Origin of the sequence: Marinobacter sp. LV10R510-11A (genome assembly GCF_900215155.1) — a bacterium.
Taxonomy (GTDB): domain Bacteria; phylum Pseudomonadota; class Gammaproteobacteria; order Pseudomonadales; family Oleiphilaceae; genus Marinobacter.
In genome coordinates this window covers 515,796-631,138 of record NZ_LT907980.1, presented here as the reverse complement: position 1 = coordinate 631,138, position 115,343 = coordinate 515,796, and the positions used below count along the sequence as shown (strand labels likewise).

108 protein-coding genes and 4 tRNA genes (1 of these 112 only partly in view) are annotated in these 115,343 nt (G+C 53.3%); 53 read left to right on the top strand and 59 right to left on the bottom strand.

Annotated features, from left to right (window positions below):
- Both CPH80_RS03115 and CPH80_RS03110 read left to right on the top strand, forming a co-directional pair.
- Window positions 1–76, top strand: partial view of an Lrp/AsnC family transcriptional regulator gene (locus CPH80_RS03115; RefSeq protein ID WP_096275573.1) — the final stretch only. 422 nt of this gene lie to the left of the window's left edge; only the last 76 of its 498 coding nucleotides appear in the window; its start codon lies off the left edge, out of view; it ends in the stop codon at window positions 74–76.
- A gap of 125 nt (window positions 77–201) precedes the next feature.
- The gene (locus CPH80_RS03110; RefSeq protein WP_096275572.1) at window positions 202–1,941 is read left to right on the top strand and encodes a proline--tRNA ligase; all 1,740 of its coding nucleotides are present in this window, start codon (window positions 202–204) and stop codon (window positions 1,939–1,941) included.
- 55 nt (window positions 1,942–1,996) lie between these two features.
- On the opposite strand, the gene murB is transcribed toward CPH80_RS03110, so the two are convergent.
- From murB to CPH80_RS03065, 9 genes are all read right to left on the bottom strand, one after another.
- Window positions 1,997–3,037, bottom strand: a complete 1,041-nt coding sequence (murB, locus tag CPH80_RS03105) for a UDP-N-acetylmuramate dehydrogenase (RefSeq protein ID WP_096275571.1) — start codon at window positions 3,035–3,037, stop codon at window positions 1,997–1,999.
- Window positions 3,034–3,513, bottom strand: a complete 480-nt coding sequence (locus tag CPH80_RS03100) for a low molecular weight protein-tyrosine-phosphatase (RefSeq protein ID WP_096275570.1) — start codon at window positions 3,511–3,513, stop codon at window positions 3,034–3,036. The genes murB and CPH80_RS03100 overlap by 4 nt, the downstream gene beginning before the upstream one ends.
- Complete coding sequence (gene kdsB, locus CPH80_RS03095; RefSeq protein ID WP_096275569.1) at window positions 3,510–4,325, bottom strand: 3-deoxy-manno-octulosonate cytidylyltransferase; 816 nt, start codon at window positions 4,323–4,325, stop codon at window positions 3,510–3,512. The genes CPH80_RS03100 and kdsB overlap by 4 nt, the downstream gene beginning before the upstream one ends.
- A gap of 27 nt (window positions 4,326–4,352) precedes the next feature.
- Window positions 4,353–4,541, bottom strand: a complete 189-nt coding sequence (locus CPH80_RS03090; protein ID WP_096275568.1) for a Trm112 family protein — start codon at window positions 4,539–4,541, stop codon at window positions 4,353–4,355.
- A gap of 19 nt (window positions 4,542–4,560) precedes the next feature.
- Entirely contained in the window at window positions 4,561–5,598 is a 1,038-nt protein-coding gene (lpxK, locus tag CPH80_RS03085) for a tetraacyldisaccharide 4'-kinase (RefSeq protein ID WP_096275567.1), read from the bottom strand.
- A complete protein-coding gene (msbA, locus tag CPH80_RS03080) occupies window positions 5,595–7,373 on the bottom strand; it encodes a lipid A export permease/ATP-binding protein MsbA (protein WP_096275566.1) in 1,779 nt (592 codons plus the stop codon). The genes lpxK and msbA overlap by 4 nt, the downstream gene beginning before the upstream one ends.
- The gene (locus tag CPH80_RS03075) at window positions 7,370–7,795 is read right to left on the bottom strand and encodes an ExbD/TolR family protein (protein ID WP_096275565.1); all 426 of its coding nucleotides are present in this window, start codon (window positions 7,793–7,795) and stop codon (window positions 7,370–7,372) included. Before CPH80_RS03075 ends, msbA begins: the two co-directional genes overlap by 4 nt.
- A 5-nt stretch (window positions 7,796–7,800) precedes the next feature.
- The gene (locus CPH80_RS03070; protein ID WP_096275564.1) at window positions 7,801–8,427 is read right to left on the bottom strand and encodes a MotA/TolQ/ExbB proton channel family protein; all 627 of its coding nucleotides are present in this window, start codon (window positions 8,425–8,427) and stop codon (window positions 7,801–7,803) included.
- A 72-nt stretch (window positions 8,428–8,499) separates the two neighbouring features.
- Complete coding sequence (locus CPH80_RS03065) at window positions 8,500–10,905, bottom strand: DNA internalization-related competence protein ComEC/Rec2 (RefSeq protein WP_172898579.1); 2,406 nt, start codon at window positions 10,903–10,905, stop codon at window positions 8,500–8,502.
- Window positions 10,906–11,088: 183 nt separating this feature from the next.
- On the opposite strand from CPH80_RS03065, the gene CPH80_RS03060 reads away from it, so the two are divergent.
- Window positions 11,089–11,637, top strand: a complete 549-nt coding sequence (locus CPH80_RS03060; protein ID WP_096275563.1) for a DUF2062 domain-containing protein — start codon at window positions 11,089–11,091, stop codon at window positions 11,635–11,637.
- Here CPH80_RS03060 and lolD read toward each other — a convergent pair.
- Together lolD and CPH80_RS03050 are read right to left on the bottom strand one after the other, a co-directional pair.
- Entirely contained in the window at window positions 11,625–12,335 is a 711-nt protein-coding gene (gene lolD / locus CPH80_RS03055) for a lipoprotein-releasing ABC transporter ATP-binding protein LolD (RefSeq protein ID WP_096275562.1), read from the bottom strand. The genes CPH80_RS03060 and lolD overlap by 13 nt on opposite strands.
- Window positions 12,328–13,569, bottom strand: a complete 1,242-nt coding sequence (locus CPH80_RS03050) for a lipoprotein-releasing ABC transporter permease subunit (RefSeq protein WP_096275561.1) — start codon at window positions 13,567–13,569, stop codon at window positions 12,328–12,330. The genes lolD and CPH80_RS03050 overlap by 8 nt, the downstream gene beginning before the upstream one ends.
- Before the next feature lie 140 nt (window positions 13,570–13,709).
- Between CPH80_RS03050 and CPH80_RS03045 the strand changes: the two genes are divergently transcribed.
- From CPH80_RS03045 to CPH80_RS02995, 11 genes are all read left to right on the top strand, one after another.
- Window positions 13,710–14,297 (top strand): PilZ domain-containing protein, encoded by a 588-nt coding sequence (locus CPH80_RS03045; protein ID WP_096275560.1) that lies wholly within the window; start codon window positions 13,710–13,712, stop codon window positions 14,295–14,297.
- A gap of 104 nt (window positions 14,298–14,401) precedes the next feature.
- Window positions 14,402–14,704, top strand: a complete 303-nt coding sequence (locus CPH80_RS03040) for a hypothetical protein (RefSeq protein WP_096275559.1) — start codon at window positions 14,402–14,404, stop codon at window positions 14,702–14,704.
- Window positions 14,705–14,812: 108 nt separating this feature from the next.
- The gene (locus CPH80_RS03035; RefSeq protein ID WP_096275558.1) at window positions 14,813–15,865 is read left to right on the top strand and encodes an agmatine/peptidylarginine deiminase; all 1,053 of its coding nucleotides are present in this window, start codon (window positions 14,813–14,815) and stop codon (window positions 15,863–15,865) included.
- Complete coding sequence (locus tag CPH80_RS03030; protein WP_096275557.1) at window positions 15,862–16,797, top strand: carbon-nitrogen hydrolase; 936 nt, start codon at window positions 15,862–15,864, stop codon at window positions 16,795–16,797. Before CPH80_RS03035 ends, CPH80_RS03030 begins: the two co-directional genes overlap by 4 nt.
- Before the next feature lie 7 nt (window positions 16,798–16,804).
- Window positions 16,805–17,716 (top strand): AAA family ATPase, encoded by a 912-nt coding sequence (locus CPH80_RS03025; RefSeq protein WP_096275556.1) that lies wholly within the window; start codon window positions 16,805–16,807, stop codon window positions 17,714–17,716.
- A 156-nt stretch (window positions 17,717–17,872) separates the two neighbouring features.
- A complete protein-coding gene (gene trxB, locus CPH80_RS03020) occupies window positions 17,873–18,826 on the top strand; it encodes a thioredoxin-disulfide reductase (RefSeq protein WP_096275555.1) in 954 nt (317 codons plus the stop codon).
- 21 nt (window positions 18,827–18,847) lie between these two features.
- Entirely contained in the window at window positions 18,848–19,561 is a 714-nt protein-coding gene (gene aat, locus CPH80_RS03015) for a leucyl/phenylalanyl-tRNA--protein transferase (protein ID WP_096275554.1), read from the top strand.
- Window positions 19,562–20,275, top strand: coding sequence for an arginyltransferase (locus tag CPH80_RS03010; RefSeq protein ID WP_096275553.1), 714 nt, complete (start codon window positions 19,562–19,564; stop codon window positions 20,273–20,275).
- 108 nt (window positions 20,276–20,383) lie between these two features.
- Window positions 20,384–20,602, top strand: coding sequence for a translation initiation factor IF-1 (gene infA / locus CPH80_RS03005; RefSeq protein ID WP_071263575.1), 219 nt, complete (start codon window positions 20,384–20,386; stop codon window positions 20,600–20,602).
- A gap of 162 nt (window positions 20,603–20,764) precedes the next feature.
- Entirely contained in the window at window positions 20,765–21,736 is a 972-nt protein-coding gene (locus tag CPH80_RS03000) for an IS1595 family transposase (RefSeq protein WP_096275552.1), read from the top strand.
- A gap of 42 nt (window positions 21,737–21,778) precedes the next feature.
- Entirely contained in the window at window positions 21,779–23,209 is a 1,431-nt protein-coding gene (locus tag CPH80_RS02995; protein WP_096275551.1) for a hypothetical protein, read from the top strand.
- A gap of 240 nt (window positions 23,210–23,449) precedes the next feature.
- Here the strand turns inward: CPH80_RS02995 and clpA are convergent, their stop codons facing one another.
- Both clpA and clpS read right to left on the bottom strand, forming a co-directional pair.
- Entirely contained in the window at window positions 23,450–25,720 is a 2,271-nt protein-coding gene (gene clpA, locus CPH80_RS02990; protein ID WP_096275550.1) for an ATP-dependent Clp protease ATP-binding subunit ClpA, read from the bottom strand.
- A gap of 18 nt (window positions 25,721–25,738) precedes the next feature.
- Entirely contained in the window at window positions 25,739–26,098 is a 360-nt protein-coding gene (gene clpS, locus CPH80_RS02985; RefSeq protein ID WP_096281345.1) for an ATP-dependent Clp protease adapter ClpS, read from the bottom strand.
- Window positions 26,099–26,411: 313 nt separating this feature from the next.
- Between clpS and CPH80_RS23125 the strand changes: the two genes are divergently transcribed.
- The 8 genes from CPH80_RS23125 to CPH80_RS22885 all read left to right on the top strand — a co-directional run bounded on the left by CPH80_RS23125 (window position 26,412) and on the right by CPH80_RS22885 (window position 33,467).
- On the top strand, window positions 26,412–26,729 hold the full coding sequence (locus CPH80_RS23125; protein WP_096275549.1) for a cold shock domain-containing protein: 318 nt from the start codon (window positions 26,412–26,414) through the stop codon (window positions 26,727–26,729).
- Window positions 26,730–26,902: 173 nt separating this feature from the next.
- A complete protein-coding gene (locus tag CPH80_RS02975) occupies window positions 26,903–27,547 on the top strand; it encodes a pseudouridine synthase (RefSeq protein WP_096275548.1) in 645 nt (214 codons plus the stop codon).
- Window positions 27,544–27,993 carry an NUDIX hydrolase gene (locus tag CPH80_RS02970; RefSeq protein WP_096275547.1) on the top strand — a complete coding sequence of 150 codons (450 nt, stop codon included), beginning with the start codon at window positions 27,544–27,546 and terminating at the stop codon, window positions 27,991–27,993. Before CPH80_RS02975 ends, CPH80_RS02970 begins: the two co-directional genes overlap by 4 nt.
- A 51-nt stretch (window positions 27,994–28,044) precedes the next feature.
- Entirely contained in the window at window positions 28,045–29,226 is a 1,182-nt protein-coding gene (gene mnmA, locus CPH80_RS02965; protein WP_096275546.1) for a tRNA 2-thiouridine(34) synthase MnmA, read from the top strand.
- Window positions 29,223–29,867, top strand: a complete 645-nt coding sequence (gene hflD, locus CPH80_RS02960) for a high frequency lysogenization protein HflD (RefSeq protein WP_096275545.1) — start codon at window positions 29,223–29,225, stop codon at window positions 29,865–29,867. The genes mnmA and hflD overlap by 4 nt, the downstream gene beginning before the upstream one ends.
- 90 nt (window positions 29,868–29,957) lie before the next feature.
- Entirely contained in the window at window positions 29,958–31,325 is a 1,368-nt protein-coding gene (gene purB / locus CPH80_RS02955; RefSeq protein WP_096275544.1) for an adenylosuccinate lyase, read from the top strand.
- A 17-nt stretch (window positions 31,326–31,342) separates the two neighbouring features.
- Window positions 31,343–32,494 (top strand): cupin domain-containing protein, encoded by a 1,152-nt coding sequence (locus CPH80_RS02950; RefSeq protein WP_096275543.1) that lies wholly within the window; start codon window positions 31,343–31,345, stop codon window positions 32,492–32,494.
- A 4-nt stretch (window positions 32,495–32,498) separates the two neighbouring features.
- Window positions 32,499–33,467: a GNAT family N-acetyltransferase gene (locus CPH80_RS22885; RefSeq protein WP_096275542.1), complete on the top strand. Its 969-nt coding sequence runs from the start codon at window positions 32,499–32,501 to the stop codon at window positions 33,465–33,467.
- On the opposite strand, the gene CPH80_RS02940 is transcribed toward CPH80_RS22885, so the two are convergent.
- Entirely contained in the window at window positions 33,468–34,466 is a 999-nt protein-coding gene (locus tag CPH80_RS02940; RefSeq protein ID WP_096275541.1) for a LysR family transcriptional regulator, read from the bottom strand. It lies immediately after the preceding gene.
- A 245-nt stretch (window positions 34,467–34,711) separates the two neighbouring features.
- Here CPH80_RS02940 and CPH80_RS02935 point away from each other — a divergent pair, with 245 nt between their 5' ends.
- Complete coding sequence (locus CPH80_RS02935) at window positions 34,712–35,485, top strand: hypothetical protein (RefSeq protein ID WP_096275540.1); 774 nt, start codon at window positions 34,712–34,714, stop codon at window positions 35,483–35,485.
- 50 nt (window positions 35,486–35,535) lie between these two features.
- The gene (locus tag CPH80_RS02930) at window positions 35,536–37,539 is read left to right on the top strand and encodes an ATP-binding protein (protein WP_227520329.1); all 2,004 of its coding nucleotides are present in this window, start codon (window positions 35,536–35,538) and stop codon (window positions 37,537–37,539) included.
- Here CPH80_RS02930 and CPH80_RS02925 read toward each other — a convergent pair.
- Entirely contained in the window at window positions 37,523–38,008 is a 486-nt protein-coding gene (locus CPH80_RS02925; protein WP_227520328.1) for a glutathione peroxidase, read from the bottom strand. The two genes, CPH80_RS02930 and CPH80_RS02925, sit on opposite strands and share 17 nt — an antisense overlap.
- 273 nt (window positions 38,009–38,281) lie before the next feature.
- On the opposite strand from CPH80_RS02925, the gene CPH80_RS02920 reads away from it, so the two are divergent.
- Together CPH80_RS02920 and CPH80_RS02915 are read left to right on the top strand one after the other, a co-directional pair.
- Window positions 38,282–39,496: a pyridoxal phosphate-dependent aminotransferase gene (locus CPH80_RS02920; protein ID WP_096275538.1), complete on the top strand. Its 1,215-nt coding sequence runs from the start codon at window positions 38,282–38,284 to the stop codon at window positions 39,494–39,496.
- 57 nt (window positions 39,497–39,553) lie between these two features.
- Window positions 39,554–40,027: a hypothetical protein gene (locus CPH80_RS02915; protein ID WP_096275537.1), complete on the top strand. Its 474-nt coding sequence runs from the start codon at window positions 39,554–39,556 to the stop codon at window positions 40,025–40,027.
- 6 nt (window positions 40,028–40,033) lie between these two features.
- Here the strand turns inward: CPH80_RS02915 and pdxB are convergent, their stop codons facing one another.
- From pdxB to CPH80_RS02900, 3 genes are read right to left on the bottom strand one after another with little or no spacing between them, the layout of a single operon-like run.
- Entirely contained in the window at window positions 40,034–41,188 is a 1,155-nt protein-coding gene (gene pdxB, locus CPH80_RS02910; RefSeq protein ID WP_096275536.1) for a 4-phosphoerythronate dehydrogenase PdxB, read from the bottom strand.
- A gap of 18 nt (window positions 41,189–41,206) precedes the next feature.
- The gene (locus CPH80_RS02905) at window positions 41,207–42,493 is read right to left on the bottom strand and encodes a DEAD/DEAH box helicase (RefSeq protein WP_096275535.1); all 1,287 of its coding nucleotides are present in this window, start codon (window positions 42,491–42,493) and stop codon (window positions 41,207–41,209) included.
- Window positions 42,490–43,080, bottom strand: a complete 591-nt coding sequence (locus CPH80_RS02900) for an elongation factor P hydroxylase (protein ID WP_096275534.1) — start codon at window positions 43,078–43,080, stop codon at window positions 42,490–42,492. Before CPH80_RS02900 ends, CPH80_RS02905 begins: the two co-directional genes overlap by 4 nt.
- A 158-nt stretch (window positions 43,081–43,238) precedes the next feature.
- Between CPH80_RS02900 and dsbD the strand changes: the two genes are divergently transcribed.
- On the top strand, window positions 43,239–45,146 hold the full coding sequence (gene dsbD / locus CPH80_RS02895) for a protein-disulfide reductase DsbD (protein ID WP_096275533.1): 1,908 nt from the start codon (window positions 43,239–43,241) through the stop codon (window positions 45,144–45,146).
- 38 nt (window positions 45,147–45,184) lie between these two features.
- Here the strand turns inward: dsbD and tusA are convergent, their stop codons facing one another.
- Window positions 45,185–45,424: a sulfurtransferase TusA gene (tusA, locus tag CPH80_RS02890; RefSeq protein ID WP_096275532.1), complete on the bottom strand. Its 240-nt coding sequence runs from the start codon at window positions 45,422–45,424 to the stop codon at window positions 45,185–45,187.
- A gap of 86 nt (window positions 45,425–45,510) precedes the next feature.
- On the opposite strand from tusA, the gene CPH80_RS02885 reads away from it, so the two are divergent.
- From CPH80_RS02885 to CPH80_RS02835, 11 genes are all read left to right on the top strand, one after another.
- Entirely contained in the window at window positions 45,511–45,801 is a 291-nt protein-coding gene (locus CPH80_RS02885) for an antibiotic biosynthesis monooxygenase family protein (protein ID WP_096275531.1), read from the top strand.
- Between the two features lie 107 nt (window positions 45,802–45,908).
- Window positions 45,909–47,735, top strand: coding sequence for a diguanylate cyclase (locus CPH80_RS02880; RefSeq protein ID WP_096275530.1), 1,827 nt, complete (start codon window positions 45,909–45,911; stop codon window positions 47,733–47,735).
- Between the two features lie 240 nt (window positions 47,736–47,975).
- Window positions 47,976–49,406 (top strand): cytochrome-c oxidase, cbb3-type subunit I, encoded by a 1,431-nt coding sequence (gene ccoN, locus CPH80_RS02875; RefSeq protein ID WP_096275529.1) that lies wholly within the window; start codon window positions 47,976–47,978, stop codon window positions 49,404–49,406.
- 14 nt (window positions 49,407–49,420) lie between these two features.
- Window positions 49,421–50,029 carry a cytochrome-c oxidase, cbb3-type subunit II gene (gene ccoO / locus CPH80_RS02870; protein WP_096275528.1) on the top strand — a complete coding sequence of 203 codons (609 nt, stop codon included), beginning with the start codon at window positions 49,421–49,423 and terminating at the stop codon, window positions 50,027–50,029.
- A 4-nt stretch (window positions 50,030–50,033) separates the two neighbouring features.
- Window positions 50,034–50,219 carry a cbb3-type cytochrome oxidase subunit 3 gene (locus CPH80_RS02865; protein ID WP_096275527.1) on the top strand — a complete coding sequence of 62 codons (186 nt, stop codon included), beginning with the start codon at window positions 50,034–50,036 and terminating at the stop codon, window positions 50,217–50,219.
- Window positions 50,216–51,106, top strand: coding sequence for a cytochrome-c oxidase, cbb3-type subunit III (gene ccoP, locus CPH80_RS02860; protein ID WP_096275526.1), 891 nt, complete (start codon window positions 50,216–50,218; stop codon window positions 51,104–51,106). Before CPH80_RS02865 ends, ccoP begins: the two co-directional genes overlap by 4 nt.
- Window positions 51,107–51,192: 86 nt before the next feature.
- Window positions 51,193–52,620, top strand: a complete 1,428-nt coding sequence (gene ccoG, locus CPH80_RS02855; protein WP_096275525.1) for a cytochrome c oxidase accessory protein CcoG — start codon at window positions 51,193–51,195, stop codon at window positions 52,618–52,620.
- A 51-nt stretch (window positions 52,621–52,671) separates the two neighbouring features.
- Window positions 52,672–53,187, top strand: a complete 516-nt coding sequence (locus CPH80_RS02850) for a FixH family protein (protein ID WP_096275524.1) — start codon at window positions 52,672–52,674, stop codon at window positions 53,185–53,187.
- On the top strand, window positions 53,184–55,634 hold the full coding sequence (locus tag CPH80_RS02845) for a heavy metal translocating P-type ATPase (protein WP_096275523.1): 2,451 nt from the start codon (window positions 53,184–53,186) through the stop codon (window positions 55,632–55,634). Before CPH80_RS02850 ends, CPH80_RS02845 begins: the two co-directional genes overlap by 4 nt.
- A 50-nt stretch (window positions 55,635–55,684) precedes the next feature.
- Entirely contained in the window at window positions 55,685–55,912 is a 228-nt protein-coding gene (gene ccoS / locus CPH80_RS02840; protein ID WP_264754815.1) for a cbb3-type cytochrome oxidase assembly protein CcoS, read from the top strand.
- Window positions 55,909–56,604, top strand: coding sequence for a sulfite exporter TauE/SafE family protein (locus CPH80_RS02835; RefSeq protein WP_096275521.1), 696 nt, complete (start codon window positions 55,909–55,911; stop codon window positions 56,602–56,604). Before ccoS ends, CPH80_RS02835 begins: the two co-directional genes overlap by 4 nt.
- Before the next feature lie 48 nt (window positions 56,605–56,652).
- Here CPH80_RS02835 and ttcA read toward each other — a convergent pair whose 3' ends face one another.
- On the bottom strand, window positions 56,653–57,573 hold the full coding sequence (gene ttcA / locus CPH80_RS02830) for a tRNA 2-thiocytidine(32) synthetase TtcA (protein WP_096281341.1): 921 nt from the start codon (window positions 57,571–57,573) through the stop codon (window positions 56,653–56,655).
- Window positions 57,574–57,645: 72 nt separating this feature from the next.
- On the opposite strand from ttcA, the gene CPH80_RS02825 reads away from it, so the two are divergent.
- Genes CPH80_RS02825 through CPH80_RS02815 form a run of 3 tightly spaced genes read left to right on the top strand, consistent with a single transcriptional unit; the run spans window position 57,646 to window position 60,024 of the window.
- The gene (locus CPH80_RS02825) at window positions 57,646–58,290 is read left to right on the top strand and encodes a TetR/AcrR family transcriptional regulator (protein ID WP_096275520.1); all 645 of its coding nucleotides are present in this window, start codon (window positions 57,646–57,648) and stop codon (window positions 58,288–58,290) included.
- Between the two features lie 28 nt (window positions 58,291–58,318).
- A complete protein-coding gene (locus CPH80_RS02820; RefSeq protein ID WP_096275519.1) occupies window positions 58,319–58,996 on the top strand; it encodes a DNA-J related domain-containing protein in 678 nt (225 codons plus the stop codon).
- The gene (locus tag CPH80_RS02815) at window positions 58,993–60,024 is read left to right on the top strand and encodes a polysaccharide deacetylase family protein (protein ID WP_096275518.1); all 1,032 of its coding nucleotides are present in this window, start codon (window positions 58,993–58,995) and stop codon (window positions 60,022–60,024) included. The genes CPH80_RS02820 and CPH80_RS02815 overlap by 4 nt, the downstream gene beginning before the upstream one ends.
- Before the next feature lie 5 nt (window positions 60,025–60,029).
- On the opposite strand, the gene CPH80_RS02810 is transcribed toward CPH80_RS02815, so the two are convergent.
- From CPH80_RS02810 to CPH80_RS22245, 7 genes are all read right to left on the bottom strand, one after another.
- The gene (locus CPH80_RS02810) at window positions 60,030–61,004 is read right to left on the bottom strand and encodes a MalM family protein (protein WP_096275517.1); all 975 of its coding nucleotides are present in this window, start codon (window positions 61,002–61,004) and stop codon (window positions 60,030–60,032) included.
- Between the two features lie 34 nt (window positions 61,005–61,038).
- On the bottom strand, window positions 61,039–62,664 hold the full coding sequence (locus CPH80_RS02805; RefSeq protein ID WP_096275516.1) for an OmpP1/FadL family transporter: 1,626 nt from the start codon (window positions 62,662–62,664) through the stop codon (window positions 61,039–61,041).
- On the bottom strand, window positions 62,664–63,674 hold the full coding sequence (locus tag CPH80_RS02800) for a flagellar protein FilC (protein ID WP_096275515.1): 1,011 nt from the start codon (window positions 63,672–63,674) through the stop codon (window positions 62,664–62,666). The genes CPH80_RS02805 and CPH80_RS02800 overlap by 1 nt, the downstream gene beginning before the upstream one ends.
- 60 nt (window positions 63,675–63,734) lie before the next feature.
- Window positions 63,735–64,535: a C39 family peptidase gene (locus CPH80_RS02795; protein ID WP_096275514.1), complete on the bottom strand. Its 801-nt coding sequence runs from the start codon at window positions 64,533–64,535 to the stop codon at window positions 63,735–63,737.
- Window positions 64,536–64,754: 219 nt separating this feature from the next.
- Window positions 64,755–66,509, bottom strand: coding sequence for an N-acyl-D-amino-acid deacylase family protein (locus CPH80_RS02790; protein ID WP_096275513.1), 1,755 nt, complete (start codon window positions 66,507–66,509; stop codon window positions 64,755–64,757).
- A gap of 50 nt (window positions 66,510–66,559) precedes the next feature.
- Complete coding sequence (locus CPH80_RS02785; protein WP_096275512.1) at window positions 66,560–66,880, bottom strand: TraR/DksA family transcriptional regulator; 321 nt, start codon at window positions 66,878–66,880, stop codon at window positions 66,560–66,562.
- A 148-nt stretch (window positions 66,881–67,028) separates the two neighbouring features.
- Complete coding sequence (locus tag CPH80_RS22245) at window positions 67,029–67,178, bottom strand: hypothetical protein (protein WP_264754859.1); 150 nt, start codon at window positions 67,176–67,178, stop codon at window positions 67,029–67,031.
- Window positions 67,179–67,358: 180 nt separating this feature from the next.
- On the opposite strand from CPH80_RS22245, the gene CPH80_RS22240 reads away from it, so the two are divergent.
- Window positions 67,359–67,514, top strand: coding sequence for a hypothetical protein (locus CPH80_RS22240; RefSeq protein WP_227520326.1), 156 nt, complete (start codon window positions 67,359–67,361; stop codon window positions 67,512–67,514).
- A gap of 250 nt (window positions 67,515–67,764) precedes the next feature.
- On the opposite strand, the gene CPH80_RS02775 is transcribed toward CPH80_RS22240, so the two are convergent.
- The 10 genes from CPH80_RS02775 to CPH80_RS02730 form a co-directional block, all read right to left on the bottom strand.
- On the bottom strand, window positions 67,765–68,271 hold the full coding sequence (locus CPH80_RS02775; protein WP_096275511.1) for an ExbD/TolR family protein: 507 nt from the start codon (window positions 68,269–68,271) through the stop codon (window positions 67,765–67,767).
- Window positions 68,268–68,807 carry an ExbD/TolR family protein gene (locus tag CPH80_RS02770; protein ID WP_096275510.1) on the bottom strand — a complete coding sequence of 180 codons (540 nt, stop codon included), beginning with the start codon at window positions 68,805–68,807 and terminating at the stop codon, window positions 68,268–68,270. The genes CPH80_RS02775 and CPH80_RS02770 overlap by 4 nt, the downstream gene beginning before the upstream one ends.
- A gap of 24 nt (window positions 68,808–68,831) precedes the next feature.
- Window positions 68,832–69,527 carry a MotA/TolQ/ExbB proton channel family protein gene (locus CPH80_RS02765; RefSeq protein WP_096275509.1) on the bottom strand — a complete coding sequence of 232 codons (696 nt, stop codon included), beginning with the start codon at window positions 69,525–69,527 and terminating at the stop codon, window positions 68,832–68,834.
- A 204-nt stretch (window positions 69,528–69,731) separates the two neighbouring features.
- On the bottom strand, window positions 69,732–70,262 hold the full coding sequence (locus CPH80_RS02760; protein ID WP_096275508.1) for a methylated-DNA--[protein]-cysteine S-methyltransferase: 531 nt from the start codon (window positions 70,260–70,262) through the stop codon (window positions 69,732–69,734).
- A 306-nt stretch (window positions 70,263–70,568) separates the two neighbouring features.
- Window positions 70,569–72,311 (bottom strand): ABC transporter substrate-binding protein, encoded by a 1,743-nt coding sequence (locus tag CPH80_RS02755; RefSeq protein ID WP_096275507.1) that lies wholly within the window; start codon window positions 72,309–72,311, stop codon window positions 70,569–70,571.
- A 134-nt stretch (window positions 72,312–72,445) separates the two neighbouring features.
- Window positions 72,446–72,721, bottom strand: coding sequence for a DUF2160 domain-containing protein (locus CPH80_RS02750; RefSeq protein ID WP_096275506.1), 276 nt, complete (start codon window positions 72,719–72,721; stop codon window positions 72,446–72,448).
- Window positions 72,722–72,732: 11 nt separating this feature from the next.
- Window positions 72,733–73,539, bottom strand: coding sequence for a carbohydrate ABC transporter permease (locus tag CPH80_RS02745; protein WP_096275505.1), 807 nt, complete (start codon window positions 73,537–73,539; stop codon window positions 72,733–72,735).
- A 10-nt stretch (window positions 73,540–73,549) separates the two neighbouring features.
- Window positions 73,550–74,416, bottom strand: a complete 867-nt coding sequence (locus CPH80_RS02740; protein WP_096275504.1) for a carbohydrate ABC transporter permease — start codon at window positions 74,414–74,416, stop codon at window positions 73,550–73,552.
- Window positions 74,416–75,516, bottom strand: coding sequence for an ABC transporter ATP-binding protein (locus CPH80_RS02735; protein ID WP_096275503.1), 1,101 nt, complete (start codon window positions 75,514–75,516; stop codon window positions 74,416–74,418). Before CPH80_RS02735 ends, CPH80_RS02740 begins: the two co-directional genes overlap by 1 nt.
- Complete coding sequence (locus tag CPH80_RS02730) at window positions 75,516–76,610, bottom strand: ABC transporter ATP-binding protein (protein ID WP_096275502.1); 1,095 nt, start codon at window positions 76,608–76,610, stop codon at window positions 75,516–75,518. The genes CPH80_RS02735 and CPH80_RS02730 overlap by 1 nt, the downstream gene beginning before the upstream one ends.
- A 331-nt stretch (window positions 76,611–76,941) precedes the next feature.
- Between CPH80_RS02730 and CPH80_RS02725 the strand changes: the two genes are divergently transcribed.
- Window positions 76,942–78,849 (top strand): sigma-54-dependent Fis family transcriptional regulator, encoded by a 1,908-nt coding sequence (locus tag CPH80_RS02725; RefSeq protein ID WP_096275501.1) that lies wholly within the window; start codon window positions 76,942–76,944, stop codon window positions 78,847–78,849.
- 42 nt (window positions 78,850–78,891) lie between these two features.
- On the opposite strand, the gene glpK is transcribed toward CPH80_RS02725, so the two are convergent.
- Window positions 78,892–80,364, bottom strand: coding sequence for a glycerol kinase GlpK (gene glpK / locus CPH80_RS02720; RefSeq protein WP_096281339.1), 1,473 nt, complete (start codon window positions 80,362–80,364; stop codon window positions 78,892–78,894).
- Window positions 80,365–80,579: 215 nt separating this feature from the next.
- On the opposite strand from glpK, the gene CPH80_RS02715 reads away from it, so the two are divergent.
- Window positions 80,580–81,338 (top strand): DeoR/GlpR family transcriptional regulator, encoded by a 759-nt coding sequence (locus CPH80_RS02715; protein ID WP_096275500.1) that lies wholly within the window; start codon window positions 80,580–80,582, stop codon window positions 81,336–81,338.
- A 184-nt stretch (window positions 81,339–81,522) separates the two neighbouring features.
- A complete protein-coding gene (gene glpD / locus CPH80_RS02710) occupies window positions 81,523–83,037 on the top strand; it encodes a glycerol-3-phosphate dehydrogenase (RefSeq protein WP_096275499.1) in 1,515 nt (504 codons plus the stop codon).
- On the opposite strand, the gene CPH80_RS02705 is transcribed toward glpD, so the two are convergent.
- Entirely contained in the window at window positions 82,992–83,603 is a 612-nt protein-coding gene (locus CPH80_RS02705; RefSeq protein ID WP_096275498.1) for a uracil-DNA glycosylase family protein, read from the bottom strand. The two genes, glpD and CPH80_RS02705, sit on opposite strands and share 46 nt — an antisense overlap.
- A 131-nt stretch (window positions 83,604–83,734) precedes the next feature.
- Here CPH80_RS02705 and CPH80_RS02700 point away from each other — a divergent pair, with 131 nt between their 5' ends.
- A complete protein-coding gene (locus CPH80_RS02700) occupies window positions 83,735–84,478 on the top strand; it encodes a nitroreductase family protein (RefSeq protein ID WP_096275497.1) in 744 nt (247 codons plus the stop codon).
- Window positions 84,479–84,506: 28 nt separating this feature from the next.
- Here the strand turns inward: CPH80_RS02700 and edd are convergent, their stop codons facing one another.
- Window positions 84,507–86,327, bottom strand: a complete 1,821-nt coding sequence (gene edd, locus CPH80_RS02695; RefSeq protein WP_096275496.1) for a phosphogluconate dehydratase — start codon at window positions 86,325–86,327, stop codon at window positions 84,507–84,509.
- Window positions 86,328–86,495: 168 nt separating this feature from the next.
- Between edd and gap the strand changes: the two genes are divergently transcribed.
- On the top strand, window positions 86,496–87,500 hold the full coding sequence (gap, locus tag CPH80_RS02690; protein WP_096275495.1) for a type I glyceraldehyde-3-phosphate dehydrogenase: 1,005 nt from the start codon (window positions 86,496–86,498) through the stop codon (window positions 87,498–87,500).
- Between the two features lie 68 nt (window positions 87,501–87,568).
- On the top strand, window positions 87,569–89,017 hold the full coding sequence (pyk, locus tag CPH80_RS02685) for a pyruvate kinase (RefSeq protein WP_096275494.1): 1,449 nt from the start codon (window positions 87,569–87,571) through the stop codon (window positions 89,015–89,017).
- Here the strand turns inward: pyk and CPH80_RS02680 are convergent.
- Genes CPH80_RS02680 through zwf form a run of 3 tightly spaced genes read right to left on the bottom strand, consistent with a single transcriptional unit; the run spans window position 89,010 to window position 91,841 of the window.
- Window positions 89,010–89,660: a bifunctional 4-hydroxy-2-oxoglutarate aldolase/2-dehydro-3-deoxy-phosphogluconate aldolase gene (locus CPH80_RS02680; protein ID WP_096275493.1), complete on the bottom strand. Its 651-nt coding sequence runs from the start codon at window positions 89,658–89,660 to the stop codon at window positions 89,010–89,012. The genes pyk and CPH80_RS02680 overlap by 8 nt on opposite strands.
- Window positions 89,657–90,379 carry a 6-phosphogluconolactonase gene (gene pgl / locus CPH80_RS02675; RefSeq protein ID WP_096275492.1) on the bottom strand — a complete coding sequence of 241 codons (723 nt, stop codon included), beginning with the start codon at window positions 90,377–90,379 and terminating at the stop codon, window positions 89,657–89,659. The genes CPH80_RS02680 and pgl overlap by 4 nt, the downstream gene beginning before the upstream one ends.
- The gene (zwf, locus tag CPH80_RS02670; protein ID WP_096275491.1) at window positions 90,366–91,841 is read right to left on the bottom strand and encodes a glucose-6-phosphate dehydrogenase; all 1,476 of its coding nucleotides are present in this window, start codon (window positions 91,839–91,841) and stop codon (window positions 90,366–90,368) included. Before zwf ends, pgl begins: the two co-directional genes overlap by 14 nt.
- Window positions 91,842–92,053: 212 nt before the next feature.
- Between zwf and hexR the strand changes: the two genes are divergently transcribed.
- Window positions 92,054–92,932, top strand: coding sequence for a transcriptional regulator HexR (gene hexR, locus CPH80_RS02665; protein ID WP_096275490.1), 879 nt, complete (start codon window positions 92,054–92,056; stop codon window positions 92,930–92,932).
- A 76-nt stretch (window positions 92,933–93,008) separates the two neighbouring features.
- Here the strand turns inward: hexR and CPH80_RS02660 are convergent, their stop codons facing one another.
- The 10 genes from CPH80_RS02660 to CPH80_RS02615 form a co-directional block, all read right to left on the bottom strand.
- Window positions 93,009–94,862: a SurA N-terminal domain-containing protein gene (locus CPH80_RS02660; RefSeq protein ID WP_096275489.1), complete on the bottom strand. Its 1,854-nt coding sequence runs from the start codon at window positions 94,860–94,862 to the stop codon at window positions 93,009–93,011.
- Window positions 94,863–95,025: 163 nt separating this feature from the next.
- The gene (locus CPH80_RS02655) at window positions 95,026–95,427 is read right to left on the bottom strand and encodes an HU family DNA-binding protein (protein ID WP_413772258.1); all 402 of its coding nucleotides are present in this window, start codon (window positions 95,425–95,427) and stop codon (window positions 95,026–95,028) included.
- 110 nt (window positions 95,428–95,537) lie between these two features.
- Window positions 95,538–97,955 (bottom strand): endopeptidase La, encoded by a 2,418-nt coding sequence (gene lon / locus CPH80_RS02650; RefSeq protein ID WP_096275487.1) that lies wholly within the window; start codon window positions 97,953–97,955, stop codon window positions 95,538–95,540.
- A gap of 179 nt (window positions 97,956–98,134) precedes the next feature.
- Window positions 98,135–99,418, bottom strand: coding sequence for an ATP-dependent Clp protease ATP-binding subunit ClpX (clpX, locus tag CPH80_RS02645; protein ID WP_096275486.1), 1,284 nt, complete (start codon window positions 99,416–99,418; stop codon window positions 98,135–98,137).
- An 82-nt stretch (window positions 99,419–99,500) separates the two neighbouring features.
- On the bottom strand, window positions 99,501–100,136 hold the full coding sequence (clpP, locus tag CPH80_RS02640; protein ID WP_096275485.1) for an ATP-dependent Clp endopeptidase proteolytic subunit ClpP: 636 nt from the start codon (window positions 100,134–100,136) through the stop codon (window positions 99,501–99,503).
- 80 nt (window positions 100,137–100,216) lie between these two features.
- A complete protein-coding gene (gene tig, locus CPH80_RS02635) occupies window positions 100,217–101,524 on the bottom strand; it encodes a trigger factor (RefSeq protein WP_096275484.1) in 1,308 nt (435 codons plus the stop codon).
- A 326-nt stretch (window positions 101,525–101,850) separates the two neighbouring features.
- Window positions 101,851–101,935, bottom strand: a tRNA-Leu gene (locus CPH80_RS02630).
- 18 nt (window positions 101,936–101,953) lie between these two features.
- Window positions 101,954–102,029, bottom strand: a tRNA-His gene (locus CPH80_RS02625).
- 101 nt (window positions 102,030–102,130) lie between these two features.
- A tRNA-Arg gene (locus CPH80_RS02620) sits at window positions 102,131–102,207 on the bottom strand.
- 32 nt (window positions 102,208–102,239) lie between these two features.
- A tRNA-Pro gene (locus CPH80_RS02615) sits at window positions 102,240–102,316 on the bottom strand.
- Between the two features lie 228 nt (window positions 102,317–102,544).
- On the opposite strand from CPH80_RS02615, the gene folD reads away from it, so the two are divergent.
- Window positions 102,545–103,402, top strand: coding sequence for a bifunctional methylenetetrahydrofolate dehydrogenase/methenyltetrahydrofolate cyclohydrolase FolD (gene folD, locus CPH80_RS02610; protein WP_096275483.1), 858 nt, complete (start codon window positions 102,545–102,547; stop codon window positions 103,400–103,402).
- A gap of 88 nt (window positions 103,403–103,490) precedes the next feature.
- Here the strand turns inward: folD and CPH80_RS02605 are convergent, their stop codons facing one another.
- From CPH80_RS02605 to CPH80_RS02595, 3 genes are all read right to left on the bottom strand, one after another.
- Window positions 103,491–105,671 carry a malate synthase G gene (locus CPH80_RS02605; protein ID WP_096275482.1) on the bottom strand — a complete coding sequence of 727 codons (2,181 nt, stop codon included), beginning with the start codon at window positions 105,669–105,671 and terminating at the stop codon, window positions 103,491–103,493.
- Window positions 105,672–105,802: 131 nt separating this feature from the next.
- On the bottom strand, window positions 105,803–107,191 hold the full coding sequence (gene cysS / locus CPH80_RS02600) for a cysteine--tRNA ligase (RefSeq protein WP_096275481.1): 1,389 nt from the start codon (window positions 107,189–107,191) through the stop codon (window positions 105,803–105,805).
- A 25-nt stretch (window positions 107,192–107,216) separates the two neighbouring features.
- Window positions 107,217–108,887 carry a glutamine--tRNA ligase/YqeY domain fusion protein gene (locus CPH80_RS02595; RefSeq protein ID WP_096275480.1) on the bottom strand — a complete coding sequence of 557 codons (1,671 nt, stop codon included), beginning with the start codon at window positions 108,885–108,887 and terminating at the stop codon, window positions 107,217–107,219.
- Between the two features lie 135 nt (window positions 108,888–109,022).
- Here CPH80_RS02595 and CPH80_RS02590 point away from each other — a divergent pair, with 135 nt between their 5' ends.
- From CPH80_RS02590 to CPH80_RS02580, 3 genes are all read left to right on the top strand, one after another.
- Window positions 109,023–109,556, top strand: coding sequence for a peptidylprolyl isomerase (locus tag CPH80_RS02590; protein WP_096275479.1), 534 nt, complete (start codon window positions 109,023–109,025; stop codon window positions 109,554–109,556).
- Window positions 109,553–110,299: a UDP-2,3-diacylglucosamine diphosphatase gene (locus CPH80_RS02585; RefSeq protein ID WP_096275478.1), complete on the top strand. Its 747-nt coding sequence runs from the start codon at window positions 109,553–109,555 to the stop codon at window positions 110,297–110,299. The genes CPH80_RS02590 and CPH80_RS02585 overlap by 4 nt, the downstream gene beginning before the upstream one ends.
- Window positions 110,300–110,371: 72 nt before the next feature.
- Window positions 110,372–112,999, top strand: a complete 2,628-nt coding sequence (locus tag CPH80_RS02580) for a mechanosensitive ion channel domain-containing protein (protein WP_096275477.1) — start codon at window positions 110,372–110,374, stop codon at window positions 112,997–112,999.
- A 44-nt stretch (window positions 113,000–113,043) separates the two neighbouring features.
- Here CPH80_RS02580 and CPH80_RS02575 read toward each other — a convergent pair whose 3' ends face one another.
- From CPH80_RS02575 to CPH80_RS02565, 3 genes are all read right to left on the bottom strand, one after another.
- Window positions 113,044–114,000, bottom strand: coding sequence for a hypothetical protein (locus tag CPH80_RS02575; RefSeq protein ID WP_227520325.1), 957 nt, complete (start codon window positions 113,998–114,000; stop codon window positions 113,044–113,046).
- A 37-nt stretch (window positions 114,001–114,037) separates the two neighbouring features.
- Window positions 114,038–114,430, bottom strand: coding sequence for an acyl-CoA thioesterase (locus CPH80_RS02570; RefSeq protein ID WP_096275476.1), 393 nt, complete (start codon window positions 114,428–114,430; stop codon window positions 114,038–114,040).
- Window positions 114,431–114,567: 137 nt separating this feature from the next.
- The gene (locus CPH80_RS02565) at window positions 114,568–115,338 is read right to left on the bottom strand and encodes a ferredoxin--NADP reductase (RefSeq protein ID WP_096275475.1); all 771 of its coding nucleotides are present in this window, start codon (window positions 115,336–115,338) and stop codon (window positions 114,568–114,570) included.
- Between the last annotated feature and the right edge of the window lie 5 nt (window positions 115,339–115,343).

The window sequence follows — 115,343 nt, the reverse complement described above, 5'->3', positions numbered from 1 at the left end:
AAGCGGCGTTCACTCAAGCTTCGTTTTAAGGCGTGTGATCGACCATACTGCCCTGCCCTTAGGGTATTTGTCGTGATACCCCTTATCATGGCCACGCACCCGCTTGCCGGATAACCGCATTCGCCATCTGTACCTTGTGCCGCAGGCTCCGTACAATAATCACCACTTTATTCTATGAAACATCACTGAACGGAAACCACAATGCGAGCAAGCCGTTACCTGATTGCAACCCAGAAAGAGACGCCTTCGGACGCGGAGGTTATCAGCCACCAATTAATGCTGCGTGCAGGCATGATCCGGAAACTGGCCGCCGGACTTTATACTTGGCTGCCCGTGGGTTTGAGAACGCTGCGCAAGGTTGAGCGGATTGTTCGCGAAGAAATGGACAAAAGCGGTGCTCAGGAAGTTCTGATGCCAGCCGTTCAACCGGCGGAACTCTGGCAAGAATCCGGTCGCTGGGAGCAATATGGTGGTGAACTTCTGCGAATGAACGACCGTCACGGTCGTGAGTTTTGCTTTGGCCCCACCCATGAAGAAGTGATTACCGACCTGGTCCGCAATGAGCTGAAAAGCTACAAGGAGCTGCCGGCCAACTTTTACCAAATCCAGACCAAGTTCCGCGACGAACGCCGCCCCCGATTTGGGATCATGCGCGCCCGGGAATTCATCATGAAGGACGCCTACTCCTTCCATGTGAATGCCGAATCTCTGGATGAAACTTATCAGGTTATGCATCGCACCTACTGCGCCATTTTTGATCGCCTAGGCCTAGACTACCGCCCGGTACAAGCAGATTCAGGCGCGATTGGTGGCAGTGCTTCCCATGAGTTCCATGTGCTGGCTTCCTCAGGCGAGGACGATATCGTGTTCAGCACACAAAGCGAGTACGCCGCCAACATCGAAAAAGCCGAAGCGGTCGCGCCATCTGGCGAGCGAGCCTCTCCAGCGGAAGAACTGAAAGAAATTGCAACGCCAGATCAGCGCACCATTGAAGCTATCTCGCAGTTCCTGAGCATTGATGCCACCCGCACGGTTAAAACGCTGCTAGTTAAAGCCGAAGCGGATGAAGAAGGCAATGCGGGGCTAGTCGCGTTGATCCTGCGTGGCGATCACACGCTAAACGAGATCAAAGCAGAAAATCTGGCAGGTGTTGCAGAACCCTTGACCATGGCCATGGCCACCGACGAGGAGATCGAGGCGACAATCGGGTGTAAAGCCGGCTCCATTGGCCCGGTCAGTTTGAATATTCCCGTTATTGTGGATCGCAGCGCGGCCCACCTTTCGGATTTCGTGTGCGGCGCTAACAAAGAAGGTGTCCACCTGACCGGCGTAAACTGGAAGCGGGATCTACCGCAGGGTCGTGTTGAAGACATTCGCGACGTGGTAGAAGGCGATGCCAGCCCAGATGGCAAAGGCACTCTGGAAATACGCAGAGGCATTGAAGTTGGCCACATTTTCAAACTCGGCAATAAATACAGCACCGCCATGAACGCCACGGTGCTCGATGAAAACGGAAAAACCGTGATCATGGATATGGGCTGCTACGGAATCGGTGTGTCCCGCATCGTGGCTGCGTCCATCGAGCAGAACCACGATGACAAAGGCATTATCTGGCCGGATGCCATTGCGCCCTTCCAAGTGGCTATTGTCACGTTGAACGCCCACAAAACTCCGGCGGTCGCCGAAGCTGGCGAGAAACTCTATGAGCAGTTGCAGCAAGCTGGCTATGATGTGCTTCTGGACGACCGTAAAGAACGCCCGGGCGTAAAGTTTGCGGATATGGAGCTAATGGGGATTCCCCACCGCTTCGTTATCTCGGACCGTGGGCTTACGGCTGGCACCCTTGAGTACAAGGGACGCCGAGATGCGGACAAGCAGGACATTGCTATTGATGAAGCACTGCAGGTTCTTATCGACGCTTCGCCGAAAACAGGTCTTTAAAGGCAGGTTTTGATCGTCAGATGGGCGGCTAGGTTAGAGGTTTAATCGTGAGCATTTAGCCACCCACAATACCTGGCTCCATCTCTAGCTCTACGCCAAAGCGTTTCTGTACCGACTGGCGAATATCCGAAGCCAGCTCAAGCACATCCCGCCCTGTTCCACCTGAATGATTGATTAACACCAGCGCCTGGCGATTGTGAACGCCTACGCGGGCATTTCGGTAACCCTTCCATCCACTTTGATCAATCAACCAAGCTGCGGCTAACTTTACGGTGCCGTTCTGCGGATAGCCGACAACACTTGGGTGTGCAGATTGCAGCTCATGGAACTGTTCGGCGGCCACCACTGGGTTTTTGAAAAAGCTGCCAACGTTGGGAATAATATCCGGATCCGGTAATTTACGGCGGCGGATGGCCATCACAGCTTCGGCGACCTTTAGAGGATCGAGTTCCTGAGACAACGTTTCTCCCAAGTATTCTTCAAGATCCCTGTAGCCAAGCTGCAAAGGCTTTTTCCGGGACAATCGTAACCGTATGGCGGTAATGATGTATCTGCCTGGCGAGCGTTTAAACAGGCTATCGCGGTAGGTAAAACCACAGGCTGCATTATCAAGGCACACACGTTCATTCGTTTCACGATCCAGAGCTGTAACCGAAACCAAGGTATCGCACAGTTCAACGCCGTAAGCACCTATGTTCTGCACCGGTGCAGCACCAGCCGTGCCGGGTATCAGTGCTAGGTTCTCAATACCCCGGTAGCCTGTTGAGGCAGCATACAACACGGCATGATGCCAATTTTCACCCGCACCCAAAACCAGTGTTGCGCCTGTCTCATCTGCCTGCTCCCAATATCGACCAGCCATCTGTATACGAATCACAAGGCCTGCGAAGTCACCGGCAAAAACCAGATTACTGCCGCCGCCAAGCACTAGTGTTTTGTGGCCGTTTACTTGCGCCCACGCCAATGCTCCACGCAAATCATCTAAGTTCGTAACATCTATATAAAACCGCGCTGTGGCGGATACGCCTAGAGTATTGAGCGCTGAAAGCTCGACTCTCTCTTTTAGTTTCGCCTGCAGTGCTGCTTGCGGGCTCACGCCATACGCCCCTGAATATTCTGGAGCAGGCCTTGGCCAGCTTCCTCAATTAGATCGAGTACCTGTTCAAACCCGTCCTCCCCACCGTGATAGGGATCAGGTACTTCAGTGACGCCCGAGTGACCGTATTCTAGAAACAGAGTGGGTTTTGTGCCGCCATTCTGATGCCAGATATCTTTCACATCGGCGAGATTTTGGCGATCCATAACCACCACATAATCAAAGATATTTAGATCTTTTTCGGTAAACTGCCGGGCCTTAAGCGTGCTGATATCAACGCCCCGATTACCGGCGGCTTCCCGTGACCGTGGATCCGGCCCCTTGCCTATGTGCCAGTTACCGGTTCCACAGGAATCGATATGAATTTGCTCCTGCAAACCAGCCTGCTCCACCAGTTTGCGAAATACGCCCTCTGCGGTCGGCGAACGGCAAATATTGCCAAGACACACAAAAAGCACACTGGCGCGTTTACTCATGCCCCGTTTTCTCCTGCTTCAATCGATTTGGCCATCCAGGCTCTGACCCGCTGTAAATCCGCTTCGGTGTCAACGCCTGCCGGTGGCGTTCCGGAGGCCACTTCAACGTGAATGCGAGCACCGTTATACAAAGCTCGAAGCTGCTCCAGCGACTCCGCCTGTTCGGTAGGCGCGGGGGGCCAGGATACAAACTGGCTCAGCACACTGGCGCGGTATCCGTAAATGCCAATATGGCGAAAGTACCCGGTACCATCCTTAAGCGCTGCCCCGGCGTTGGATGCTGTCAGGTTATCTTTGCCAATATCACTCCAGTGATCTCGTGCCCAGGGAATGGGTGCGCGGCTGAAGTAATGGGCCATCCCCGCTACATCAAACACAACCTTTACCACATTGGGATTGAACACCTGCTCAAGGTCGTGAAGGCGCTCACAGAGTGTAGAAATTGCAGCTTCCGGATAGCGTTCCAAGTTGTCCGCCACTTGATCAATCAGCTCTGCGGGGATCAAAGGCTCATCGCCCTGCACATTTACAACACGGTGATCCGCATCAAGCCCCAGCTTACGCACAACCTCTTCCAGGCGATCGGTACCGCTGACATGGTTGGGTGACGTCATGACAACTTCGGCACCGAATGCCTCACAGGCTGCCTGGATACGCAAATCGTCTGTGGCCACAACAACGCGGCTGGCCTGGCTTTGTGCTGCACGTTCGCAAACGTGCTGAATCATGGGCTTGCCAGCAATATCCAGCAGCGGTTTACCAGGCAATCGGATGGAGGCATAACGAGCCGGAATCACAACCGTAAAAGACATAGGGTTTCGATCCTGCAGAGAGCTTGCTCAGTTTTTGTGAAGACGTTCGTCAGTGGTGAGTGTGCGGGCCTCGGTGGCCAGCATTACTGGGATACCGTCACGAATAGGAAAGGCCATGGCATCTTGGAAACACGTCAGTTCCGTTCTTGCCTGATTCAGTTTCAGCTCACCCTTGCAAACAGGGCAAGCCAGCATGGCCACAAGTTTTTTATCCATAATGCGATCTCACTGACAGTTAAGAAGTGGGCGCCCCGAAGCTCGCCCGCAATTTTTCAAGAAAAGACTCTGAAAACGCCTTTGGCAACCTTGCTTCAACATAAAGCACCCACGCATTATCCGGTGCAAAGCTGCGGCATTTAACGCCATCCTTGGCCGTCATCACCAGCATGTGGCCGGATTCGGCACCGAGATCTTCCGGGCGAAACCGATGATGATCAGGAAACGGCACGGCGATTTGTTTTGCACCCAACCCTTTAAGGGTATCGAAAAAGCGTGCCGGGTTACCTATGCCAGCTATAGAGCGAATTTTCTGGCCTTGAAGGCTTTCGGGCGATCGGGTTTCACCGGTTTTTAGGTTAACAAGGCGTGTTGGTTGAAGATCCATGGCATACATCTGTGGATGCTTGATGCCAGATAGCGCTTCTGGCGGTACTCGGCCCTCGTCGTCAGCCGCGGCAGCTCCGTTAACAACCACAAAATCAACCGTATCCAACCTGCTGACAGGCTCGCGCAAAGGCCCCACGGGGATCAACGCGCCGTTGCCTACGCCACGGCTGCCATCAAACACTGAAAGTTCAATGTCACGAGGCAACCGATAATGCTGAAGCCCATCGTCGCTGATGAGAACGTCGCCCAGGTCATTATCGAGTGCAAATGCTGCGCCCCGACACCTATCCGGATCAACCACCACGGGTACACCCGTTGCCTGAGCCAACATAACGGGCTCATCACCTGCAAGGGACGGCAAGGTATCTTCGGTGACCAGCAACGGGTAATCAGAAGAATTGCCACCATAGCCGCGACTGAGCACAACGGGGCGCCAGCCTGCCGATTGCATGGTACCCACAAGCCAAGCCGTTAATGGGGATTTGCCGGTGCCTCCGGCGGTGATGTTACCCACAACCACAACCGGTACCGGTAGCTTATGGGTATGCGCTTTGATCGCTTTGCGTCGACGTGCTTCAGCAACGGCGCGGTATAACCATGAAAGCGGTGATAACAAAAACAATGGCCGGCCTTTGCCATACCATAGCCGATCTACCAAGGATGTCATGAGTGCTCACTGAACTGCATTTGATGTAACTGGGCATAAGCGCCATTCTTGGCAATAAGTTCGTCATGGCGCCCGGATTCAACAATGCGGCCATCGTCCATAACCAGAATTCTGTCAGCATTTTCGATGGTAGAAAGCCGGTGGGCGATAACCAGGGTCGTCCGGCCTTGAATTACGGTTTCCAGGGCTTCCTGAATGTACCGCTCAGATTCAGTATCCAGCGCGGAGGTCGCCTCATCCAGAATCAATATGGGCGCATCCTTCAGCAATGCCCTGGCAATCGCCAACCGTTGCCGCTGGCCACCTGAGAGCATCACACCGTTATCCCCGATCATGGTGTCTAGGCCATCCGGCATGCGATCAATAAACTCCAATGCATGGGCTTTGCCCGCAGCTTCGCGTATTTCTTCCTGGCTGCATTCCCGAAGCGCACCGTAGGCTATATTGGCCGCAATCGAATCGTTAAACAGCACAACGCTCTGGGTAACCAGTGCAATCTGGGCTCGCAGTGCTTTCAGTGAAAAATCCTTAAGCGAGCGCCCATCAATCCGGATATCGCCACCGGTATACTCATAGAACCTGGGTAGCAAACTAACCATCGTCGATTTGCCACTACCCGAACGCCCTACCAGCGCCAAACTCTGGCCTGCGGGAATATCGACGGAGATGCCTTCCAATACGTTGTCGAGCTGATCGCGGTAACGGAACGACACGTCATCAAATTCAATGTTCCCCTCAACACGCTCAGGAGCATAGGAGCCCGGATCTTGTTCGGGAACTTCGTCAATGGTTTCGAACACATCGTACGCTGCAGCCACGCCCTTCTGGATCTGCGAATGGACGGATGTTACTTGGCGAATGGGTTTGGCCATGGTGGTGGCCGCGGTAATAAACGCGACCAACTGGCCTGTTGTCATCTCGCCTCGTATTTCCGGGGCCAGCATGGTCCATACGAGCGCTGCAATGGCCACCGCCACCAGAGTCTGGATCACCGGAATACTGATAGCCTGGGTAGAGGCCATCTTAAGGCTTTGTTTTAGGTTGCGATCGTTAACCTTTTGAAAACGCTGCTTTTCATATTCTTCGCCACCAAACGTCCGTACCACCCGATACCCGATAATAGACTCAGAAGCCACGTGGGTTATGTCGCCCATAGAGCTCTGAATGCGTTGACTGATCTTGCGGAAGCGCTTGCTGGCATAACTGACGACCACTCCAATCAAAGGCCCAACAGCTAGGAAAATCAGGGTCAGCTTCCAGTTGGTGTACAGCATGAAACTGAGCAGGCCGACAATCGTAAGACCTTCCCTAAGAGTAATCGTTACGGCATTCGTAGTGGCTTCCGCTACCTGCTCAACGTTGAAGGTTAGCTTGGACACCAATCTTCCGGCTGCATGTTCGTCAAAGTAACGGGATGGGAGCGTCATCAAACGGTTGAACACGTCGTTGCGGAGCGCGTTAATGACGTGCCGACCGACATAGCTGATGAAATACTGACTCAAAAATGTTCCGACACCACGAAACGTGAATATGCCTACAATTAAGGCAGTGAGCAGAATTCGGTTTTGTTGGGTGGGATTTTCAATAGCAGCTATTACATACTCCATGGCTGCGGCCATTCCCGTGGAGGCAGCCGCGTAAATAACGTTGCCTAAAACCGCGAGAGAAAATGCCAACCAAAAAGGTTTTACATAAGCCAGCAGGCGTTTGTATGTCTCCCAGCTGTCGCCAGATTGGACTTTCTTCGGGTCTGGTGGCGATCCTGCATGACTCACTGGCTTTCGGCCTCACGTTCTGTGGTAATGCTCAGCCCGGAAAAACCCAAACGACCCGCGACGTCCATGGCTCTGACCACATACTCATGGGGGGTACGGGCGTCGGCAGTGATCACGAATGGCAGAGTGTAATCACCTTCAGCCAACTCACTCACACCCCGTTCAAGGGTCTCACGCCGGTTATTCACGAGGGCGTTGTTGTTCAGGATGTACTGGCCTTCCGCGTTAATCACAACGTCTATCTGCTTCACTTCGGAAGCAGATGCTGGCTCACCGCTGGCTTCTGGCAATTCCACTTGCAAATGACTTTCCCGCGTAAAGGTCGTAGAGACCATAAAGAAAATCAGCAGCAGGAAAACCACATCGATCAGTGGCGTAAGGTCTACCCCGACTTCCTGACTTCTCTGGCGTGTGAACTTCACGGCGTTTAGGCCCCTTCCACGTCGATTTCACGGTCACCGTGTACAACTTCAACCAGCTTGATGGCTTCCTGTTCCATGCCCACCACCAGTTCGTCTACCCGACGAATAAAATACCGGTGACAAATCAGCGCTGGAATGGCAACACTCAGGCCAGAAGCGGTGGTAATCAAGGCCTCCGAGATGCCCCCGGCAAGATTGCCCGCATCCCCGACACCTGCAAGCTGGATTTCAGCAAACACTTTGATCATGCCAATCACTGTGCCCAGAAGACCAAGCAGTGGCGTTATGGTCGCAATGGTGCCCAGCGGGTTCAGAAAACGCTCCAGCTCGTGAATAGCCTGGCTGGCCTCGTGCTCAATGCTCTCCTTCATGATCTCACGGCCATGCTTGGCATTCATGAGACCACCCGCAAGCACACGACCCAGCGGCGATGAGCTCTGCAATGCCTTCAGCTTACGGGCGTTAAGGTCTTTTTTCTTGATCCAGCGCCAAAGTTCATTAATGGTCTGAGGCGGCGATACACGAGACGCCCGAAGGCTCCAAAAACGCTCCAAAATGATCGCAAGCGCCAGGATGGAACAGACAACAATTGGCACCATCAGAATGCCACCAGCTTTCAACAACTCGAACACGCTTGATCTCCCTGATTGTTAACAAGCCGCGCTACTTTAGCATAGCTGCAGGTCGAGGCCACACCCGCAATGTCACGGTATTTTACAATGATCTCTGGTCAGGCCCGGGCCGCTGATCCAGAAGGGCGCGTTATGGCGGGCCTCTTGGGTTGTTAGGGCGCCATCAGCAGCCAATGTCATAACCACACCGCCCGAGCAAGCGGTACTGAGTGCTTCAGCACCCACTCTCTGGTAACGCGCTGTTACGTCTTTATGCGGATGGCCATACCTGTGTCGGTATCCGGCGGTGTAGATCACCAAATTCGGGCTAAGCCCGCTGACCCAAGCTTCAGAGGATGAAGTTTTACTGCCATGGTGAGGTGCAATAACAACACGCTCATAAGGCTTGCTAGATGGCAACTGGCTTGCGAACTCTTTCAGGTAGCGGGATTCGATGCGGGCGCTAATATCACCTGGAAAAATCCATTCCATTGCGGCCGGCTCGTGCCGGATACTTAGAACACAAGATGCATCGTTGCCCTCAAAGCCACCTTTGGCCTGCCAAAAGTGCAGCGACAGCTCACCTCCCAGCATTCCTTCGCCTGCACAGCTCTGGATACTCACCTTACTGCCCTGCTCGAGCTTCTTACGAATTGCGTCAGGCTCACCGGTCAGGATCCGGCCGACATCAAATTCCCTCAAAAGTAGGTCAATCCCGCCAGAGTGGTCGCTGTCGGCATGGCTTATAACTAGCGTGTCGATGCGGCTGATACCCAAGGCCCGCAGGTTAGGCAACAGAACCGATTCTACGGAGGAAAACACACCCTTCACTTCAGGCCCTGTGTCATAGAGCAACACTTCATCGCCCGCCCGCACTAAGGCTGAGAGCCCTTGGCCAACATCCCACACCCTTACTTCCGGCCCAACAAGCCTTGGGTTTTCAGACTCGCCTGGCAAGCTCGCGGCAGTGGCCCACGCCAGTACAAGAGCAATCCCGGCAACGCGAAACGCTCGGATAGGTATCGTCGCAATCAGCAACATCAAAACAGCAAACCCCGCAATCTCTGGTGCGCTTCCATCAAGGCTGGGCCAGCTCATACTGGCAACCCAACTAAGAAAACCCCACATCCATCCAAGCACCGCATCAAGAAGCGGCACAACCAAGCCCGACAACGCCGGAAACAGCGCAACCAGAAGCGCGCCAACAATAAGTGCTGGCATCACAACCAGAGAAACCCAGGGGATGGCAAATATATTGGCAAGCAAGCCGGCAACCGGCTGACCTTGGCCGACTAACTCAAGGATCGGCCAGAGCCCCGCAAATACTGCGCCTTGGGCGAGAAGCAGGCCGGCCAGCCAACCTGTGCCGCCCAAACGACCAGCGAACACACAAATGAGCATAGAAACTGCGCCAAAAGATAACCAAAACCCTTGGTCCAGCGGCGCAAGAGGATCAAGCAAAAGAACCAGCCCAAGAGCTATCACAAGGGAATGCCAAACCGACACCTGCCGGGCCTTTAGCAGGAACCAACTACCGACCGCCACCATAATCAGTGCTCTTCGGGTTGGCACCGTAAACCCCGCCGCTAACGCATAGAGTAGGCAGCACAGCAGCACCACAAAAAACACGGCCACGCGCACAGAGCGTTCACTCAAGCGATAAGAAGACACTGTCAGCAACAGCCTGCGCGCAACAAACCCGGCACCCAGAGCAACCAGGCCCAAATGCAGGCCAGAGATAGCCACCAGATGAATGGTTCCTGTTGCTTTAAAAACGTCCCAATGCTCGGTAGACAGGTATCCGCGGTTGCCTATCAATAATGAGGCAATCAAAGGGTGATGGCGGGCATCGGCGAATTGTTCGTCTACCCAATTCGCCAACTGGGCGTGAATTCGATGATACTGGCACGCGGGTGTACAGAATATGGACGGGTCTGGAACCGCACTGCGTACGCTACCCGTTGCGCGATAGCCTTTACGGAATAGCCAGTCCTCGTAACGAAAACCTGCGGGATTCAAAGTGCCGTGAGGCCGTTTGAGCACAACCTCAAGGCGCAACCGGTGGCCTGGAAGAAGCCCTTCAGGCTGGCCATACCAAGCCAGGCGTAATTTTTTCGGCAGAGAGGTATTGGCCTCCGGGATCAGGGAATTCCCGTACCAGCGGGTTACACAGAAGCTGAAACGGATGCTGTCAAAACTGCCAGCAACCGGGAGGTCACAGACATATCCGGAAACATGAACTTTTTCACCTTCTAGACCAGCGGGAAGCCGCTCCTCAAGGCGTTCATGAGCCGAAAGCCCTGCCCAAAAAACACCCAATGAAAAACCGATCGCAATAGACCAAAAAGCTGCTGAAAATAGCTGGCGTATCGGCAAAAACCAAAATAAAGCTGGAAGTGTGGCCCCGAGCAGCAACACTGGAGGTGGCAACACCGCTAGCCTATAAAGTAAGATGACGCCGCAGGAAAATGCGAAGATGCCAAGTACTGTGAATTGCACTTTGACGAGTGCTCTGAGGATTCCTGCAGAGAATGCTATAAAACGCACTGCTGAGCCCCGCCAATTAAAGAGGCTGGGGCAATTATGAGAGCTTTCGGACAATCCTTGTCCTCCCGATAATGTTATCTGTCGGCGCCATCCTTGCCGCCGGAGGTTTAGTCTACTTGAAGGTAGAGCTTCCTAATGCCAAAGAAGTTCATAAAACGCTATCTGCCATCACCTGCAAAGGTGCAAGCGATGAAATCGCTTGGTTTTCTTGGCGATATCTTAAATGAACCAAACCTATGGCACATCAATCGTCACAGTGTTGCCCGTGCGTTCCTGATCGGTGTGTTTTTCTGTTTTATCCCCATGCCATTCCAGATGATTGCTGCAGCGTTCTTTGCCATCTGGTTTAACGCCAACCTGCCCTTGTCTGTGGCGCTGGTATGGATCAGCAATCCGATCACCATGCCGCCCATGTTTTACTTCAACTACAAGGTGGGTGCCTGGGCACTCAACCGGCCGGTTCTAGACTTCGACTTTCAGCTTTCGTTGCCGTGGATCAGTGAGCGCCTGCTGGATATCGGCATTCCGCTTTATCTTGGCTCCTTGATCATTGCTACCATCTCGGCCTGCGCGGCTTACTTAGTCATTCAGTTTCTGTGGCGCCGGAAAATCCGCTCAGAGTGGCAAACGCGCCGCCGAGCCCGCAAAGAACTCCGGCGCGCCCGCCACGATCAGGCCTCCTGAACTAGCCGGCCTTGCTCTAGCCTCAGTACTCGCCCAAGACTCCGTGCCATCTTCATGTCGTGTGTAACCACAACAAACGAAATCCCAAACTGATCCCGCAAAGACTCGATAAGCGCGCGAACACCCTCACCCGTATGTTCATCAAGGTTGCCAGTGGGTTCATCCATCAATACACAATCAGGCTCATTAACCAGCGCACGAGCAATAGCGACTCGCTGACGCTCACCGCCGGATAGCTCGCTAGGCTTATGAGCCAGGCGCTCAGCAAGCCCTACTCGCTGCAAAATCGACTGTGCTCGCTCGTTCGCATCACCAATCGACATGCCACCGAGAGCGCAAGGCATCATGACATTCTCAAGCGCGGTAAATTCTGGCAATAGGTGGTGAAACTGGTAAACAAAGCCCAGATGGCGATTGCGAAAGTGCGCACGACCCGCCTCAGATAAACGATGGATATCCTTGCCACATATCGAAATCTGCCCCGTAGACGGCTTGTCCAGCCCACCAAGAAGATTCAGCAGTGTTGTTTTACCTGCGCCACTGCTGCCCACAATGGCCACAGTTTCGCCCGCCGTAACTTCCAGCGAGATATCAGAGAAGATGGTCAGTTTTTCCGGCCCCTGAGTGTAGGTCCGGGTAACCTGACGGCAATCGATCACCAGAGGAACATCCTTCATGGCACTACTTTCCTTATTCATAACGAAGAGCCTCCGCTGGATCCACTCGTGACGCTCTCCACGCCGGATAGATAGTCGCCAGCAAACTCATGGCAAGGCCTGCGCCGCTGATTATGGCTACGTCTTGCCACTGCAACTGGGAGGGTAGATAGCTAATAAAATACACATCTGCACTCAAGAACTTTTGCCCGAGCGCGCCCTCCAGCCAAGAAATAAATGCACTGATATTGAGCGCACCCAAAACGCCAAGGGCTGTGCCAATCAGAGTTCCGAAAACCCCGATAACAGCCCCCTGGACGATGAAAATTCTCATGATGCGTCCGGGTGTTGCCCCCATGGTACGCAGAATCGCGATATCTGCTGTTTTATCCGTCACCACCATCACAAGAGTGGACACAATGTTGAAAGCGGCGACCGCCACAATAAACATCAGCAGCAGTCCGATCATGGTTTTTTCCATACGGATTGCCTGAAACAAGTTGCCGTGGGTGCTAGTCCAATCCGAAATATAGTAACGGCCGGACAAGCCTTCCGCAGCCTCCTGTGCAACCTTAGGGGCCGCAAACAGATCGTCAACCAGCAGCCGCACCCCTTGAGCCTTACCGCCGGTGCGCATCAGTTTGGAGGCGTCATCCATGTGAATGAGAGTGTAATTACCGTCCAGCTCGGCGCCAACGCTGAACACGCCTTTTACCGTAAAGCGCTTGAGACGCGGCAACACCCCGGCGGGGGTGACAGAGGCTTCAGGCAACACCACGGTTACTTTGTCCCCCAACTGCAAGCGCAGGCTAGAGGCCATGGTTCGGCCCACGATGATGCCGAACTCACCCGAGACCAGATCGTCCAACTTGCCTTCAATCATGTGATTTTCAATGATCGAAACCGAACGTTCCTCCTCAGGCAGTATGCCGTTGAGCATAACGCCCCGCACATCACCACCGCCGGTGACCATGGCCTGCCCCTGAATAAACGGAGCGGCAGCCAGCACCCTAGGGTGCTTCTGTACCTGAGCATCCACAGCCTCCCAGTCATCCAGCGGCCCGCTGCCCTGGATAATGGCATGGGGCACCATGCCGAGGATTCTCTGCTTAAGCTCACGGTCAAAACCGTTCATGACGGACAGCACAATAATCAGCACTGCAACGCCAAGCATCAGCCCAATCATGGACGTGAGAGAAATAAACGATATAAAGTGATTGCGCCTTTTGGCTGCGGTATACCGCAGGCCGATATAAAACGATAAGGGTCTGAACATGGAGAGGAGCCTGTCACTACCTTCAGGTCGATCGTGGTCTGGAATTCCCGCTGGCCTTTCAGCGCTGTGGGAAACTGCTAAACTTTCAATAGTGGCACTACTGACACTTCTGGCTGACATCTTTATCCGCGGAGCCCCGAATGCAGACCCGAGACACACCGCCCGAATCGGCAGATCACCTACCTGAACGCCGGGAGTTTTTCCGCATCGAAGACCGGATTGGCCTAGACATTCGTAAGCTGCCGCCTGTCGGCGGGCTCGACGAGAATCTTTTTAACGACGATCACCTAGAGACCCTGAAAACGGATTTCAGGCGCCTGGATCAAGACATCAAATCGCAGCTCGCCAGTCTTGCCGATCACGACCGCCTGCTTACTAGCGTGGTAAAGTCCTTAAACGGCAAGCTAGACTCGCTTGCGCGCATTATGGCCTTTCAGCAAAATCCCTTGCAACCGGACGACTGGCAAGACGTAACTCTTAGCGAAGGCGGCCTAGCCTTTTCCGCGAGCCTACAAGCATGGCAGACTGGCGACAGGCTTGCTATCCGCATGACCCTGCCACCAGAACTTTTCCAGCCCCAGGCAGTTGCACAGGTGCTGGATATACAAGCTGACGAAACAGGCGGAGTAAGGGTTCATACCGGTTTTATCCGCATACAGGATGGCGACCGTCAGCAAATCGCCCGGCATGTGATGCGGTGGCAGATTCGCCAGCGGCAAAACGAGTAGACAGGCGAAAACATGTGACTTTTGCTCGTAATTCTCGGATATTACGTTTTATCCATGTCTTCGGAGTGCTAACCGGAGACCCCCGTATTAATGGAGATGCATCAATGACAATAAGGCGAGCCTTGGCTGGCACACTGGCAACGACATTATTCCTCACTTTGGCACCGGTTTCTGGCGCGTTTGCTGAAGACCTTCGCGTGCCAGTGGGCAGCCAGGTAGAAAGGAGCCAGCAAAGCATGCCCCGGACCGGAATGATACAGGCATCGGTGCGAGCCGCATGGGGGCAGCCGGACTCAACCGATGCCGCTGTTGGACAGCCTCCCATCAGCCAGTGGCACTATGGTAAGTTTGTGGTCTATTTCGAAAAAGATCGGGTTATCCACTCGGTACTGACGCCCAAGCGCTAAGACCATCAAAATAAACCTTTTCTGCCCAGAAATTCCGGGCACACCCCCTGACGATACGCCGCCCTTTGGTTAGAATGGCGGCTTTTGCACTTTTAAGGTGATTGTAAAGTGACATTCCGACGCGTGTTACCAGCTGAATGGGCACCCCAAAGCGCCGTTGTACTTACCTGGCCCCATCCAGGTACAGACTGGGCAGCGATTATTGACGAGGTAGAGCCGGTATTTCTTGAAATCGCCCGCTCGATTCTCCGATTTGAACATCTGGTTATCAGCTGTGAACACGTGATTCGGTTGCAGGATCTTGAGCGCGAGCTTAATGCTTGGGCCAACCAACAGGGCCTACCAGGACGCGTACATGCAGTGCCTGCACCGGCAAACGATACCTGGACCCGCGACCACGGCCCGATTACCGTGTTCACCGATGAAGGGCCCACGCTACTGGATTTTCGTTTTAACGCCTGGGGCGGAAAATTCGCCTGGGAAAAAGACGACGCGCTAAACCGCCATCTCGCCAACTACGGCGTATTCGGAACCACCCCGATGCAGGCGGTGGACTTTGTACTGGAAGGCGGCTCCATTGAATCCGATGGTGAAGGTACGTTACTTGCGACCAGCGAGTGCCTTCTAACTCCAACCCGCAATGCGTCCATGGATCGCGGTGCCATAGAGCAGCTGCTATCTGAAATGCTCGGCACAGACCGCATTCTCTGGCTTAACCACGGCTATCTGGAGGGGGATGACACCGACAGCCACATTGATACACTGGCTCGGTTTTGCGCCCCGGGTCATATCTGCTATGTGGCCTGCCCAGATGTGGCAGATGAACACTACAGCGCGCTAGCCGCCATGGAACACGACCTTAAGGAGTTCCGCCAGCGGGACGGCTCGCCCTACAAGTTAACTGCACTGCCGTGGCCAAACCCGGTATTCGGCGACGAGGGCGAGCAGCTTCCGGCCACCTACGCTAATTTCCTGATCATCAATAGCGCCGTACTGTTGCCGATTTATGGCGTACCTCAAGATGATGAAGCTATTCGCATTATTAGCGAGATTTTCGCGGATCGGGAGATTATACCCGTCAACTGCCGGGCACTGGTAAAGCAACACGGCAGCCTGCACTGCGTTACCATGCAGATTCCTGAAGGAGTCGTCACGCCATGAGCCAAAACCCAGACAAACGCCAAGCCTCCGACCAGCTCGCAGTCGCCGCTATTCAGCAGGCTTGCAGTAAGGATAAGGCCGCCAGCCTTGCAACCACCGAAATGCTGGTTCGCGAAGCCAACGCAGGCGGAGCTCAACTGATCATCCTGCAAGAACTTCACGCTACCCATTACTTTTGCCAAACCGTAGACACCCGTACCTTCGACCTGGCGGAGCCTATTCCTGGCCCCACCAGTGAACGACTTTCCAACCTAGCTCGGGAGCTAAACATCGTTATCGTTGGCTCCATTTTCGAGCGACGTATGAACGGCGTTTATCACAACACCGCCGTGGTTATTGAAAGCGACGGCTCCATTGCTGGCCTGTACCGAAAAATGCACATTCCAGACGATCCGGGTTTCTACGAAAAGTTTTATTTCACCCCCGGTGATGCCCAGTTCAACGATGGTCGGAACGGGTTCTCCCCCATCGAAACCTCGGTGGGCAAACTGGGTGTTCTCGTATGCTGGGACCAATGGTACCCAGAAGCCGCCCGCTTGATGGCCTTAGCTGGTGCCGAGATACTTATCTACCCCACCGCCATCGGCTGGGACACCACAGATGACCCAGACGAGCAGGCCCGCCAGCTAGATGCCTGGGTGACGGTTCAGCGTGGCCACGCCATAGCTAACAACCTGCCGGTGGTGGCACCCAACCGAGTAGGCACAGAGCCAGATCCCTCTGAGCAATCCAATGGCATCCATTTCTGGGGCAACAGCTTTATCTGCGGCCCACAGGGTGAAATTTTGGCCCGGGCAGACGATACCGCCGAGTGTATCCTGAGCGTTTCAATCGATCGCGGTCGCAGTGAATCGATTCGCCGCATTTGGCCGTATTTCAGAGACCGACGCATAGACGCTTATGGCGACATTCTTAAAAGAGTGAGGGACTGAACCCGGTATGAAAAAACTGGTAGACACTGTTGTTGCCGAGCTCAACCAGATCCTCCTCGGCAAGGAGCACCAAGTTCGCTTGGCCCTTTGCGGTTTGCTTGCCAAGGGCCACCTGCTGATTGAAGACATTCCTGGCATGGGCAAAACCACCCTGGCCCACGCTTTAGCCAAAGCCATGGGACTTAGCTACCAGCGCATTCAGTTCACCAACGACCTGCTGCCCGCCGACGTATTGGGTTACTCCATGTACGACAAGCAAGCCGGTAGCCTGATATTCCACCCGGGGCCTATATTCGCTCAGGTTGTGCTGGCAGATGAAATCAACAGAGCTTCACCACGAACCCAAAGCGCACTACTTGAAGCCATGGAAGAGCGCCAAGTGTCCATTGAAGGCGAAACCCGCCCGCTACCACACCCGTTCTTCGTGATTGCCACACAGAACCCGACAGAACAGGGTGGCACCTACCCCTTGCCTGAATCCCAGCTCGACCGGTTTCTGATGCGTATCCGGCTTGGCTACCCAGACCCCAGGGCTGAAAGAGAGCTGCTAGAAGGCGAAGACCGCCGAGCAATGACCGACCGGCTCAGCACCTTGCTTACCGAAGCCGATCTAGCAAAGCTCCAAGACGAAGTAAGTCGCGTGACCACAAGCCCGGCCTTGCTGGACTACATTCAGCGCCTGCTTGAACAAAGCCGTCGGATGCCCGGACTGCTATACGGCTTATCGCCGAGAGCCGGGCTTGGGCTACTTCGAGCCACAAAGGCCTGGGCCCTAATGGAAGGCCGCCAGCACGCACTGCCCGACGACATTCAGGCCGTCTTCCCGGCTATTGCCGAGCACCGGCTTGAACAGGGCGAATCTGGGAAAAGCGCTGAGCGCGTACGGCAACTGCTCACCACTGTTTCCGTATTGGGATAGAGTGCAGGGATAGAGTGCAGGGCTAATAGCAAAGCTTTATCAGTGGTATTGGCCAAAACAACTGGAAGGCCACTGCATTCGTGGTAGCCTTCCCATCTTCCTCGCATTGCTGGCTCTGAAAGAGCCCGACACGTACCGTTTTAGTGAGAGACACTCATGAGCGAAACCAAACACTCCCGGTTAATCATCCTCGGCTCCGGCCCCGCTGGGTACACAGCTGCTGTTTATGCAGCCAGAGCAAACTTGAACCCGACACTGATAACCGGCATTGAAGTCGGTGGCCAGCTCACCACCACCACCGACGTAGATAACTGGCCCGGCGACAACGAAGGCGTTCAAGGCCCGGAACTCATGCAGCGCATGCTCAAACACGCCGAGCGCTTTGAAACCAGCATCGTGTACGACACCATTAACGAAGCTGACCTACAAAGCCGCCCCTTCCGCCTCAAAGGCGACGGCGGCGAGTACACCTGTGATTCCCTGATCATCGCCACGGGTGCAACCGCCATGTACCTAGGCCTGGAGTCCGAAGAGCGCTTCAAAGGCCAAGGCGTATCCGCTTGCGCCACCTGCGACGGCTTTTTCTACAAAAAACAGAAAGTCGCCGTTATCGGCGGCGGCAACACCGCCGTTGAAGAAGCCCTATACCTCTCCAACATCGCCGCAGAAGTCACCTTGGTTCATCGCCGCGACAGCCTGCGTGCCGAAAAAATCCTTCAGGACAAGCTCTTCGAAAAAGCGGAGAACGGCAACGTTAATATCGTCTGGGATCACACTCTCGACGAAGTATTGGGCGACGGCACCGGCGTTACCGGCATGCGCATCAGAAGCATGAAAGACGGCGCCACACAGGATTTTGACCTGGCCGGCGTGTTCATCGCCATCGGACACAAGCCCAACACCGGCCTGTTCGAAGGCCAGCTGAACATGGAAAACGGGTACATTAAAATCCAATCCGGCCTAGAGGGCATGGCCACTCAGGCCAGCATTCCAGGCGTATTCGCCGCCGGTGACGTAGCTGACCACGTTTATCGCCAAGCCGTCACCTCTGCCGGCTTCGGTTGCATGGCTGCCTTGGATGCAGAAAAGTTTTTGGATCAGCAGGATTAAAGCCGACAGACTGAAGTCAAGATGACCTCACTACCCTGGTTAGAATCCGACCAACTGTGGTTCCCCCCAGCAAAAGAAGCCCTCGATGACCCCGATGGCCTTCTTGCGCTGGGGGGCGACCTTTCTACAGAGCGCCTGGTTCTCGCGTACCGCAGCGGCATATTCCCTTGGTACAGCGACGACCAGCCCATACTCTGGTGGTCCCCGGACCCCAGGTGCGTACTGTTTCCAAAAAACATCCACATTTCCCGAAGCCTGCGCAGAACCCTTAACCAACGCCGCTTTCGAGTAACCACTGACCAAGCCTTCGGCCGCGTCATCCGCCTGTGCGCCTCCACCCGCAGCGAAGGCACCTGGATAACCGACGACATGATCGCCAGTTACTGCGAACTGCACCGCCAAGGCGTTGCTCACTCCATCGAAGTGTGGAACCAGCAAGGCGAACTAGCCGGCGGCATGTACGGCCTCGCCATCGGACAATGCTTCTTCGGCGAATCCATGTTCTCCCTGGAAACCAACGCCTCCAAAGTGTTGATGGTTCATCTTGCCCACCAACTGCATGACTGGGGCTACAAAATCATGGACTGCCAAGTGGAAAGCGACCACTTACTCAGCATGGGCGCGCACACCCTACCCAGAAGCGATTTTTTATCTATAATCGGTATATACGCAGACAGAAAACCGAATCAGCCCGACTGGACACTCCACTGGCAATGGCATGGGCCGGAGGCATAAATGAGTAGTCTCAGAACCCTGGTATTCTTCGCAACACCTGCCCACGACTGCAGCTATCTTCCTGATCGCGAAGCAACAACCATGTTTGTCGATCCGCGCGCCAACATCGACAAAAAGCTGTACAGCCAACTCACATCACTGGGCTTTCGGCGTAGTGGATCCCATTATTATCGGCCCCATTGCGAAGCATGCAACGCCTGCATTCCGGTACGGTTAAACGTAAATGACTTCCTCCCAGACCGCAGCCAGCGTCGGGTGATGAAAAAGAATAACGACCTTGAATGCATACTGGTACCTGCAACGTTTAGCGAAAGCTATTATCAGTTGTACGCCAACTATGTAGAATTGAGACACAAAGACGGCGACATGTACCCACCGTCACGGGAACAGTTCACATCGTTTCTCATAGAAGGCACGACAAATTCTTTGTTTCTGGAAATGCGGAAAAACGGAGAACTGGTAGCGTTGGCCGCGGTGGATACCCTGGATGACGGGCTCTCAGCCATATACACCGTATTCGACCCGGCCTTGGAACATAGAAGCCTGGGCACCTTCGCGGTTCTCTGGCAAATCGAAGAGACCCGTCGTCGCGACCTACCTCACCTTTACTTAGGCTACTGGATAGAACAGTGCCAGAAGATGAATTACAAAACCCGCTTCAAGCCTACAGAAGCATTGCAGGATGGTCAGTGGCGATCATTAGACGTCTCTTAGGGCTTTTTTCATGGGTGTTTGTTCACATACTTTGCCAAACGCTGATAAATCAGGCAGAATTGCGCAATTTAAAATTACGGAAAGTATTCCAAAAGAGGTTTTTACTGAATGGCGAAGACAGATGCTATTGAAATGGAAGGCGTTATTCTTGATACCCTTCCAAACACCATGTTCCGGGTTGAGCTGAGCAACGGCCACGTTGTCACTGCTCACATTTCCGGCAAGATGCGTAAAAACTATATCCGCATCCTGACCGGAGACAAGGTTAAAGTTGAGTTAACGCCTTACGATCTGAGCAAAGGCCGGATTGTGTACCGCGCCCGCTAAGGCAACATCGAAAAGCATAAAAAAACCGCTGCATCACTGCAAGCCATTTACCTTAAGTGTGGCTGAGGTTACTGACAAAACCGCTAGAAGCGCCTATACTACTGTATATACAGGGCGCTGTTGTGCTTACCTGTTGGTGGTCTACACTTACTCCATACCTGAATGTATTTGGAGGCTACCGTGCAGCACGATGATTTCAACGACCTTCTACGCCGCGTTCCTGACTTCACCACCCCACAGTTGAAAAGGCTACGGCATCATATTGAAAAACGCGTCAAACTGGATGCTGTTTACGAGACGCTGACGGCCAGTGAAGAGGCGGTTACCCAGTGCCCTTATTGCCAGTCCAAGACGTTTATTCGCTGGGGATCATCCGAGAATGAGCGCCAGCGCTACCGCTGTAAACGTTGCGCAAAGACCTTCAACGCGCTGGTGGGTAGCCCGCTGTACCGCATGCGTAAAGAAGAGCTCTGGCTAGAGTATGTGGAAACGATGCGCTATGGCCTATCCCTACGCAAAGCGGCCAAGGTGACCGGTGTCAGCCTACGCACGGCCTTTCGTTGGCGTCATGCCTTTCTAAGCAGTCCCAGAGATCATAAGGCTACGTCGTTGTCCGGCATCATCGAGGCCGACGAGACATTCCTGCCGGAGTCCTTCAAGGGAAAAAAGACGATGCCTCGGCCAGCCCGTAAACGTGGGGGCGGTAAGGTGACTCTGGTGCCCATCGCATTGGCGCTGGATCGCTCCGGACACATTACCCACCATGTTCTAGAGCACGACACTAAGGAGGAAATTATCGCAGCCTTGGCCCCAGTGATCCGCGAGAACTCCGTCTTGTGCACAGATGGCAACCTTTCCTATGTAGAAATGGTGAAGACGTTTGACCATATTGAGCATAAGCGATTGATTGCGAAGGATAACAGCCGGGTTATTGAGGGTGTTTACCACATCCAGACCCTGAACAATTTTACCCAACGCTGGAAGGGTTGGCTTAAGCGCTTCCACGGTGTCGGAACGGCCCGCGTGGACAATTACCTGGCGTGGTTCCGCTTTATGGACGAAAGGGAGGAGTTTCAAGATATTGTTTGGGTTCGGGGGGCGATTCCCAGTTTGGAGTGGCCTGCCAACAGGTAAGCACAACAGCGCCATATACAGACAGTATAGGCGCTTCTTTTTATGGGAAAGAAATCTTTCCAGAATAAACCGCCCCGCATTCCCTTCCCGTTCGAAGGTATTCAAGTCAATGGATGTCGAAATCCGACGTGTGAGAATTTTTTAACGCTTAGTCCGATCAAAAATATTGATGGATGTGAAGGGGGTATTCCTGAAGCCTTCCAGAGAGGCGGCGGATCCTATCGTCTATCTGGAAGGGGTAAAGCCAAGGCATCTCTGATTTGTGAGATTTGCTCCAAGAAAAAAGCTCTGGGTGAAGATGTTAATGCTGTATCAACCGCTCTAAAGAGTAATCAGGCTGTCCACGAAGAGCTTAGTAGGATATCGAGCCACCTAGATCCAAAATCAATTATCTGCCCAAACTCAAAATGCTCAAGCAATATGGATAAAAAGCCTATTTCCGTCAAAAAGAATGGCAAAACGACTAGCGGAAACCAAAGGTATATTTGCCTCCACTGTCGGAAGAGTTTTTGTGGTAAACCGAAGGCTCGCAAGCACTCCAAGCCTCATTTAAACAGGTTACTATTCAAGCTCCTGGTCAACAAACAACCGATCAACCGTATTGCTGATGTTTTGGATATTTCAGAAAAAACGGTTTACGACAAAATCAGATTTATTCATCGCCAGTGTTATGTTCCCGATTCGTCGGAGAACATCGATCAAACAAAAAGTCTTCCTAATCGCGGTGCCTTGGTTCATAACGAATACACCATGCTGGCTCACTTCTTTTTACTGAAACGGTTTTTCAGGAGCACAGGGAAAACTCGCTTCTTTCTGGATCTGGATAGCGGGATGAAGACGGCCTATATTTCTGCGTTTCGTGAGGAAATTGGAGAAGGCCGATCCGATGGGTTCTTAGTTAGGGCTTCGAAAAATAAAACAAATGATGAGAAAGAAAAGCTGGTAGCAAATTTCAAACGCATGGTTTCCAAAATGTCAGGAACCCCAGTCAAACAGCTGACCTTCAAAATCCTAATGGATGTAACTAACGGAATTATCGCGGAGCGTTTAAAGAAACCCATTAAGGTTCCGAACTCGCCTGAGTTTTGGATTGAGCATCCTTGGGTGTCCAAGGCAGAGCCGGAGAAAATGGTGGCTGCGGTGACGAATGTGTCTAGGTACGACATTCTGCACCAGGCCAACCTCTACCGCATGGTGCCCCTAGCTCCAGTAGATCGCTTTTTTATGAATATCCGCAGGATGTCTATGTACTTTGAAAGGCCATTCCAGTCAGGCACCGGGATGGGGCGCATCTGGCACGGATACTCTGCATATAACCCTGAGATGTACACAATAGTGGGTGACATATTCAGGATTCATTACAACTACTGCACAAGATCAAAGAAAAAGGACACACCCGCCATGAAACTGGGACTTGCAAAAGCCCCAGTCACTGTCGAGAAAATCATTTATTACAATCGATATGCTGGATAGAGTTGACCGGCTAATTCAAGTCAAAAGCTCAGGCTTTTTTCGTTAGGAAGCAGGGATGCCAAAACGTCTGCGTTCAGAAATTTTGAACGAAAAAAAGCCAGTGATTTTTGGTCACTGGCTTTTCTTACTTGGCTTGCCCAAGCTCAGCCACACTTAAGGTAAATGGCTTGGCATCACTGCAGCGGTTTTTTGTGGGCGACTGTTGTGCCAGCCTGTAAGTGTGCCAGCCTGCCAGCCGTCTTAAACGGCCTCTGCAGGCTCGTCCTCATAATCGAAGACCAACTCGTCATCCTTGAGGTGGATGAAAACATCACCACCTTTCTCAGATAAGCTGCCAAACAGGATCTGCTCAGCAAGCGGACGCTTGATCTTGTCTTGGATCAGACGAGCCATGGGGCGCGCGCCCATGGTGACATCGTAGCCTTTGTCCGCCAGCCAAAGCTTCGCGGCTTCGTCCACATGCAACGCCACGTGCTTGTCATCCAGCTGTGCCTGCAACTCAGTCAGGAACTTATCCACCACATGGGTGATGCTGTCCCTCTGCAAGTCTCCGAACTGGATAATGGTATCCAGGCGGTTACGGAATTCAGGCGTGAATGTCTTGCTGATAATTTCCATACCATCACTGCTGTGATCCTGCTCGCTAAAGCCCATCGAGCGGCGAGCCATGCTTTCAGCTCCGGCGTTGGTGGTCATCACAAGAATAACGTGGCGGAAGTCAGCCTTGCGCCCGTTGTTATCGGTCAGTGTGCCGTGATCCATCACCTGCAGAAGCAGGTTAAAGACTTCAGGGTGTGCCTTCTCGATTTCGTCCAGCAACAACACACAGTGCGGGTGCTTGTTAACGGATTCTGTTAATAAACCACCCTGGTCATAACCGACATACCCCGGGGGTGCGCCAATAAGGCGGGAGACTGTATGGCGCTCCATGTACTCGGACATGTCGAACCGAACCAGCTCGACCCCGAGCGCTTTGGCCAGCTGTTTGGTCACCTCTGTTTTACCAACGCCTGTCGGCCCGGCAAACAAGAAGGAACCTTCTGGCTTCTCGGGCGATTTCAGGCCAGCACGCGCCAGCTTGATTGCCATCGATAGAGATTCAATGGCCGGATCCTGCCCGAATACCACCATTTTGAGATCGCGTTCCAGATTGCGCAGCAGATCCTTGTCGCTGGTGGACACGTTCCTCGGAGGAATACGAGCAATCTTAGCAACCACATCCTCAATTTCCGGAACACCAACCGTTTTCAGACGTTTGCCCTCGGGCATAAGGCGTTGCCGAGCACCCGCCTCATCAATCACATCGATGGCTTTGTCTGGAAGGTGGCGATCCGTAATGTACCTATCTGCCAGTTCCGCAGCCACGCGCAGCGCTTGGTCTGTATATTTCAGATCATGGTGCTTTTCAAAGTTCGGCTTCAGCCCTTTGAGTATCTGATAGGTATCCTCAACACTGGGCTCGTTCACATCAATCTTCTGGAAGCGACGGGCCAGCGCACTGTCTTTCTCGAAAATGCCCCGGAATTCCTGATACGTCGTAGAACCGATGCAACGGATCTCGCCTGAACTCAACATTGGCTTGAGCAGGTTCGAGGCATCCATAACTCCACCGGAAGCGGAACCCGCACCGATAATGGTATGGATCTCATCAATAAACAGAATTGCGTGCTTTTCTTTTTTCAGATCAGCAAGCAGCCCCTTGAGACGTTTCTCGAAGTCACCACGGTATTTGGTTCCCGCAAGCAACGCACCGAGATCCAGCGAATACACCACTCCGTCGGAAATGATATCCGGTACCTCGCCATCGACTATGCGTTTAGCCAGCCCTTCTGCAATCGCGGTTTTACCGACACCGGCCTCACCAACCAACAAAGGGTTATTCTTGCGTCGGCGTACGAGAATCTGCACCACACGCTCAACCTCATGCTCACGACCAATCAGCGGGTCAATGCGCCCTTGGCGAGCCTGCTCATTCAGGTTGGTTGCGTAAGTTTCCAGCGGCTTGGACTGCCCGCCCTCTTCGGCTGCCTCATCGTGTGAGATATGCTCGCCGCCGTCTTGGTCTTCTGCGCCCTGAACTCGGGAGATCCCATGGGACACAAAGTTGACGACATCGATGCGTGCAACGCTCTGCTTCTTGAGCACGTACACAGCCTGGCTTTCCTGCTCACTAAAGATAGCTACGAGCACATTGGCACCGGTAACTTCTTTCTTCCCGGAAGATTGCACATGAAAAACGGCACGCTGCAACACCCTCTGAAAGCCAAGTGTTGGCTGGGTCTCGCGCTCACCATCGCTGCTCGCAATCAGTGGCGTTGTAGAATCCACAAACTTGACCAGTTCATCGTGAAGTTGTTTTAGGTCTGCACCACAGGCTTTGAGAACTCCCACTGCCGATTCATTTTCCAGCAGAGCAAGCAATAAATGCTCTACGGTCATGAATTCATGGCGCTTGTCACGGGCACTTTTAAAGGCCGTATTCAGCGTAATTTCAAGATCTTTGCTCAACATGGGCCACCCCAACGTGTATCAGTCCGCACATTCAATCTCGCAAAGGAGCGGATGTTCGCATTCCGAGGAATACTGGTTCACCTGTGCCGCCTTTGTCTCCGCGATGTCTCGGGTATACACCCCGCATACGGCTTTTCCCTGCGTATGGACGAGCAGCATCACCTGTGTCGCCTTTTCTTCATTCATTCCGAAGAATGTCGTCAGCACATCCACAACAAAATCCATGGGTGTGAAATCGTCGTTCAAAAGCATCACTTTGTACTTAGATGGACGCTTCAGCGCAGGCTTTTCGGGAGCAACACTGAGGTCGTCGTGACGCCCCGGCTGTTCATCCTCGCCCTGATTTAATACTAGTAGAGAATTTTCGATAGTCCGCATCATTCTTTACCGCTTATCGGTGCCTTTCATTAATGTGGTTGCCGGGCCCCGGGTTTTCAAGTCAGATTCCGATCCGAGGGTGAGTTAGTTATCAATACGAACATGATACCGCTTCCGGACTGCGTTCAACCACACATTACCTTAATAGAAGGTATTGACTCGACCCTAGGTTTGGCCGAAAGTTAACCTGGAGTGTTAAATAATGTAAATACATGAGTGATTCTTGTAACTGGTTGTCGGCAAAATGTAGATTCAGAGCCTGCCAGTGAAATGAACAACAACAAGTGACAGCAGAAAAACAAGGGAGTTCATCATGCCAAGGGGTAAGGTAAAGTGGTTCAACAATGCCAAAGGGTACGGCTTCATCATAGAGGAAGGCTGCACTGACGACCTGTTTGCCCACTTTTCGTCAGTCCATATGGACGGCTACAAGACGTTGAAAGCGGGTCAGCCGGTCAATTTCGACAAAAAACCCAGTGAAAAGGGGGTGCATGCCGTCAACATCGTGCCCGAGGAGCAGGCGGGCGGGCAGGCTGAAACCCAAGCCGGCGCTTCAGATACTTCGGAAAAAACGACCGAAACGACTGAAGCGGATCGCGGAGACTACCCTCCCCGCGCTGTAAACGCCTGAAGCACATACCAGACAGGCCGTACACAGACTGAACAATCCTGCCGGATAAAATCCGGCAGGATTCAGCCCGTGCATCCAGTTCGCAAGACATTCGATCTGTCTCGCGCTATCAAACGCCTATTTTTCGAAGTACCCTCACTCTGATTTTACTTCCCCGCTCGAGAACCGTCTCCATGGCTGAACTCATCCTTTTCAACAAGCCTTTTCAGGTGCTCAGCCAGTTTACGGATACGGATGCGCCCGCGACCGCAGGGCAGAAACCGCGCTCAACCCTAGCTGACTGGGTTCGTATCCCAGGCATCTACCCCGCTGGGCGACTGGATTACGATTCCGAAGGTCTTCTTCTGCTAACCAGCAACGGCTCCCTGCAGCATCGTATTGCATCCCCCGCCCTGAAAATGGCCAAAACATATTGGGTTCAAGTTGAAGGCGATGTGTCTGCAAGCGCAATAGAAGCTCTTTGTGCCGGCGTAACCCTTAAGGATGGCCGCACCCGGCCGGCAAAAGCCCGCCGGATGGAGGAGCCAAAACTCTGGCCCAGAGTGCCACCTGTGCGCCAACGCGATACGGTGCCCACCAGCTGGCTGGAACTGACCATAACCGAAGGCAGAAACAGACAGGTGCGGCGGATGACAGCTGCCGTCGGGTTTCCAACGTTGCGGTTGATCCGCTACCGTATCGGCGACTGGTCGCTGGATGGGCTTGAGCCTGGAAAATACCGGGAAATCTCGATCAATCTCCCAGCAGCCGCGCAACCCCGAAAGCAGCCGCCGCGCGCCCGATCCGCCAAGACGCCACGGACGATCCAAAGATCATGACTTGGACACCCCATGCCACGGTAGCCGTGGTAGTTGAAGATGAACGTGGCCGCTTCTTGATGGTTGAAGAGCGCAGCGGCGGGAGAATTGTATTTAACCAGCCCGCGGGGCATGTTGAAGAAGACGAAGCCATTCTGGACGCTGTAAAGCGCGAAGCCTTGGAAGAAACGGGATGGGTAATCGAGCCAGAACACTTTCTGGGGCTCTATACCTATAAGGCACCCACAAACGGCGTAACCTACTACCGTTTCTGCTTCATAGGCAGGGCTCGCCAGCAAGTAACCGACGAACTCGACACTGGAATCATCGCTGCGCACTGGCTAACGCTGGACGACATCCGAAAACTAGGCGATAAGCTCCGTAGCCCGCTGGTTATCAAAAGCATAGAAGATTACCGAAAAGGCCGGCGTTATCCGCTGGATGTGATCGCAGACCCGCAGACGTAACCCGCACAAAATGGTAGACTCCCGCGTTTTATACCGGTGCCCAGAGCTGTCATGACGAATTCATCATCCGAAGCCCCCATTCAGGAAAACACACGCGTAATCGTCGGCATGTCCGGCGGTGTCGATTCTTCGGTTGCTGCCTGGTTATTAAAGGATCAGGGGTATCAGGTCGAAGGCCTGTTCATGAAGAACTGGGACGAAGATGACGGTACCGAATACTGCACCGCCATGACCGACCTCGCAGATGCCCAAGCGGTTGCGGATGTTATCGGCATCAAGCTGCACACTGCCAGCTTCGCCGCCGAATACTGGGATCGCGTATTCGAACACTTTCTAGCGGAATATCAGGCTGGGCGCACGCCCAACCCAGACATCCTTTGCAACAAAGAAGTGAAGTTTCGGGCCTTTCTCGACTATGCCACCACACTGGGTGCAGATTATATTGCCACTGGACATTATACCCGCCAGCGCCCGCTTGCGGATGGGTCGGGCAAAGCACTTTTACTGAAAGGTCTAGACGGCAATAAGGATCAGAGCTACTTCCTGCATGCTGTATCGGGTGATCGCATCGCTCGCACCTTGTTCCCCGTCGGTGAGCTAGAGAAACCAGAGGTGCGCCGGATCGCCGAACAACAAGGCTTTGTCACCCACGACAAGAAAGACTCAACCGGTATCTGCTTTATTGGTGAGCGTAAATTCAGCGATTTCCTAAAACAGTATCTGCCGGCCCAGCCGGGTGATATAGAAACCCCGGAAGGCAAGAAGATCGGCCGTCACCAAGGATTGATGTATCACACCATCGGCCAGCGCCAGGGTTTGGGAATTGGCGGTTTAAGCGACTTTGGGGATGACCCTTGGTACGTGGCCGAAAAAGATTTGACCCGTAACGTGTTAACAGCCGTTCAAGGCAAGCATCACCCGCTGCTGTTTTCCCGGGGGCTGCTATCAGACGCGGTTGACTGGGTGACTGCAGAGGCACCGGCACAGTCTTTCCGCTGCAAAGCCAAAACCCGCTACCGGCAGCCGGATCAGGATTGCGAAGTAACAGTGATTCAAGGCGGTGTGAAAGTGGTTTTTGATGACGCCCAAAGAGCCGTAACACCGGGACAGTCTGTGGTTTTCTATGACGGCGAAATTTGCTTGGGAGGCGGCGTGATCACTGAAACCTGGCGTGACGACGAAGCCCTCCCCGATCGCCTTTCACAGACTGGCGCACAGGAGGCTCCCCAATGAGCCGGTCAATCCACGACCAGACCTTGGCGCTAGCGGGCGTATTCCAAGCCGCCAATCTTGTACAACAAATCGCCAACAACGGCAGCTGCAACGAATCCAGCATGGAGAGCTGTCTGCGCTCACTTTTCGCCACCGACCCGGCCAACACGCTGGACGTATACGGTGGTGAGCTGACCGATATACGTGAAGGGCTGATCACGCTCTCCACCGTGATGAGTCAACAAAGCAAGCAGCAGGACATAGAGGTGCTTCGCTACGTGCTGAACCTGATCCACCTCGAATCCAAGCTCAATCGGCACAACGACATGCTGGAGGTGATTGGCAGCCGTATCGAACAGGCCCGGCATACCGCCAGCCATTTTGGCTACATCCACACAAACCTTGTCAGCAACCTGGCCTCCATTTACACGGATACCATCAGCACCTTCCGTCTGCGCATCAAGGTAAGTGGCAACCCTTCACTGCTGCTGCGGGACGAGAATGCCGCCAAAGTGCGGGCGCTCCTGCTTGCAGGGATTCGCTCTGCGGTGCTTTGGAGGCAAACCGGCGGACGTCGTTGGCAATTGGTTTTGTCGCGCCGCAAGGTGATTCAGCATGCCCGAGAACTTGCGGAGCAAGCGAACCGCTCACTTGATAACTGACCTGCCATCGCTGATTCACCGCCGGTGCTGGTGTATTATGGTACATCCCCTTTTTCTGAACCGATTCTTTGACCATTTGTGAGGTTTTCGATGGAACTCAACGCACTGACCGCCATTTCTCCGGTGGATGGACGCTATGGCAGTAAAGTCAGCGTTTTCCGTGATGTTTTTAGTGAATATGGCTTGATCAGAAACCGCGTGACGGTCGAAATCCGATGGTTGCAGCAATTGGCGGCACACCCCGACGTTATCGAGGTGCCAACATTTAGCTCAGAGGCGAACGCGTTCCTTGATCAAATGATCAGCGGGTTCAGCCTGCAGGGTGCAGAGCGCATTAAGGAAATTGAGCGCACCACAAATCACGACGTGAAAGCCGTTGAGTACTTTATTAAAGAAAAAATCGCTGGCATGCCTGAGCTGCACGCGGTAACTGAGTTTGTTCACTTTGCCTGCACCTCTGAAGACATCAACAACCTCTCCCACGCCCTGATGCTTCGCGATGGCTTAGATAACGGCCTGATGCCTGCAATGACCCGTGTTGTCGACAAACTAAGCGAGCTTTCGCAGGCGCACGCCGAACAGCCAATGCTGTCCCGCACCCACGGCCAAACAGCCTCACCCACCACCGTTGGCAAAGAGTTCGCAAACGTGGTGTATCGGCTGCGCCGGCAAATCAAGCAAGTCCGTAATATTGAGATTCTAGGTAAGATCAACGGCGCCGTAGGCAACTACAACGCCCACATCTCTGCCTACCCGGCCATAGATTGGGCCGCCAATGCCAAAGCCTTTATTGAAAACCTAGGCCTCGACTTTAATCCGTACACCACGCAGATTGAGCCCCACGACTACATCGCGGAGCTTTACGATGCCGTTGCCCGTTTCAATACCATTCTGATCGACCTGGACCGGGACATCTGGGGTTATATTTCCCTAGGCTACTTTAAGCAAAGAACCATTGAAGGCGAAGTGGGTTCATCCACTATGCCCCATAAGGTTAACCCGATTGATTTTGAAAACTCCGAAGGCAATCTGGGCATTGCCAACGCATTGTTAGGCCACCTTTCCGCCAAGCTGCCCATTTCGCGCTGGCAGCGTGACCTGACCGACTCCACCGTGCTGCGCAACTTAGGCGTGGGTTTCGCCCACAGTTTGATCGCCTACGAGGCCACTCTCAGGGGTTTGAGCAAACTGGAAATTAACCCGGCTCGCCTAGATGAAGACCTCGACAAAGCTTGGGAGGTTCTTGCAGAGCCAATCCAAACTGTGATGCGCAGGTACAACATTGAGAAGCCCTATGAAAAGCTCAAGGCCCTGACCCGCGGTAAGGCCATGACGCCGGAAGTCATCAGAAGCTTTGTAGAAAGCCTTGAGATGCCGGATAGCGCGAAGGCCGAGCTGATGGCCCTTACACCGGGTAATTACATCGGTAATGCTATTGATCAAGCCCGCAACATTTGAACTGAGGAAGCACCACGATGGACATGCTTGGCGGACGTTCGCCTTCTGACTTTCTGAAGGACTACTGGCAAAAGAAGCCGCTGGTCATCCGCCAGGCATTTCCCGGCTTCCAGTGCCCTGTCGATGCTGACGAGCTAGCGGGCCTTGCCTGTGAAGAAGGCGTGGAATCTCGCATTGTCATCAAAAACGATGAAGGCAAACCTTGGCAGTTGCATAACGGCCCTTTCTCGGAAGAGCGCTTCAGCCAGCTCCCCGAGCAGGACTGGACCTTGCTGGTACAGGGGCTTGATCACTGGGTTCCCGAAGTGGCGGATTTGCTTGACCACTTCCGTTTTGTGCCCAACTGGCGTCTTGATGACATCATGGCGAGCTATGCGCCCAAGGGCGGCAGCGTTGGGCCTCATTACGACCAGTATGATGTGTTTCTGCTACAGGCCCAAGGCCACAGGCGCTGGACGTTCGGCGGCCGCTGTGATCAAAGCTCATCGCGGGTAGAAGGCACGCCACTGCGTATACTCAGCAGCTGGGAAGGCGAAGAAACCGTCACCCTTGAGCCCGGCGACATGCTGTACCTACCACCGGGCATTGGCCATCACGGCGTGGCAGAGGACGATTGCATCACCCTATCGGTAGGCTTTCGTGCACCAACTATCGACGACCTGCTAACCGGATTTACCGATTTCCTGTGCAACCAGTCGGATGCGGCCAATCATCTAAATGATCCAGACCTTCAGGTTCAGGATAATCCGGGCACGATTGCCCCCGCCGTTATTGACCGACTGCAAGCCGTCCTGACGGAAAAGCTCCAAGACAAACGCCAGCTGGCTCTGTGGTTTGGTCAGTACACCACAGCACCGAAAAGCATGGATGTTATGGTGCCTGCGGATGAGCCTACGTCGGATGAAAGCTTCGCCGAATCCATCCGGGCTGGCGAGCAGTTGCGCTGGAACGAGGGTTCGCGTTTCGCTTATCATGAAGATGGCGACGAAACTGCCCTGTTTGCAGACGGCGAACAATTTCTGCTTAAGGGAGATGCGCGCCCGCTGGCACCCTTACTGTGTGCGGGAGCGCGCATTGACATGAATGCACTGGCTCAGTTTGCTGGAGACCCGGCCCTGCTCGGCCTGCTGGCAAATCTTTATAACCAAGGCTCTATATATTTCGAGTGATGCCATGACCGTTCGGATTCAAAAATACAGCTGGCAGCTTGCCCCGGAGCACATCCGGGACATACGCCAGAAAGTATTTGTTGAAGAACAGAAGGTTCCGCCCGAGCTGGAATGGGACGCCACAGACGAAATCGCCGATCATTTTCTCGCGATTTTGCCTGACAACACGCCTGCGGGCGTGGCCCGGCTGTTCTCCACCTTGGGCGAAACTGGCCATATCGGGCGCATGGCCATCCTGCCGGAGTTCCGTGGCCAAGGCATCGGTGAGGCCATGTTACGGCACCTCATCACAGAATCCGCCGGGCAATATCAAGAACTGCAGCTCTCTGCCCAGCAACACGCCATTGCCTTCTATCAACGCGCCGGGTTCCATGTGTGCTCAGAACCCTACGATGACGCGGGCATCCCACATCTAGACATGCGCTGCCTTGCCCCAACGCTGCTTGAAGCCCAAGCCGGTTCTAAGCGGCTTCGCCCTATGCTACTGGGCGAAGACACTCAATCTTGGCGCTTTGAAAACGAAAGCAGCATGCTTGATCTCATGGATTCTATGGTGGGCCAGGCGGGTCAGAGGCTATGGCTTTATGACCGGGTACTGGATCACGATCTTTACGATCGACACAGATTCAGAGAATTGGTATCCGGCCTTGCACGGCGTCACAGGCTTAGCGAGATTCGCCTGCTGATCCATGATGACCAATCGCTTATAAAACGCCGCCATCACCTGGTGGAGCTGATGCGGAGGCTGCCGAGCCGTATTCAGCTGAGGCTGATCGACAGCGACTACCCCCATGAAAATCAGCCTTTTATGCTCGTAGATCGGCAAGGCGTGGTGTTCCGCCACGACTTCAACCGGCCTTCAGGGTTTGCAGGGTTTGCCGACAGTGGCCGAGTAAAGCTACTGGCGGAAAACTTCCAGCGCATGTGGGACGCCGGGCGCAGCTCGCTTGAATTGCGCCAACTACCGCTCTAACTAATGCGCAAAAGGCGCATCCACAGACTCGAAGCGCGCTCCAAAGGGTGCAAATTCCTCATCAACCTCTTCCGCAACGTCTGAAATCAACCTGCGAAGCCATTGATGGTCAGAGTTGTGCTGCAATAGCGGGCTCCAAGCCATTTTCAGTTCGAAAGGCGGAATCTCGAAGGGTGGAATTTTCACCACCAGGTTAGCGTTATCTTTTTGCAGCCAGGCCGCCCGCGACGGCAGGGTGGCGATAAGATCGTGCTGCTCCGCCAGCAGCATGGCCGACTGGTAATGCCGGGTAAACACGGAGATCTGTCGTTTGCTCCCCATTCGAGACAAAGCCTCATCAACCCAACCAAGCCGCTGGACGTCCTTCGGGTTTACCCCGACACCCACACCAAAGCCGGTTTTACTGACCCAGATATGGCTGGCGCCCAGGTACGAGTCCAAAGTAAACGGCTCTTTTAATATTGGATTGCGGGCATTCATCAAGCAGGCAAAGTATTCAATCCAGAGCGTTTTCTGATGAAACGACTGGGGGATTTTGTCGAAGCGGTTAATTGCCATATCTAGGCGCCCCTGATCCACGTCCAGAAAGCTCACGTCGCTCGGAGTCAGTACATCCAATGTTACGTGCGGAGCCTCTTGGCGGATCCGCCGCAAAACCCTCGGCATCAGGCAAGATTCTGCGTAGTCACTGGCCATAATGCGAAACACCCGCTGACTTTCCAGCGCCGCAAACGGTGTTTTTTCCTGCACCGCCTGCTCAATATCTGAAAGAATGCTCCGCACCAGCGGCTGCAGCTCACGGGCACGCTCCGTAGCCGTCATCCCTTCACTGGTTCGTACCAATAACGGGTCAGCGAACAGGTCACGCAACCGGCGCAGGCTGTTACTCATGGCTGGCTGAGTAATACCGAGATGGTTTGCGGACTTAGTTACATTGCGTTCCCTCAGTAAAACATCAAGATAAACAAGAAGATTGAGATCAATGCGGGAAATATCCATCGGCAGCTCCAGAACACGATAAAATCATTCGCTGGGCACAACTCGCGCGCACCATTCATCAGCTTAATATACAGGATAAAAATAATTCACCAAATCAATAGTTGAAACGAACCTTCCTATTTGATTTCAGAATCACCGCCGTATTTCTGCTAACCTTTCTGATACTTGCCGGACAAACCCGGTATATCAAGTCAAAATTTTGCACCAGGCATGACTTGCCCAAGAGCCGGAGTCATTACACAAAAATGAATACCATTACTATCGTCTTTGCTTTGGTGGCCATCGTTGTGATTTCGATCGCCGTTATTGTTATCAGCCAAATGCGCGAAAAAGCCCGGATTGAACGTGGCCGCAAAATCACGGCATTGGAGGATAGCTACAAGCGGTGTAACCTCCTGCTTTCTGAGCTTCCTGGGCAGTATTTGACAGGCGACCTGAAGCTGTTACTGCTCAGGCGCATGGAGGATGTGTGCAACGACTTGACCGGGCTTAAATCTGACCTACCTGTTGAGCAGTGGCGTGAGTCTGCGTTGCAACTAAAGACTCAGATTCGTGAAAACCGAGATGAGATGCGGCCGGTCAAAATCGATTCAGCGGAAAAATCCACTTACGTTAAAGAATTGCTTCAAAATCTATTCAAGCTCATTGAAGCCATGCACAAAAGTGGACGCATCGATGGGGCAACCGCCAAAAAGAACCTAAAGTATGTTCTGTTTTTAGTGCATAAAACTCACGCAGACTTCCACGTGTTCCAGGCTCGCGACCTTATCCGCCAAAACGAGATACGCAAGGCGATTCACGCCTACCATATGGCCAGCACAGAAATGGGCAAATCCAAGGACAATCCGCTTGCCATGAAAGCGGTCAAGAGCTTCCGCACCCGAATAAAGGAACTAGAAGCCCTGAATGCAGATGGAGAGAACACCGGCGCTGCCGAATCCGAATCACAACTCGACAAACAGTGGGACAACTTTCTTCACGATGATGAGTGGAAGAAAAAAGCCGACTACGACGACTGAAGATACGAGACGGGCTGTAATTCTGCCCGTGAACAGGGACTGTGATATCCGTGACAAAAGGCTTCAAACACCGGCTTTCTTACCGACTCACCCGCGATACGGTGCTGATCGCTATGGTGTTGGGGCTTATTCTTAACGCTGTACAGATAACTCTGGACTACTTCGGCGCCCAACAGTCCATGGACGAGGACATTCAGGCGCTGATTGAAATCAGCCATAACCCTGCCTCCCAGATTGCCTACAACATTGATGTGCGCTTGGCAGAAGAGCTGCTTGACGGTCTTCTTCGGCACCCGGCTACTATTGACGCGAGAATTGTCGATACCGAAAACGGCACCATGGCGGCCGCCAGCAAAAGCAGCCCTGTCTCACCCTATCGCTGGATCAGTGATGAACTGTTTGGCGCTAGCCGGGTTTTCAGCCGGGAGCTGCGCGTTTCACAGCTCAACAACCTTCCCTTAGGCGAGCTGGTGGTGACCGTTGACACTTATCACTACGGTCTGCAGTTTCTGGAGCGCGCGAGTTATACGCTGGTCAGCGGGCTGCTGAAAAGCCTCATTCTTGCCGCTTCGCTGCTTGGTATTTTCTATCTAATTCTCACACGGCCCATGCTCAGCGTTATCGACGCACTGAGTCAGGTCAAGGCCAGCTCACCAGAGAAGATCCGTTTGCCCGTTCCTCCAGGCCATCAGCGGGATGAAATAGGCAAAATGGTGGAGATTATCAATCAGCACTTGGAAACCATAGATTCCACCCTTGACCAACTCCGCACGGCAAAAAATGCCATGAAAAACTATTCCGACGAACTGGAGCAGGAGGTCGAAAACCGTACCCGGGAAATATCCGACAAGAACCACGCGCTGCTACAGGGCAACCGAGCGCTGGTAAAGGCTAAAGAAGATGCCATGCGTAGGGCCAGAGCCAGGGCCACCTTTCTGGCTAGCATGAGCCACGAAATACGCACCCCACTGAACGGTGTGCTGGGGATGCTAGGGCTTGCGGTGGAGGGTGAGCAAGACTCTACCAAGCAGCATCGCCTGCAAATTGCCTTATCGGCTGGGGAAAGCCTGCTCGGCATACTTAATGACATTCTGGATATTTCCAAGGTTGAGGCCGGAAAACTCAATCTGGAGAACATACCCTTCGACATGCACGGCCTGATTGAGGAGTGTGCAACACTGCACACTCAGCAGGCCCGCGCCAAAGGCGTTGAGCTGATTGCGGAGACGGACCCAGGGTTCCCGGATCAATTCCTGGGCGACCCAACTCGTATCCGCCAAATTCTGAATAATTTGCTTAGCAATGCCATTAAATTTACCGATTCCGGTAACGTGCGTATCACCGCCCACTATTCCGAAAACACGCTAACCATCGATGTAACCGACACTGGCATCGGTATGAGCAAAGAAGGCCTGCGCCGGATATTTTCGCCCTTCTCTCAGGCCGACACACAAACCACACGTCTGTATGGTGGCACAGGGCTAGGGCTAACACTCTGCCGCCAGCTGATTGAGCGCATGCATGGGCAAATTAAGGTCGACTCCAAAGAGCAGCAAGGCACGCAGTTTACCGTCACCCTGCCGCTACCTGTCTACAGCAACCTGGGTACCGACACCCCTGAACAGCTTACCGAACCTACCGATTTGCCCGAAAGCAGCTCCCAACCACAGCGTTCACTGCGGATACTTCTGGTTGAAGACAACGAGGTAAACCAGATGGTCGCCGGCATGCTATTGAAAAAAATGGGGCATCACGCAGATACGGCAGAAAACGGCCAACTGGCGATCGAGGCTCTGGAACAAAACCATTACGATCTGATACTCATGGACTGCCAGATGCCGGTAATGGATGGCTACGAGACCACTCGTAAAATTCGCAAAAACCCAAAGTGGCAAGACTTACCAATAATAGCCGTTACCGCAAACGTAATGCAGGGGGATCGGGACGACTGCTTTGCCAGTGGCATGAACGACTACATCACCAAGCCTTACAACCGCAAGCAACTGAGCGCAGCAATTACCCGTTGGACGGCGCGCCCTACAAAAGCTTTTTAATATCGGCCTTGATGTCTTCAGGCTTGGTCGTTGGCGGGTAACGACCCACTACCTTGCCATCACGGTTGACCAGAAACTTGGTGAAATTCCATTTTACTTTCTCCGACCCCAGAAGCCCTTTCGCCTCGCCCTTCAGGAACTGGAATAGAGGGTGGGCATTGTCGCCGTTAACATCCACCTTTGAGAACATGGGGAAATCCACACCGTAATTCAGGCTGCAGAACTGGCTGATGGCATCATCATCAGCTGGATCCTGGTTCATAAACTGGTTGCAGGGAAACCCAAGAACTTCCAATCCCTGACCTCCTAGCTCTTTATGCAAAGACTGCAGACCCTCAAACTGAGGCGTGAAACCGCATTTGCTGGCCGTGTTCACAATCAGCAGCACCTGGCCTTTATAGTCGGCCATCTGTTTTTCATTACCTTTGATATCTCGAGCAGCGAAGTCATAAACCGAAGAGTTGGCCACGGGTGTCTCCTTGACAAAACTATGAACGCCTGTAAAAAGAGGCGGATTTGAAGTCGCGCACATGTTTATTGCACACAATGTAATCGGAGGGTATACAGCGCAACACCCTCACGCAATTGTTTTATAGGGTATGAATTGACAGAATATAGAGCTAACCCGTCATAATTGATCACAATTACCCTGTTGCCGTTGCCCCCGCCTCCGCTAGAATAGTGGTTTACCTGAACAGCAGGTACCTGTCTTACGTTTATTGACTGAGGAAGCCCGGGTCTTATGCAGAACTACTACAAATCCGCCAAGCTGGATAACGTGTGTTATGAAATACGTGGCGTAGTGATGCGCGAGGCGAGGCGCCTGGAAGAAGAAGGCAATCGTGTGCTGAAGCTCAACATCGGCAACCCTGCTGCTTTCGAGCTGGATGTTCCTGAAGAGATCCAGCAAGACGTGATCTACAACATGCAGCAGGCTCAGGGCTATGTAGAATCGAAAGGCCTGTTTTCTGCTCGCAAGGCGGTGATGCACTATTGCCAGCAACGAGGCATCGATAAGGTCGATATTGACAATATTTTCTTGGGCAATGGCGTTAGCGAACTGATCGTGATGTCTATGCAGGCCATGCTCAATACCGGCGATGAAGTGCTTATTCCTGCACCCGACTACCCACTCTGGACCGCCGCTGTCACCCTCTCAAGCGGTAAACCCGTGCATTATCACTGTGATGAGGAGCAGAATTGGTTCCCGGATATTGACGACATCCGTAAAAAGATTACTAACCGTACCCGGGCGATCGTATTGATCAACCCCAACAATCCCACAGGTGCAGTTTACAGCCAGGAGCTGCTTGAGCAGGTTATTGAGCTGGCGCGCAAGCACAACCTGATTGTGCTTTCCGACGAAATTTACGACAAGATTCTTTATGACGGCACACAACATGTCTCCACCGCATCACTCGCGGACGACGTGCTCTTCTTCACCTATAACGGTCTTTCGAAGAACTATCGCGCCGCAGGTTACCGCTCCGGCTGGATGATTATCAGCGGCGCCAAACACTTGGCCAAAGATTTGATTGAGGGCATCGACATGCTCTCCAACATGCGCCTTTGTGCAAACGTTCCGGCACAGCTAGCCATACAGACGGCACTGGGCGGCTACCAGTCCATCAATGACTTGGTTGCCCCTGGCGGGCGGCTATACGAGCAGCGCGAAACCGCCTGGCGAATGCTGAATGACATTCCCGGCGTAAGTTGCGTGAAGCCCCAGGGAGCGCTGTATCTATTCCCCAAGCTGGATCCAAAAAAATTCCCGATCGTAAATGACGAAAAACTGGTGTTGGATTTACTGCTTCAGGAAAAAATTCTGCTGGTTCAGGGCTCTGCATTCAACGTGGCTGACAAGCAGCACCTCCGGGTTGTGTTTCTGCCGCGCAAAGACACACTAGAAGATGCCATGGGCAGGCTGGGTAACTTCCTGACAAATTATCGGCAGTAATCGCGTCAGCAACAAACGCATCGGCAATAAAAGCACAGGCAAAAAGGAATCCGTCCCATGGCTGACATCCACGTTGAAGAGTTCTACAAAGACGCAGCCATAGCCTTGGCGCAACTTTATAGCGCCTTCCCAAGGCGGGTAAACCTGTTTGTAGAGGATATTGCAGGCCCCGATGAAACGGATGAATTCGGCTTGCATAGCAAACGCCACATGGCATGTTTTGGCGCGCTGCTCTGGCTGGCAGAGGAAGGCTTTTTACGTTATGTGGACACAATCAGGCAGGAGGCTCTTGATCAGGCGATTCTCACCCAGGAAGCGTTCACGCGCCTGAGCTCGCCAGCACCAGATGCGCTCGTTGAGAAACTCATGGGGCCGCAAGATCCTGCAAGAACATCCTTACCACCCTCGTTGCAGGAAGATCTCTCCAGCCACATACACCTAGTGCGCACTGCGCTGAAAAGTCGTCATTCTGTGCGCATTGGTTACGCTGTTAGGGCTACTCTTTTTGCGGACAAACCGTCAGCGCGTTAGCTGCTGTCAGATTTTGAGCTTGAACCCGATGGCTCGAAAGCTGTCCTGCAGAGATTTGCTCGTGCCTTTTAGCTGTACTTTCAGGCTAGAACATTCTCGCCGCACTGGGTAATCCCGACGCAAGCGATCAAAAGCCGCACCGCGCTCGTCCGCAGGCGCTCTCATAGCGTGGCGTAGGCGCGCATCATCCTGTCGAGGGTCGTAGCAGGACCGCAAAGCTATTTGGATGGCAGCCTGCTCATCGGCTGCACTGGTAAACGATACTTTGCTCAGAGCGGGCTCCGGCAGGAACTGCCCTGCTTGCTTGCGTGTTGGCAGGCCCATGAACCGGCTCATGGCCCGGTAAATCATCTCCGTTCCCTGAACCTTGCCCTCAAGGCTATAGCCCCCGATATGCGGGGTAGCCAGCCATACTCTATCCACTAGCTCGGGGCTTATCTGCGGCTCTTGCTCCCAGACATCAAGAGCGACCAATGGCGCATCAGCCTGATCCAGCCGCTTGAGCAGCGCTGCCCCATCAATCACCTCGCCTCGACCGGCGTTAATCACCAGCTGCTTAGCGGTTAACCCAGCGAGCTCTCGCTCGCTGATTATGTGATAGGTGGGATATGCAGAATCACGAGTTAGAGGGGTGTGGAATGAGACCACGTCACACGTAAGCGCCTCATTCAAATCAACAAACGTACCGGCAGCTTTCGGTTCACGCTCAGCCCGGGGCGGGTCACAAAGTTTTACGCTGAAACCAAGACGGCCGAGTTTTTCGGCCAGCTCGCGGCCCACATTTCCGACGCCGACGATACCGACACTAAGCCGCGACCAATCACCCAGCGCGCAGCGCTCGGCATACAAGGACAAAACCGACAGCACATATTCAGCAACGCTATTGGCATTGCAGCCTGGCGCTGCTGAAAAATGGATGCCGTTTTCTTTAAGCCAACCCAAATCAATGTGGTCGGTGCCAATGGTTGCCGTTCCGACAAACCGCACACGGCTGCCTTCGAGCAGAGTGCGGTTTACCCGTGTGACCGACCGAACTAACAGCACGTCGGCCTCACGGACATCTTCCGCACTCATGGTACGACCAGACACGCGCCGGATCTCCCCGATGTCGCCAAAAAAAGCGTCCAACAGCGGGATGTTTTCATCTGCAACGATCAACATGTTAGCTGCCAGCCTTTATCAGTTCCTACGTGGGCGCGAGTTACGACCACCCGGTCCACGGCCTCCCTGCCCTTGAGGCGGGCGCCGGCCGCGCTTACGGGTAATCGGTGGGTTATCCATTTCAGCCATCAGTACTTCGTCCGGCACGGCGGTTTTGAGTTTCTGGTTGATATAGGACTCAATAGCAGGAAGGCCAAACGAGTCATCCTCCCCAGCAAAACTAACAGATACGCCGGTTTCGCCCGCCCGACCCGTACGACCGATGCGGTGAACATAATCTTCGGCGTTATCAGGCAGGTTGTAATTGAATACGTGGGTGACGCCATTCACATGGATACCCCGCCCTGCCACATCGGTGGCCACCAGAACCTGAATGCTGCCTTCTTTGAACTGTTCTAGGGTTTTCAGGCGCTTGTTCTGGGCAATTTCACCAGACATTAGGGCTACCTTTACCCCCTGATTGCGCAGATCCTCTTCCAGGTCACGGCACTGGTCACGACGATTGGCAAACACCAGCGCCTTTTTTACCTCTGGTCGCTTCAGGTAGTTCACCAGTACTGGAAGTTTCTCGTCGTCGCCCACCAGATAAACACTTTGTTCCACCCGCTCAGCCGTTTTCTGCTCTGGCTCAATTTCCACAAACTCAGCGTTGCTGGTCCACATGGAGGCCAAGTTGAGCACGTCCTGATTGAACGTGGCACTGAACAGCAGTGTTTGGCGATCATCCTTTGGGCTACATTTGCGGATAATGCGCTTCACGTCTGGGATAAAGCCCATGTCTAGCATGCGATCTGCCTCATCCAAAATGAGGATATCGAGCTGATCTAGGAACACATCCTGGGAACCCAGAAAGTCAATCAGGCGACCAGGCGTGGCGACCAAAATATCAACAACACCGTTATGTAGCTGTTCACGCTGCTTGTCATAGTGCATACCGCCAACCACGGTAACCACATTATGGCCTGTATGCTGGCACAGTTCCTCGGCATCCTTGGCAATCTGCATGGCGAGTTCACGGGTGGGTGCCAGCGCCAAAACGCGGGGCTCCGACGCAAAACGGTCGCCTTCAGGTATGGGGGTTTCCAGCAGGCTTTGGATAGCAGTAATAAGAAACGCCGCCGTTTTACCGGTTCCGGTTTGGGCCTGGCCAATCAGATCTTCACACGCCAGTGTCCAAGGCAGAGTTTCAGCCTGTATGGGTGTGCAGTATTCGAAACCAATGGCAGCAATAGCGTCCAGCAGGCGCTTATCCAGATTCAATTCGCTGAATCTCAGATCGCCGGTATGCTTTGGGTCAAATGTCATGGAGTCTCAGTTTGCCTCATAATGTTCTTTTCAGAATATAACGGAACCACGCGCCCAACGTCATCGCGCCAGGCTTTACTGAAAGTATCGCCGGTTCCATAAAACGATTTCAGCGTATCAAAAAAGGATTGTGCCCGCTTCGGCAGGCTTCTGGCCAGGTAGTCCTCTGCCTGTTCCAGTACTTTGCAACGGAATCCACCGTCGTCCGACGCGCCCTCTCCAGACAGGTTGTCCACGCTGATATGAAAACGTGAGCTAGCGGCCACGGAGAACAGCCACTCTATAGCCTGCGGCTTTACTTCAACCTGCTCAAACGCTCGCTGCTGCTCGAGCGTGCGCCCATCCGGGCAGTACCAGTAACCATAATCGTGAAGTGTGCGCCTGTGCTCACCCGCTACGCACCAATGGCTTATTTCGTGCAAAGCACTGGCATAATAGCCGTGGGCGAAAACAATATGTGCAGGGTCATTGGCACTGCCTGCTGGCAGGTATTCAGGTTCTTCGCCGCCTCTGACCAGCACTGTCCGGAAAGCTTTCCGGAACAGGCCATTAAACAGCATAATAAGATCGTTTGGACTGTGATTCATTGGGACGCTATTGTGCGACTTTAACGCGCTCAATGCCAGAGGGAACTTTTGTAGCGCTTTTGTGTCCACTGGCTGGCTGAACATTACTGAATCACGAGCTCACCCGGCATGGCCGGCGATCTCCTTTGTCTTAAATCAACCGGGAAATTGCGCACTTCATGACAGCTCTATCCACCGCTTATGGCAGCACTCGTCGCCTCACCGCACCATCCATTTTGTTGCTCGTATTTGCACTGCTACTTACAGCAGCGAACGCAGCTTGGGCATTTGGTGGCAACACCTCGCTTTTCGGGGGCCAAGGCAACCAGTTTCTCCAAGTGGATGAAGCCCTTCCGTTTAGCCATTCCACGGAAGAAAATGCCGTTGTGCTGTCTTGGGATATAACGCCCGGACACTACCTTTATCGCGACCGCATCAGCATCAGAGCGCTGGATGAGGGCTCCACTGCTGGCGCCTTGGAGTATTCCAGTTCTGGCACCGAAACTGAGGACGAGTACTTTGGCAAAACCACGGTTTTCTTTGATCCTGTAGAAGCGACCGTCCCGGTAACTCTACCTGCCAATATGCGTGAAGCCCGCTTCGAAGTAACTTATCAAGGCTGTGCCGAGGCTGGGTTATGCTATCCACCGCAGACCCGTGAAGTACTGTTTTACCAAAGTCAGGATTCCGGCGCGGGGCAGGCACTTGGTAGCCAGAGCGACACTTCTCAAACCGGAGCGACGTCACGGGTCGACACCGATTCAGCAACCGGGCTTGCGGGTTTACTCTCGGAGCAATCAACCCTGGTTATCGCTGGTGTCTTTTTCTTGCTTGGCCTGGGGCTGACGTTCACGCCTTGCGTGCTACCTATGGTTCCAATCATCTCTTCACTGGTTTCAGGGCAGAACACCCGCTCAACCCAGCACGCGTTGCTGCTTTCCGGCAGTTACGTACTGGGCATGGCTCTTACCTACGCCGCGGCCGGTGTTCTTACAGGGCTGCTGGGCGCAAGCTTCAACCTGCAGGCACAGCTTCAGTCACCTTGGGTACTCGGCGTGTTTGCCCTGATGTTCGTCGTCTTTGCGCTGTCTATGTTTGATGTGTTTGAGATCCAGCTCCCACGCTTCATTCTCGAGCCCTTGAATGACGCCAGCCAACGCCTCACCGGTGGCCGGGTGATCAGCATTTTTGGCATTGGCGCTCTCTCAGCTCTAATCGTATCTCCCTGCGTTTCTGCCCCACTTGCCGGTAGCCTGCTGTACATATCCACCACACAAGATGCTGTGATCGGCGGCATTGCCTTGCTAGCACTAGGGCTGGGCATGGGTGTTCCGCTTATTCTGGTAGCCGTTGGCGGTCGCAAGCTGCTGCCAACCACAGGGCACTGGATGACCACTGTTAAACACTTTTATGGCGTGATGCTGATTGCGGTCGCCATCTGGCTCATTGAGCGCTTGGTTCCCGGATGGATCGGCTTGACCCTCTGGGGCATCTTGATCGCTGTAACCGGCGTACAGCTGGGGGCCTTCGACGCAGCCAAAGCCGGCTGGGAACGCACCAGAAAAGGGCTGGGGCTGATCTTTTTTACTTATGGCCTAGCACTGCTGGCCGGAGCAATGGCTGGCGCCAATGACCCGCTCGCGCCCTTAGATCCGTTCGTCGCCAAAGCAGCGCCTGCAGGAGCGTCAGGCAACTCAGCCGGCTATAACGGCAGCCACGCAGACTTCATTCGAGTAGAGGCACCATCGGACATCAAGACCCTGCTGCTGCAGGCGCAACAACAGGGGCGCCCGGTTGTGCTGGATTTCTACGCAGACTGGTGTATTTCCTGCAAAGTCATGGAGCGTAATGTGTTTAGTGATGCAGAGGTGATTCGCTCGCTCGAACCCTTCACGCTGCTACAAATTGACCTCACAGACAACACCAACGTTCAACAAGCCATGCTAGACGAACTGGGCCTGTTCGGGCCGCCAGCCATTCTGTTCTACAACAGAAATGGTAAAGAGATCTCGCAGCAGCGGGTTCTAGGCGAAATGAACAAGAACCAGTTTTTGAATCACATCAAAGGGCTATCTTCTGCCATCTGACCGCCCCCCACATCATTGACACCCTGCAACCCCGGGAGTCAATCGCCACGGCGTATAAGATAAATAAAACGATCATCCTGCTCGGTGCGGCTGACCAACTCATGCCCCAGAAACTGACAAAACCTAGGTATGTCACGGGTTGTTGAGGGGTCTGTTGCGACAACCCGCAAAACCTTACCCGGTGCCACATCGTTGATGCGGTTATGTAGCATCATCACGGGTTCCGGGCAAAAAAGGCCACAGGTGTCCAGCTCAGCATCACACTCAGCAGCTGTCATACATTTTCTCCTTTGGTTTGATCTGATTTTTCAGAAATACGTGCTAAATTACTGTTTATACCCTTAAAAAATGTCTGGAGATTTTTATGATCCGGGTTCTAATTGAACGCCACATAGCCGAATCCCTTGAAACTGCCTATGAGGAGCGCTCCCGCAAAGTACTGCAACGCGCCGTCGCAGCGCCGGGATTCATTTCTGGAGAAACACTGGTTGCCAGTAACGACCCCAATCACCGGATTACGCTTGCAAACTGGCGCTCCGAAGCCGATTGGAACCGCTGGTACCTGTCCGACGACCGTCGCGAACTAATGGCAGAACTTATTCCCATGATGGACATGAATGAAACCATAACCGTGCTTAAACAGAGTGGTGTTTGACCTAAATACATTTAGCCTGTGACGACTCGCATAATTTTAAAGTGTTTAACAGTATAGATTGTGTACGTTCGCTACACTCCGGGCTCTAATAGTTTCGGAAATTACTGATGTCACATTTTTCGCGCCTGCTTTTTCTTCTGGCCTGCTGTGCGGTTCCCGCATTGGCCCTCGCACAGGCAACACTGCCGGTGTCGGGGTGCCCGGTGCTGGATGCCAGCGATCCCCAGGCGCGCAACTCACTGATGTACTATGTGTGCTATCACCAAACATCGCCAGGCGACCCGGCTCATAGCGCAACCCAGCCGGATGAACTGCCGAAAAGCCTAGAATGGACACCCTCCCGCGGGCACGACTTGGTTTTCAGCCAAACAAGCTCAGTTTACTGGGTACGGTTGAATGTCCAAAATAACGCCAATGAGCGCCAGCTGTGGTATCTCAATCTGAACTACCCTCTACTGGATGAGGTTACGTTTTGGCAGGGCAACGATCCTAATGACACTCTTGTAACCGGTGATCGGCAACCCTTTAACACAAGGGCCTTAGACTACAGATACTTCCTTCTGCCGATCCTACTCAACAGCGGCGAAACTCGCTCTATTACCATGCGCGTACACAGTAGTGGCGCTGTGAACATCCCATTGATTCTGCAAACTCCCGCTGAGCTAGTTACTGAAAGCAATCACTTGGCACTCACCCACGGCCTGTTCTATGGCGCAATTCTGGTGCTCGCCATTTTCAATCTCCTTCTGTTTTTCAGCTCCGGAACCATCTATTACCTGCACAACGCCTTTTACATGGGTGCCATGGGGCTTTTTCTGTTTGCCATGGGTGGTTTTGCTAATCAGTATTTCTGGCCTGATAGCCCGGAATTCGCGAACACTTCCATTCCACTGACCCTCATATTGTGTGCTTTGGCCATGACCTTGTTCGGGCGGTCGTTCCTTGAAATAAAACAGCGCACTCGTGCAGACAAAACACTGAAAGCCATTATCTGGATATGCGCTGGCTTTACTGGGCTGACCTTACTACTCCCATACAGCCAGGCCATCCTTTTCAATACTGCGCTCGCGCTAATCATCATATTCATCCTTTCCATCATCGCCATAAGCCGGTGGCATCAAGGCTACCAGCCGGCAAAATGGTACGTTCTTGCGTGGGCGATCATGGCCGTTGGGGCAGTAATTTACGCCTCAGCGGCCTTCGGCTACCTGCCAGACTTCTTAGCTCGGGAGTCGCTGATGCAGGTGGCTATCGGCGGCCAGGTCATTCTGCTGAACTACGCCATGGTTCAGCGCTGGCGACTTCTGAACGACAAGCTACTCGAGGTAGAGCAGGAAGCCCGAACTGACTTGGAATTCCGGGTGCACGAACGCACCGCTCAGCTGCGCTCTACTATGCGGGAACTAGAAAACGCCAATCAAAAGCTCGCGACTCTTAGTCTTAACGATCCCCTTACCGGCCTTTATAACCGGCGTCACATGGATAATATTCTGCCCGAGCTGTGTGCTGAGGCACGCAGAACCGGCCAACCGCTATCACTGGGCTTGCTCGATGCCGATCACTTTAAAGCCGTCAATGACACCTGGGGCCACGGCTTTGGCGACACCTGCCTGCAACTCATTGCAGATATTTTGTCCCGGCATGTAAAACGCCCACGGGATATTACGATCCGGTATGGCGGTGAAGAGTTTGCGCTACTGCTACCGGGCACCGACATTGAAGGTGCGAAAAAAGTATGCAAGGCCCTGCTGGAAGACCTTCACGACACCGTTGTTGAGGCTCCAAACGGCGCAACTGTGCAACTTACGATGAGCGCGGGCATTGCTTCGCTGCGACCAGGCGAGGATCAGCAAGAATTTTTTGAGCGAGCAGACAGAGCGCTGTATGAAGCGAAGGCCCGGGGGCGCAACCAAACCGCTACCGCTGAGGGTTAAAGTAGTTATTTTTGAATCAATGTTGCATTTTTTGTTCTTAATCAAGTTTGCCAAGCTCAACTTGATCAACTACGGGCTATCATAGGGCATCTGCTGCAAAGCGTGTCGGAAGAGCGCTATGCTGCTGATTCGGGCACAGTTGATGGATGTCAGGAGTTGATCCACGTCATTGCAAACAGCTAATGCTTTCCCCATACTTGCGCCCGCATAATTCCCCACATTGAACCCATTGGTAAGGCTATGAGCACACAAAATCCGAACCTGACATACAACTATAAGGTGGTGAGGCAGTTCGCCATCATGACAGTGGTATGGGGTGTTGTTGGTATGGCACTGGGCGTGTTGATTGCAGCACAACTGGTCTGGCCCTCTCTCAACTTCGACCTCCCCTTCACCCACTTTGGTCGCCTAAGACCTCTGCATACCAACGCCGTCATTTTCGGTTTTGGTGGTAGCGCCCTGCTTGGCACGTCGTATTACGTGGTTCAGCGCACTTGCCAAACACGCCTGATTTCGGACAAGTTGGCGTCCTTCACCTTCTGGGGCTGGACCGCTGTCATTGTTGCAGCAGCCATTACACTGCCAATGGGCCTCACCAGCACCAAAGAATATGCGGAGCTAGAGTGGCCCATCGATATCCTGATCGCAGTGGTCTGGGTTACTTACGGTTTTGTGTTCTTCGGCACTATTACCAAGCGAAGCACGCCACATATATATGTTGCCAACTGGTTCTATGGCGGGTTTATCCTCACCATCGGTGTGCTGCATATTTTCAACAACCTGGCGTTGCCGGTCAGTGCCTTTAAGTCGTACTCGGCCTATGCCGGTGTAACCGACGCCATGATGCAATGGTGGTATGGCCATAACGCGGTAGGCTTCTTCCTCACCGCAGGCTTCCTGGGCATGATGTACTACTTTGTTCCCAAGCAGGCCGAACGTCCGATTTACTCCTATCGTCTGTCGATCGTTCACTTCTGGGCACTGATTGCGACCTACGTATGGGCCGGTGGGCACCACCTGCACTATTCGGCGCTGCCCGACTGGGCCCAGACTGCCAGCATGGTTATGTCCCTGATTCTGCTTGCACCGTCTTGGGGCGGCATGATCAACGGCATGATGACCCTGTCAGGTGCTTGGCACAAACTGCGTACTGACCCCATCCTGCGCTTCTTGGTGGTTTCCTTGTCGTTTTACGGCATGTCCACTTTTGAAGGCCCAATGATGTCGATCAAGACTGTAAACGCACTGTCCCACAACACGGACTGGACGATCGGCCACGTACACTCAGGTGCACTCGGCTGGGTTGCAATGATCAGCTTCGGCGCTATTTATCACATGGTTCCGAAACTCTGGGGCTTGAAAGAAATGTACAGCGTAAGCCTGATCAACGTGCACTTCTGGCTGGCAACAATCGGCACCGTGCTTTATATCGTAGCTATGTGGGTAAACGGCATCATGCAGGGCTTGATGTGGCGTGCAGTCAACGACGACGGCACCCTCACCTACAGCTTTGTAGAATCTCTTGAAGCATCCTACCCAGGCTACTTTGTGCGCTTCCTCGGCGGCGTCATCTTCCTGACCGGTATGCTGATCATGGCCTACAACGTATACATGACCGTGCGTCAGAAAGAAGCGGTTGCCCAGAACAATGCGGCAGTTCAAGCGGCGTAACGGAGAGAGAGCAAATGAGACACGATATTGTCGAAAAAAATATTGGCCTGATGATGGTTCTTATCATCCTGACCATAAGTGGTGGCTTTCTTGCGGAAGTGGTACCGCTGTTCTTCCTGAAGAGCGTCAACGAACCCATCGAGGGCCTTGAGCCTCTGCCAGCACTGGAACTGGAAGGCCGTGACATCTACATCCGTGAAGGCTGTCACGTCTGCCACACCCAACAGATCCGTCCGTTCCGCGCAGAAACCGAGCGCTACGGCCACTATTCCGTTGCGGGCGAGTTTGTCTACGATCGCCCCTTCCTTTGGGGCTCCAAGCGCACGGGTCCAGACCTCGCCCGTGTCGGTGGTCGTTACTCAGATGCCTGGCAACGCCAGCACCTGTTCAACCCGCGCAGCGTGGTTCCTGAATCCAACATGCCTGCTTTCCCTTGGCTGTTCGAAGACGTGGTAAATCATAAAGGCACTGCAGCCAAGCTGTCCGCCATGCAGACGCTGGGCGTGCCTTACACGGACGAGCAGATCGCTGGTGCAGCGGGTGAACTGGAAGGCAAGTTTGAAATCGAAGCCCTGCTCGCATATCTGCAGCAGCTGGGCACCGTGCTTTCAGACAAACGGTGATTTGATGGATATTAACGACTTACGCGGCGTCCAGACTCTTATCTTGATAGTGGTATTCATCGGCATCATCTGGTGGGCGTTTAGCGCCCACCGAAAACAGGCGAACGACGAAGCAGCCCACCTGCCGTTCGATGATGACGAGGTTGATAAGCGTACTCTTGAACAGGAAAAAACGGAGAAAAAACAATGACTACGTTCTGGAGCATCTGGATCAGTGTGATCATGCTCGGTACGGTCTTCGGTTGCTGGTGGCTATTGTTCGCCACTCGTAAGAGTCAGACAACCGATGCAGAAACCGAACGCACCACGGGCCACTCCTTCGATGGCATCGAAGAGTATGATAACCCGCTGCCCAAGTGGTGGTTTTACCTGTACGCAGCAACCTGCATTTTCGCCCTTGGCTACCTGGCTCTGTACCCTGGTCTGGGCAACTACAAAGGCCTGCTGAACTGGACATCCACCAATCAGTGGGAAGCAGAAGTTGCAGCTGCTGATGAAAAGTACGGCGAAATCTATGCCCTGTACGGCGGGACTCCGGTACCCGAACTGGCAAAGAACGAAGACGCACTGAAGATTGGTCAGCGCCTGTTTGCCAACAACTGCTCCGTGTGCCATGGCTCTGCCGCACGCGGTCAGGTTGGCTTTCCCAACCTGACCGACGATGATTGGCTGTGGGGCGGTACACCGGACGCTATCTTGGAAACTCTGCACAATGGTCGCATAGGCAACATGCCTGCCAAAGGCGTTATGCCTAGCATGACCAACGTACAGGTCGACCAAGTGGTAAACTATGTGCTGAGCTTCAGCGGTCGTGAGAAAGACGCAGACGCGGCCGAAGCCGGTGAAGCTGTGTTTGCTCAGGCTTGCGTAGCTTGCCACGGCGCAGACGGTAAGGGCATGCAAGCGATGGGCTCACCGAACCTGACCGATAACGTTTGGCTCTATGGCTCTACCTATAAATGGATCAAGGAGACTGTTGTTCACGGTCGCCAGAACGAGATGCCAGCCCAGGGCGGCCGGCTTTCAGAGGATCAGATCCAGATTCTAGGCGCGTACGTTTACAGCCTCTCCAACTGACATTCCAGCCGGGCCGCTTGGCCCGGCATGGTCTGCTCAAGCCGCAAGGCCCCTCTCGCGCTTTATTGCTACACCTGGAGGTATCCATGAGTAACCAAATTCCTGTCACACAGGTCGACCCCTCCAAGGAACCTTCGGGCGAAAATAAAACGGAAACGATTGAGCTTTACGCTAGCCGGAAGAAAATTTACGCCAAAGAAGTAACCGGTCTGTTCCAGCGTATCCGTACAGTCAGCCTTTTGCTTCTTATGGGCATGTACTTTCTGTTTGTCTGGCTGACACTAGACGGCGCTCCGTTAATCCATTTTGATCTGCCGGCCCGGGAGTTTAACCTCTACGGAGCTACCTTCTACCCCAAAGACTTCTTCCTGCTCTCGGGCATGTTGATTATCTGTGCCTTTGGTCTGTTCTTCATTACCACCCTGTTTGGTCGAGTGTGGTGTGGCTATACCTGCCCTCAAACCGTATGGACGTTCATCTTTATGTGGGTGGAAGAGCGCATTGAAGGTAACCGCAACAAGCGGATGAAACTGGACAAAGCACCGAATTCCACCGAAAAAATGCTAAAGAAATCAGCAAAACATATAATCTGGCTTATTATTTCGCTGCTGACCGGGTTAACGTTTATTGGATACTTCTATCCTATTCGGGAACTGGTTACCGACATTTTCACCTTCCAAGCTAACGGCTGGGCGTATTTCTGGGTTGCGTTTTTTACCGTAGCAACCTATCTTAACGCGGGTTGGATGCGTGAGCAGGTATGCCTGTATATGTGCCCGTATGCGCGTTTCCAGTCTGTGATGTTTGATCCTAATACCCGCATCGTCTCCTATGACCCTAACCGTGGCGAGCCGCGCGGTGGTCGCAAGAAGGATGTAAAGCCTGAGGAAGTGGGTTTGGGCGACTGCATAGACTGCGGTCAATGCGTTCAGGTATGCCCTACCGGCATCGATATTCGCGATGGCCTGCAGTACGAGTGCATTGGTTGCGCACTTTGTATTGATGCCTGTGATGAGATCATGGACAAAATGGACTACCCTCGCGGACTGATCCGTTACACCACCGAGAACGAACTGGAAGGCAAGCCGTCGAAGTTATTGCGACCACGCACGTTTGGGTACGGCGCAGTGTTAACAGCCATGGTATCCGCTATCATTTTTGTGGTGGCGACCCGTGTACCCGCCCAACTGGATGTTCTTCGAGATCGGGGTACGCTGTACAGCTTCAACGGTGAGGGACGAATCGAAAACTCGTATACCTTGAAGCTCGTTAATATGACAGAGGTGCCACAGACTTTTACATTAGCTGTTAAAGGCATGGAAGGCATTCGTATTCTGACCCAGACTCAGATAACGGTAGACAGCGGTGAGAACCGAGCACTGCCTACCGTCGTAGATGTACCACCTGAGTCCATTCCGCAATCAAACAATGAAATCATCTTCCATGCACAGTCTGAAACGGACGCTTCACTGAAGCTGGAGACCGAAAGCCGATTTGTCGGCCCCACGCAGTGATCCTTTTTGGGACCACCGTTGGCAACCTGCACACAGATGAGACTGCGTATTATGAATGAAGAAGTTCCCGTAGCACCCTGGTATCGCCAGCCTTGGTTCTGGTTTCTGACCATAGCCCCACTGGCCGCGATTATTTTTAGTACGTTTATGCTCGTTGTTGCCGCGAACATGGATGACACGATGGTTTCGGATGATTATTCGAAGGAAGGCCGGGCAATCAACCAAGAGATAGCCCGTGACTTGAAGGCCACGGAGTTGGGCGTGAACGCTGATTTGGCGTTTGAAAACCGAGCCATCCTGCTGACGGTTAGCACTGAGCAAGGCCCCGCGGATTTCCCTTACCTAGTACTCAATCTGTTCCACCCAACGTTGGCCCAGAACGACCGTACCATTCAGTTCCGGAGCGATGGCAACGGCCATTACACTGGAACCATGCTGGACGACATAGATGGGCGCTGGTATTACGAGCTCCGCGGACCAGATAACCTCTGGAGGCTCAAGGGAGAGGCTCAGTTACCTACAGATAGTAAGCTTCACATGCGCTCAAAAGGCTCCGCGCAAGGGTGAAACCCCAGGATTGCTTCCATTGCGGCGAACCGGCTACCGGGGAGCCGCCAATTACATTTCAGATCGACGGGCAAGCCCGGTTTTTCTGCTGCGAAGGCTGCAAGGCTGTGTGCAACATCATACACACAGAAGGCCTTGCGGGTTTTTATCAACTGCGTACCGAAGCGGCTATCACACCCCGAAAACTAACCGGCGCCGAACTCGATCGGCTCCGGGAATTGGATCATCCTCTGGTTCAGCAAGCCTTTGTTTCTCCCGTTAAAGGCGGCCAGGAAGCTCAGCTTCTGATTGGCGGCATTACCTGCGCAGCTTGCATCTGGTTGCTCGAAAACCACTTGAAGAAGCAACCGGGCGTACTCTCCTTCTCAGTGAATCACACCACCCAACGGGCAAGGCTCGTCTGGGCGCAGGATAAAGCCAGCCTTAGCAGCCTGCTGATTGCTGTTCATGAGATAGGCTACACCGCCCGCCCTTATCAATCCGATGCTGTAGAAGATCAGCTAAAATCCGAAAACCGATCCATGTTGATTCGCTTGGCCGTTGCGGGTATCGGCACCTTCCAGAGCATGATGTTGGCTTTTCCCCTTTACCTCGAACTGATCAGTGGTCTCACCCCCGAGTTTGTGGCGTTTTTCCGTTGGTTCAGCCTGCTGGTAGCCACGCCGGTAGTGCTATATAGCGCAGGGCCGTTTTTCCGTAACGCTCTGCGTGATATCAAAACCCGCCACCTCACCATGGACGTACCGGTTGCCATTGCGATTGGCCTTGCCTATCTGGCCAGTGCTTGGGTAACTGTTATGGGCGGTGAAGAAGTGTATTTTGAATCCGTGTGTATGTTTACCTTTTTCCTGCTGCTGGGGCGCTACATAGAAGTTCAAGCCAGGTACCGCGCAGGCCTCACCGGAAATGCGTTGGCCGGCTTCCACCCTACGGTGGCTACACGGGTAACCGAGGAACACACGGAGGTTATACCGGCTCATCAGGTGAAGCTGGGTGACGTGGTTAGAATCCGGCCGGGGGAAACCTTGCCCGTTGACGGTATTATCCTCCGTGGCCAATCGACCCTTAACGAAGCCGCACTTACCGGTGAGTATCTACCGGAAACCCGGGTACCCGGGGATATCGTTCATGCCGGAAGCATCAATGGAGAAAATCCGCTAGACGTTCAGGTGGAGAAGTCCGGCGCTCAGACACGCCTTTCGGGCATTCTGCGGATACTGGATCGCGTTCAATCAGAAAAACCGCCCGTGGCCCGCATGGCAGACCGTATTGCGGGCAAGTTTGTTGGGCGGGTGCTCATACTTGCCCCCATCGTCTGGATCGGATGGTGGTTGGCAGGGGCAGATAACGCGTTTGATATTACGCTTTCGGTGCTTGTGGTGACCTGCCCTTGTGCACTGTCTCTGGCCACGCCCACCGCAATCACCTCCGCCACGGTCAAGCTCCGGCGCTTGGGTTTCTTGCCAACCCGGGGTCACGCCCTAGAGTCGATGAATGCCATAGATACGGTGGTTTTCGATAAAACAGGTACGCTGACCCGCGGCGAACTAAGCCTAATTGATACTCGCATTGTCGGCAGTGAAGATAAAGACACCTACCTAAGACTAGCCGCAGGCCTAGAACAGCATTCGGAACACCCGATTGCCCGGGTCTTCCATGATTGGCCAGCGGCCGCTATTGATCATGTAAGCAACCATTTGGGCGGTGGGCTTTCGGGAAGTTTCGCTGATCAGTCTTTTTTCATAGGCCACAGAGACTTCGTTGCGCAACATACACACGCACCGGTGCCAGAGTCTGAATCACACTCGGGTATGGAGATCTGGCTAGCTTCAGAAAACGAATGGCTGGCCAGCTTCCGGCTCGATGACCAACCTAGAGACGACGCCGCACAGGCAGTCAAAGCCTTGCAGGATGCCGGCATCCGCACACTCCTTTTGAGTGGCGACCGATCTGGCCATGTGCGTCAGATTGCCGACATGCTCGGTATTGATGAAGCGATCGGCCAGGCCTCACCGGAACAAAAGCTAGATGTTCTGAAGAGACTGAAATCGGAAGGTCACCAGGTAATGATGGTGGGGGATGGCCTTAACGACCTCCCCTCCATGGCTGGAGCTGGCATCTCAGTTGCCATGGGCACTGCGGCAGATCTTACCCAGCTAAAGGCAGACGCAGTATTGCTTAATGGCCAGCTCATGCAATTGGTAGAGGCGATCGATACCAGCCGCTGCACAAAAAGAGTCATTCGCCAGAATATGACCTGGGCACTTGTTTATAATGTCTGCGCCCTTCCTCTCGCCGCCGCCGGCCTGGTTCCCCCTTGGCTTGCAGCCATCGGCATGTCGATTAGTTCGTTAATTGTGGTGCTGAACGCGTTGCGCCTCGGCAAGCAAACCCGCCCGAAAAACCGTGGCCACGTACCGAAATTTGGCGCACCCGTTGCGTCCTGATACCGTAAACATCTGGCTTTCACTATGAGGTTTATTCCATGGAAATCGTAATGCTCCTGGTACCTATCATGTTGGTTCTGGTAACCATGGGTATCTTGTTGTTTTCGTGGGCGGTTAAAAATGGCCAGTACGACGATCTGGAAGGTCCGGCACACCGGATTCTGTACGATGATGACAACGACCTCATTCCTGAAGAAGCCCGCATAGTCACATCAGAACCAGCGGATACCCAAGCTAATAAACAGGACGATTCAGAAGACACACCGGGCCGGTCATGACTCCGGAACTGTATCTGAGCTACCCAAGCGCATTTCTCATAGGTTTGCTTGGCAGCACTCACTGCATTGCCATGTGCGGCGGAATCAGCGCCTCTCTCTCCATGGCGCTGCCCGTTGGCAAGGGGTTTCGTACACGGCAGTCAATGCTACTGCTAGCCTACAACTTCGGGCGAATCGCAAGCTACGCACTGATCGCTGCACTGATTGCACTCCTAAGCACGACGGCCGCAGATCAATGGGCGCAGCTTGGCCTGGTGCTACGCTCTATCGCGGGTTTGTTGCTGATTTTCATGGGATTATCCATGGGGCAATGGTGGCAGGGCATCCGTTATGTGGAGCGCATTGGTGCGCCCCTTTGGAGGCGCCTGTCGCCCCTTGCGGGCCGACTGCTGCCGATTAATCACGCTGGCCAAGCTCTCGCGCTCGGCGCACTCTGGGGCTGGCTGCCATGTGGATTGGTGTATAGCACGTTAGGCTGGGCGGCTTTGCAGCCGACAGTGGGTTCGGCCGCACTCACCATGGTGTTTTTCGGGCTAGGCACCCTACCCTCTATGCTCGCAGCCGGTTATGCCGCAAACTGGATCAGCGGGTTAAAAAGTAATCGAACGTTCCGGAAGTTCACTGGCGCCCTGCTCATTTTATTTGGGCTCTGGACCTTGCCCTTGCCGCTTATGGCGCTGATTGGTCACTGAACCAGCGCTGATTCATGCCTGGCTTCTCCGCAAGGCGCTCTCAACTATCTATATATTCAGAACATCCAAGCGGCCAAAGTTCTGCTCTGGCTCGTCCGTTGGCGTTGTTGTCTGAACCGCCTGGCGCTTACCACCTAGGCGCTTGCCCTCGCGGAAATCATAGAGGTTTGTATCCGCAAGATGCGATGGCTCCACATTACACAAAGCCTTGAACATCGACTCAAGTCGGCCAGGGTGCTGCTTATCCCAGTGCTCGAACATCTCCTTAATAACCTGACGTTGCAGGTTTTCCTGAGAGCCGCAGAGATTGCAAGGAATGATCGGGAACTGCCTAAGCTCTGCGTACCTGGCAATATCTTTCTCGCGGCTATAGGCCAGCGGTCGAATAACCGTATTGCGACCGTCATCGCTATGCAGCACAGGCGGCATGGTTTTAAGTTTGCCGCCGTAAAACATATTCAGGAACAGGGTTTCCAAAAGATCATCGCGATGGTGCCCCAGTGCAATTTTGGTCACACCATGCTCTTCAGCAAAGTTGTAAAGAATACCGCGACGCAGCCGCGAGCATAAACCACAGGTGGTTTTACCCTCCGGCACCTTGTCTTTGACGATACTGTAGGTGTCTCTCTCGATAATGTGGTATTCGATGCCCATGGACGCCAAATAACCCGGCAGGATGTCCTCCGGGAAGCCAGGCTGCTTCTGATCCAGATTGACAGCAATCAGCTCAAACGACACAGGAGCGCTTTTCTGCAAGTTAAGCAGAATGTCCAGCATCGCATACGAGTCCTTGCCTCCGGACAGGCAACACATTACCTTGTCGCCGGCTTCGATCATCGAAAAATCGGCGATGGCCTTGCCGACATCCCGGCGCAGACGCTTCTGTAGCTTATTTTGCTCTATTTTCTGAGACCGTTCGTACTCTGTACTTGAGGCCATTTCTGAGCTGTTAATCATCGCTTCGGGCATATCAACTGTGTTCATTCGGAGAGTGGTCATGAGATTATACGCATCCCACCAATTCAGGGACAGGACGTCGACATGGATATGTTGAACTCAGAAAAAAAGGTTATTGGTAAACGAGAACAGAACCGCTTACGCAACCGCGAGGCGATACTTGCCGCCGCACGCATCTGTTTTCAGGAACAAGGGTACGAAAACACCACTATTCGCGACCTCATCCACAAAACGGATCTGGCATCTGGTACGTTCTACAACTACTTCCGAAGCAAACAGGATATTTTTGCTGCGCTGCTCACCGATTTTCTGAGTGGGCTCAATGAACACCTGATCCGCTCTCGGCGCTCTGCTGAAACAGCAGAAGATTTTATTCACCGTTCCTATCTGGCTCTATACAGTGCAACCGCTCGAGACCCACTGGTTTATGAACTTGCCCATCGCAATGACCGCGCTCTAAAAGTGCTGTTTGGTTCGGGCATCCTCGGGCTCATCATGATGTCTCTCGAAGACGATGTCAGGGCTGCCATTGAGCAGAAAATTCTGCCAGAAGTCGATCAGGAGTATCTTTGTGCAGCCTTTTTCGGTGTTGCCTATGAAACCAGCGTGATGGTTGCAAGGCACGTGCACCAGCACCCGGAACAGGCTGAGGACGAGATCAAGAGAGCTACGGATTTTTCGACGGCACTATTCACCGGTGGGTTGCGCAAGTTGACTGCTCTTCCCTGAAGGCTGCCACTGACCTACCATTGGTACCATGAAAAACACGCCAATCTCCGCAGATCGCTCAAGACCAACGCACGCAAAAGCGCCTGATTCGATGCTGGAGCAGCAAGTCCAGCACCTACTGGTGGCCGTTGAGCATGAGCTTCGCAGCTCGTCCCTTGGTATAGACGAGCTGAGCCTGATAAAGAAGCTTCAAAAGCCACCCTGGAAGCTCATTGGTGAGCTGGAGTTTCACGACACTCAAAAGCTTTATCCCGTTCACTTTCTGCTCTTTCACGTGCTTTACCGGCTGAGGGATACTTTGGCAGAGGCCGGGGAAAAGCTAACGATCTCGCCCATGCGAATCGGCATTGAACGCCAGGACACAATCGGTGGAAATGGCATGCCCGGCACGGTGGATAGCCTGCGCAGCTTCTATCTGGATTTATCCCAATACGAGTTACCAGAAGATTCGATTAATCAGATGATGGATAACTTCTGGGCGGGTTACAAAGGCATGGCGCCTAGTAGGCCGGAGACCCTGCAGGCGGCAAAGGTGCTAGGATTCGATTCGGTACCCGATAGCTTTCTCACGGTGAAGCAAGCGTTTCGTCGCGCCGTGATGCAGGCCCATCCCGACCGGGGTGGTGAGACGGAAGCAATTCAGTCCCTCAATGAAGCGTTTACCGTTCTTAAGGCGCATTTCAGTCAGATGATGGAGCAGACATGACAGCACGAAAACTCTGGATCTCAACAGCCCTATTACCACTCTTGTTGGTCAGCCTTGCCACAAGAGCCGACTTGGTTGTGCTTCAGTATCATCACATCAGCGACGCCACGCCGCCTTCTACCAGTACGTCTGTATCCTTGTTCCAGGCCCAGCTCGATGTGATCTCGGAACTGGGTATCGAGGTTGTTGATCTGCATAATGCGACGGCGAACCTCATTTCCGACAAGCCGTCTACGAACCAAAGCATTGCCCTCACCTTCGACGATGCCTACGAATCGGTTTACAGCACCGCAGCAGATATCCTTCAAGAACGTGCTCTGCCCTATACCATTTTTGTAGACACCAAAGCCGTAGGCAACCATGGTTATATGACGTGGGAGCAGTTGCAGGAGCTAGCTGAGCGCGACGGTGTGAACATGGCCAACCACAGTGCCGGCCATGGCCACATGGCAAGAAAGCCGGGGGAAGCAAAAGCAAACTGGAAACAACGAATAGCCCAAAGCTTGGATGCGGCTCAGGCTAAGCTGCGAGATAAACTTGGAACCGACTTACCCCTGTTTGCTTACCCCTATGGCGAGTTCGACGAAGCACTCGAGGCAGAGGTGGCCGAGCGGGGCTGGTTTGGATTCGGGCAGCAATCGGGGGCTATTGGCGCGCTTTCGGGGAAAACACGTTTGCCCCGATTCCCTATGGCCAATGCCTATGGGCAACTTAACGGCCTCAAAGATAAGTTGGCCAGCAAGGCGTTTCCCATTGATGCCAATTCATTGCCCGACGGAATCATGGATTCGAACCCACCTACACTTACCTTGCCGCTCGCGGAAGAAATAGACCCCGCTAGGCTGACCTGCTTTGCTTCTGGCATGGGGCGTATTGATTTTGAAGTGTCAGGTGACGAGGTTTCGATTAAAGCCCCAAAGCCGTTCAACAGCCGTCGATTCCGCTATAACTGCACTCATCCGACAGAAGAAGGCAGTTTTTACTGGCTGTCGCAGCCGTGGTTGGATTTGAGCAAACCCGAAGACTGAACCGCCTACTGGACCTCGATCAGAACCAACCCGAATTCGCCGATGCTGACATGAGGTATCTTGCGGGGGCCGCGACGGGTTTCGATAACCGTCTGGCCTGCAAGATCTTTCCCACGAGTAAAGAGTAGCATCCAGCGCTCCTCCTTAGCGGTTGAGACCGGAATCCGGGCTTCTAGGTAGCCACGGCGATGCCAGTTCTCAGCCTCAAATTCTGAGACCAAATCCGTCACTAAACGCACCGGGATGAGTTCGCTGTTGAGAAATACAACAGAAGGGACAAACACGCCGTTGTTGGCGTAGGACCGCAAGCGTAGAACCCGCTCCTCGCGCCATCCTCCGGGGGGTAAAGCAATCAGTTGATAGGGGCTTTCTCCCGTAAGAAACCGGTGCACTGGCGAGCTTTCAGTCAGGTGAATGCCAAACTCACGACCTTCCTGCCAGCGCTCATGATTTTTGGTCTCGAGCGCCTGACAACAGCTGTCAGCAAAACGCTCCAAGTAATTACCGGCACTTTCTTCAATCCCCAGAATGGCAAACGCATCTGGATCATGCCCGGCCACAGGCTCGGATGTCGCAGGTACATCACTGGTGTGATACACAGTTGCCGATGTTATCCCAACGGGTGGCGCAACAAACCCTTTTTCCTCGTCCGTTCGGGCATCAGGCTGGTAGGCAGTGGTTCTGACGTTACCTTCGGCATCCCGCCAGGTAAAATAGGGCTGGGCATCGCCTTCACGCACATATCCCTTACGTCGGAGCGCTTCCGCATCTGGGTAGTTCGCGATCGTAAATTCATCAGCGGCCGGTCTTCCCTGGGGTTCTTTCTCAGCTATGGGTGAGTAGCGTACCCGACCCTGTTCATCCACCCAGGTAAAATAGCCTTCTCTTTCTGATACCGTTGAACCACCTACCTGACACCCCGCCAGCACCGCACCAAAAGCGGCACATGCAAAAACTGTCAGAACTTTGTGTACGGTCACTAAAATGCCCTTTTGAGCGCGACGCAAAATACGATCAGAATTTCTTCCGGAAACTGAGACCGGCCATAACCACCCGCAGAGAGGTTTTAACGTTTAGCCCGGCGTAGGGGTTGTAGATAATATTGGTAATGTTATCGCAATTAATGTTGCAGCTGGTATTTGCCGGAATGGTTTCAATAGAATGCAAGTAGCTGAGATTCATATCAATTTCAGTGTTTTTATCCCACTTATACCCCATGCCAACGCTGTATAGGTTAGCACCACCAAAGGGCGCCATAACCGAGCGCTGATCATCCGGTATAACCGAATCCCGGATCTCAACACCGGCTCGCAGATCAAGCCGCGATGAGGCATGAAACTCCATTCCGAAGGCCCAGTTCCACTGGCTCTTAAAGCCTAGGGGCAACTTGAGGGTGTTCGGGGTGGCGTTGTCTGGAGACAAAATGCGCGCTGCGTTGAGGAATTCCAGATTCCGGTCAAAGCGAAACAGGAAGGCGTCCCACTGCTTGTAGTCAGTCCAGCCCACGTCGGCGTTCAGTGTCAGCTTAGGGTGCACATCCACACTAATGCCCGTTTGGAAATGCTGGGGATAAACCAGATCCATACTAACGTTGCCCGCTTCTCGGGGGGCACCCGAGGGCAGGCTGAGGATAGCCGAGGTAATAGCACCGAGAACCGACCCGTTAACGCTCTGCCAAAATCCGGACCAATCGTCGGTATATTCAATCTCAAAGGTGCCTTTCATGTTCATTTCAGCTTCGGAGGTATAGCTTGCACCCCAGCTGAACCAGTCCATCGGCTCCCACATAACCCCGAGTGTGTAGGTGGGCGACAGGGTTTCCTGAACATTAATACTCAACGCACCAATGTCGTCCCACGGCCCTACGTTACCACCACACAAAGCCAGCCAGGGCTGCAATGGCTCATCGCCGCTTTCGCAATTGAACGCGTCCTGAAGAATTTCTGCTACACCCAACAAAAGGTTAGGCGCCCGCATGTACTGATCTGCAGCAATGCCCATGTGGGAAAGATGGATCCCGGCGCCTACAGACCACTCATCATTGATCTTGTACCCCACCGTTGGTGCAAGGTAGGTGGTGCGCTGCAACGCGGTCGCTTGAGGTTGATAACGGCCAGGGTCATTTTTGTCGCGATAGAAGCCTGCCGCCAGCGGCAAATAGAAGGCATTAGCGAAGGTCAGTTTAGAGCCAGGCGGATTGATACTAAAACCTGCAGACGGCGCTAACGCCGGCCCAGGAGGCATGCGAAGGATCCCAAGACCGGGCACATAAAGCGCAACGTTGTTGGTGTGGCTGTGAGTATTGGCAATCGGATCCCGCTGCTTGCCTGTGTCCGGATCGATTTCCAGCCCATCAATTCCGAAAATCTCGTATCCATCCGGGGCCGTGAAGTTGGCGTCGATATCCAGATAGATGCTCAGCAGGTTCACTTCCAGCTGACGGCCCTCCAATTTGGTCAGGCCCGCAGGGTTGTAGTGAATGGCCATGATCCCGGGGGGATCAGCTGTCACGGCGTTACCCAAAGCCAATGCTTTTGGGTGAATGGTCAGGTTCTGCGCGAGCTGAGCCTGGGCTCCACACGAGAGTGTCGTGGCGACCATTGCTGCGAGAAGCTGCCGCTTGTGGTGGCTGTGTCCCATCACTCTTTGAGGCCGGAGAAGTTAAGGGGCAGGGAAACTCCGAGAGAGAAATCCGGGGCGTCCTCAGTCAGGCCAATACCAAGGCTGGTATTCACAATCGTGGTGTCGCTGACCCGGGTTCCCAACGACACACTCAAGAACCCGCTCATCTGATCCTGAGCCATTGCTTGGTCGCCATTGGAGAATGTGAGGATAGTTTCGTCGCTATAACTTAACTGCGCGGAAATACTCAAGGAGATATCGTAGGACAGTGAATAGGCAAAGCCTGCAGAGCCAGAAATACCAAAGCCGGGCTCGACCTCGTTCAACAGACGAGCACCGCGAACCTGCTGAAGGTCCTCCGCAGGTATGTTGTACGTGGCGCTCACGGAGCCAAAGACTACGACCGGGTCAAGCACCTTTGAAAGGCTTGCGCCACCGCCAAGGGAGTAATAACCACTGCCGGTAGAAAGTTGCTCGTTTATATCAATTTCGTAAGGACTGACGCCGGTCTTGGAGGTAAATGTACCGAACACAGTTGTCGACATTTTCCCAGGTACATAGGCAAATGGCTGCCACCGGCCAGTCACGGAAATATCACCAAAACCGGAGGCGTTCAGCTCGTCTTGAGTGTCATACTTTACGACGAGAGGAATCCGCGCGCCCACCGTGAGGTTGTCCAACAAGCCAAAATCGTAAGAAAACGAATTGGTAAAGTTGTGAGTTGCCGAAGGTACTACGTCCAGATTACGAACCGAGCCGTTTGTGATCGCAAGATCTAGGCGTTGATCGGCCGTGTAGGAGTAATCAAACGAATAATTGAGGGAGTGAGAACCTTTTTTCTGCAAAGAGTAATTCTTCTCAGCAGCTTGGAACACCTCCTCAAGCTGGCGTGAAGAGTCTTTATCGCCCTCCTGTTTTGCGAGCGCATCCCTCGCCTGATCTACATTGTCTTCCTGCGCCAGGGCCGTGCCCGAAAGCAAGCCCGTCGCGGAAACAAGGATAAGACCTCGCACAAACCAACGATTCATCCTAACTCCCTTAATTTTTATTGGTAATAGTCTTGCGCCGGACACTCCGCCCGGCAAATGTTAATTACGGCGGTAGTGCAATTGCTTTCGGGTATTCTCAACACTGCCGTCTGGGTTGTTCTTCTGACGTTCAAGCAAATTCTGAATGCGCCGGGCTGTGGATTCATGGAACGCTGGCATCTGCTGAAGCGCCAGCAAGGTCATAGTCTGGTCGTCTACAAAACGCAGATCCTCTTCCTTAAGCTCGAGGTTATCCAGAGGCTTATCACTGCCGGGGAAGACAATGAACAACACGTTGTCACGCCACTTTTCTTCGAATTGTGCGAGTGTGAAAGACAAATTTCCAACCGCTGGATCGGCCATATAAACACGGCCATCTCGGATGGCCCTGAGCACGACAAAATGTTTGAAGCCCGCATGTTGGATAGGAACGATAGCCGGATGATCTAGATCTTTAAGGTCGTCGATGGTCGCGCGAAAACCGCCCGACGGATAACCCAATGCGGTAACAAGGCGCTTCATATCGAGCATGGAAAAGGCTCGGCGCGAAACAATGCGGTCACTTTCGCCGTAGTGCAGCAAGCCTTCCATTACCTGACGCTCTGAGAGAGTTCGCCCCAAATAGAAATTCAGTATGGTTGTGAGTGCTGCACTGCCGCAGCTGTAGTCGTATGCCTGACGGACAATGTTGCGGAAATTCTGCTCGACCAGCGGTTCAATGCGGAAACTGGTACGCAGTTTCACCGGGCTGGCATCGACTTTTTGTTCGATAACAACGGAGCCCTTTTCATAGGGCTCGACCACGGTAGCTTCCTGCACCAAGGCAAATGTAAGAATGGATCCAGCGAGCACCAGCAGCATGTCAGTTTAACTTCCTGTTTTTATTATCCGTGACATTTATCGGATTACATATTGTTACGCTAAGATACCGAAATAGCTGAGGGCTTAAAGATAACTGTGCCTCAAATCTGGCGCTGCAGCAGAGTATGGTGAAGGGGCACCACCTCGATGCCGATAATGTTCAGCGCGCAGCTGGCAGCAATAGCAGCCGGAACATTCGGGGTAGAATAAGGCCTGAACTCAGCCTCCAGAGCGATATCCTGCTTGCAGAAAATGGCCAAATCCGGTGCACTTGCCCAAATCTGGCTCAAGATTACCGTTCGTCACTGCCGGGCGGCCGTTAATGAGTACGTGTTTTACACAGCCAGGCACCCGGTTAACCATTCTTTCAAGACCGAAATTTTCCATGTCGGCCCACTCGACGCTCTCAAGGTTCTGGTTAAGCCCCTTCGGGTCCAAAACGGTGATATCCGCCCGGTCGCCTTCCCGGATATGCCCCGCGTCTATATTGAACCAATCTGCCTGCTCACCTGTGAGGCGGTGTACCGCCCTTTCGAGGGACATCACTGGCTTACCCTCATCGTGACTTTCAAGAACCAGCTTAAGAAACCGCAAGGGCAAATTGTAGAAGGCCATATTGCGAATGTGGGCCCCTGCATCCGAAAACGTAATCAGAGCGTCAGGATGGGCGACCATTTTGCGGAGCCGATCCTTGCGATGGTTGCCCACGACGGTATACCAGCGCAGCGCGCGACCGTGGGTTACAACCATATCCAGAAAGAAGTCCACGACATGGACGCCGCGCTCTAAAGCAAGCTCAGCGAAGTTCTGCCCAACAACGGACTTATCCGGACAATCAAGAATAATGGCATCACCAAAATCCCGCTGCCACACCCGAGGCGAAAGCTTTTCCCGGTAAAACTTACGGAACTTGCGTCGATACTCTTCGTCTTTCAACAGCTCATTCCGTTCAAGCTGATCACGAAGATCAAGCGCCATCTCACCGGCACCAAACTCTTCAAACAGCACGATGTCCATGCCATCGGCGTATACCGTGAAGGGCGTTGGCAGCAGCTGCCAGCGAAAATTTCCACCGAAGCTGTTTGCGATCCGGCTTACCAGACTGGCCATGGGCCTGACCGCACGGTTGCCCTTAAGGTCAATCATGGCAATGAGGGTTGTTTTCAGAGGTTTTCGCAGCCAACCCAGGGTTTCCCGCAGGTATTGGGTCACCTGCAAGGGGTTGGCCGCATTGGGCGCCCCCTGGTGTACCCGGTCATACCGGCGCAGCAGACGGTTAAGCCGGCTCACTTCATGCCAACGGGCATAGGTGCTGGGCAGGCTCTTGGACCACTCCCGGTCACCATCCACCTTGTCCCACTTCAGGCACATGGTCGATAGACCCAGAAAACCTTCCTTCAGTGCTTCTTCGAGCAGGTTTTCCATCTGCTGCTGTTCCTGCGCAGTGGGTTTTACCTCCCTGTCAGTTGCCCGATGCAGCCCCATCACGGCCGTCCGAAGATCGCTGTGGCCCAGAAAACTTATAACGTTGGGCCCCAGGGGATGATCCCGAATAAAATCGACCCATTGTTTGGGCGTGCTCCAGCTCTTGTGAGCCTGCAGAATCGGCAACACTTTTTCCCTGGGCACCGTCTCTACTCGGGTAAAAATATCAGAGGCATCTTCCGCCTCCGAACACACCATGCTGAGCGAGCAACTACCAATCAGAACCGTTGTTACTCCGTGCCGCACGGACTCCGAGAGCGCGGGGGATACCAGTAGCTCCGCATCATAGTGCGTATGCGTATCCAGAAACCCCGGGGTTACCCAACAGCCACTGGCATCAATCACCCTGCTCGCCAGAGCCAGATCCGGTTTCTCCTCAAATACACGCGCGACCCTGCCCTCATGGACTGCAAGATGCGCAATACGCGAAGCGGTGCCTGTGCCGTCGAAATAACGACCTCCAATAATTAGTGTGTCGTAATGGCTCACTGCGACGGACTCCTTTTTTTTATTTTGGGTTTTTATATAGGCACATCAGCTTAGCCTTCAGCGCAAGCAACACAAACCGTGGTGTAAGGCAGCACTTGAAGCCTTCGGGAATCAATGGCTTCGCCACACTTCTCACACTGGCCGCCCAGTCCCTGATCAATGCGTTCAAGTGCTGTTTTTATCTGAGCCAGCTCAGATCGGGTTTCCTCTTCTAGCGAATCAACCACTTCATCGTTCTGGACCTGCTGAGCCTGCTTTTCAGAATCTTTATCGAGCGCGCCGCCTTTACGCTGCTGATGCGCTTCATAACGGGATAACCGCTCGTTAAGATCGGTGATCAGGATTTCAAGTTCCGCTTTGCGATTGCTCATATAAGATCCCCTGGCTTTTACGGGCCGGTTATTGGATGGCTACAAACGACACTAAAGCATAGGCCCAACACCGGGTTGATGCTCGTCATAATTATGCCAATGCACTATGTGAGAAAATATTTATCGGGAAAGGTTCTGCCCGGCGTTGTTAGCCGGACAGCAGTTCAATCGGGTAGCGGATCGTTGTTTGGTCTACCCCAGGCCGGGGGCCGAAATCCACAAGTCTGAGGCGGTTACAGATTTTGTTCTCCAAACCAGGCTCACCAAGCGTTGACTCAACCACAGAGCAGCGGGACACAGCGCCACAGGATTCGATGACGAGTTCGGGCGTAATGCTGCCTTGCAATGACGGCTTTCGCGCTCAAGCGCTGCGTCGTTCACGCCTGAACTGCGCACGTTGGCGGTGGCTCTTGCAGCCAGAGCATCTTCCGCTTTGCGAGTAACCAGTTTAGCTGTCCGGGTAACTGGAGCATCAAGCTTGACGGTATTGGCCAGCGCACTGAGTTTGGAAAGCTCGTTGCCCATTGCAAGAATACCCGTGTTCTTCGCTTTTTTCCGAGCCTTGGCCACAGCCTCAGGCTTGGGCTTGGGTTTTTTCTTCGCCTCAGGCTTCGGTTTGAGCACCGGCGGCTGAGGTTTTGGCTCTGGCTTGGGTTCTGGCTTAGCCTGCTCAACCGGCTTCGGCGGTTCTTTCTTCTCGACAACCAGCTTAGCCAACTGCGGTGGCAACGCCTCGCGCTCCTGCCGATCCTGTTCTGGCAACTGAACCCAATTCACATATTCGGCAAAGATCACAAACAGGGGCGCGACCACCAAGGCCACGGCGAGCAAACGCTTGCGCTCCCCTCGCTCCTGACTCCAGGGTAATCCATACCGGTAATCCTTCATGCTCCGGCTCCCTCTTTTACACGCTGGTTAACCGCCAGAGATATGCTGGCGTATCCCGCATCCACACAGGTAGACATGATTTTCTTGAGCAGATCGTAGGGCAACTCACGGTCTGCCAAAATAGTAATTGCCCGCCCTGCCTCGGGGGCCGGCTGGCCTGACCGACCGGCCTGATAGTCCAGCTCTTGTTTCAGTCCCGGCTCTATCTGTCCGTCCAAAGCCTGCAGTGCTTCGCGTTTGATGACTACACGCCCGTTTACCAGGATATCCCGGTCCGTCACGGTCAGTGCGAGCACATCACCCGGTGGTCGCACGGCAGAGGAATCCGGCAGCTTGATGGTGCTGCTCTGGTTGAGCACCTGCACATCAGACGAAGAGTTAACCATCAGGAAGAATACAAGAATCGTAAAGATGTCCATCAGCGACACCAAATTCATCTTGCTTTGGCCCTTGCTACGCCGGTGATGGCGTTTCAGGCGGCGGGCTTTAGCAGATTCTTTCATGACCGCACCTCTGCCTTTTGCGCCTTTTGCGCTTCTTCCGCTTTTTCAGCCTCCGCTACCGGCGCGTCACCCAAGGAAATTTCCGGAAACAGCTCTGCCTCAATCAGACTCCCTGCCACTACGGCGTCATAGGCGCGTACCGTATCCATTACGCTGACCAGTACCTGATAGGAGGTTTCCTGTGAAGGCATAATAATCACGTCCTTTTTATCGGGAACGCGGCTTTTAATCTCTTTCATAACGTCTTTAAGCACAGCGAAATCGTGCTCGCCCTTGCTCTGGGCAATGGCCTTGATAACCCCGCCCTGGTTATCTGCAACCACCAGACGGTCAGCATGGATAACCACCTGAATCTGCAGCTCTTCAACCTGGCCCGGTGTAAGGCTTTCGCCCGTCGGGAAGTTGAGCTCCAGAACACTGGTGTGTGCGAACACCATGTTCAAAAGCAGCACCGGTACCAGCACGATCATGAGATTCATGAACGGCGTAATGTCGAGATCCGGTTCGCTCTGTAATCGACGATGTTTCCGTCTCATAGCCTGACATCCTTCAGCTGATTATCAGGCCGGCGCTGTCGCCGGGGCAGAAGGTGACGCGGTTTGCGCCTGGGGCTGTGCACCAGGGCGAGTGCCAGAGCCATCGTTAAGCAGGTTGAGCACCTTGATACCCGCCATTTCAAAGCTGTCTACAATCTCATTGGTTTTGGTCTGCAGAACGGAATGGATCAACAGGATGGGTATAGCCGACATGAGACCGAATGCCGTGGTGTTCATGGCTACGGAAATGCTCTGGGAAAGCAAACTGGCTTTTTGCGCAGGATCGGCCGCGGCAACCGCGGTAAAGGCAGCAATCAGGCCGATGATGGTTCCCAACAGACCCAGCAGTGTTGCGATATTGGCAAGCGTTGCAAGGTACTGGGTGCGTTTTTCAAGGCGCGGCATCACATCCAGCAACCCTTCTTCCATGGCGTATTCGATGTCTTCACGACCTTGGCGACGAGCCAAGCGCTGCAGACCGAAGCCAATCATAGTGGCCATTGCCGTACCGGACTCCTGGGCGTAATTGAGCGCACCTTTGAAATCACGCTTCGCAATCATCTGGTGCAGGCGGTTGAAGTCCCTGCGGTTGGTGATTTTCTGAGCAGACAGATATATGTATCGCTCAATGGCCACAATGAGTCCGACAATCAGCACAACGGCTATCGGAAACATAAAAAAGCCACCTTCCTGAAAGAAGCGAACGGCGGTATCGATCATTTTCTGGGCACTCCATAGACAGGGCTTTAACCCAGTCTATGCGTTGCACGACATCAATTGGGGTAAGTTCGGAAAAGTCTCTAATGCGGTTTGTTTTATTTTGCGCTCTAGCACATAGACACTGTGACGCGCGTCTCACTACCGCTGACTATTGGCCGCTGCGCCACATAGGAACTCCAACTTTACTAAGGGTAATTACTAACATTAGCGCTCAGACAACCCCTGTTCGTGACTCAGTACCGCCTGTTTGCGCTTAACACCCCAGCGATAGCCAGAGAGACTGCCGTCACCACGCAGAACACGATGGCATGGCACAACCACCGCCAAAGGGTTGGCGGCACAGGCTCCCGCCACCGCCCGGGCCGCTGAGGGCATTCCCATGCGCCGGGCAATGTCGCCATAACTCGCTGAGCTGCCAGAGGGAATCTCCTGCAGTGCACGCCAGACTTTGCACTGAAATTCTGTACCGCGAAGGTCAAGTTGTATGGCGAGTGGCTTACGGCTGTCGATCAGGTAGCTCATAACGCCTGCAAACCAATCTGCCCGCGAATCGTTTGCGGGGTTGAGTGTGGCCCCCGGGAATCTGCGAGCTAACTCCGCAACCAGTTCGTCTGGCGATTCGCCCGGTAGAACGGCACATACGCCGCTGATCGAGCGTGCAACCAGTATTTCACCGAGGTAGCAGTGGCCTGCCTGCCAGGAGATCGTTTCGGCCTGTGCACTCTTACCCGTCATGGAAGACTCTCCCGCGTGGGTTCCTCAGTTTTCTTCAGTCGCTCACTGTACGCAAGCGCATTATGACTCATGTCAGTAAAGGTGCAAAGATACGCCTTCCTGAAAGATGACCAGTACTGGCGGGAAGACCGTCGCTGGGGTGCAGGTAAATCGCTGAGTTTGTGAGACTGCCCGGGAGGGCTACCTTGAAATGCTTGAATGCGGGAGAAAGATAAACAACCGACGAAACCCACCGTGACAACGTTGTCGTGCCTGCCGCAACTTCAGGATCCCGTTGCGGCAGGCACTGCACTTGAGAAATCAGCTCTAACGAGCGTCCTCCCAAGTTTTGAGCAATTCTTTATAGGGTACAGTTTCGCCCTGCACCTTTTCGTTTGCCAGTTTAGGCTTAGGCGCACCCGGGTGATCCAGCCAATATTGTGGATCCCGAGGCTTGTTTAGCTTGGGACCGCAATTAGGTTGAACATTAGCACGCTCCAACCGCTCCATTACACGGTCTTGAGCATCTGCAAGGCCATCCAGTGCTTCTTGCGGTGTTGCTTCGCCGCTAGCGGCCTGAGCAATATACTGCCACCAGAGCTGAGCCAGTTTCGGATAATCCGGTACGTTGGTTCCGGTGGGCGACCACTGAACACGTGCTGGGCTCCGGTAGAACTCAACGAGGCCGCCAAGTTTCGGCGCCATTTCCGTCATTTCGTCAGAGTTAATATCCGATTCGCGGATGGGGGTCAGGCCTGCAATGGTCTTCTCCAGAGACACGGTTTTGGCAACCGTGAACTGAGCGTACAGCCATGCTGCCAGACGACGTTTCTCAGGAGTCGACTTCATGAACGTCCAGGAACCCACGTCCTGATAGCCCAGCTTCATGCCTTCTTCCCAGTAGGGACCACGTGGGGAAGGAGCCATACGCCACTTCGGAGTGCCATCGTCGTTTACAACTGGTAGACCATCTTCGATCATGCTGGCCGTAAAGGCTGTGTACCAAAAGATCTGCTGGGCAATATGACCCTGCGCAGGAACTGGGCCGGATTCCGAGAAAGTCATGCCGGTCGCTTCAGGCGGAGCGTACTTGTTCATCCAGTCGACATATTTCGTGGTTGCGTACACTGCCGCTGGGCCGTTTGTGGCACCACCGCGTGAAACGTTAGAACCTACCGGGTGGCAGTCCTCTACACGAATGCCCCACTCGTCAACAGGCAAACCGTTTGGCAGGCCCTTGTCGCCCGCGCCCGCCATGGAGAACCATGCGTCGGTGAAGCGCCATCCCAGGGATGGGTCCTTTTTGCCGTAATCCATGTGGCCATATACTTTCTCGCCGTCAATCTCTTTGACGTGAACCGAGAAGAACTCCGCGATGTCTTCGTACGCAGACCAGTTCACCGGAACGCCGAGCTCGTAACCGTAAATTTCTTTAAACTGCTTTTTCAGATCTGCGCGCTCAAACCAGTCCGCTCGGAACCAGTAGAGGTTTGCAAACTGTTGGGTCGGGAGCTGATACAGCACGCCATCAGGCCCTGTGGTGAAATCGAGGCCAATGAAGTCCTCAAGATCCAGGGTCGGTAGAGTGAGATCTTTACCCGCACCATTCATAATGGCGTCAATGGACTCCACTTTTCCGTAACGGAAATGCGTGCCTATGAGGTCCGAATCGTTTACATACGCATCGTAGATGTTACGGCCAGACTGCATCTGGGTTTGCAACTTCTCGATGACGTCACCTTCCTGAATCAAGGTGTGGTTGAGCTTGATACCAGTAATGTCAGTGAACGCCTTGGCCAGCACGTTGGATTCGTATTCGTGCGTGGCAATCGTCTCCGACACAACGTTAATTTCCATGCCCCGGAACTGCTCCGCCGCCTTGGAGAACCAAGCCATCTCTTTCATCTGTTCTTCTTTGGTCAGGGTAGACCTTTCGAAAGAGTCATTTACCCACTTTTCAGCCGCATCCGAGTACTGATCAGCACTGGCCTGCAAGCTCAGACCCAAACTGACAGCACCGATGGCGGCGCTCAGTAGAAGGGTCTTCGGATATTTATTATTTTTAAACATATCCAACCTCGTTCACGTCGTTATGAGTGATCGCTTTCGATCATTAAGTAAAAAATAGTTCGCTTTCGAATTCTTTACAACCTTTAAAGTGAAATCTTTCAGGGGTGTTTATACAACTGCGTAACCTCCATTTTTTAGCCCCATCGCAGCAGGACCAAAAGCCAGATAACAGAAACCGCCAGTGCGACCCAGAGCGTTATATCGCTAACGGCAAGAAACGCCAAATGAATAAACGCAGCGCAAAGCAAACCGATGAACAACCGGTCTCCGCGGGTCGTTTCAATCGGCAGGAACCCTTTGCGCTCCGTACAAGGCGAAACAATTTCGTAAACCGTCATTACCGAAAGAATCATGGCAATAACCGCAAAAAAGACAACAACAGTGGGTGTCCAGTTCATCCAGGCAATCATACGAATTCTCCTTATACGCGCCCGAGAGCGAAGCCTTTGGCCACATGGTTGCGAACGAACCAGATCACCAGCAAACCAGGAATAATAGTCAGAACGCCGGCCGCAGCCAGCACGCCCCAATCAATACCACTGGCCCCGATCGTGCGGGTCATAATTGCGCCAATTGGCTGAGCATCCACAGACGTGAGCGTTCTTGCCAGAAGCAGCTCAACCCACGAGAACATGAAGGCGAAGAATGCCGTCACGCCTATACCCGAGCGGATCATCGGCAAAAACACTTTCACAAAGAACCTTGGGAAACTATAGCCGTCAATGTAAGCCATCTCATCGTATTCCCGGGGAACCCCCTTCATGAAGCCCTCGAGAATCCATACCGCCAGCGGTACGTTGAACAGGCAGTGGGCCAACGCAACGGCAAGGTGGGTATCGAAAAGACCAATGGACGAATACAACTGAAAGAACGGCAACAGGAAAACGGCGGGCGGCGCCATCCGATTACTGAGCAACCAGAAGAACAGGTGCTTGTCGCCCAGAAACTTGTACCGGCTGAACGCATAGGCCGCCGGCAGCGCTACCGACAGAGTAATGACCACGTTGATAGACACATACGTCATTGAGTTGAGGTAGCCGTTATACCAACTTGGATCCGTAAAAATTACCAAGTAATTATCAAACGTGAAATTTTGCGGCCACAACGTCAGGCCACCAAGAATTTCCCGGCTGGTTTTGAATGACATGTTCAACAGCCAGTAGACCGGTGTCAGGAGCAGAAGGATATAAATTGTAATACCGATATTTTTGGAACGAGTCTGCCTCATCACACTCTCCTTATTTTTCTTTGTCGGCTTGCGTAATGGCCGTGAAGAACAACCAGGAAATAACCAATACGATCAGAAAGTAGATCAAAGAGAATGCCGCTGCGCGACCAAGATCAAACTGCCCTATTGCCATGGTTGTTAACGTTTGGCTCAGAAAGGTTGTGGAGCTTCCAGGGCCACCCCCGGTTAGAACAAACGGCTCAATATAAATCATGAAGCTGTCCATAAATCGCAACAGCACGGCAATGATCAATACGCTTTTCAGGCGCGGGAGCTGGATATAGCGGAACACGGCCCACTTGGAGGCCCGGTCGATTTCCGCCGCCTGGTAAAAGGCCTCGGGAATGGCACGCAGGCCCGAGTAGCAAAGCAAAGCAACCAGTGGGGTCCAGTGCCAGACGTCCATCAGCAGAACCGTCAGCCAAGCGTCCACCGTGTCGCCGGTGTAGTTGTACTCAATGCCAAGCTGGTTAATGCCCCAGCCAAACAGGCCGATATCACCTCGGGCAAAAATCTGCCAGATGGTACCCACTACGTTCCAGGGAATAAGCAACGGAATGGCGATCAGGATAAGACACAGAGAGCCCTTAATACCCGACTTCGGCATCATCAGCGCCACGCCAATACCCAGGGGAATCTGAATCAGCAGAACAGCTCCTGAGAATGCAAACTGCCGGATCAATGAATCCTGCAAGCGCTCATCGGTCAGCACTTCCTTGAACCATTCAGTGCCAACATAAAATGCCTGACCGGGACCGAAGATATCCTGAACCGAGTAGTTGACCACGGTCATCAGGGGTATCAGTGCCGAAAAAGCAACCAGGAGGAATACTGGCAGTACGAGCCACCAGGCTCGGTTATCGGGGATCTTGTTCATCAATGCTGCTCCTGTACCAGGAATTCATCCACATACAGCATTAACCACTGCTTCGGGAACGAAAGGTATATCTGGCTGCCTATGTCGGCTTCAAACTCCTCATTCTGGCGCACCTTCATCTCTTGCTCACCAAGCTGAACCGTTACGTTTTTGTAGGTGCCAAGATCCTCTACATCCAGAACTTGCGCCTCGTAGGTATCATCAGAAGGTATTGGCGAAATCTCGATAAACTCAGGGCGTATGCCGATTTTCACGTTGTCGGATTTCATGCGTCGGAGAATATCGACCTGCCAAGGCACGAGAGGCAACACAGTAGAGCCAAATCCTACACCTCCGGAACATCGCTCAACTTCCACAATGTTCATACCGGGGCTTCCGATAAAGTAACCGACAAACGTATGGTTGGGCGCTTCGAAAAGCTCTGTCGGCGTGCCGAACTGAACGATCTGACCGCCATACATCACTGCGATCTTGTCGGCAAACGTGGATGCCTCAAGCTGATCGTGAGTGACGTACACCATGGTGATATCAAACTGCTCATGGATCTGCTTGAGTTTGCGGCGTAGCTTCCACTTGAGCTGCGGGTCGATAACTGTCAAGGGTTCGTCGAATAGAATCGCTGAGACATCCTCCCGCACCAACCCTCGCCCCATGGACACCTTCTGCTTTTCATCAGCAGTTAGGTTCTTGGCCTTCTTGTAGAGCTTGTCTTCTATCTCAAGCACTTGCGCAATTTCAAGGACACGGGTTTTGATTTTGGATGCAGACACCTTGTTGTTCTTGAGAGGAAAGGCGAGGTTTTCGTAAACAGTCATCGAGTCGTAAACAACAGGAAACTGGAACACTTGCGCGATATTCCTGTCCCGCGGTGACAGTTCGTTAACCCGCTTTCCGTCAAACAGCACGTCTCCTTCAGAAGGTTGAATCAGCCCGGAGATAATGTTCAGCATGGTGCTTTTGCCGCAACCCGAAGGCCCAAGCAACGCATAGGCACCGCCTTGGTGCCAAACGTGGTCAAGCTGGCGAATGGCATAGTCCTCCGGCCCGGTTGGTGTGTCACTGTAACTGTGCGCCAGAGCCTTCAATTGAATTTCTGCCATTAGACAGTCGCTCCCCGAGTCCGGGATGGTGTATGCACCAGTTGCTCGACATTATCGAAGACGAACAGTTTGTGGATCGGCAGGTAAACCTTGACCGGGGCACCGGTGTGGTACTGGTGAACCCCCATCAGTTGCATCACCATCTCGAAATGGCTGTTCTCAACGTGCATGAAGGTTTCAGAACCGCTGATCTCGCTGAGCGCGACCTCCATGGACATCTCAAGGTCGTCATCGTTGGCAGGAACCAGCGCAATGTGGCTGGGGCGAATCCCGAACCAATAGTCACCAGGCGTTAACGTTCGTAATTCCTGGGTCAGTGCGTGGTGAGAATATTCATCAAAGGTAACTTCGGTGTCCGTAACACGACCGCGGATCATGTTCATCGGTGGCTCACTGAACAATTGTGCAGCTAGGGTATTTACCGGTGCACGGTAAACATCCATAACCGGGCCGGTCTGAACAACACGGCCTTCGTGTAATAGGGTTGTCGTGCCACCAAGTGCCAGAGCCTCGTTTGCCTCTGTCGTTGCATAAACTGCAATACACTGGCGTTCCCGAAATAGAGACCTGAGTTCTGCACGTAGCTCTTCCCTCAGCTTGTAATCGAGATTCACCAAGGGCTCATCGAAAAGCACCAGGGTTGCATCCTTTACAAGCGCCCGGGCCATAGCAGTGCGCTGCTGCTGGCCGCCAGACAACTCAAGGGGATAGCGCTTGAGTAGGGGTTCAATCTGCAGCATCGACGCCGTTTCTTTTACCCGACGGTCAATTTCAGACGCCGCCATTTTTGCCAGGCGCAGCGGTGAGGCAATATTTTCGTACACCGTGAGCGTGGGATAGTTAATAAACTGCTGGTAAATCATTGAGATGTTCCGGCGTTGCACGCTTTGCCCGGTAACATCCTCGCCTTTATAGAGCAGACGACCTTGTGTCGGCCTATCTAGGCCGGCCATCAGTCGCATCATCGAGGTTTTACCGGCCAACGTTCGGCCAAGCAGAACATTAAAGGAGCCTGCCTCGAAAGTAAGATTGGCATCCCGCACGTAGTCGACTCCATCGACGGCATGGGAGAGATTCTCCAGTGTTAGGGACATACGCATTCCTTCTTGTTCTTATGGAAACGCATCCGGATCCAAAACGAACACCCGGAATTTCAATTTCACATTCATTAACGCAAAGCCTATACCATCTCTGTTAGAGCCATACGTAGAAACCACTAAAGTACTCATTTAAAGAGCTATTTTATTTCCCTCGCGTTTCTCAATCGAAAATAGCAATGTTCGTTTAACGATACTTTGTTCAGATTGAACATTGACCTGAACACTGTTTGCACAGATGATTGAACAGTTCCCCATCCTCAACTGAACATACACCGCCAAGCACAACCACCAAAAAACATAAAAACGAACACAGAGATGCAACCTGATGAGAAAGAACAAACACCTGGACGATCGGAGCGACGTAGCGAAATCCTGGGAGCGTTGTATCGCTTGGGGCCTCGATCACGAGTATGAGCCAACCCTGCAAAATTTCGACGCTGAGCGGTTGGCGGATTTGAGCCGCCAGCACGATGAATTGCTTTCGAGCACGGAGGCAGAGGTTCTTCCCTATTACCGGAATGTGCTCTCCAATAGCCGGTGCCTGATCCTTCTTGCGAACCAGCACGCCACGGTCTTGAAAATCTGGGGTGACAAGCGCATCACTGAAACCCGTCTGAAACCCTGGTTTCAAGAAGGTTCAAATTGGCAGGAACAGCAGTGCGGCACCAACGCCATAGGTACCGCTGTTGCCACCGGGCGAGCGATCCAGATACAGCGGAACGAGCATTTTCTCAAACTCCACCGGAGCCTCATCGGCTCCGCCGCTCCAATATTTGATGCTAAAAGACAGCTTACCGGTGTACTGAGTGTATTCAGCGATGCCTACCTGCCTCAGGCCCACACGCTTGGCATGGTGCGACTGCTCTCGCAGTCTGTAGAAAACCGGCTGCTCAACCGGCAGTTTGAGTCGGATCACTTTCAGATCACCCTTAACACCACGGCAGACAACTTTGATAGCCCCTGGTCAGGCATTCTTGTATGTGATGATTCGGGCCAGATCGTTGCCAGCAATCAGCGCGCCGATCAGCTGCTGGGCACCCAAACCGCAGGTGCCAAGCTCGACGATTTTTTTAACACTCATCGCAACCATATCCTGGGACACCCGGAACATACCCCAATACAACTCACGACGAAAAGCAGGGTTAGGCTAAGCGCACGTGTTAAGCGACCTTCCTCGAGTAGAAAGACTCCATTAGAGACCGGGGCGAGCCTTCCAGAACCCTTAACTCAAGACAAGCCTTCCGGCTCTACTCGTCTCGAATACGGGGATGCGTCGGTTCGCCGCTGTGCCGAACAAGGTCTGAAAGTTCTCGAACGGGGCGTTCCGGTTCTGATAACCGGCGAGACGGGAGTTGGCAAGGAAGTACTGGTGAATGTTCTGCATAAAGCGACACACCGTCGGAATCAGCCACTGGTCGCAGTGAACTGCGCGGCTATCCCGCCAGAACTCGTGGAATCGGAATTGTTCGGCTACGAAGCGGGTGCGTTTACGGGTGCGCGAGCGCAAGGCTCCCTCGGTTTTATCCGAAAGGCGCACAAAGGCATACTGTTTCTTGATGAAATTGGTGAGATGCCATTGTCCGCGCAGTCGAGGCTACTCCGTGTGTTACAGGAGCGTGTAGTCACCCCCGTGGGAGCCACAGAAAACATTGCTGTGGATATTCTGCTGATCACTGCAACCAACCGTTCTCCTCTATCCAGCATTGAATCCGGACACCTCCGGGCTGACCTTTACTACAGAATCAACGGGCTCTGTATTGAGCTACCGGCGCTTCGAAACCGTACGGACAAACGCAGCCTTATTCAGCATATCTATCGCCAGCATCGGGACCCAGTGCAGAGCAAATCACTGTCACCGAGGGTTCTGTCGACGCTGGAAAACAATCCCTGGCCGGGCAATATCCGACAGCTGGTTAACGTTTTAAGAGTGGCCATCGCCATTGCCGATGGTGATGACGTACAAATATGGCACTTGCCAGCGGACTTCCTGGCCGAGTTTGATCCCACAACTTCCGCTGCATCTGTCAGAACAGTAAATACCGAAGCTTTCGAGGCTATGCCGGAGCAGCCCACGAAGCTGGGTGTTCAGCGCAAAAGCGCTGAACACGACAACCTCACCTATACACTAGCGGTTTATCACAGATGTAAGGGCAACATATCGAGTGCTGCAAAAGAGTTGTTAATCAGTCGAAATACACTATACAAACGGCTCAGGGAGCTGGGGGTTCGTTAATCCCTCTTTCTCGCCTTGGTCTGCGGGCCTCAAAAGTGCGTTTCAAAGTTTACGAACCGCCTGAATCCATCCACCATACAGCTCGTCGCGCTTCTTCTTTGTCATGACTGGCTCAAAGCTTCGGTCACACCGCCACAAACCCGCGAGTTCTTCCAGCGATCCATAAACGCCGGCTTTGAGCCCCGCCAGATACGCCACGCCCAAGGCCGTTGTTTCAACAAGTGTTGGCCTGTCCACGCGTGCGCCAAGGATGTCTGCAAGGAACTGAAGAACCCAATTGTTCGCCACCATACCGCCATCAACACGCAGATTGATCGGGCGAATACCGTCCTTTTCCATAGATTTTTGCAAGTCTTTGGTTTGATAACAGACTGACTGCAGGCCCGCGGTCACGATTTCTTTGATGCCTGTATCTCTGGTCAGGCCAAAAATCGCCCCGCGTGCATCTGGATCCCAGTATGGAGCACCTAGGCCGGTAAAAGCCGGTACAAGATAAACGCCATGATCTATCGGCGTACCTTCTGCCAACGGCTCTGTCTCACTGGCGTTCTGAATCAGTTGAAGGCCATCGCGCAACCACTGAATAGTAGCTCCGGCAACAAAGATACTGCCTTCTATAGCATAGGTAGGCTTGCCATTCAGACGGTAAGCGACCGTCGTGAGCAGTCTATGCTCCGATTTTAGAGCCTTGTCGCCGGTGTTAAGCATCAAAAAGCAGCCGGTTCCATAGGTGCTTTTAGCCATCCCGACTTCAAAACAGGTCTGGCCAAACAGGGCTGCCTGCTGATCGCCTGCCACACCGAGTACGGATACTCCGTTAAGCGCTCCGCCCTCCGTAATTTTTCCAAAATCGTCGGCAGAATCCATAACCTCAGGTAGAAGTGATTCCGGTATGTTGAATAATTCCAGCAGCTCTGGATCCCACTGTTGAGTGTGGATATTGAACAGTAGTGTCCGGCTCGCATTGGTGGCATCCGTTCTATGCTCACGCCCTCCGGTTAGGCGCCAGAGCAGAAAGCTGTCAACCGTTCCGAATGCCAGCTCTCCGCGCTCTGCGCGCGCACGGGTGCCCGGTACGTTCTCCAGAATCCACCGGATTTTGGTGGCGGAAAAGTAAGGGTCGATCAACAGTCCGGTTTTGCTATGAACCCCAGGCTCATGACTCGCGCTTTTAAGTGACTTGCAATATGAGGCCGTACGCCGGTCTTGCCAAACAATCGCATTATAAACCGGCTTTCCGGTAGCCCTGTCCCAGATTATGGTGGTTTCACGCTGGTTGGTGATGCCCACAGCAATCACCTCGTCACCATCTCCGAACTCTTCCGACATCACCGCATCGCAAGTGTGCTTCACTGACGACCAAATATCTTCAGGGTCGTGCTCCACCCAGCCGCTGTCCGGAAAATGCTGAGGGAATTCCTGCTGGCGTGCCGCGTGAATATTGCCTTTCAAATCAAAAAGTATGGCCCGGGAACTGGTGGTTCCCTGGTCAATGGAAAGTAGGTATTGGCTCATGTTGTTTTCGCCCTTGGCTTTCTTATTTGTTCGTATGTTTGCTTTTTTGAACATGAATGCCAAGAAGTTTCTAAAACAACACCAGACAACGAGCGCGCAATCCGCTCAGAAGGCTGCATAAAACGCCGAAAAAGACTAAACTTTACTTTCGCAGAGTTTACAAACGCTCACTATTTCGGATAAGAACAACGACAAGGTCGTTGGAGGGCTATTGAATGGCACAGCGGCGGCGACAGGATCTGATTATGGAACTGATCCAACAGAATGGTTTCGTGACGACCGAGCAGCTTGTAGACCAGTTCAAGGTAACGCCCCAGACGATCCGCAGGGATCTGAATGAGCTCGCAAAAGAGAAGAAACTTCGTCGGCACCACGGCGGCGCCGGAACTGATTCGAGCACAGTGAACACGGCTTATCACGCCAGAAAAATCATGGATTTGGAAGCCAAAGAACGTATCGCCGAAGCCATGGTTGCACTGATTCCAGACAACGCCTCAATGTTCATCAACATAGGCACCACCACTGAAACCATTGCCAAAGCTCTGCTCGCAAAGAACAACTTGCAGATTGTGACCAACAACTTGCATGTCGCGTCCATTCTCTCGGCAAAAGAAGACTTTCACGTAATCATTGCCGGCGGCGAAGTCCGGAGCCGCGATGGTGGCATCGTGGGCGAAGCCACTCGGGATTTTATCAACCAATTCAAAATGGACTTTGGCATCATTGGAATTAGCGGCATCCACAATGATGGCTCGTTGCTTGATTTCGATTATCGGGAAGTCCGCGTGGCGCAAGCTATTATTGCTAATTCCAACCAGGTATTACTCGCCGCGGATCACTCCAAATTCGGTCGCAACGCAATGGTTCGGCTGGGCAGTATTACCCAAGCAGACCATGTATTTACAGACCAGCAGCCTCCGGCGGAAATTTCCCAGCTTCTCAACGAACATAGCGTCAAGCTCCACCTCGTCTAACTGGCCGACCGAGCGCAGAACACTCCCATCGTTTTTGTTTTATACCGCCATTTTCGTTTATTTTCTATATTTTCCTTTACGAATATCTATGTCTTTCGCATACTGCTTCAATAATGCGTTTGAATGCAAAAATGTTCGCATAACAAAAAGCGCCTTTACCCATGGCACCAGGAGATGACCAACAATGACTTTGGAGCAAGAACAGTATGACGTTGTCATCGTTGGCGGCGGAGTCAACGGAACCGGGATAGCAATGGATGCGGCCGGGCGTGGCCTCAAGGTACTGCTCTGCGAAATGAACGACTTGGCTTCTGCAACGTCCTCAAGCAGCAGCAAACTGATTCATGGCGGGCTGCGCTATCTTGAACACTACGAGTTCCGGCTTGTGCAGAAAGCGCTGGCTGAACGTGAGTCCCTTCTCAGAAACTCACCCCATATAATGTGGCCTATGCGCTTCCGTCTCCCTCACCGGCCTCACTTGCGACCGGCTTGGATGATACGTACCGGCTTATTCCTTTATGACCACTTGGCCAAGCGTGAAATTCTACCGAGCTCCAGCTCCATCCGTTTCGACGAAACAGGGCCATTAAAGCCCGATATTACCAAAGGGTTTGAGTACTCTGACGGCTGGGTGGATGACGCTAGGCTGGTTGTGCTGACAGCCAAAAAAGCTCAGCAATTCGGCGCAAAGATCATGACCAGAACCAAATGCGTTAACGCTGAGCGCGGGGATAAGAATTGGAAGGTTACGCTCCGTGACATGGTGAGCGAAGGCGAGAAAACGGTTTTGGCCAGATCTATTGTTAATGCCTCTGGCCCATGGGTGAGCAAGCTATTTGATGAAACACTCTCTATGCCAGCACCCAAGATGATCCGAATGGTCAAAGGCAGCCACATTGTTGTGCCTCGGCTCAACCAGGATCAGGAAGCCTATATTCTGCAGAACGAAGACGAGCGCATTGTGTTTGTAATCCCCTATGAGGATGAGTTCTCCTTGATAGGCACCACAGATGTTGAATACGACGGCGACCCCAAGAAAGCAAAGATATCGCCGGAAGAAACGAAATATTTGTTGGATATTGTTAATGCATACTTCATTCGGCAGCTCACGCCGTCCGATGTAGTGTGGTCCTATTCCGGTGTAAGGCCGCTGATGGATGGCGAGGAAGAGAATGCGCAGAAGGCATCACGTGACTACTCTTTTGAAGTCAACCAGGAGAAAGGCAAGGCACCCTTGATTTCAGTGTTCGGTGGCAAAATCACCACATACCGAAAACTCGCTGAAGCTGCCACGAACAAGCTCTCTCATTTCTTCCCGGACATGAGTGGTCGCTGGACAAAGACAGCGATTTTGCCCGGCGGCGATTTTGATAACCAGGACAACCTTGCAGTAGCGCTCCAACAGGAGTTCCCTTGGTTACCCGAAGCGGTTCTGAGCCGCTATGTGCGGACCTACGGTACGACGTCCCGCGGTATTCTCAGTGGCTGCACCTCAGTGAGTGACCTAGGTGAGCATTTCGCAGGCACGCTTTACGAGAAAGAAGTCCAACACCTTGTGAAAAACGAGTGGGCCATGACCTCCGAAGACATCCTTTGGCGCCGAACTAAGCAGGGGCTCTACGCATCTGACGCACAAACCAAAACACTGGAAACTTACCTTTCGTCTGCTTCGGTCAAAAGCGCGGCAACCCTCTCCTGAAGTTCCGGAATTACCTCGTCCTCAAACCAAGGGTTGCGGCGCAACCAGAGATTGTTGCGCGGGCTGGGATGGGGCATCGGCAGCAAGTCTGGCCAATATTGGCGCCAATTTTCGACGTTTTCCGTCACGGATCTTTTACCGTTTGGAAGGTGCCAAGCATGGGCGTACTGGCCTATAACCAAAGTCAACCCAATATTGGATAATCGATCCAGTAACGCATTGTGCCAAGCAGGTGCGCATTCAGGCCTGGGCGGCAAATCACCGGACTTACCCGTGCCGGGAAAACAGAAACCCATGGGAAGAATGGCGAGGTTGCTGGCATCGTAAAACGTCTCCCACGTCATGCCCATCCACTGACGTAGCCGGTCGCCACTGGGATCGTTGAACGGCAGCCCTGTTTCATGCACACGCCTTCCGGGCGCCTGACTCACCACCAGAATGCGCGACGCCGGTGACAGCTGCACAACCGGTCGTGGTCCGTGGGGCAACGCCTCCGCGCAAATCGTGCAGGCACGTACCTGACGAAGCAGTTCGTCAAAAGGGAGCTTGGCAAGAGTACTCGTCATCGGCTTAACGTCATCCGTGCGATTGCATAAAGGGTAGATTACCGTAACCATATAGCTCAAAAAACAAGGCAGCAAGCGGCTATCGCTCTGCCGCCCCCCCTGTATGACCAGTGTATGACCAGAGGTTACTCATGAACGCAAAAGTAGGCCCCCTCCCCTTGCCGGAGATTGATGTTGAAGAGTTCCGCAAGGTCGTTCGCAGCCGCCGCTCTGTTCGACGCTTCACAGACGAACCCATCCCAGCGCCCGTACTGGAAGACTGCCTTGAACTGGCCACACTGGCACCCAACTCCAGCAACCTGCAGCCGTGGGAGTTTTTTGTGGTTCAAACACCAGAGCTGCGGAGCAAACTCGCCGAAGCCTGCCTGGGCCAGAACGCAGCCACCACCGCCCCGGTATTGATCGTGATTGTTGCGCGCCCGGACACCTGGCGAAAGCACGCCCGACTTGCGCTGGAGGAGTGGCCAAAAGACGAAAAGCTGCCCTCTGTTGTTGAAAAGTACTATAAAAAGATCGCACCCATTCACTACAACCAAGGGCCGTTTGGGCTTCTGGGTGTGGCCAAAAAAACCGCAGGGCTTGTGGTGGGCCTATCTCGCCCTGTTCCCCGTGGGCCATATTCGGTTAATGAAATGAAGGTCTGGGCTACCAAATCTACGGCATTGGCGGCGCAAAACCTCATGCTCGCCTTGCGCGCCCACGGTTACGATTCTTGTCCGATGGAAGGATTGGACGAATGCCGGGTGAGAAAGCTCTTAAACCTACCCCGCAAAGGCCTTGTCACCATGGTTCTTGCGGCGGGCCGGCGAGCAGATAACGGTGTTTATAACCGCCAGTACAGGTTCGATCAAAAAGACCTAATCCACTACCTGTGAAATCCATGTGAGGCATTAACTGCTAGGGCTATGCCTCATGATTCCAGAAAAAGCTGGCGCCTTCTTCCGGCGTGCTCGTCGCGCGCCGCATCCAGCCAAACAGCTCTCGGCCATAGCCATTATGATAGCCGGACAAATCCGGCTTGGCCGGCTCACGCTCCGCAAACTCTGCCGTATTCACAACAATAGATAAGGTGCCTTGATCGGCATCTATGCATATCAGGTCGCCATCGCGAACCCTAGCAAGAGATCCGCCATCGAGAGCTTCCGGGTAAACGTGAATCGCCGCAGGTACTTTGCCCGACGCGCCCGACATCCTGCCATCGGTAACCAGCCCAACTTTATACCCCCGATCCTGCAGCACTCCAAGATACGGCGTCAGCTTGTGCAGCTCTGGCATTCCGTTGGATCTCGGCCCTTGAAAACGAACAACAACCACACAGTCTTTATCTAATTCACCAGCATCAAAAGCCGACTTAAGTTCGTTCTGGTCATTGAAAACCACGGCCGGCGCTTCGATTCTGTGATGTTCGGGGGCAACCGCAGACACCTTGATCACGCCTCGGCCGAGGTTGCCATCCAATACCTTGAGGCCGCCGTCAGGGGCAAAAGGCTCAGACGCGCTACTTAATACGTCCGGGCGCAGGCTTTTCTCCGGCGCAGGCTGCCAAACCAATCTGCCATCGTTGAGCGTGGGCATGTGCGTGTAGCGTTCTAGCCCGTGCCCGACAACCGTCTCCACATCTCCGTGCAGGTAGCCGCCCGCAAGCAGCTCGCGAATCAGGAATGGCGTGCCGCCTGCTTCGTGAAAAGTATTCACATCCTCATCGCCATTGGGATAGATGCGGGTCATCGATGGCACTACGGATGACAGTTCAGCGTAATCGTTCCAATCGATGATAATGCCTGCGGCCCGGGCAATCGCAACCCAGTGCAGCGTGTGGTTGGTGGAGCCGCCGGTTACCAGAAGTGCCACCAGCGCATTCACAATGCTTTTCTCGTTAACCATATCCCCAAGGCCAAGCTCTCCGCCCTGAGGCTTAGATAACCGGATGACCTGTTCCGTTGCCGCGCGAGTCAGCTGATCTCTCAACGGCGTGTTCGGGTTAACAAACCCTGCGCCCGGCATATGCAGCCCCATGACTTCAACCAGCAGTTGGTTGCTGTTGGCCGTACCGTAAAATGTGCAGGTGCCTGGGCTGTGATAGGACTTGCTCTCGGCCTCCAGCAGCTCGTCTTTCTCGATTTTTCCCTCCGCATACAGTTGCCGAATACGCTGCTTTTCCTTGTTCGGAAGACCCGACGGCATAGGCCCGGCAGGTATCAAAACAGCAGGCAGATACCCGAAGCTGAGCGCACCAATCAATAAACCCGGAACAATCTTGTCGCAAATGCCCAACAGCAGCGTGGCATCAAACATGTTGTGGCTCAGGGCCACCGCAGTGCTCATGGCGATGGTGTCCCGTGAGAACAGGCTGAGCTCCATGCCCGGCTGCCCCTGGGTTACTCCGTCACACATGGCGGGCGTACCACCGGCAAACTGGGCTACGGAACCCATGCCATGAGCGGCCTCACGAATAATGTCGGGAAAATTGGCATAGGGCTGATGTGCCGAGAGCATGTCGTTGTATGCCGAAACCATGGCCACATTGGCTTTGTTCATCAGCTTCAGGGTGTTTTTGTCATCCTGATTACAAGCGGCAAAGCCGTGGGCAAGATTACCGCAAGAGAGCGCACCTCGGTGCGGCGAGCGGGTTTTCAGCTCGTTCATGCGGCCAAGGTATTCCTGCCGGTGTGTACGACTGCGATCGGTAATTCGCTGGGTAACAGCGTGGATAGTCGGGTGCATGTTGGGCTCCTGTTCCTGTTTGTTGTTCAATTACACTGAATAATGCGTATTTTTACTTTCTTTTTTCGTTTTATAACGTTAATTAATTCATATTTCTGTATTATTTTGTTATATTTACTACATCTTCAATAGAGTACGAACAAAAACATTCAGATCAGGAGTCAGAGTATGGCAATTCGTATCGCAATTAACGGTTTTGGGCGGATTGGCCGCAACACACTGCGCGCACTTTATGAAAATAACTACCGTGAGCAATTGCAGGTGGTCGCCATTAACGATCTGGGCGACGCAGAAACCAACGCCCACCTCCTTAAGTATGACAGTGTTCACGGGCGATTTAATGCTGACGTCAGCCACGATGCCGAATCTCTCAGCGTAAATGGCGATCGGATCGTAATCACTGCAATGCCCAATCCAGAAGAATTACCTTGGAATGACCTGAATGTTGACGTGGTCTTTGAGTGCACGGGGTTATTTACGGAACGGGCAAAAGCGGAAGCCCACCTGAAGGCTGGAGCGCGCAAAGTTATTATTTCGGCGCCCAGCCCCGATGCTGATGCCATGGTGGTTTATGGCGTGAACCACAAAATGCTGTCAGCAAAGCACGACATTATTTCCAGCGCATCCTGCACAACAAACTGCCTTGCACCCGTTGCGGAGGCCCTGCACAAAGCGGTTGGTATCGAAAGCGGGTTAATGACAACGATTCACTCCTACACCAACGATCAGACTTTAAGCGATGTTTACCACTCGGATCTGTACCGCGCCCGCTCCGCAACGCAATCGATGATTCCAACCCAAACTGGCGCGGCCGCGGCCATTGGCAAGATCATTCCCGAGCTTGAAGGAAAGCTGGATGGCTTGGCCGTTCGCGTCCCGACTATCAACGTCTCGCTGGTAGATTTTAGCTTTATAGCCAGCCGGGACACATCTGTTGACGAGATCAATACAGCAGTAAAAATGGCTGCAGAATCAAACCCTGTATTGGGTTACAACGTCGAAAAGCTGGTCAGCGTAGACTTCAACCACAACGCTCTCTCCAGCATTTTCGACGCAAACCACACTCGCGTGCTCGGCCGTCATGTAAAGGTAATGGTCTGGTACGATAATGAATGGGGATTCTCGAACCGGATGCTAGATAATACGCTTGCGTTGATGAAAGCCAGTCAATAAAACCGGTCGACCTGAAACAGCTCGCTGATTTACACGCGACTAAGCCGAACAACCAAAGGACACGAAATATGCTCAGGCGTACCAAGATTGTCGCCACGCTAGGCCCTGCTACTGACTCCCCCGAATCTCTGGCCGCAATAATCGCAGCCGGTGTTGATGTTGCCCGGCTCAACTTTTCTCACGGCAGCGCTGAAGATCACATTGACCGCGCGCGTCGGGTGCGCGAGGCGGCCGCAGCTCAGGGGCGCTTTGTTGCCCTGCTGGCAGATCTACAAGGCCCCAAACTTCGCATTGCCCGCTTCGCCGGCAACAAAGTTATCCTAAGCGCAGGTCAGACCTTTGTTCTGGATGCCTCGATGGACAAGGAAGCTGGAACCCAGGAGCGGGTGGGCATCGATTATGAGCAGCTGATTGATGATGTAAAACCCGGTGACATCCTGGTTTTGGATGACGGCCGCATCGAAATGGAAGTGAAGTCTGTTGACGACCACAGCATCACATCTACGATTCTGATTGGCGGCCCACTGTCCAACAACAAGGGCCTGAACAAGCGTGGTGGCGGCCTGTCTGCCGATGCGCTTACTGAGAAAGACAAACAGGACATAGTGACCGCTGCCCGCCTTGGAGCCGATTACGTTGCCGTCTCTTTTGTTCGCACCGCTGATGATATGCACACAGCTCGCCGGCTGCTGAAGGAAGCTGGCTCCAGCGCGGGGCTCGTCGCAAAAATTGAGCGCGCAGAGCTAGCCCATAATATGGAAGCACTGGATGCAGTGATTGAGGCGTCTGATACGGTGATGGTGGCCCGTGGTGACCTGGCCGTTGAGATTGGCGATGCGGAGCTTGTGGGCGTGCAGAAACACATTATTTCCCGCGCCAGGGTTCTTAACCGTGCGGTGATTACAGCCACCCAGATGATGGAGTCGATGATTACCAGCCCCATGCCTACTCGGGCTGAGGTGTCTGATGTGGCAAACGCTGTTATGGATTACACAGACGCCGTTATGCTATCTGCAGAAACAGCCGTGGGTGACTACCCGGTGGAAGCAGTGGAAGCGATGGTGCGTATTTGTATAGGTGCGGAGAAGCAGCCATCCATGCACCAGTCGAAACACCGGATTCACGAAAGCATGGAGCAGGTTGACGAGGCGGTTGCCCTCTCCGCCATGTACGCAGCGAATCACCTGAATGGCGTGTCGGCTATTATCTGTATGACCGAGACGGGCGAGACACCCCGGCTGATGTCCCGCATCAAATCTAGCCTGCCGATTTTTGCATTTTCTCGGCACCATTCCACTCAGCACCGGGTTGTGATGTACCGAGGCGTTCAAACGGTTCCGTTTGATTCTGCGCAGATTCCAAATGAGCAGACCAATGCCCAGGCGGTATCTCAGCTTGTGGGCCGCAAGGTGGTCAGTGAAGGGGATCTGGTTGTTATCACCAAAGGTGATTACGCCAATGCCCAAGGGGGAACCAATTCCATGAAAATTGTCCGGGTTGGATCAGATATCAGCTGATATCCGAGAGGCTACCCGCCGCAATTTCAGTGATCCTAGCCCAGTCTTTCGTCGCAACGACCTCGTCAGGCGTCAGCCAGCTGCCCCCTACCGTTTGTACATTGCTCAGGGCTAGGTAGTCTCTGGCTGTTTCGCGGCGAATGCCGCCGGTCGGGCAAAAGGTGACATCGGGGAACGGGCCATTAAGGGCCTTGAGGGCACGAGTTCCACCCGCCACTTCTGCTGGAAAAAACTTGAACTCGCGGTAGCCAAGGCCATATCCCAGAAGCAGCTCTGAGGCTGTTGAAACACCTGGCAAAAGAGGTGCTTCGGAGGTTAACGAGAACTCAAGAAGCGCTTCAGTAAGGCCGGGGGTGACGATAAACTGGGCTCCAGCCGCTTCTGCCTGGCGGTATTGGGCAAGACTGGTCACGGTTCCGGCGCCAACCCAAGCTTCCGGGAGGGCTTCGCGCACGCTTTTGATCGCTTTAAGCCCATGCTCCGTACGCAGGGTTATTTCCATCACGCGAATCCCACCATCAAACAGCGCCTGACAAAGCGGTACCGCATCGTCGGCGTGCTTTATGGTGATAACAGGCATCAATAGTGAAGCACTCAGAACCGATCTGATGCGGTCGCGATGAAATCCGGATAACTGGGTCATTGTTTACTCCAGAAAATCTGCAGGCCAGGTTTAAGAAAACCGCGTACAGGCATAGTGAGCAGGTCGTCCGGCTGGCTCAACGCCCGCTTTAGTGTATCCAGTTTGTCGCTTCCTTTGAGATGCAGTGCCGTGAAGCGAGCTTCCCGCATCAGTGCATAGGTTAGCGTAATTCGCTGTTGCGTTTGGGATGGCGGCGTCATGGCCGCCAGGGTTTCCGGGTTTCCCGGATCCATAGCATGCGCAAGTTCCGGGGCGTCAGGGAACAGAGACGCAGTGTGGCCATCATTGCCCATTCCCAGAATCAGCACATCCAACGGGCGCGTTAACCTCGCAAGCTCCGCTTGGGCTGCACTCAGGCCTTCATCGGGGGTAGCGCCTTTATGCTTCAGCGATAGATACCGTGCGGCCGCTGCGTTATTCCGAAGCAGGTTCTCTTTTACGAGTTTGGTGTTGCTGGCCCCATTGGCTTCATCTACCCAGCGCTCGTCTACCAGTAGAACATCCACCCTGCTCCATTCCAGCTGCTTGCGCGACAAGGCCTGAAAAAACGGCACCGGCGTGGAGCCCCCAGAAACCGCGAGGCTCGCACTTTGCGCACTCTGAAGGCGGCTCCTTAGGAACTCCGCGACTGTGTCCGCGAGCGCCAGCGCAACCTGTTGCGGCGATTCTCCAAAATGCGCCTCTATCCCCTTTGGCAAATCCACTTCAGGCGTCTTCATACCAGCCCCTTCCATCACGGGTAATCATTGCAATGGATGCAACCGGCCCCCAGGTGCCAGCGGCGTAACGCTTGGGCGGATGACCGCCATCGCTCCAGTTCTGAATAACCCGGTCAACCCAGCGCCAAGCATGCTCCACTTCATCACGCCGCACAAACAGGTACTGATTACCTTTCATGACTTCCCAAAGTAGGCGCTCATAAGCATCGGGGATGCGCTCGGTTTCGAAGGCTTCTGAAAACGTCAGCTCAAGCGGCCCTTGGCGTAGCCGCATGCCTTTGTGCAAGCCCTGATCCTTGGTTAGTATCTTAAGAGACATGCCTTCATCCGGCTGCAGCCGGATAATCAGCTTGTTGTTCGCCAGATGCTTCTGATCCTGGTCAAAAATATAATGGGGAGCCGGCTTAAAGTGGATAATAATCTGGGACAGCTTTTCCGGAAGGCGCTTACCGGTGCGGATATAAAATGGCACGCCAGACCAGCGCCAGTTGTCGATTTCTACTTTCAACGCCACAAAGGTTTCTGTTTCGCTTCTCTTATTCGCGTCGTCTTCTTCCAGATAGCCGGAAACCGACTCCCCCATGCTGGTGCCCGCGGTGTACTGGCCCCGTACCACGTGACTTTCCATCATGTCCGGAGTAATTGTGCGCAGCGCTTTGAGTACTTTTACCTTTTCATCACGAATACTGTCGGCAGACAAATCTGTGGGCGGATCCATGGCAATCAGGCACAACAACTGAAGCATGTGGTTTTGTATCATGTCGCGGATTTGCCCGGCTTTATCAAAATAGCCCCAGCGGCCTTCAATACCCACGCTCTCTGCAACGGATATTTCCACGTGAGAAATATGATTCTGATCCCACTGAGATGCGAACAGATTGTTGGCGAAGCGCAATGCGATCAGGTTCTGAACGGTTTCCTTGCCCAGATAATGATCGATCCGAAAGAGCTGGCTTTCATCATAGACCTCCCCAAGCTCATCATTTATCACACGAGACGATTCAAGGTCGTGACCAATGGGCTTTTCAACAACAACCCGCGTCTTTTCGGTGCAACAACTGGATGACCGGAGATTGCGGGCAATGACACCGTACATACTGGGCGGACAAGCCATATAAACAATCAGTTCATTGCTGTGCTCATCACGCCAATCATTGAGAACCTGAAACCCTTCGCTGTCCCGAAAATCCAGAACCTGATATTCAACCCTCTGCAGAAAGGCCTCTGCCAAAGAGCGATCAAACTCATCAGGTTTTACGTGCTGCTCCAAACTGTTCAACAACTGTTTGCGAACAGCCGTGGTGTCCGTGTCTTGCCGCGCAAGCGCCAGTATTTTACTGCCATCAGCCAAAAGGCCGGCTCTCTCCAGCTGATAAAAAGCCGGAAACAGCTTTCGTTGGGCCAAGTCACCCAGAGCGCCAAACAGCATAATGTCGCAACGGGTCGTGATCTTGTTGACCATTGGATTCATCTCTCCGGAGAACCAGGCAACGACAGACGCGCCTGCATTCGGTTTAAAATGTAGTAATTATATTTAAATAATGACACCGAGCTCAGATCAATCCAAGTGGAATCCCTGAGATTGATACGTTTACTACCCAAAATACGGTAAAATCACGGTATAATCAGTTCATATTCAATAATGATTCCACCCAGAATTCAGGGAGTAGTTTGATGGCCGCAAATCGGGCGCATCGTGATGACAATTTGCTTGAGGATATTCAATCCCGGCTGGAGACTCTGAACAAGTCAGAACGTAAGGTGGCGGAGGCTATCCTGCGCGACCCGAGTGCCGCCACCCGGTACAGCATTGCGGCTTTGGCCCGGGCTTCCAACGTCAGCGAGCCGACCGTCAACCGATTTTGTCGGGGCTTCTCGGCCACGGGCTTCCCAGATTTCAAAATCCGCCTTGCCCAGAGCATCGCCACCGGCACACCCTATATTGGCCAAAACATCGAGCCTGACGACACAGTTGCAGAGTTTGCTGACAAAATCATGCTGAGCACGATGTCCAATCTCGACAAAGCTCGTCAGGCATTGGATCCCCAGGCATTAGCAACGGCCATCGACTATCTGATTCAGGCAAAACAAATCAACTTTTTTGGCATGGGAGGCTCCGCGTCTGTGGCGCTTGATGCCCAGCACAAGTTTTTCCGTTTTAACATTCCGGTCATGTCTTATGACGACGCCCTGATGCAGCGAATGGTCGCTGCGGGCGCGAGTGTAGGGGATGTCATTGTGATGATCTCTTATACTGGGCGCACCAGAGAAACCGTCGATATTGCCCGCATTGCTCGGGATAACGGCGCCACCGTGATTGGCATCACAACGCCGAACTCCCCGCTTTCGGAGGTCTGCACAACGGCGCTGGAAGTCACAGCCCCAGAGGATATCGAGGTCTATATGCCCATGTCATCCAGAATCATCCACCTGACAATTATCGATATACTGGCCACGGGAGTCACGCTAAAACGCGGCGCAGATTTTCTTGGGCACCTCAAGAAAATCAAAGACAGCCTGATACCTACCCGGTTCCCATCAACTCCTGACTGAAAGCGCGCCTTACCAAAGGCAATAAAAAACCCGGACAACACGTGAAGTTGCCCGGGTTTTTTATTTCAGCGCTGCCTTATGGCCGTGATACTTCGGCGCTGTTTCTCAGGAACTGCTGATAGGCTGCGTATTCACGCTGGCCTTCAAGTGACGCCAAGAACGTACGCAACTGGTCTAGGTCACCGCTACCTTTTTCTGCCTCGCCTTCATTTACGGCATCCAGTGCAATGACCGCAACACCATCCTGTGTGATCGCGGTGCCGTAGCTCGGCTCACCATCACCGGGACGGGCCAAAGCGAAAACAGTCTGCACGACCCGCGGATCAGCGCGTGCAGCATTTCGCGCCTGATCTTCAAACCGCTCCCAGTCGCCCGCATTCAGCGCATCTAGAGCTTCGCCTTTCTTAAGGCTGGCAATGATGGCATCAGCGCGGTCGGCAAGCATTTCTCGGGTCTTGCGAGCCTCGAGACTGCGGCGAATATCGTCTTTAACATCCTCAAGGGCAAGCTTTTGGGCCTCGCGGTATTCGCCAACACGGGCAACAACGGAAACATTATCGCCAACGTCGATCAGCTCGGTATTGAATCCGCCTTCAAGGACGTCTTCTGAGAAGAGCTGACGAACCAAGCCTGCATGGTCAAACGGTGCCTGACCACCATCTTTGGTAACACCAGAAACTTTGCGGATTTCCAGGCCCATTTCTTCGGCCGGGCCGACCAGATCGTCTGAGCTGTAGGCCGAGTCTGCCAGTTCTGCGCGTACTTCTGCGTATTCTTCTTGGGCGCGCTCACGGGCAAGTTCGGTGCGAAGCTTCTGCTCAAGCTCTGCCAGCGCCGGGACCTCTGAGCGCCGAACGTCGTCCAAGCGAATCAGATGTACACCAAAACTGGTTTTCACAGGGTCTGATACCTTGCCCTCCTCCAGTGCAAACAAAGCTTCCTCAAAGGCCTCGTCGTAAACGCCACGGCCCGCATAACCAAGGTCGCCGCCCTCTTTCGCGGAAACAGTATCAACTGACACCTCTTTCGCCAGATCTTCAAAGCTCTCGCCTGCGTCCAATCGCTCCTTGATGGAGGCCATGGTCTGCGTAGCATCGGCACCATCTTCAATCAGAATATGAGACGCACGACGCTCCTCACGGGCCAAGTCACCAGCGCGCTGCTCATAGTAGGCTTCAAGATCCTCTTCACTGATCTCGATTTTCTCTGCCAGGGCACCCAGCGATAAGGTTATGTAGACCGCGTCTACTTGATCAGGCTGCCGAAATGCGTCGCTGTTCTCTTGGTAGAAGGCTTCGATGTCTGCGCTGGCAACCTCAAGCTCATCAGATACCGCGCTTGCGGGAATCTGAACAACGCGGAAGTTCCGAGTCTGGTTCTGGATACGCAGAAGCTGCGCGGCATTCGCGCTTGCAACAAGACCGCTCTGCACAACGCCGCCACGGATCTGATTGACCACATATTGTTTGCGCATGGCTTCACGGAATTCACCCACACCCATGCCGAGGTTGCGCACGGAAGCTACAAAACGATCACGGTTAAATTCTCCATCAACCTGAAACTGTGGCATTTGGGTAATCAGAGCATCTATACCCGCATCATTGAGAGCAAGCCCCTGGGCTTTGGCGTCTTGAATCAACACCTGCTCCTGAACCAGGGAATCGAGTACGTTCTGGCGGATCTGGTCTTCGTTCAGCATGGCCGGATCGGGACGTTCCATCTCCGACAGACGACGCTGACTTTCCATCTGGACAACCCGCAGGAATTCCCGCTCGGTGATGTCCTCACCGTTAACGGTTGCCACTTCCGGCTCGCCGGAGAAGCCACCAACAATGGCATCCATTCCCCAGATGGAGAGTGACACGATCAACAGACCGATAATGATCTTGGCAATAGTGCCTTGGGAATTATCCCGAATATCTTGAAGCATGTTTCTCCCGAACCCCTGTCAAGGTCGTGCAGTTTTTATCATTTGGCGGCGGTATCAAAGCCTGCTGCCGATGCACTCAACGTAAAAAGGCGCACCCTGTCGGAATGCGCCTTGAATTCTTCTTGGCGACTCCCTTGGGCAGGAGACGCCGGAGAAAGAACCGTTACTTAACGGCGTCTTTCAGGGCCTTACCTGCTTTGAACCCAGGCACTTTAGAGGCCGCAATCTTGATCTCGGCACCCGTTTGCGGGTTGCGACCCGTGCGTGCAGCACGATCTTTCACTGAGAAAGTGCCAAAACCGATCAGAGTAACCTGATCGCCTTCTTTGAGGGCACCGGTGATAGAGTTGGTCATTGCGTCCAAAGCGCGGCCAGCGGCGGCTTTGGAAATATCTGCGGACTCTGCAATTGCATCGATTAGTTCGGACTTATTCACACTAAACCCCTTCGCTGTCAGGTTGAAGATGTTATATGTTGGTTTGTTTTTTTCTCGGACGTTCTCGACTATCGCATAAGCGGTCGGAGAATTCCATTCTTCGGTTTTCTTATTCCTTTCGGCATTCAACCGGTGTTTGGAATAGGCACTTATTGCGCGGGAGCCCTTGGTATAGGCTGCTTCACGGCGAAACAGTTATACCAATGGGCTCTCCGGCATGTCAACAACTCATCCAAGCTTTAATGTGTATTTATGCGCTCTGCACTGTCGCTTTCGTCGTCACGTGGTTTCCCAGACGTCGCTTTAGACGAAGAACTGGCCGCGTGTGGCTCGGGTGCATAGGCCAAAGCAATATCCAAAACTTCATCGATCCATTTCACCGGAATAATCTCAAGAGACGCCTTAATATTATCCGGTATCTCTTTGATATCCCTAACGTTTTCATCTGGAATGATGATGGTTTTTATACCCCCTCGATGGGCCGCAAGGAGCTTCTCTTTAAGCCCGCCAATGGCCAACACCCGACCACGAAGCGTAATCTCACCGGTCATCGCGACGTCTGCACGTACCGGAATTTTGGTCAGTGCAGAAACGAGTGCTGTGCACATTCCAATACCGGCACTGGGGCCATCTTTTGGGGTCGCACCTTCAGGTACGTGCACGTGTAGATCGTGTTTTTCGTGGAAATCGTCAGCAATACCGAGCCCTGGGGCACGGCTTCTTACCACGGTAAGCGCGGTCTGAATCGACTCCTGCATCACGTCCCCTAGGGAGCCGGTTTTTACAACCCTGCCCTTACCAGGAGTAAGTGCACACTCAATGGTCAACAATTCGCCGCCTACCTGAGTCCAAGCCAGACCCGTCACCTGGCCCACCTGATTGGTTTCTTCAGCGAGCCCGAAACTAACCTTGCGTACGCCTGAATAATGCTCAAGCAACTCAGGATCAATGGTTACGGTCGCCTTGTCACCGGCTTCCACATGCTCGCGAACAACCTTTCTGCATATCTTGGCAATTTCCCGCTCGAGACCACGCACACCAGCCTCGCGAGTATAATAACGAACCAAATCACGCAGGGTTTCTTCTGGCAGCGTCAACTCATCCTTACGCAGGCCGTTAGCCTTGTTTTGCTTAGGCACCAGGTATTTGAGCGCAATGTTAACCTTCTCATCTTCCGTATAACCCGGGATCCGGATAATTTCCATTCGATCCAGCAGTGCGGCCGGAATGTCCATGGAGTTGGACGTACACACGAACATCACATCGGAAAGATCGTAGTCCACTTCCAGGTAATGGTCATTGAACGTATGGTTCTGCTCAGGATCCAGGACTTCCAGCAACGCAGACGCAGGGTCACCGCGGTGATCCATACCCAACTTGTCGATCTCATCGAACAGGAACAGCGGGTTTTTTACCCCCACCTTGGATAGCTTCTGCAACAACTTTCCGGGCAGCGCGCCAATATAGGTTTTACGGTGGCCACGAATCTCAGCCTCATCGCGCACACCACCAAGGGCCATCCGCGTGTACTTGCGATTTGTAGCCCGAGCGATTGATTGGCCAAGGGATGTCTTACCAACACCCGGAGGGCCCACCAGACACAGCACAGGCCCCTTTACTTTTTTCACGCGACTCTGCACCGCAAGGTATTCAAGAATACGCTTCTTGACCTCGTCAAGGCCGTAGTGATCCTCATCGAGAATCTCCCGGGCCTTTTCAATATCGTGGCGTACACGGCTGCGTTTTTTCCAAGGTACCGCCAGCATCCAATCGATATAACCGCGGACAACCGTGGCCTCGGCAGACATAGGCGACATCATCTTGAGCTTGTTCAGCTCAACCTCGGTTTTCTTGCGAGCCTCTTCAGGCAAGCCGGCTTCTTCGAGCTTCTGCTCGAGCTCTTCAAAATCGTTATTACCTTCACCCAGGTTACCCATTTCTTTCTGAATAGCTTTCATCTGTTCATTCAGATAGTACTCGCGCTGACTGCGCTCCATCTGTTTCTTTACGCGGCCACGGATGCGCTTCTCCACCTCAATCAGGTCGATCTCGCCATCCAGCTTACCAAGCAGAAGTTCCACACGAAGGTTCAGGTCGAGCGCTTCCAGAAGCTCCTGCTTATCCGGAATATGCATTTCAAGATGGGCGGCCATGGTGTCTGCAAGGCGCGCCAACTCTTCTATTCCGCTCAGAGCGTTTGAGACTTCCGATGGCACTTTTCTGGACAGCTTTACATACTTTTCAAACTCGTCCATCAGGGTTTTCAGGAGCACTTTTTCTTCGCGCTCGGGCAGAGCTACTTCGTCCATCAGCGTAGCGCCACCGGACATGTACTCAGCCTCAGAAATGTCACTAATTGCCGCCCGAGCATTACCCTCAACCAGCACTTTTACAGTGCCGTCTGGCAGGCGCAGCATCTGCAGCACTGTGGCCAGCGTGCCCATATCGAACACATCCTTCGGGCCTGGCTCATCCGTGGAGGCGTCCCGTTGGGCCACCAGGAGGATTTCCTTGCTTCCTTCCATTGCGGCTTCCAGAGCCTGGATGGATTTTTCGCGGCCCACAAACAAGGGAACCACCATGTGCGGAAACACCACTACGTCGCGGAGAGGAAGCAGCGGGTATTCTTGCACGATATCTTCGGGTATCAGGGTCATAAGGAATCCTCTGACTTTGTTTCATTCAGCATATCACCCTTCATTGGGGCGGCCGTTGAAATTGCAATCTTTTTACCAAACAACACAGCACTAAGCGCTTCTGATACAAACCATTAAAAAAGGGGCGTTTCGCCCCTTTTTATTTCCACCGGTTATATCACTCAGCTGTGAAAGCCCTATTAATCATCAGGCACAGCCTTGGCGTGATCGGTATTCGCATAAATCTTGAACGGTTCCGAGTCGCCCTTGATGACACTTTCATCAATCACAACTTTGGAAATGCCATGCTCAGACGGAATCTGATACATGGTGTCGAGCAACGTGGCCTCCATGATGGAGCGAAGACCTCGGGCGCCGGTTTTGCGCATCAGAGCCTTGCCAGCGACGGCACGCAGCGCGTCATCACGGAAGTCCAACTCTACTCCCTCCATATCAAACAGCTTCTGATACTGCCTGGTTAGGGAGTTTTTCGGTTCCGTCAGAATCTGCACAAGAGCATCTTCATCCAACTCGTTCAGAGTGGCAACAACCGGCAGGCGCCCTACAAATTCCGGGATCAGACCGTATTTGACAAGATCTTCTGTCTCAACGTTCTTGATCACGTCACCCATATTCTTGCTGTCATCGTGGCTGGCAACTGCCGCCGAGAAGCCGATACTGCTCTTTTCAGTACGATCACGGATAACTTTGTCCAAGCCGGCAAACGCACCACCGCAGATAAACAGCATATTGCCGGTATCTACTTGCAAGAATTCCTGCTGGGGATGCTTACGCCCACCTTGAGGTGGCACAGAGGCAACGGTACCTTCAATCAACTTCAGCAATGCCTGCTGAACGCCCTCGCCTGAAACATCCCGGGTGATGGAAGGGTTATCAGACTTGCGGGAAATCTTGTCGATCTCATCGATATACACAATGCCCCGTTGGGCTTTTTCCACATCGTAATCGCACTTCTGAAGCAGCTTCTGGATGATGTTCTCAACATCTTCACCCACATAGCCGGCTTCCGTAAGCGTTGTGGCATCTGCGATGGTGAATGGCACATTAAGCATGCGCGCCAGAGTCTCTGCGAGAAGCGTTTTACCACTACCCGTGGGGCCAATCAGCAGAATGTTACTTTTGCCAAGCTCGACATCGCCCTTACCTTCACCATACTGGAGGCGCTTGTAGTGGTTATAGACCGCTACCGCGAGCACAACCTTGGCGCGATCCTGGCCGATGACATATTCATCAAGCGTATTGCGGATCTCAGCCGGTGTCGGAAGACGATCGCTCGGCTCCTCCTGCGCGTTCTCCTGAATCTCTTCACGGATAATATCGTTGCACAGGTCGACACACTCGTCGCAGATGAACACCGAAGGCCCTGCAATGAGCTTACGGACTTCATGCTGGCTCTTTCCACAAAACGAGCAGTAGAGCAACTTACCGTTATCGTCGCCTCTGCCGTTTTTTTCATCTGCCATTGAAATACCTCTAATCTCGTTTTGCCGGCGCTTCAGTTAGATAGTCGTGCGCCGGCCAAGGATGATGCAATTACTACCAGTATTATTTATTCGGTACGCGCTTATCAAGTATCGTATCGATCAGCCCATACTCTTTAGCTTGGGTCGGGTCCATGAAATTGTCACGGTCCGTGTCCCTAGCGAGGGTCTCTAGATCCTGGCCGGTGTGGTAAGCCAGAATCGAATTCAGGGTATGACGGATTTTGAGAATCTCGCGAGTATGGATCTCAATATCCGTTGCCTGCCCCTGATAACCACCCAATGGCTGGTGAATCATTACCCGAGAGTTGGGCAAACAGGCACGTTTACCTGCAGCACCGCCTGCCAACAAGAATGCGCCCATGCTAGCCGCTTGGCCCACACATAGGGTTGAAACGTCGGGCTTTATAAACTGCATAGTGTCGTAAATGGACATACCCGCTGATACAGAACCGCCTGGACTGTTAATGTACAGGTGAATGTCTTTATCCGGGTTTTCGGATTCCAGGAAAAGAAGCTGCGCCACGATCAGGTTAGCCATGTGGTCTTCCACTTGGCCCACCATGAAGATCACACGCTCCTTGAGCAGACGGGAATAAATATCGAACGAGCGCTCCCCGCGGGCAGTCTGCTCGATAACCATCGGCACCAGGGCGGACCTGGTATCCATTGCGGAACCATCGATTGGTTTCTGCGTCATGATGCGCCTGAACTCCTCTTGAAAAAATCGGCAAGCCAGGCCGGATTAAATCCGACCTTGGCACTATTTTCTGGTCAGAATCAGCCCTGCTGGGACTGGCCTGCCTGAATAGCCTCTTCGTACTTAACTTTCTTATCCGTGACCTTGGCCTGGGAGAGCACGTAATCAACAACCTGATCTTCAAGCACAGATGACTCGATCTGGCTCTTCTGTTCTGGGTCACCGTTGAAGTGCGCGATAACTTCCTCTGGCTGTTCATACGTTGACGCAATCTCTTGGATCTTTTCGTCAACCTTGGCCGGATCTACTTTCAGGTCATTAGCCTTAACAACTTCCTGGAACAACAGGCCCGTCTTAACACGACGCTCGGCTTGATCCTGGAAAATTTCTTTAGGCAGCTGCTGGAAATCCACTTGGCCACCAAAACGCTTAACAGCGTCTTGACGCAGACGATCAATTTCCTGATCAGCCAGAGTGCTAGGAATGTCGACTTCGGTCGTTTCCAGAAGGCCGTCTACAACGTCGTTCTTGACCTTGTTGGCCACTGCCTGCTTGAGCTCGCGCTCCATGTTCTTTTTAACTTCTTCACGGAATGCGGCTTCGTCTTCTGCCTCAATACCGAACTTAGTGAAGAACTCAGCGTTCAACTCAGGCAACTGCGGCTCTTCAACTTCGTGAATCTTAATCTCAAACTTTGCAGGCTTACCTTTGAGATCTTCGTTGTGATAGTCCTCAGGGAACGTCACTTCAATCTCAAGGTCCTCGCCAGCCTTGCCGCCAACGATGGCTTTTTCAAAGCCCGGAATCATCTGATCAGAACCTAAGGTCAGCTTGTGGCCTTCAGCGGCACCGTCCTCAAACTCTTCACCGTCGACGGTGCCCTTGAAGTCGATGGTCAGCACGTCCTTGTTCTTCGACTTACGCTTAACGGACTTCATGGTGGCCTGCTGACGACGCAGGTTATCGATCATGGTGTCGATATCCTTGTCGGTAATTTCAGAGGTCAGCTTCTCGATGGAAATCTTGCTCAAATCACCGAGCACAATTTCAGGAAGAACTTCGAAAATGGCAACGAACTCGAGGTCCTTGCCAGCTTCCATGGTTTTTGGCTCAAGCTTTGGCCACCCAGCAGGAGTAATATCCTGCTCCTGCAGCGCCTTGGTGTAGGTGTCTCGCATGATATCGCCGACAATTTCCTGGCGAACGCTGTCACCGAACCGACGCTTGACCACACTCATGGGAACCTTTCCAGGGCGGAAACCATTCAGGCGCACCGTGCGCGCAGTTTCCTGCAGGCGCTTCTGAACCGCCTGTTCGATTTCTTGGGCGGGCACACTAATCGTCATGTGACGCTCAATGTTGGAGGTCGTTTCTACAGACACTTGCATGGAAAATCCTCAAGTTTCGGGTTCGGTATATGAATAAAATTAAAACCAAAAGCCTATCCCGAGCGGTTTCCTCGGAAAAGACCCAAAATTAAAAGCCGGAAGTTTATCACGGTTTGCCCCAGCGAGAGAATCACCTGCCAAAGGTAGTTTCAGGGGTCGTGATCACAGCGACACTATAAGCAGGAGTTTGGGGCAAAAAAAGAAAAACAAAGGGGGGGCAGCCTTGGATTCGTAGAATAAGTGCAGCACCTTGGGGGCAACCAGATAGAAAGGGTGAGCGCCTAGTATAAAAAAGGCCCTTAGAGAATCTCTAAGGGCCTTCAAATTGGTACTCCGGGAGGGACTTGAACCCCCACACCTTGCGGCAACAGGACCTAAACCTATCGTGTCTACCAATTCCACCACCGGAGCGGAAAATCCTTCAAAAAGTGGGGTGGACGAAGGGGATCGAACCCTCGACCGCAGGAGTCACAATCCTGAGCTCTACCAACTGAGCTACGTCCACCACATCGGAATATACCTTGCGGTACATTCGATAACTAATTCACTAACCTTTCAACTTTGCTACCTGCGGTGCTTCAGTACCATTTAAGTCAATAACTAAAATGGTGCGCCCGGCAGGACTCGAACCTGCGGCCCTCGGCTTAGAAGGCCGATGCTCTATCCAGCTGAGCTACGGGCGCATGACCGTTCACCCATCTGAACATTCAGAAAATGGTCGGGGTAGAGAGATTCGAACTCCCGACATCCTGCTCCCAAAGCAGGCGCGCTACCAGGCTGCGCTATACCCCGTCTGAACTGAACAACATGTTGCATCAGCTAAGTTGGCGCGCATATTACCTCCGCAAATCGGTTCCGTCAACAATGAAAATCAAATTCTTACACACGGCGGCTCTCTTTCCATGAAACCCCACCAGAAATCGCGGCTAGATTAGAGCGCGTTCCTCAATTGGAGTTAAGAGGCAAGCGTGAGACAATGCCGCCTCTTTTATTTACCAACGCCAACCGACAAGACGAAACATGAGCGCCAAACTAATCAATGGAAAAGAAATTGCCGCCGGGGTCAGACAACAGGTCGCCTCCGGCGTAGAAGCCCGCACTAGCAAGGGGCTGCGCGCGCCTGGCTTAGCCGTGGTGCTAGTAGGAAGCGACCCCGCCTCCGAGATATATGTAGGCAACAAGCGCAAAGCCTGTGAAGCGGCAGGCATTCTCTCGCTCTCCTACGACTTGCCCGCGGACACCTCCCAGCAAGCTCTGGAAGCTCTGATTGATGAGCTGAATGAGAACCCGCTGGTCGATGGAATATTGGTGCAGCTGCCGCTACCCAATCATCTGGATGCAGACCCTATTCTATTGAAGATCCGCCCGGATAAAGATGTGGATGGCTTTCACCCATACAACATCGGCCGCCTAGTGCAGCGTAAGCCTGCTTTAAGGCCGTGCACACCCGCAGGCGTCATAACCCTGCTGGATAGCATCAACACCCCTTATAAAGGCCAGCACGCCGTGGTTGTGGGCGCATCCAACATCGTAGGTCGCCCTATGATCATGGAACTGCTGCTTAAAGGAGCAACTACCACGGTGTGTCATCGCTTCACGCCGGATCTGGAAAAGTTTGTTCGGGAAGCCGACATCCTGATTGCTGCTGTAGGCAAACCTGGGCTGATCAAGGGAGAGTGGGTAAAACTTGGCGCCACAGTGATTGATGTGGGCATCAACCGCATGGAAAACGGCAAACTGCGTGGCGACGTGGACTTTGAAGCTGCTTCTGCCCGCGCGGCATATATCACGCCTGTCCCCGGTGGCGTCGGCCCAATGACCATTGCGACTCTCTTGGAAAATACCCTGTACGCGGCGAACGAACTGCACAAAGAGTAATCCCAGGGTGCTAACTGAAGTTCGCTTGCGGTGATCAAGCAGCCATAAAAAAACCCGCCGAAGCGGGTTTTTTTATTTGCGGCCGATATTACTGGCCATACTTCTCTTTTGCTTTCAGGCGATAGGCGTGCAGAAGTGGCTCAGTGTAGCCACTTGGTTGCTCGCGGCCCTTGAGAACCAAATCCATAGCGGCCTGGAACGCAATGTTGTCAGCAAAATCGGGCGCCATAGCCCGGTATGTCGGATCACTGGAGTTCTGCTTATCAACAACCTGCGCCATACGCTTCATGGTTTCTTCAACCTGCGCCTTGGTGCAAATACCGTGATACAGCCAGTTAGCCAAGTGCTGCGACGAGATACGCAACGTAGCGCGATCTTCCATCAGGCCGATATCGTTGATATCAGGAACCTTGGAACAACCCACCCCACTGTCGATCCAGCGCACAACATAACCGAGAATACCCTGGGCGTTGTTGTCCAACTCCTGCTGAATGTCTGCCTCGGTCAGCTTAGATGGATCCTCCATCACCGGCACGGTGAGGATGTCGTCCAGGCTGGCACGGGTACGACTTTCCAGATCTTTTTGGATATCAGCAACAGACACCTGGTGATAATGTGTCGCGTGCAGGGTTGCGGCCGTTGGTGATGGCACCCACGCAGTATTAGCACCGGCTTTCGGATGACCAATTTTCTGCTCAAGCATACCCGCCATCAGGTCCGGCATGGCCCACATGCCCTTACCTATCTGAGCAACGCCGCGGAAACCGGTCTCCAGACCAATATCAACGTTCCACTGCTCATACGCACCAATCCATGCCGCCTGCTTCATCTCGCCTTTGCGAATGAACGGCCCAAGCTCCATAGAAGTGTGCATTTCATCACCGGTGCGATCCAAAAACCCGGTGTTTATGAACACTGCACGATCCTTGGCAGCGTGAATGCAGGCTTTGAGGTTGACCGTAGTACGACGCTCTTCGTCCATAATGCCAATTTTCAATGTGAAGCTCGGCAGGCCCAGGGCATCTTCAACGCGGCCGAAGAACTCGTTGGTAAACGCGACTTCTTCGGGGCCGTGCATTTTTGGCTTAACGATGTACACAGAACCAGTCGCACTGTTCTGGAACTCACCATCGCCCTTCAAATCGTGAATAGCGATCAGGGAGCTCAAAATGCCGTCCATGAGTCCTTCAGGTACTTCACTGCCATCTTTCAGCAGAATCGCCGGGTTAGTCATCAAGTGACCAACGTTACGGATAAACATCAGGCTGCGACCTTTCAACTTCAGCTCGCTGCCATCGCCCGCGGTGTATTCGCGATCTGCGTTCATCTTACGGGTCAGGCTTTTGCCGCCTTTCTCGAAGGTTTCTTCCAGATCGCCTTTCATCAGGCCCAGCCAATTGCTGTAGGCCAGCGTCTTATCATCGGCGTCCACTGCGGCGACTGAGTCTTCGCAATCCATGATGGTGGTCAGCGCAGATTCCATCAGTACATCTTTAACGTGTGCCCCGTCGTCTTTGCCAATGGGATGACTGGCATCGACTTGAATTTCAAAGTGCATGCCGTTCTTGACGAGCAGGATGCCAGTAGGCGCATCGGCAGCCCCTGTGTAACCCACAAAACCGGACTCGTCTTTCAGGCCGGTAACGTCACCACTTTGCAGTTTAACGGCCAACTTGCCGCCAACAATCTGATACAAAGCTGCATCTTTATGGCTTCCCGAAGCCAACGGCGCAGAGTTGTCCAAAAGGTTGCGTGCAAACTCAATCACCTTCGCGCCACGCACAGGGTTATAACCACGGCCTTTTTCAGCGCCATCGTCTTCTGAAATGGCGTCGGTGCCATATAGCGCGTCATACAGGCTGCCCCAGCGAGAATTAGCTGCGTTCAGCGCAAAGCGAGCGTTCATGATCGGTACCACAAGCTGAGGGCCAGCCATGGTCGCAACTTCCGGATCAACATTGGCAGTCGAAATGTGGAAATCTGCGGGCTCGTCTACCAGGTAGCCGATTTCCTTCAGGAAGGATTTATAGGCGGCCACATCGAGCTTCTGCCCCTTATGGTCGCTATTCCAGCTATCCAGCTTTTCCTGGATTGCGCCACGCTTGGCCAGTAATTCACGGTTACGCGGTGCCAGATCGTTAACGATCTTGTCGAATTCCGCCCAAAATTTATCCGCATCCAGCCCGGTACCCGGAATGGCTTCGTTGTTCACGAAGTCATACAAATTTTTTGCGACCTGAATGCCGCCAAGTTGTACGCGTTCTGTCATCGTTTTTAGCCTCAGTGAGTTAGCCTGTCCCGACCGCCACAGTCGGGCTGGAAAAATTAGAAGGCCGCATTATACGGGAGATTCCCTACAAGGTCATTTCCCGGAATACAACGCGGCTTTAGCTACATCAATTAGCTGCGCCGCCAGCTTGTTCCTTCACGGGAGTCATCCAGAATAATGCCCTGCTCTGCCAGCTCGTCTCGAATGCGGTCGGCACCGGCAAAGTCTTTGGTTTTGCGGGCATCGGCACGAGCCTGAATTTTCGCTTCAATATCTTCCGCAGTCAGCTCGCCGCCAGAGTCAGCCTGAAAAAAAGCATCCGAATCTTGCTGTAAAAGGCCAAGAACGGCACCAAGCCTAATCATGACAGTCGCCGCTTCCTTTGCCTCATCATCACGGCCTTCACGGCGATGCTGATTAATGTCGTTAGCGAGGGCGTGCAAAACCGAGATGGCACCCGGGCAGTTGAAATCGTCGTCCATCAGTTCAACAAAACGCCGGTCGTGGTCGGTCTCAGGCACATCATCGGAGCTCGCTGGCGCAATACCGCGCAACGCATGGTATAGCCGGGCCAACGAGCGCCCCGCTTCCGCCAAGTTATCTTCGGAATAATCGACCTGGCTACGGTAGTGGCTAGAAACTAAGAAGAAGCGCACCACTTCGGGCGGATAAGTTTCCAGAATCTCCCGTATGGTGAAAAAGTTGCCCAAAGACTTGGACATCTTTTCCTTGTTCACGCGAATTGCACCCGCATGCATCCAAGTGTTCACAAACGTATGGCCAGTCGCGCTTTCAGACTGGGCAATTTCGTTTTCATGGTGGGGAAACAGCAAATCCGGGCCGCCACCGTGAATATCAAAGGTATCACCCAGGCAGCGGGTAGACATGGCAGAACACTCAATGTGCCAGCCCGGGCGACCATCGCCCCAGGGGGATGGCCAGCTAACCTCACCCTCACCAGCCGCCTTCCACAACGCAAAGTCAGCCGGGCTGCGTTTGGCTTCCTGCACATCGACGCGGGCGCCAGCTAGCAGGTCTTCAAGTTTCTTCTTGCTTAACTTCCCATACCCCTCAAAGGATTCAACGGAAAAATAGACATCGCCGTTACCCGCTGCATAAGCGTGATCTGATTCAATCAGCGTGTTAATCATAGCGACGATGTCATCAATATAATCCGTCGCACGGGGTTCCGCATTGGGTGTTAACACACCCAGCAGCGCTTCATCCTCATGCATCGCCACGATCATGCGATCAGTCAGTTCGGTGAACGGCTCTGCGTTCTCCTCCGCACGGCGGAGAATCTTGTCGTCGATATCCGTTATGTTGCGCACATAGGTGACATCGTACCCACGGTTGCACATGTAACGCGTCACCACATCAAAGGCTACCAATACCCGGGCATGGCCCAGGTGGCAGTAGTCATACACCGTCATCCCACACACATACATACGAACCTTGCCCGGCTCGATGGGCGTGAAGGTTTCTTTTTGCTGGGTGAGCGTATTGTAAATTCTGATCACAGCTGGTCTCCCGAATGCTTACCTTTTACTTACCCCAGGAATCCCGCAAGGTAACGGTGCGATTGAATACCGGCTTGCCGGCTTTGGCGGTCAGTTTCGAATCACAGAAGAAATAGCCTTCCCGTTCGAACTGGTACGGCAGATCCGTGCCAGGTGTGGCCAGGTTCTGCTCTGCACGCGCACCTTTGAGCACCACAAGCGAGTCTGGGTTGACGTGATCAGTCAGGTCGCCGTCCTTATCGCTGTCTGGCATCTCATGGTTGAACAGCCGGTCGTACAGATTGATATCACATTCTACGCTATCGTTCTGCGACACCCAGTGGACAACACCATTAGGCTTATAGCCCTCAGGATTAACGCCCAGAGTGGCCGGATCGTACTCGCATCGAAGCTCCACAATGTCACCACTGGCATCCCGAATCACTTCTTTGCAGGTCATTACATAGCCGCCGCGCAGACGAACTGCTTTATCAGGTGCCAGGCGCTTCCACTTGCGCGGTGCCTCTTCTACGAAATCTTCCCGGTCGATATACAGGGTCTGGCTCCAGGTGACCTCACGCTGCCCCATATCGGGGTTCTGCGGGTGTACCGGCAACACTAGAGTTTCGGTCTTGTCAGCAGGGTAGTTGGTCAGCGTTACTTTCAAGGGGCGCATCACACACATGGCGCGAGGTGCGCGAGTGTTCAAATCTTCTCGAATGGCGAATTCCAGCATGCCCATATCCACGGTGCCGCCGGCCTTGTTCACGCCGATCATATCGCAGAAGGTGCGCAGGGATTCCGGGGTATACCCCCTGCGACGCATACCAGAAATAGTAGGCATACGCGGGTCGTCCCAGCTATCCACCAAATGCTCGTCCACCAGCCGCTTAAGCTTGCGCTTACTGGTGAGGGTGTAATTCAGGTTGAGCCGGGAAAACTCGATCTGCCGCGGCTTGCACGGAGCAGTAATATTGTCCAGCACCCAATCATATAGCGGGCGGTGATCCTCAAACTCCAGGGTACACAAGGAATGGGTAACCCCTTCCATAGCGTCGGAGATGGGGTGAGTGAAATCGTACATCGGATAGATGCACCACTTGTTGCCCGTTTGGTGATGCTCTGCGTACCGAATGCGATAAAGAATAGGGTCACGCATGTTGATGTTGGGCGAGGCCATATCAATTTTGGCCCGCAGCACCATCTCGCCATTAGCATATTTGCCATCGCGCATATCACGGAACAGCTTCAGGCTTTCGTCGGCGGAACGCTCGCGATAGGGGCTGTTTTTACCCGGCTCTTTCAGGCTTCCACGGTAGTCCGCCATGTCATCGGCTGACAGCGCACACACGTAGGCCTTGCCCTTCTCAATCAATTCTTCGGCAAAGTAATACAGGGCATCAAAGTAATCAGAGGCATAATGCACCTCCCCTGCCCAGGTATAACCCAGCCACTCCACATCCCGCTTAATGGCATCAATGTACTCCTGGCTTTCCTTCTCCGGGTTGGTATCGTCAAACCGCAGATTGCACGCGCCAGAAAATGTCTCGGCAATACCAAAATTTAGGCAGATGGATTTGGCGTGGCCGACGTGCAAGTAACCATTGGGCTCAGGCGGAAAACGAGTGACCACCTGGCCGGTATGCTCGCTGTTGGCGACGGCGTTTTCGATCAGGTTCTGAATAAAATTGTGGGCTTTCTTCGGCTCGGCGCTCATACAATCTCTTAAAAGAAGTGGGATCATAAACGGTCTATTATACTCATAAATCAGAGCCGGACTCATGCATCGCCGGAAACTCTTGAGTACAATACCGGCTTTAACCGACTCAAACTCAATGAACAGGAAACCCTGATGATTCTGCTGACCACCAATCACGGCGATATCAAGCTCGAACTCGATTACGAAAAAGCCCCTGAAACAGCCAAGAACTTTGAGCAGTATGTGCGTGACGGCTTCTACGACGGCCTTATTTTTCACCGGGTAATAAGCAACTTTATGGTTCAGGGCGGTGGTTTTGAGCCAGGCATGATTGCACGCAAAACCCGCGATTCAATCAAGAACGAAGCTGACAACGGCCTGAGCAACATGCAGGGCACCGTCGCCATGGCCCGCACCATGGACCCGCATTCCGCCTCAGCACAATTTTTCTTCAACGTTGAAAACAACGGCTTTCTGGATCACACAGCAAAGAACGCCGAAGGCTGGGGTTACTGCGTGTTTGGCAAGGTTGTGGAAGGCATGGAAACGGTTAACGCCATCCGCACAGTACGTACCACCATGGATGCAGGCCACCAGGACGTGCCTTCTGAGGACGTCGTAATTGTAAAAGCCACGGTAGTAGAAGGTGGTGGAAAGCGTGGTGGAGAGGATGGAGGCGCAGCGTGACCACGCTGTTTATTTCCGATCTCCACTTGGAAGAGTCACGTCCCGACATTACCGGGGCGTTTCTTGGCTTTCTGAAAAAGGAAGCTCCCGGGGCAGAGAAGTTATACATCCTTGGTGACTTTTTCGAAGCCTGGATTGGGGACGACGAGCGCACGCCTCTGCAAGAACAGGTTGCGGCTGCATTACGAGAGCTCAGCGACAGCGGCACCCGTATCTTTCTGATGCACGGCAATCGGGATTTTCTGCTGGGCGAAGACTTCTGCGCCCGTGCCGGCGCTACGTTGCTGGACGACCCCACGCTTATGGATCTTTACGGCACCCCTACCCTGTTAATGCACGGCGACAGCCTTTGCACAGCCGATGTTGAATACCAGAAGTTTCGCGCCAATATGCGAAACCCGCAAACCCAAAAGCTCATTCTGGCTCGCCCCCTCAAAGATCGCCTGCAAATGGCCCGACAGCTCCGGGAAATGAGCATGGCCACGAACCAAGGCAAAGCAGACGACATTATGGATGTTACGCCCGAGGAAGTTGTGCGTGTTATGGACGCCCATAATGTGCCGCAGCTGATTCATGGCCATACCCACAGGCCCGCTGAGCATAACCTAGAGGCGAAGGGCAAAACCTCAAAGCGGATTGTCCTAGGTGACTGGGATGAAAACGTGTGGTGGCTGATTGCAAAGCCCGGCCAGACGCCGGAGCTGAAAAAGACGCCACTCTCCAACTTCTACCCACCTATCTAGCTTCTATTAAAGAGCGCCTGCCCGATGAATTAAAAGCGCGACGCAGGCCCGCCCACGCGAGGATCGCAAAACATGAAGCAGCGCCCGACCCGTTATTCAGTTTTAACTACATGGCTGGCCGGGGTTCTTCTACTCTGCTTTTTAGCACTACCCACCCTCGCAGAAGACTCTGATGAGCTGCAGGACTCTCGCCCGGCCGTGCAGCCAGAGCTAGAGAAAGGCACAGATGCGCCTCCGGAAATTAAGCTACCGAAAGCGGTCGACGCGGATATCCACGAACAGATCCAAGCACTTCTGGGCTCACTCAATCAACGCCAGTCTGCTGTTATAGCGAGCCGGGAGCGATTGACCTACGCCGAATCCATCCTCACCCGTCTGCAGGATGAATACGAGAGTTTCGAGCTGAGGCTCGAGAAGGCCGGGCTCAACTTAACCGCAAGCTACGCCGACCTCTTAAAACAGAGGCTTGAGCGCTTACAGCGGCAAAGTATTGCCCAAGACCTTATTGAAGGCATCGAGAACAAGCTATCCGCGGCAAGAGAAGAGCAGCTGCGGCTGGAAGAATTTGAGGCCATTGCAGAGCCAGATGGCGATGCCCGAAGCCAACTACGCAGCCGCCGGTCTGAACTGCTACGAGAGCTTCATAAAGCCGTTACAGAGCATATTGATGTGCTCAATGAATACTACAGTACGGTGACCGCACTTCAGGATCAGGTACAGGACTACCAAAAGCTTTTAAAGCAAAGATTGTTCTGGCTTCCCAGTGCGGCAGTGGTAAATGCAGAAACCGCCGGAGGGCTTTACCAATCCGCCAAGTGGTTTGTTTCTCAACTGCGTTTTGACGCTTTGAGAGAAGCCGTTACCCGCTCAGTGAGCGAGCGCGGAGAACGCACAGGGCTAGTGGCGCTGCTTCTCATCGTGCTTTTGATAAAACGTAAAGCCGTCGTAAATAACCTTCTGGCCAACAGCCGCTATGTCGGAAACGTCGGTGAAGACCGCACAGCTTTTACACTAAAGGCACTGATCAACAGCTTTCTCCTAGCATTGCCGGGGGTTCTTGTGTTTTCGCTGGCAGCCCTGGTGCTGATGGAAGGAAACGCATTTTTCGCGGCACTGTCGAAAGGCTTCACCGCAGCCGCCTTTATTATGTTTTTGCTCGCCTTTATCCGCAACGTAGCCCGCAAACAAGGGCTTGGAGAAAGCCACTTTCACTGGAACCCAAACTCTTTGCTGGTTATTCGCCGGGAAATACCTTTACTGATGGCCTTTGTTATTCCCATCACCATCATCACCACATCAACCAGCTCAACACCTGAGGGCGCGCAATTTGACGACAGCCTCGGCCGCCTGCTATTTGCTCTGGTATCCATCGCACTGGCAGTATTTGCACAGCGCATCATGAAGGCAGTGAGAGCTTACAAATCCCACGGCGGGCTACTCCTTTTCCTGCACGTTATGGCGGTTACGGCCCCTCTTGTACTGGCGTCGGCGTCCCTGATCGGCTACCACTACACCGCTTTGCAGCTTGAGCGAAACTTGTTTGTTTCCATATGCTGGCTGGCCTTCAGCTCGTTACTTTATTACCTCGGCCTGAGAGCGCTATCCGTACGTGAGCGGCGACTCACCCTCGATCGCCTCAAAGAACAACGCGCTGTCGAACGCAGAGTAGCCGAGACCAGAGAGGCTGAAGACGCCTCCGACGAGAGTATTCTGCCGGCTCTGGATATGCCGAAAATGAACCTTAAAGACATCAGCCAACAAAGCTCCTCCCTGCTACGCATCGTCATTTTTGCTTTGGCCCTGGCCGGCTTGCTCATTCTCTGGGCCGATGTTATCCCGGCACTTCAGTTATTTAACAACATTACCCTATGGACCATTACCACCGACCTGCAGGGAGGCGACCCGCTTCCCATAACACTTTCCGATGCGTTGCTGGCGCTGCTGGTCGCGGCCGGAACGGTGCTTGCCGCTAAAAATCTTCCAGGAACCCTGGAGGTGATGGTATTAAGCCGAATGAACCTAGAACCCGGTTCTGGCTACGCCATTACAACGATCACCACCTACATTCTTGTGATCGTGGGAGTGGTGACCTGCCTCGCGGTGATTGGCGTTCAATGGTCCAAGCTGCAGTGGCTGGTTGCCGCACTCGGTGTGGGCCTCGGGTTTGGGCTTCAAGAGATAGTCGCGAACTTTGTCTCTGGCATCATTCTCTTGTTCGAGCGCCCAATTCGGGTAGGCGATATGGTGACCATTAACGGCATAACCGGCACCGTTGCGCGCATACGCATTCGTGCCACAACACTGATCGACTGGGATCGAAAAGAACAGATTATTCCCAACAAGACCTTTGTTACCCAGGATCTGACCAACTGGACACTCTCAGATCCAATTACCCGCGTCATCCTCCGTGTGGGCGTTGCCTATGGATCCGACGTAAACAAGGTTCAGGAGGTACTCACCCAGGTTGCCCATAAAAATGAGCGCGTGGTGAGTGACCCGGCACCGGAGGTTTTCTGTGTGGGGCTTGGGGACAGCAGCATCGATTTCGAGGTTTGGGTTTATGTGAAAGACCTAATGGATATCATGCCGCTGTCCCATGAAATACACGCCTCAATCACCGGCGCTCTGACGGAAGCCGATATAGAGATCCCGTTCCCGCAGCGGGATATTCATGTGCGCACCCTGCCTGAAGCCCGCTAGGCTTCAGGCCGCTCGGTTTTAGGCAAAGTAATCTAGGGACTGTATCAGGACGACATGCCCGGTACCGAGCCCATCTTTACGGGCTCTTTGTAGGTTTCCAAGCGCTTGAGCCATCCTGCAAGCCAGCGCTCCCGCTCAACAGGGTTGCTCGCATTCTGGGCACGGCGGGTAAGCACTGTTGCAGCAGCCTCTCGGAACTGAGCCAGCGTTTTCTCGCTAGTCTGCACTTCCGCTGAGCCCACAGCGCCCGGCTCTGTTGCCGCAGGCGATACAGGCATCGCCATCAATACCTGAAGCAACCCCCAACCCTCGCCGTTATAGCGCTCATCAGGTGAAAGCCCCTCGCCTTTAAAATTCACATAATCCATAACCGCGTAAACACCACCGGGCGTTTGGCTTAGCGCTCGCAGTCTTTTCTGCACGTCATTGCGACGTGACTCAGGGGCCGCCTTCACGATTTTAGCCAGTGAGTCTTTTGCACGGCGGAAGATAAACTCAGCCTGAACCCCCTGAGTGCCAGCTAGAAACTCCCGCAACTCTGCCATTTCGGGCGAATCCGCAACCTGCATGAAGGTTTCCCGATCTGGCCAGGGAGCATCAAACGGCTCGAGTTCCCGCAACCATTCGGGGATATTAAGTTGGCGCTGCTCCATATACTCAACAAGCGCAGGAAAACTTTCTATAAACCGCTCGTTAACTGCTTTCGGGTACCAGATAAAATGTCCAATACCCAGTGAGGGAAACGCCTCAGACTCATTCCAGTGAATGAGGCACTGGAACTGACCAGCGCATTCATTTTGGAAAATTTTCTGGCCAACCCAGTCCAACTGGGCAGGCTTCAGGGCAAGGGAAATGTCGCTGGCAAATTCCTGCGTCGAGGCAGCGTCTGAACGTGTCTCTTCGTTACTTTGCTCGCTGTTTCCAGCATCGCAGCCAGAGAGCAACAATGTGCCCGCCAGAGTGCCCGCAAGAAAAATCAGTCCGAACGCGTTTCTAGTCAAATTCGCTACCTCATTCATGTAGCCGTTGCCGGGGTGATTACTCAATCATATGCTCTGCCAACTGGCTGCGGGTTTCTTCAGAAATAGAAACGGCTTTTTCTGCTTCGTAATCAAAGTGAATCAGCACAGCCTTGCCACGGGCAATCAACTGTCCGTCCTGCCAGGCTTCCTGGACAGCCTGGAACGAGCTGTTCCCAATCTTCCCGATGCCCGTGCGAACCTCAACTGGCAGATGCCAGAAACTCTGGGCCACAAAGTCTATTTCCACGCGGGCGATAATCAGTGGCCAAGTTTTCACATCCAGTGTCGGATGGAAGATCCTAAACAAAGGTAGTCTGGCCTGCTCGAACCATACCGGCAATGTCGTATTGCTGATGTGACCCAAAGCATCCGTGTCGCTGAAGCGGGGCTGAAGCTCTATATAGAACATGCCGTCCATCCTGTTGGTTAAAACCGAATACTATACACACTGTTCTGGGCTTCATAAAAAAACCCGAAGCCTTGGCCTCGGGTTTCAGATCTCGTGCAATTCGGGACAAGCCAACAGGATAGTGACCCGCTCACTTTTTACTTCTCCACGAAGGCCCGCTCGACCACATAATGCCCCATGTCACCACCCCGAGCTTCTTTGAAGCCCATGCTGTCAAGGATGGAACAGGTGTCCTTGAGCATGCTCGGGCTGCCACAGATCATGAATCGATCATCCTCAGGGTTTAAGTCGGGCAAGCCAAAATCACCGGTTATCTTGCCGCTCTGCATGGCTTGGGTAAGCCGGCCCTCATTGCGGAAAGGCTCACGGGTTACCGTGGGATAGTATTCAAGCTTACCTTCAACCATCTCACCAAAGAACTCGTTTTCAGGTAGTGCTTCAATCTCGTGCTGGTAAGCAAGCTCTGAGGCATATCTTACGCCGTGAGTTACAATAACTTTCTCAAAGGCATCGTATACTTCTGGATCCTTGATAATGCTCATAAACGGCGCCAGACCGGTACCGGTGCTGATCAACCACAGGTTCTTGCCTGGCAGAAGGTTGTCCAGAATCAGAGTTCCGGTGGGCTTGCGGCTCACCAGAATCTCATCCCCCACCTGAATCTTTTGAAGGCGTGAGGTCAACGGGCCGTTCTGCACCTTGATAGAAAAAAACTCCAACTCATCTTCGTAATTCGCACTGGCAATACTGTAGGCGCGCATTAGAGGCTTGCCTTCAGTTTCCAGGCCAATCATCACGAAATGGCCGTTCTTGAACCGAAACCCTGGGTCGCGGCTGGTTTTGAAGCTGAACAGGGTATCGTTCCAGTGGTGAACGCTGGTTACGGTTTCTTTTATCAGGTTGCTCATTTAAA

Bases quoted from the DNA above. Each gene is read 5' to 3' on its own strand.
- CPH80_RS03110 (WP_096275572.1), top strand. From the start codon at position 202: ATGCGAGCAAGCCGTTACCTGATTGCAACCCAGAAAGAGACGCCTTCG.
- CPH80_RS03100 (WP_096275570.1), bottom strand. From the start codon at position 3,513: ATGAGTAAACGCGCCAGTGTGCTTTTTGTGTGTCTTGGCAATATTTGC.
- kdsB (WP_096275569.1), bottom strand. From the start codon at position 4,325: ATGTCTTTTACGGTTGTGATTCCGGCTCGTTATGCCTCCATCCGATTG.
- CPH80_RS03090 (WP_096275568.1), bottom strand. From the start codon at position 4,541: ATGGATAAAAAACTTGTGGCCATGCTGGCTTGCCCTGTTTGCAAGGGT.
- lpxK (WP_096275567.1), bottom strand. From the start codon at position 5,598: ATGACATCCTTGGTAGATCGGCTATGGTATGGCAAAGGCCGGCCATTG.
- CPH80_RS03060 (WP_096275563.1), top strand. From the start codon at position 11,089: ATGCCAAAGAAGTTCATAAAACGCTATCTGCCATCACCTGCAAAGGTG.
- lolD (WP_096275562.1), bottom strand. From the start codon at position 12,335: ATGAATAAGGAAAGTAGTGCCATGAAGGATGTTCCTCTGGTGATCGAT.
- CPH80_RS03050 (WP_096275561.1), bottom strand. From the start codon at position 13,569: ATGTTCAGACCCTTATCGTTTTATATCGGCCTGCGGTATACCGCAGCC.
- CPH80_RS03045 (WP_096275560.1), top strand. From the start codon at position 13,710: ATGCAGACCCGAGACACACCGCCCGAATCGGCAGATCACCTACCTGAA.
- CPH80_RS03040 (WP_096275559.1), top strand. From the start codon at position 14,402: ATGACAATAAGGCGAGCCTTGGCTGGCACACTGGCAACGACATTATTC.
- CPH80_RS03030 (WP_096275557.1), top strand. From the start codon at position 15,862: ATGAGCCAAAACCCAGACAAACGCCAAGCCTCCGACCAGCTCGCAGTC.
- CPH80_RS03025 (WP_096275556.1), top strand. From the start codon at position 16,805: ATGAAAAAACTGGTAGACACTGTTGTTGCCGAGCTCAACCAGATCCTC.
- trxB (WP_096275555.1), top strand. From the start codon at position 17,873: ATGAGCGAAACCAAACACTCCCGGTTAATCATCCTCGGCTCCGGCCCC.
- aat (WP_096275554.1), top strand. From the start codon at position 18,848: ATGACCTCACTACCCTGGTTAGAATCCGACCAACTGTGGTTCCCCCCA.
- CPH80_RS03010 (WP_096275553.1), top strand. From the start codon at position 19,562: ATGAGTAGTCTCAGAACCCTGGTATTCTTCGCAACACCTGCCCACGAC.
- infA (WP_071263575.1), top strand. From the start codon at position 20,384: ATGGCGAAGACAGATGCTATTGAAATGGAAGGCGTTATTCTTGATACC.
- CPH80_RS03000 (WP_096275552.1), top strand. From the start codon at position 20,765: ATGTATTTGGAGGCTACCGTGCAGCACGATGATTTCAACGACCTTCTA.
- CPH80_RS02995 (WP_096275551.1), top strand. From the start codon at position 21,779: ATGGGAAAGAAATCTTTCCAGAATAAACCGCCCCGCATTCCCTTCCCG.
- clpA (WP_096275550.1), bottom strand. From the start codon at position 25,720: ATGTTGAGCAAAGATCTTGAAATTACGCTGAATACGGCCTTTAAAAGT.
- clpS (WP_096281345.1), bottom strand. From the start codon at position 26,098: ATGCGGACTATCGAAAATTCTCTACTAGTATTAAATCAGGGCGAGGAT.
- CPH80_RS23125 (WP_096275549.1), top strand. From the start codon at position 26,412: ATGCCAAGGGGTAAGGTAAAGTGGTTCAACAATGCCAAAGGGTACGGC.
- CPH80_RS02975 (WP_096275548.1), top strand. From the start codon at position 26,903: ATGGCTGAACTCATCCTTTTCAACAAGCCTTTTCAGGTGCTCAGCCAG.
- CPH80_RS02970 (WP_096275547.1), top strand. From the start codon at position 27,544: ATGACTTGGACACCCCATGCCACGGTAGCCGTGGTAGTTGAAGATGAA.
- mnmA (WP_096275546.1), top strand. From the start codon at position 28,045: ATGACGAATTCATCATCCGAAGCCCCCATTCAGGAAAACACACGCGTA.
- hflD (WP_096275545.1), top strand. From the start codon at position 29,223: ATGAGCCGGTCAATCCACGACCAGACCTTGGCGCTAGCGGGCGTATTC.
- purB (WP_096275544.1), top strand. From the start codon at position 29,958: ATGGAACTCAACGCACTGACCGCCATTTCTCCGGTGGATGGACGCTAT.
- CPH80_RS02950 (WP_096275543.1), top strand. From the start codon at position 31,343: ATGGACATGCTTGGCGGACGTTCGCCTTCTGACTTTCTGAAGGACTAC.
- CPH80_RS22885 (WP_096275542.1), top strand. From the start codon at position 32,499: ATGACCGTTCGGATTCAAAAATACAGCTGGCAGCTTGCCCCGGAGCAC.
- CPH80_RS02940 (WP_096275541.1), bottom strand. From the start codon at position 34,466: ATGGATATTTCCCGCATTGATCTCAATCTTCTTGTTTATCTTGATGTT.
- CPH80_RS02935 (WP_096275540.1), top strand. From the start codon at position 34,712: ATGAATACCATTACTATCGTCTTTGCTTTGGTGGCCATCGTTGTGATT.
- CPH80_RS02920 (WP_096275538.1), top strand. From the start codon at position 38,282: ATGCAGAACTACTACAAATCCGCCAAGCTGGATAACGTGTGTTATGAA.
- CPH80_RS02915 (WP_096275537.1), top strand. From the start codon at position 39,554: ATGGCTGACATCCACGTTGAAGAGTTCTACAAAGACGCAGCCATAGCC.
- pdxB (WP_096275536.1), bottom strand. From the start codon at position 41,188: ATGTTGATCGTTGCAGATGAAAACATCCCGCTGTTGGACGCTTTTTTT.
- CPH80_RS02905 (WP_096275535.1), bottom strand. From the start codon at position 42,493: ATGACATTTGACCCAAAGCATACCGGCGATCTGAGATTCAGCGAATTG.
- CPH80_RS02900 (WP_096275534.1), bottom strand. From the start codon at position 43,080: ATGAATCACAGTCCAAACGATCTTATTATGCTGTTTAATGGCCTGTTC.
- dsbD (WP_096275533.1), top strand. From the start codon at position 43,239: ATGACAGCTCTATCCACCGCTTATGGCAGCACTCGTCGCCTCACCGCA.
- tusA (WP_096275532.1), bottom strand. From the start codon at position 45,424: ATGACAGCTGCTGAGTGTGATGCTGAGCTGGACACCTGTGGCCTTTTT.
- CPH80_RS02885 (WP_096275531.1), top strand. From the start codon at position 45,511: ATGATCCGGGTTCTAATTGAACGCCACATAGCCGAATCCCTTGAAACT.
- CPH80_RS02880 (WP_096275530.1), top strand. From the start codon at position 45,909: ATGTCACATTTTTCGCGCCTGCTTTTTCTTCTGGCCTGCTGTGCGGTT.
- ccoN (WP_096275529.1), top strand. From the start codon at position 47,976: ATGAGCACACAAAATCCGAACCTGACATACAACTATAAGGTGGTGAGG.
- ccoO (WP_096275528.1), top strand. From the start codon at position 49,421: ATGAGACACGATATTGTCGAAAAAAATATTGGCCTGATGATGGTTCTT.
- CPH80_RS02865 (WP_096275527.1), top strand. From the start codon at position 50,034: ATGGATATTAACGACTTACGCGGCGTCCAGACTCTTATCTTGATAGTG.
- ccoP (WP_096275526.1), top strand. From the start codon at position 50,216: ATGACTACGTTCTGGAGCATCTGGATCAGTGTGATCATGCTCGGTACG.
- ccoG (WP_096275525.1), top strand. From the start codon at position 51,193: ATGAGTAACCAAATTCCTGTCACACAGGTCGACCCCTCCAAGGAACCT.
- CPH80_RS02850 (WP_096275524.1), top strand. From the start codon at position 52,672: ATGAATGAAGAAGTTCCCGTAGCACCCTGGTATCGCCAGCCTTGGTTC.
- ccoS (WP_264754815.1), top strand. From the start codon at position 55,685: ATGCTCCTGGTACCTATCATGTTGGTTCTGGTAACCATGGGTATCTTG.
- CPH80_RS02835 (WP_096275521.1), top strand. From the start codon at position 55,909: ATGACTCCGGAACTGTATCTGAGCTACCCAAGCGCATTTCTCATAGGT.
- ttcA (WP_096281341.1), bottom strand. From the start codon at position 57,573: ATGCCCGAAGCGATGATTAACAGCTCAGAAATGGCCTCAAGTACAGAG.
- CPH80_RS02825 (WP_096275520.1), top strand. From the start codon at position 57,646: ATGGATATGTTGAACTCAGAAAAAAAGGTTATTGGTAAACGAGAACAG.
- CPH80_RS02820 (WP_096275519.1), top strand. From the start codon at position 58,319: ATGAAAAACACGCCAATCTCCGCAGATCGCTCAAGACCAACGCACGCA.
- CPH80_RS02815 (WP_096275518.1), top strand. From the start codon at position 58,993: ATGACAGCACGAAAACTCTGGATCTCAACAGCCCTATTACCACTCTTG.
- CPH80_RS02805 (WP_096275516.1), bottom strand. From the start codon at position 62,664: ATGGGACACAGCCACCACAAGCGGCAGCTTCTCGCAGCAATGGTCGCC.
- CPH80_RS02800 (WP_096275515.1), bottom strand. From the start codon at position 63,674: ATGAATCGTTGGTTTGTGCGAGGTCTTATCCTTGTTTCCGCGACGGGC.
- CPH80_RS02795 (WP_096275514.1), bottom strand. From the start codon at position 64,535: ATGCTGCTGGTGCTCGCTGGATCCATTCTTACATTTGCCTTGGTGCAG.
- CPH80_RS02785 (WP_096275512.1), bottom strand. From the start codon at position 66,880: ATGAGCAATCGCAAAGCGGAACTTGAAATCCTGATCACCGATCTTAAC.
- CPH80_RS02775 (WP_096275511.1), bottom strand. From the start codon at position 68,271: ATGAAAGAATCTGCTAAAGCCCGCCGCCTGAAACGCCATCACCGGCGT.
- CPH80_RS02770 (WP_096275510.1), bottom strand. From the start codon at position 68,807: ATGAGACGGAAACATCGTCGATTACAGAGCGAACCGGATCTCGACATT.
- CPH80_RS02765 (WP_096275509.1), bottom strand. From the start codon at position 69,527: ATGATCGATACCGCCGTTCGCTTCTTTCAGGAAGGTGGCTTTTTTATG.
- CPH80_RS02760 (WP_096275508.1), bottom strand. From the start codon at position 70,262: ATGACGGGTAAGAGTGCACAGGCCGAAACGATCTCCTGGCAGGCAGGC.
- CPH80_RS02755 (WP_096275507.1), bottom strand. From the start codon at position 72,311: ATGTTTAAAAATAATAAATATCCGAAGACCCTTCTACTGAGCGCCGCC.
- CPH80_RS02750 (WP_096275506.1), bottom strand. From the start codon at position 72,721: ATGATTGCCTGGATGAACTGGACACCCACTGTTGTTGTCTTTTTTGCG.
- CPH80_RS02745 (WP_096275505.1), bottom strand. From the start codon at position 73,539: ATGAGGCAGACTCGTTCCAAAAATATCGGTATTACAATTTATATCCTT.
- CPH80_RS02740 (WP_096275504.1), bottom strand. From the start codon at position 74,416: ATGAACAAGATCCCCGATAACCGAGCCTGGTGGCTCGTACTGCCAGTA.
- CPH80_RS02735 (WP_096275503.1), bottom strand. From the start codon at position 75,516: ATGGCAGAAATTCAATTGAAGGCTCTGGCGCACAGTTACAGTGACACA.
- CPH80_RS02730 (WP_096275502.1), bottom strand. From the start codon at position 76,610: ATGTCCCTAACACTGGAGAATCTCTCCCATGCCGTCGATGGAGTCGAC.
- CPH80_RS02725 (WP_096275501.1), top strand. From the start codon at position 76,942: ATGAGAAAGAACAAACACCTGGACGATCGGAGCGACGTAGCGAAATCC.
- glpK (WP_096281339.1), bottom strand. From the start codon at position 80,364: ATGAGCCAATACCTACTTTCCATTGACCAGGGAACCACCAGTTCCCGG.
- CPH80_RS02715 (WP_096275500.1), top strand. From the start codon at position 80,580: ATGGCACAGCGGCGGCGACAGGATCTGATTATGGAACTGATCCAACAG.
- glpD (WP_096275499.1), top strand. From the start codon at position 81,523: ATGACTTTGGAGCAAGAACAGTATGACGTTGTCATCGTTGGCGGCGGA.
- CPH80_RS02705 (WP_096275498.1), bottom strand. From the start codon at position 83,603: ATGACGAGTACTCTTGCCAAGCTCCCTTTTGACGAACTGCTTCGTCAG.
- CPH80_RS02700 (WP_096275497.1), top strand. From the start codon at position 83,735: ATGAACGCAAAAGTAGGCCCCCTCCCCTTGCCGGAGATTGATGTTGAA.
- edd (WP_096275496.1), bottom strand. From the start codon at position 86,327: ATGCACCCGACTATCCACGCTGTTACCCAGCGAATTACCGATCGCAGT.
- gap (WP_096275495.1), top strand. From the start codon at position 86,496: ATGGCAATTCGTATCGCAATTAACGGTTTTGGGCGGATTGGCCGCAAC.
- pyk (WP_096275494.1), top strand. From the start codon at position 87,569: ATGCTCAGGCGTACCAAGATTGTCGCCACGCTAGGCCCTGCTACTGAC.
- CPH80_RS02680 (WP_096275493.1), bottom strand. From the start codon at position 89,660: ATGACCCAGTTATCCGGATTTCATCGCGACCGCATCAGATCGGTTCTG.
- pgl (WP_096275492.1), bottom strand. From the start codon at position 90,379: ATGAAGACGCCTGAAGTGGATTTGCCAAAGGGGATAGAGGCGCATTTT.
- zwf (WP_096275491.1), bottom strand. From the start codon at position 91,841: ATGGTCAACAAGATCACGACCCGTTGCGACATTATGCTGTTTGGCGCT.
- hexR (WP_096275490.1), top strand. From the start codon at position 92,054: ATGGCCGCAAATCGGGCGCATCGTGATGACAATTTGCTTGAGGATATT.
- CPH80_RS02660 (WP_096275489.1), bottom strand. From the start codon at position 94,862: ATGCTTCAAGATATTCGGGATAATTCCCAAGGCACTATTGCCAAGATC.
- lon (WP_096275487.1), bottom strand. From the start codon at position 97,955: ATGACCCTGATACCCGAAGATATCGTGCAAGAATACCCGCTGCTTCCT.
- clpX (WP_096275486.1), bottom strand. From the start codon at position 99,418: ATGGCAGATGAAAAAAACGGCAGAGGCGACGATAACGGTAAGTTGCTC.
- clpP (WP_096275485.1), bottom strand. From the start codon at position 100,136: ATGACGCAGAAACCAATCGATGGTTCCGCAATGGATACCAGGTCCGCC.
- tig (WP_096275484.1), bottom strand. From the start codon at position 101,524: ATGCAAGTGTCTGTAGAAACGACCTCCAACATTGAGCGTCACATGACG.
- folD (WP_096275483.1), top strand. From the start codon at position 102,545: ATGAGCGCCAAACTAATCAATGGAAAAGAAATTGCCGCCGGGGTCAGA.
- CPH80_RS02605 (WP_096275482.1), bottom strand. From the start codon at position 105,671: ATGACAGAACGCGTACAACTTGGCGGCATTCAGGTCGCAAAAAATTTG.
- CPH80_RS02595 (WP_096275480.1), bottom strand. From the start codon at position 108,887: ATGAGCGCCGAGCCGAAGAAAGCCCACAATTTTATTCAGAACCTGATC.
- CPH80_RS02590 (WP_096275479.1), top strand. From the start codon at position 109,023: ATGATTCTGCTGACCACCAATCACGGCGATATCAAGCTCGAACTCGAT.
- CPH80_RS02580 (WP_096275477.1), top strand. From the start codon at position 110,372: ATGAAGCAGCGCCCGACCCGTTATTCAGTTTTAACTACATGGCTGGCC.
- CPH80_RS02570 (WP_096275476.1), bottom strand. From the start codon at position 114,430: ATGTTCTATATAGAGCTTCAGCCCCGCTTCAGCGACACGGATGCTTTG.
- CPH80_RS02565 (WP_096275475.1), bottom strand. From the start codon at position 115,338: ATGAGCAACCTGATAAAAGAAACCGTAACCAGCGTTCACCACTGGAAC.